The organism is Paraburkholderia sp. 35.1 (assembly GCF_050436525.1).
Classification (GTDB): Bacteria; Pseudomonadota; Gammaproteobacteria; order Burkholderiales; family Burkholderiaceae; genus Paraburkholderia; species Paraburkholderia tuberum.
The window spans coordinates 1-115,343 of sequence record NZ_JBNDMJ010000002.1; the positions used below are offsets into that span (position 1 = coordinate 1).

A 115,343-nucleotide genomic window follows, 5' to 3' on the forward strand; every position below is an offset into this window, starting at 1 on the left:
TGTCAGCGGCGGCGTCAATTTCACGCGAATCGGGCGGTTTGAAACTCACGGTGGTGAACGGCGTCAAGCGGCGGGTTCGGGGTCGCTCTGGTCTTTCATGCGATAGCTCTTGCCTTCGATGACGACGGTCTCGGCATGATGCAAGACGCGATCGAGCAGCGCGGAGGTCAAGGTGCTGTCGTGGTTGAGGATGTCGGGCCAGTGCTTGAAGGCGCGATTGGAGGTGATGATGGTGGCGCCGTGTTCGTAGCGTTGACTGACGATCTGAAACAGGATGTCGGCGCCTTGCTGGTCGATGGGCAAATATCCGAGTTCGTCGATAATCAACAGGCGCGGCTTGGCGTAGCGGCGCAATTCACGCCTGAGCCCGCCATGGGCACAGGCGGCATTCACCGAATTGATGATGTCCACGGCCGTGGCAAATAGCACCGAGTAGCCGCGCAGGCAGGCGGTATGGCCCAGCGCAATGCTCAAGTGGCTTTTGCCCAGCCCGACGCCGCCGAGGAAGATCACGTTGGCGTGCTCCTCGATGAAGTTCAGGCGAAACAGATTCTGGACCTGCAGACGATTGATCTTGGTGGGCCAGTTCCACTCGAATTGGTCCAATGTCTTGAGTACCGGGAATCGCGCGAGCGCGACGCGTCGGGCGACGCTGCGATCTTCACGCCGATGCGCCTCGCCTTCGACCAGGCGGGCCAGATACCCGACATGCGACCAGTGCTGGGCGGCTGCCTCGCTGGCCAAAGCCTCGTAGTGTTGCAGCGTGTAGGCCAGATGCAGCTGCATAAGCTGCGTGCGCAGCGTCGCCGCAGAATCGGCGCCTGACTGTGGCGCGCTGGATTCAGCTTTTGTCTTTGTCGTCATCCTGGTCATCGTTGGCCTCCGGCACGCGGTAGCACGAGAGATCCGGCTGCGCGAGTTCGAACTCCAGCCAATCCTGATGGCGGATCAGATGCAGTGCTCCGGCCTCGGGCCGCTGCCGCGCTCTGGCCTCGAGCATGTTGGCGATGTACTCGCAACTGAAGGCCTGGAACGCGAGCCCGTCCTGCAGGGCGCGCGCAACGGCCTCGATGCCGTAGATTTCGCTCAACGCGACGATCTTGCGCACATGCTGGCGCGCATTGATGCGCCGTTGCTCGAGGCCTTCGCAATAGGCCTGGGCGTGCGGGCCCAGGCTCAGGAAGCGCAGCATCAGCCGCTGTTCGCGCGCATGGCGACGCTGCGCGAGCAGGGCCTTCGGATGCTCGGGATCCTCGATATCGAGGTGACGCTCGTAGCTGCGCACATGGCGGGCAATCAACTGGTTCTCGTAGTAGATGCAAATCCGATCGGGATAGGCCTTGAGCGTGACGCGCGTATTGGCGTAGCGCGCCGGCACCGAGTAGTGGTTGGTGTCCAGCGCTACGCGAAACTGGCTGCTCGTGCGCACCGTGAGGATGCGCGCGACGTCGTAGGGCGAAGCATTGAGCGGCTTCAGATGCGCGCGCTCGGTCTCGAACAGATCGACGGGGCGTTGGTGCGTCTCGCCGTGGATGCGCACGTTGCCAATGGTATCGAGCCAGAGTCGGGCCGCGGGGTTGATGGCGCTGAACTCGGCGAGCTCGAGCCCGTTCAAGAGATTCTTCTTGACGTAGCCCACGCCGTTCTCGACGCGGCCCTTCTCGTTGCCTTTGCCGACGTTGCAGGCGACGATCTCGAACCCCCAGTGGCGCGCTGCATCGAGGTAGCGCGGATTGAATACCGGCGCCTGGCCGATCAGCCGCTGCAGCACCGCGGACTTCAGATTGTCCACCATAATCTTGGCCGGACAACCCCCGAAGGCGGCAAAGGCATGTTCGTGGCAGGCGAGGAAGTGCTCCATCGTCTGTGAGACGGTGAACTCCAGATACATCAGCCGGCTGTAGCACAGCACCATGACGAAGAACGAGAGCCGCCGCCGCGTCGAGCCCACGGCGATCGAACCGTATTCGCCCCAGTCGACCTGGGCACACTCGCCCGGGGCGAACGCGAGCTTCAGGAATGCCTCGCGCCGCGGCGGGCGGATCTTGCTCACGTAGTCGCGCACGATCGTATAGCCGCCGTCGAAGCCCGCTTCACGCAAGCGCTGGAAGATCTGCTGCGCGCTGTACGGGTGCGCATCGAGCCAGCGCACCACCTGCGCCTTGAACGGATCGAGCCGGCTGGTGCGTGGCGGCTGCGCGCGATGTGCGTACCGCGCGGCCTTCAACCACTTGGACACCGTTTGCGGATGCAGGCCGAGCGCGCGCGCCGTCTGCGTGATCGTCAGGTGCTGCCGATCATGGCAGTCGCGAATCTTGCAGTACGTTTCATAATCAAGCACGACGCTTCCCCAGCGCCGCGTGCAACCGCTCAAGCTGCGTCGTCACGTCCGCGTGAGGCAGCGGCGGCGCCGGCACCGGCGCATCCAGCGCCAGCACCTGATAGATCGGCCCTTGCCAGGCGATCAGGCCGACGCGAATCAGGTCGCTGCGGGCCATCTCCAGACGCGCCGGCGCCATCGACAGGCGCCGTGCGAGCGTCGCGTCGGCGTAGTAGCTCAGGCCCTGCGCATCGGCGACGGTGACCAGAAACAGGTACAGCGCAGCCGCACAGGCGTCACAGCGCTCGATGTAGCGCTCGCGCACCAGCCGGTGATCGACCCAACTGAAGTGCGCCGGAATCTGCCGGATCCGCTCAGGGCAAATCACACGCTTGCTCGGCATGCTCCCCCCTCCCATGCAAGATGTCCTGCCCCAGTTGTAGCAACCGCCGGCTGCTGCGCACGATGTCTTCTTGTAACGGGCTGTCGGTCAAATGGGCGATCAGCCCAATCAGGACGGCCGGTTGCGCCGATAAGACTTCTTGTAACGCAGCGCCTCCCGAATCGGCCCCCGAGCCTTGTGGGGCAAGGGTTTGCGCGCGGCAGTTCTCTTGTAACGCATCCCCAGACTTCTCGGACTTCTGCTGCGTTCGGCGCCCGTAGCCCGGATGCTCGGCGCGCCAATGCCGCACCCGCGCGACGTGCTCCGCACCGTGGAAATAGTCCTGGTTCTCGGGTTTGGCCAGCCATTGCCGCTGGCTGACGGCTTTGCTCGCCCGGCGACACGCGGGTTCGCTGCAGTACCGTTGGTGCCGCGCATTGCGGGGATCGGGACGAAACCAGGCCCCGCAATGCCGGCACTTTCGCTGTCCGACGCGCTTCATGACCGACCCTCCTTGGGGGCAGATCATGCGCGCGCCTACGCCCGAGCCTCGCCGTCAGGTTCGGCACGAACAAAAAACAACAGCCGAAGAAGAAGCGAAAAGCGAAGAACAGCCAGGCCTTTATGAAACAAAAGCCGGAAGAAAACGCACCCGGAAGAAAAACCACCACGAAGAAGATGACGTTCGCACCGTCAGATCTCGACGACTTTCAAGTTGCCGATGACAAGCGTATCGCGCTTCGCAGCGTCAAGGGGGCCGCTGACGCCAGGCTTCGCCTGCCCTTGACGCTTGCTACGCGCTTTCCTGACAAGGGACCTCGTAAACTTGATGACGTCTCAGGAGGGATCTGTGCAAACCGGGCCTTGACAATTACTTACCCTTCATAGAAGAAGGCGGTGAGAATGCTGGTTCTTCTCACGAGCGCAAGGGCGGCTTCAGACCAAACACAGGTCAGACAGGTTATGGAAATTTCGGGAAAAGGGATCTTGACAGAAGTCTGCTCATAGAAGTGTGATCCACCGTCGACCTTACTGCTACGCCGCCCTCAGGGAATTCTCGCGCCTATGAAAAAGCGAAAAATCAACATCGCGATTGACACGGAAAGTCATATCAGTATCTCAACAATATCGTGGAACAAGACCATCGGGCGATCAAGCGCCGTACCCGACCCATGTTGGGATTCAAGAATTTTGTTGTGCCCGCATCTTGTTGAGCGGCATTGAACTCATGCATACGATCGCCAAGGGGCAGATGAAAGACGCAGGTAAACTCAAGCCATCGGCCGCCCGGCAATTCTACTCACTGGCGATGTAAGCAATCCTCATCATATCGCTATCGTTCGCCCAAATCGCCTTACCGCGACAGAACCGTTTGAAGACTATCACCCTGGGACCTGCGGATGGTTGGGACTAGCAACGTGTCTGTTCAGCATCGCGTACGCATCAGCCATTCCACCCACCGTTGGACGCACATGATGGCACGGCATTGTCAGCTTGCTGGATCGTGACGCAACGCCGGCCCCGCCGCGGCCCAGCAAGCGGCCGGGTCATACACGACGTCGCAGCCGTATCGATTTGCGCTCAGCGCGACAAAGGACGCGGCGAGTGCCCGCACGCATGCGCACCCGGCGCGGTGGCCGCTTCATCTTCCGGCTCCGCAGACAGATCCCGCTTGAAAGTCTCGGCCAGGAAATACGCGCACACCAGGCTCAGCAACCCCGTCGCCGCGATATAGATCGAAATGGGCAGCGTCTGGCCATATGTGGCGAACAGATAAGTGGCGATCAATGGCGTCGGCCCTGACGTGATGATGCCGGCGATCTGATACGGCAGCGACGCACCCGTATAGCGCACCCGCGTACCGAACAGCTCCGCAAACCACGTCGATTGCACGCCGTACACGGACGCCTGGCTTAACGCGATACCGCAGACGTACGCCACCAGAATCAAGGTCGGATTGCGTGTCTCGAGCAACGGAAAGAACGCGAATCCGTAGATCGCCACGAACACCGCCCCGAACATGAAGACGGTCCGGCGTCCGATCAGATCCGACAGTTTGCCGAACAATGGCAGCGTGATCAGCGCGAGGGCGCAGCCGAGAATGATGGCGTTCAGCAGGAGTCCGCGCGGCAGGCCGAGCCGCGTCGTGCCATAGACCAGCACGAACACATTGATCACGTTGAAGGTGATGTCGACCGCGAAGCGCGTGCCGATCGTCAGCACGAGGTCTTTCGGATGCCGGCGCAGCAATTCGATCAGCGGCGCCTTGACGACCCGCTTGCTCGCCTTGATCTGTTCGAATACCGGCGATTCCATGACGCGCAGCCGGATAAACAGGCCGATCGCGATCAGCGCGACGCTCAGCAGGAACGGCAGGCGCCATCCCCAGGAATAGAACGCGTCCGACGGCAGACTCGACACGGCTTTGAACACCGCGGTCGAGAGCATCAGCCCGAGCGGCACGCCCAATTGCGGGAACGCGCCGAAGAAGCCCCGCTTCCTGGCCGGCGCCGTTTCGACCACCATCAGCACGGCGCCACCCCATTCACCGCCGACGCCGAGCCCTTGCAGGAAGCGCATCGCCACCAGCAGGATCGGCGCCCAGACGCCGATCGAGGCGTAAGTCGGCAGCAAACCGATCACGAAGGTGCCGACGCCCATGATTGTCAGCGTCGCGACGAGTGTCGCCTTACGTCCGATGCGGTCGCCAAAGTGCCCGAAAAACACCGCGCCGAAAGGCCGTGCGAGATAGCCGACCGCAAAACTCCCGAACGCCGCGATGGTGCCGACCACCGGATCGAACGAGGGGAAGAACAGCCTGGCGAAGACCAGCGCCGAAGCGGTGGCATAGAGAAAAAAGTCGTACCACTCGATGGCGGTCCCGACCACCGAAGCGACCAGCACACGGTTGACGGCCGAGCGGCTGATAACCGGCGCGTTGCCGGCTGAAACGGGCGATGTATTCACGTCTCCTCCCTTCTCTGGGAATCCATGTTTTGAACTGCTGCGTGTCAGCGGCGCGGGTGCGCCGGCACGTTACGATAAATTCACTGTGCTCACCAGTGCAGTTCCATCGGGAACTGGTCGAGCGTTTCGACGCCGCCCGAGGTCAACCGCACGATACGTTCCGTGCGCAAGCCGCCGACGTTCGGTACCGTGATGGTCGCCTTCAGGGTAAAGACCATGTTTTCCTGCAGCACGGTCCTGTTGCCCGGCCCGATCCATGGCGCTTCTTCTTCCGGGTCCATGCCGGTGCCGTGACCGGTGCCATGGCCGCGCGCTTCGCTCGAGTATTGCTCGTAGTTCGATTTCACCAGCGCCTGCTGGATCACCGCGTTCAGTTCCATGGCGGCCATGCCGGGACGCGCGGCGGCAAGCCCCGCTTCGACCGCGCGCGCCGCCGCCGCGACGATCGCCATCTTCTCGGGATTCGCCGGACCGTAGGTAAAACCGCGTCCGCCATCGGCCACGTACCCACGATAACGCGCGCCGATGTCGGTCATGATCAGGTCGCCCGGTTGCAGGATGCGGTCGGTGGGGCGCGCCAGGTTATACGCCGAGCGCGGACCGGATTGCACCATCGAATCAAACGCGGTCCGGTCCGCTCCTCCTGCGAGCATCGCGCGGTCAGCGATTAGAGCGAGTTCACGCTCGGTGTAGGGACGGCGGTCGGCGAGCGCGTCGCGAATCGCGGCCATCGCCGAATCGGTCAAGGCGGCGGCTTTGCGCATCAGCGCCACTTCGGCGTCGCTCTTGATCGCCTTGATTTCGGCCAGCACCATCGTCGGTTCAAGTTTCAGTTCGCCGAGACCGGCGTTCAGGCGCTGCAACAGGTCCGCGGGGATATAGGCGGCGCCGGCGAGGCCGACCGTGCCGCTGCGATGCCGCGCCGAAAATGCCTGCACCTGCTGCGTGACTTCACGCAGGCTGCGCACTTCGAAGGCGGTCACGCTCGTCGCGTAGTCGAAGCATTGATCCGACACGAACAGCACGGGGTCGCCGTCCACGGGCAGCAGCAGGATCGCGTTGGCGATGTCCGATACGCCGTCGAGCGGACGGAATTCGGTAAAGTAGCCGATGTTCGCGCCACGCCAGCAATCGCCGAAGGCAAGCAGGCCGACCAGCCCCGCCTTGTCGAGTGCGCTGCGGACCTTGGCGACGCGGCCGAGGAACTCGTCGGTGGTGATGCCTTCCGGCGGGATGTCTGTGGTACGAGTGTTCATTACTTCTTCGTCTCCTGTGTGGCTGCAGGATGCAGCCCGCCTCAATGCCCATGAAGGGAATTCGCCCCGCCTTGGAATGCAGGCCGTCCTCTGCATAGTAGAATCGATCGATATGCTTTTATAATGAAAAATAACGCATAATCTATATCGATAAGGAATACGTGGAGCTAATATTGTGACCGCAGCCATTCATCCGGACACCGGCGCAGGGGCCATCGCGACGGGCCGCTTCGACCCCACGCGTCTGAAGACACGTCAATTGGCCCTGATCGTTCAGCTCGATACCCATCGCTCGGTATTGCGGGCGGCGAACGCCGCGCACATGACGCAGCCCGGGGCGACCAAGTTGCTGCGTGAACTGGAAGAGACGATGGGTGTGGAGCTGTTCGAACGGCATCCGCGCGGTGTCGAGCCCACCTGGTACGGCGAGGTGCTGATCCGCCATGCACGCAGCGTGCTGGCGGAGTTGCGGCACGCGTACGACGAAGTGTCAGCGCTCAAAGCCGGCCTGACCGGGCAGGCGATGATCGGCACCGAAGTCACGGCAGCCACCAACCTCGTGCCGCAAGCGGTGGCGCTGCTCAAGAAGCGCTTCCCGCAGATTCGCGTCAACATCGAGATGGAGTTCAGCGAGGTGCTGGTGCAGCGTCTGCAGGAAGGCAAGCTGGATATGATCGTCGCGCGAATCCGCAATCCGGACGACCTTGCGGAGCTGCACTATGCGCCGCTCGCAGAAGCACAGCACGCGCTGTTTGCACGCGTTGGCCATCCGCTCGTCAAGCGCAAGGCTCTGAGCTGGGACGAACTGGCGCCGCAAACGTGGATCTTGCCGCCAAAAGGCAACGTCATGCGCAATCAGTTCACGCAACTGTTTCTCGAACGGAAGCTCGCGTTGCCGACGGATGTGGTCGAGAGCTCGTCGCTGCCTGTCATCACGAGTCTGCTGCAAATGAGCGATATGATCGCGCCGCTTGCGCGCGAGCCGGTGCGGCCGTATTGCATTGCCGGTGCGCTCGAACCGCTACCGTTCGAACTCGATCTGAAGCTCGGACCGGCGGGCATCGTCACACGGCGCGGCGACAGGCTCTCGCCGGGCGCGCGGGCGATGCTGCAAGCGCTGCGCGAGGCCGCCGGATTCGACACCCAAGGCCCCGACGCCGACAGCGATTGACTTACCGCAACGGGACTCAGCGCGCGCCGTCCACCGCGCCCCTTGCGCCGGGTTGTACTAACCATTCATGAGCCGGCTCGTTATGTACGTGCCAGGCGCGGCGCGGACCGGCCATCACATTCAGGTAGTAGAGGTCGTAGCCGTGCGCGGCGGCAACCGGGTGATAGCCGCGCGGCACCAGCACGACATGCTTGTCGTACGCCGCGAGCGTTTCGTCGAGACTGCGGTCGTCGGTATAGACGCGCTGAATCGCGAAGCCCTGCGGCGGCGAGACGCGGTGGTAATAGGTTTCCTCGAGATAGGTCTGCTGCTCGCCATTGTCGGTATCGTGCCGATGCGGCGGGTAGCTCGACCAGTTGCCTGCGGGCGTCACCGATTCCACCACCAGCAAGCTTTCCGCCGGCTCGGTTTCCGGCAGGATGTGGCGCACGTGACGCAGATTGGCGCCAGCGCCACGGGTTTCCTGCCTGACCTCGTCAGGTGCAATGAAGCGCGGCGGCAGACCGCCCTTCGCGGGCGCGGAGCAGACGCCGAGTTCGACGTCGTCCGCGGCCACGATCGTGTAGCGCGTGTGCGGCGGCACGTACATGGACCACGGCGCGCCTTCGAACAGCGACATCCGTGCTCCGATCACGCGGCTCATGAGCCCCTCGCAACCGGCTGTTGCGTGCCCCTTGACAAGCACGACCACGGCTTCGCGATCGCCCGTCTCCCGCGTAAGCCTGGCGCCGGCGTTCAGGTCGAAAACATCGAAGCCGACGTATTTCCAGCCGGCGCTCGTCGGCGTGATATGGATGATCTGGCCGTCTTCGGCGTGCTTTGACGGTTTGACGAGCAGCTCGCTCATGTGTTCCTCCGGTTATTTAGGGCCGCTACTCGCCAGAACGCGGCGGTCGCTGCGGCTGCGTGCATGGCCGTGAAGCGGTACAGGCGTCCATGGCTTTGACGACGCCGTGTGCGCGAATCGCCGCCAGATGGCGTCCGACCTGCGCGACGAAGCGCGGCTGTGCGCGCAGATCACATCCGAAAATCGACTCGATTTCGAACAGTGTTTGTACCGCATCGATGGCATCCGCGTGCAAGGTCGAGCGGACCGCTTCGGCCAGTGTGTCCGCCAGCGGGTCCGCGATGGCGTAGGTGCGGCCTGTCTCGTCCTGACCGCTGAGGTACGCGATCCAGCCGGCCAACGCAAACGCGAGACGTTCGGTCGGCGCGCCGCTTTTCAGGTTGGCGCGCACGCTTTCCAGCCAGCGCTGCGGCAGTTTCTGCGAGCCGTCGATCGCGATCTGTTGCAAGCGGTGATCGAGCGCGGTGTTGCGAAAACGCGTGAACAGGTCAGCGCGATAGGTGGCCAAAGCAGGTCGCGACAGCGTCGGCTCCACCTCGTCGCGCAACATGTTTTCGACAAAGTTCAGCACGGCCGGCGCGCCGATCGCCTGATCAACGGTGTCATAGCCGATCAGCGACCCGAGGTACGCGAGCGCCGAATGCGCGCCGTTCAACATCCGCAATTTGGCCTGCTCATAGGGACGCGCGTCACCCACGAGCGTCGCGCCTGCGCGCTCCCACGCCGGCCGCGGTCCCGCGAAGCGGTCCTCGATCACCCATTGCGAAAACGGCTCGGTCATCACCGGCCACGTATCGTCGGCACCGAGTTGCTTCGCTACGCGCCTGCGATCGGCGTCGGTGGTGAGCGGCACGATCCGATCCACCATCGTGTTGGGAAACGCGCCCTCTCCCTCGATCCAGTCGGCCAGCGCAGGATCCGCTTCGCGCGCGAACGCCAACGTCAACTCGCGCATCGTGTCGCCGTTGGACGGCAGGTTGTCGCACGGCAGCACGGTAAACGGGCGAAAACCGCCCGCGCGACGCAGCGCCAGCGCGCGCACGACGAAGCCGATCGCGCTACGCGGCGCGGCAGCCTCGCGCAGATCATGAGCAATGTCGGGATGATCGAACTGCAACGCGCCGCTGGCCGGATTGCGGCAATAGCCTTTCTCGGTGATCGTCAGGCTGACGATATGGCAGCGCGGATCGGTCATCGCATCGAGCACGGCGGCGGGCGACTGCGGCGCGACCAGCGAAGCGATCAGTGCACCGACCACCTGGAACGAATCCGCGGTGCCGTCGCGCACATCCACGGCATACAGATGATCCTGCGCAGTGAGCGCCTCCGACGTGTCCGCACGCCGCAACGACACGCCGACGATGCCCCAGCGGTGATCGCCAGCGCGCAACCTATGCTCGGTGTACACGGCCTGGTGCGCGCGATGAAACGCCCCGAGGCCCAGATGAACGATGCCCGGTGCAAGGCTCGCGCGATCGTAGGTGGGAACGACGATTTCGCCAGCGGCGCGCGCCGCGAGCGAAGCCACGGCGGCATTACTCAGCCGCATGATAGGCCGGATGTTTGGCGAGGCCTTCCCAGATGCCGTTCAGGTAGACCGCACCCAGCGCGCGATCGAACAGCCCATAGCCGGCGCGGCCCGTTTCGCCCCAGATCATTCGCCCATGGTCCGGCCTTGCATAGCCTTCAAAGCCGGTTTCGAAATAGGCTTTGACGATTTCCGCCATGTCGAGCGAGCCGTCGGCCGAACGATGCGAGGTCTCATGAAAGTCGCCTGCGGCATTGGTTTGCACGTTACGCAGGTGCGCGAAATGAATCCGGCCACGCGCGCCGAACTCGCGCACCAGTGCCGGAATATCGTTCTGCAGGTCCGCGCCCAGCGACCCAGAACACAGCGTCAGGCCGTTGGCGGGATCGTCGACGATAGCCAGCACGCGCTGCAGGTCCGCGCGATTCTTTACGATGCGCGGCAGCCCAAAAATCGGCCGTGGTGGATCGTCGGGGTGGATCGCCATCTTGATGCCGGCTTCTTTGGCCACCGGAATGATCGCGCGCAAGAAGTAGTCGAGATTGGCCCAGAGACCGGCCTCGTCAAGCGCTTCGTAGTCGCGCAGCAGGGCTCTCAACTGCTCGGGCCGATAGCTCGCGTCCCAGCCGGGCAGCTGGATACCCTGGCTGACGTCGAGCTCGCGGATCGCTTGCGTGTCGAACGCGAGCGTCGTCGATCCATCGGGCAGGGGCATTTCCAGCGAGGTGCGGGTCCAGTCGAAAACCGGCATGAAGTTGTAGCAGACCACCTTTACGCCGCAGGCGCTGAGGTTACGCAGCGTCAGGCCGTAGTTGGCGATGAGCGTGTCGCGCGTCGGTTTGCCGAGCTTGATGTCCTCGTGCACCGGCACGCTTTCGATCACTTCCAGCGTCAGGCCGTGAGCCTCTATCTTCTCCTTCAGCGACAGGATCCTGTCGATCGGCCACACCTCGCCCACAGGCACGTCATAGATCGCCGAGACGATCCCGACCATGCCGGGGATCTGGCGGATATAAGCGAGCGGCACGGGGTCCGTGTCGCCATACCAGCGAAAGGTCATTTTCACGATCGAGTCTCCTCCTCACACGCTCGCCTCGCCGTCGACGACGCTGCGCATCAGTGAATGGTTGGTTCGGCCCTTCCGCATCGGCCCAGCGCGGCGAGACGGCGAATGGACGCCGTGCGCCTGTCGGGTTCACGCGGGGGCGCAGCCAGGACTCTGCATACTAGCGGCGATTGACATGCCTTTATAATGAAGAATAATGCTTTATCTATACGATTATGGAATACATGCCGTTGCAACGTCACCGCCCGTCCGTTGTCAACTACCCTGGGCCCAGCTGGCCGCATGGCTGAACGCCCCGGATCTCCCCGCCGGGGCACGCGAAGTGCTGGGGACCGACTTACGTTTCGCTGGGATCGCAGGCTTGATTCGCTCCCTCACCTTTCCACTGCCGCCTGCGCCTGCTTCGCGCCGCGCCCTCCATATCGTGGATATCTCCGGCTTCTGAGTTAGCCAACGGCTGAGCGCTCTCTACATCCGTTGACGCACTCAACGCACCAATGAAGAGATTTGTGCACCTAAAATCAGCAACTTAGCTACTATCCATACACCAAATCTGCGCCGGATTCCTGATTCCGGCGAAGCAAAAGCCAGAGGTATCGGGGTTTGTACTCTTGTCCACATTGCGGAATCGTTTGTTTTCGGCGCTGTTGCAAACAACTGTGACGCCTCTATAGTTGACCTCATGTAAGACGACGGCCGACCAAGACTGCGCCAACGCAGCGATCCCGCCCAAGATGTACACGCAGCGGCCACTAAATTGCCCGATTGAAAACACACAATAATTAGGACTCCACAATGAGTAACAGTAGCAACGAGGACGAGAAAGTCGTTTTGATCACAGGCGCCGGGATCGGGATCGGTCGCGCCGCGGCGAAAGCATTTGGCGTTCTCGATTACAGGGTCATACTTGCCGACGTTCTTCAGGCTGAGGGACAGGCAGTCGCGGCAGAGATTCGTGAAGCCGGAGGCAAAGCCGACTTCTACCCGCTGAACGTTCGAGATACCGCGGCATGCAATGAAATCGTCGCGACCGTCGAAGAGCAGTATGGTGCGCTCGACTCCGTCATCGCGAACGCGGGCATCGCGCATAAGGTCCCGCTGGATGAATTGACCGACGAAAAGTGGGACCACACGATGGACATTGATCTGAAGGGTGTGTTCCGCATCATCCGGGCTGCTCTGCCGGGCATGAAAAACAAGGGAGCCGGCAATATCGTGGCCGTTTCGTCGATTATGGGCGTCGCCTACGGTTGGGATGAGCATGCCCACTACTCAGCTGCCAAGTCGGGCGTAGTTGGGCTTGTGCGCGGTCTTGCAGTCGAGCTCGGCCGTCACGGAATCCGAGTCAACGGGCTGGCGCCCGGCTTCATCCGTACCGCCCAAGCGCTCTCCGAACAGCACTCGCTCGGCGCTGCAGGCCTCGACCAGGTTTCGGGTTCTATCCCGCTTGGTCGCGTAGGCGAACCGGAAGACATGGCCGACGTCATCACGTTCATGGTCTCGGACAAGGCTCGATACCTTACGGGGCAGACGATCACGGTCGATGGCGGACTTGTCATCCAAAGTCACTAAGTCGCAGCTCGCAACTCATCCTATTCATATTGGAGGCCAAGCATGAGCAGCCTAATTGGAAAGACAGCGCTAGTCACAGGGGGCGCGCGCGGCATCGGTCAAGCTATCGCCATGGCGTTCGCGAAAGAAGGTGCCGAGGTAGCGGTACTCGACCGACGGAAAGAAGACGCGGAGCAGACCGCAGCGCGAATCAGGGACCTCGGCGTGAAAGGCGTGGCCATTTCTGCGGATGTCGGTGACGAATCGCAAATCAACGCAGCAGTAGAGACCGCCATCTTCGGACTTGGGCGCATCGATATCCTTGTGAACAATGCGGGAATCGAATCAGCGTCCTATGTCGTAGACATGCCGACGGACATGTGGGACCGCATGATGTTGATTAACCTGCGCAGTGTCTTTCTGTGCACTCGCGCCGTCCTTCCCGGAATGCGCGAACGGAAGCACGGGCGGATCATCAACATCAGCTCTCAACTCGCCCATAAAGGGGCGAAAGAGCTCTCCCACTACGCTGCAGCCAAGGCAGGCGTGATTGGATTCACGCGTTCGCTCGCGTACGAGGTGGCTGACCAAGGGATTACTGCAAATGCCATCTGCCCAGGACCTGTGGACACGGAGCTGTTCCGCAGCCTCCCGGAAACGTTCCGGCGCGCAAAACTTGCGGAACTCCCGATCGGCCGAGCAGCCTCCGTCGACGAAATCGCACCTGCGGCTGTGCTACTTGCATCCGACGCCGGCTCCTACTTTTTGGGGGCAACCATTAACCCGAATGGCGGCGACTACATGATTTAACCGCTGGCCGTAACCAAAGCGTTCAACCGCTCGAGTTGCGGCTCGCTGACCCTCTCCGTACCAACCACCGGTCTTCAATATCAGTAGTACTTTTGAAAACCTGAAGAACGTGCTTACTTTTTCCGCGAGGCGAAGGAGTTAGTCCAAAATGGCTAAGTTCAAAAATCCCCAATCGAACGACTTTCGGGTCGATCCGATACTGCCCAGTGATGTAAAGCGAGCGACCATTGTTGCTTTCTTCGCTTGGGTGTTTGCGGTCTATGACTTTATTCTGTTCGGCACCCTTCTTCCAGAAATCGGTTCCCACTACAAGTGGGATGCCGCCGAGCAGGCAGAAATCGCAACCCTGGTTGCGGCGGGAACCGCTTTGATTGCTTTCGTAATCGGGCCAATTCTCGATAAAGCGGGACGAAAAAATAGCTTGCTGTTCACCGTCGCAGGCGCTGCGGTCTGCTCCGGGTTGACCGTGGTCGGCGGATCGCTCGGGCGCTGGCCTCTGATTTTGATTCGGTCGCTCTCTGGTCTCGGATACGCCGAGGAGACGGTCAACGCAACCTATCTCAATGAACTCTACACCGCTGCTAACGATGCTCGCCTCAACAAGCGGAAGGGCTTCATCTATAGCTTGGTTCAGGGTGGCTGGCCGATTGGTGCGCTGGTCGCAGCCGGTCTCACGGCATTGCTGCTGCCCCGCATAGGTTGGCAAGGCTGCTTTGTCTTTGCCACTTTTCCGGCCATCGTCATCTTCTTCATGACCCGTCGCCTGAAGGAAAGCCCACAGTTTCTTCTGCACAAACATGTGAAGGAGCTTCGGGACCGCGGTGAAGAGGCTGCTGCACGCAAGATCGCGGAGCGCCACGGGATCGACTACGAGCAGCATTCGTCGGCGGGCGTCTGGGCGGCCTTCCGCGGGGAGTCTCTGCGTCCGACGCTCGTTCTCGGTGGTGGTTTGCTCCTCAACTGGTCCGCGATTCAAGTTTTTGGCGTGCTCGGTACAACTGTCCTGACTCAAGTCCACCACGTTTCCTTTGAGAACTCTCTCCTGATTCTCGTCCTGTCCAACGTCGTCGGCTACGTCGGTTACCTTTCGCACGGCTTCATCGGCGACAAGATCGGCCGTCGAAACACGCTGGCTCTTGGCTGGATGCTCGGGGGCTTCGCTTTTGCAGGGATGCTCTACGGCCCACACGACCTCTACGTGGTCGTCGGACTCTACAGTCTCGGCCTGTTCTTTCTGAACGGCCCGTACGCAGCTGCGCTCTTTTTCATCGGTGAGAGCTATCCGACGGCTATCCGAGGCACCGGCAGCGCCATTGTCCATGCAATGGGCCCGATTGGAGCGATCTTGGCGGGTCTCGGCATCACCGCCGCGCTTAGCTCCGGAAGTGATTGGCTTCACGCCGGCCTGTTCTTCGGTGCAGTTCCCTGTTTTCTCTCCGGCTTGCTGATCTTCGCCACGCGTCACGTTGATCCGGAAGAGCATACTTGGAGCGAACCGGTGCACGAGCCGAGCTTGGTCGCAGCACAGGAGCTCGGCCGCTACAGCGCAGCAATCGAATAACATCTTAGTGTGAAAGCAGGCGCGGGAGCAACGACCAGCAGTGCGCCGCGCCTGCGCTTTGACACCTCATCGGTGTTAGGGGCTCACCAGCAGACTCGTCTCCTTCGAGATTGAGCAATAGCCCAGTTGCTCTCCCCGACCCGATTCCTGCCCGCCTCCCCCAGTTCAGAAAGTCGACAATGCCCTTTCCTCTCTAGTTGGACTTCTTTTCCTGTGCCCGAAGCGGAAGACCGCCTCGACCTCCATCAACTCCTTCAGACACGACCGCGCAAGTCAGAGATGTCGAGGTTAGCCTGATGCACGAGGTTCTGGATAATGCGAGACTCCGTTCGCAGCAATGAAATGAGCTCTTGCTGCCGAGCGGCCGGCAAGCTTTCGGCCAACACAGTCACGCTCAGCGCGGCAAGCGGCGCACCCCCGCTGTCACGAATCACTGTCCCCACTCCGCTGAGCCCCGGGATGAGACTGCTGTCATGCGTGGCATAGCCCATGTCTTGAGAGTGCTTCACGATCTTGAGTAACGAGGGTACTGACAATCGACCATAGGTGAAGAGCCGCTTTGCGTTGGCGTGGCAAATTCGAGAGATTTCGTCGTCGGGAAGGAGCATCAACAGCGCTAGACTGCCGGCGCCCACTCCCAGCGGTCGATGCACGCCAATCTGTATAGCGGGCACCGTCACGGGTTGGCCGCCCTCAACTCTTGCTATCGAGATTGCATCAGAGTCGCTACGAATCGTCAAAAACGCAATATCCCCCGTTGATTCGGCAATCCGTTTCATCGAAGGCTCGCAGATTGCCTGCAATTTGAATTGTGTTGCCGCTGTCAAGCCGAGCTCGTACAAGTTATGGCCGAGGAGATACCGACGCGATTGTGGGTGCTGCATCACCAGCCCTTCCCGCACCAAACAACTTAGGATTCGATGGATTGTTGGCCTTTCCAGCTTCAATTGAGTGGCCAAGTCTGATAGGCGCAACCCATGCACGCTGAATGAAGCGATTTCTCGCAAGATTCGAGCAGCGCGTTCGATGCTCTGCGTTCCCGATCCTTTGCTCATCGCTGACGCTTGGCTCTCAGTGTTCATGGCGTGGTGCGTCCATCAAAGCAATCATGCTACACCCAAATAGTCCACAAAGCGGACTCATTTTTGAGGCTGCGCTGTTGTTGTTTGAAATTTGCGAGGTTATGGTTGTATCGAAGGGACAACATCGATTTATCAGCGGCTTAAGCAGTCTCGCTGAGCACTATCCTGGGGTAATCGAGCACCGCTCGAATCCAAAATTTGCTCTGGAAGTCCGTATTGCGGATTGGGCCTGAGCAGCTGTTCAAGACGTTGAAAATCATTTGCCGTCCTCATCAGCCTCAGGACGCAGACATATCTAAAGGGAGACTTACCATGGCGCAGCGAATCGTAGATTTGACATTGACTCTTTCCGACAACATGCCGGCGCACAAGTTGTTTCAACGCCCCATCATTGCGCCTCACCTCACCCACGAGAAGTCGCTCTCGATGGGTATGGGCGTGCCTGAGGACCCGATGACTTTTGCGACCACCTTCATCAGCACGCTGGACCACATCGCTACGCACGTTGATGCCTTCTACCACACCAACCCCAATGGTGCGCCGGTCGACGAGATGCCATTGTCGATGTTCATGGGGAAAGCGGTGTGCCTCGACATGACGCACATCCCCGATTTGGGCGACATTGACGTCCGAGACCTCGAAGAAGCGGAAGAAAAGGCGGGGGTGAAGATCGACGAACACATCGTGCTCATGAACACGGGTCTGCACAAACGCCACTACCCGGACTTGAAAGTCGTATGGAGTAATCCAGGACTTACCGCGGAAGCCACGCATTGGCTTGCGGATCGCGGCTCGAAACTCCACGGCGTGGAGGGACCTTCCACTGACAAACCGTCGCATAACCTGTTTCCGAGCCACCGCGTGTGCCGCGACCGTGGCATCACCCACTACGAATGGCTCGTGAATCTCGAAGAGCTGGTCGGCAAGGGTGAATTCATGTTCTACGGGCCGCCGCTGAAGATCCAAAATGGAAGCGGATCGCCAGTGCGGGCCTGGGCCGTGCTGAACGATTGATTCGTCTTGGACTGATGTTTTGAGCACTTCTCACGGGGACTTGCTAGGGGTCCCGCCCGCAAACCAAGCAACTGACCAGGCCTGAAGATGAACACCGACGCTGACAACGATCAACGAATCCCTATAACGCTCCTGACAGGTTTCCTTGGCGCGGGCAAAACGACGCTGGTCAACCGCATCCTTTCAAGCCGCGACTCCGGGAAGGTCGCGGTCATTGTGAATGAGTTCGGCGAAATCGGCATCGACGGGGATCTCATCACCCGTGCGTCCGAGGACATGTTGGAGCTGAGTAACGGCTGCATCTGTTGCTCGAGCAAAGACGACCTGATGGAAGCGTTATACAAGCTGTATATGCGGAAGGCGGCCCTGGCCGAACCCAAGGTTGACTTTGATCGCGTCCTTATTGAGACGACCGGAATTGCGAATCCTCTCCCGCTCGCACAGGCGTTCTACACGGATATGTCGCTGAATCTCACATACCGTCTCGATGCAATCGTAACGCTGGTTGACCTGAGACATGTGGAAGACCAGTTGCAGAACTCGCCAGAAGCGGAGCGCCAGATTGCGCTGGCTGACAAGATCATCTTCAACAAGCGCGATCTGGTAGATGTCGAACAGTACCGCTCGGCCGTCTCACTGGTCGAGGCGCTGAACCCCATCGCTGCAAAGAAGACAGTTAGCTTCGGCGACGTGGCCCCGGTCGAGCTGCTCGACCTTGGCTTATTCGATCCAAGCACTCGGGAAACGTCGGTCACCAACTGGATTGGCGTAGACAGTGATTCGTACCACGCGTCGGAGGAGGACCACCGCGCTTTATGCGGCTCTGGTGCGCACCACCATCATGATCCGCACCACCATGTTGACGTCTCCTCGGTGAGTTTCCGGGAGTCTGAGGCGGTTGACTATGAAAGGTTCCTCGCCTTCCTGACCCAACTCACCCAGGACTACGGGGGCAATCTCTATCGAGTCAAGGGGCTAATCAAGTTCCCGGGCGCTGACCGTCCGATCATCCTGCAGGGTGTGCAGAACATTTTCAGCCCGCTCACCTATGCAGACGCGTGGCCTCGCGGGGTTCATGAGACGCGTCTCGTCATCATCGGAAAAAATCTTGCACGGGAAAGCATCACTACAGCTTTTAGCGCATGCATCACAAGTAGCGCCGACGCGGTAAGGCACGGCATCGTCATGGTTTAAGCAAGAAGGTGCTACGAAGTGTATTCCTCTCATTTCACTACCGCGCTCGAAATGCGAGACGCGATTGCGAAAAAGCAAGTCTCTCCGGTCGAACTTTTGAAACAGGTCTACGAGCGCGTCGACGCGCTCGAGCCTGAACTGAACTGCTTCGCAACTTTGACGCCGGAACTCGCCTTTGACAGCGCCCGCCGTGCGGAACAAGCGGTCATGAGAGGCGAAACGCTTGGCGTGTTGCATGGCCTCCCGATTTCGGTCAAGGACCTCATTGCAGTAGACGGTGTTCGTCAGACCTTCGGCTCTCTAGCAATGGAGGCGAACATTGCCGCCTATGACGCACCTTCGGTTGAACGCGTGAAGGCAGCGGGCGCATGCATCGTCGGTAAGACCACTACTAGCGAGTTCGGTTGCAAAGCCGTCGGAGACTCCCCTCTTACCGGCATTACGCGAAACCCATGGAACCTCTCCAAGACGCCAGGCGGCTCGAGCTGCGGCGCAGCAGCCAGCGTTGCTGCAGGCATTACGCCGTTCGCCCTGGGTACGGATGGCGGCGGATCAATCCGTGCCCCCGCCTCCTTCTGCGGACTCTTCGGGATCAAGCCTCAGTTCGCACGCGTGCCGGTTTTCCCTGCATCCGCAACGCCCACTTTGGGACATGTCGGCCCGCTCGCTCGCACGGTACGCGACGCAGCGTTGCTCCTCACCGCGATTTCTGGCGGTGACCGTCGCGATCCATTTTCGCAGCTTGGCACGGTGCCGGATTTCCTTGGAGCGTGCGAACAACCTGTTGAACGGATGCGCATCGCGTGGAGTCCGACCCTTGGATACGCAAAGGCAGATTCTGACGTCGTAAGCATCGCCGAGTCGGCGTTGAGGTTGTTTGAAGACATGGGCTGTGAAGTGGTAATTCTGGAGGAAGGAATCGGGAGTGATCCCGCCGACCTCTGGACGGCTGAGTTTTATGCCGGCGTGGGAACGCGCTTGAGAAAAACCTTGCTGGAATCGCGCGAACTACTCGACAAATCAGTAGCCAGGGTCCTGGACAATGCATTGGACCAAAGCCTGCTGCAATATTACGAAAAAGTGTTCGAACGGTATGAGTTCCGCGAGAAGGTCCGGTCCTTCTTCGAGCCATTCGATCTGCTCTTGTCGCCGACCATGCCAATTCCGGCGTGCGACATCAACGTTGACGTACCAGGGCAGCCAGAAGGACGCAACCTTTGCACTTGGCAGTATTACACCTATCCATTCAACCTCACGGGCCAACCTGCCGCGTCGATTCCAGTTGGATTCACCTCCGGAGGCTTGCCCGTAGGCCTGCAAATGGTAGCGAAGATCAATTGTGAAACAGACATCTTCCGTGCTGCGGCTGCGTTCGAAAGCGCCAAGCCGTGGGCCCACGAGAGGCCGGCGGTGACTAGGAGCCGAATGGATGCGGTTCGATTTGAGCGACCTGCAACTGCTAATCTGCATTACTGATTCGGGCAGCATAACCGGGGGTGCCCAACTGGCAGGCTTGTCTCTGGCGGCGGCAGGCGCAAGAGTCCAAGCTATGGAACTCGAGCTTGGGGTGCCGCTGTTCGAGCGCGGACGCCGAGGTGTTCAGCCCAGCGCAGTCGGCTTAACGGCGCTGGACCACGCTATGCAGGTGTTGCAACAAGTCGAGCGGATACGGGGGAGCTTCTTGAGCACGGACGTGAGGACCTCCCCTGGGACCGCCACGTTCGTGAACGTCACCGCGCGTAGCTCCTGCATCGACGCCTTTGACACCACGACCGGGCGACATCCCCGGACACCCGATTACCACTGCCGCGACAGGGCACGGCAGCGCAGCGACATCCAGAAGCCGATTACGCCGCATGTGCTGAGGCACGCGTTCCCCACTCATCTGCTCGAAGCCGGTACTGATGTGCTGCTCACGCGGTAGAGGAAGCGCAGTGCACCGATCGTTGGGTGGAGACTGGCGGGCGCTAGCTTGCGCTCTTCCCGAAGATAGATGAGCCAGGCCCGTATCTCCTCGGGACCCAGTAACTCGGGCGAACGGCGGAAGTGCCGGGCGAAGCTTGAAACCTGAAGAAGATAGGATCGCTGAGTATTCTCGGCGAGATTACGGATCTGCATGTCGTGTAACATACGTTGACGCAGTGGCGTCATGGAGCACCTCCATGAAACAATGATGAAGCCCGGCTGGGCATTCATATATTGGAAGACTGCTCCTGGAAGCGTCCGCTTCTCCTCGCTGATGATCCAGCGCCTGATTACCACCTCTGAGGAAAGTCAGATATAGGCGCTCGCTCTTCACCCCTACCGCGTCAGCGGTTTAGTGCAAGAAAACTTTTCGCGATGAATGCTTAAGCTGCCCGCACCCATCAAACAAATCTTTTAAGCATCCAGCCTGCGACTGCAAGCGCGACTGCGGATCGACCTTCCGACGCTCGTTCAGCCATACCAATATATGCGCAAGTTTAAAGCTGGATGCTCGCCCTTTTTGCGACACGTTATCGACTGGCTAAGCTGGAAGTTATGGCCGGTAGAACTTCAAACAGATCGCCCACCAGACCGTAATCGGCGACGCTGAAGATCGGCGCTTCGGGGTCCTTGTTGATCGCGACGATCACTTTGCTGTCCTTCATCCCGGCCAGATGCTGGATCGCACCCGAGATGCCGACTGCCACGTACAATTGCGGCGCGACGATCTTGCCCGTCTGGCCGACCTGATAGTCGTTCGGCACGAACCCCGCGTCGACCGCCGCACGCGATGCGCCCAGTGCCGCGCCGAGTTTGTCGGCCAGCGGCTCGAGCACCTTCATGTAGTTCTCGCCATTGCCCAGACCCCGGCCACCCGACACGATGATCTTCGCGCTCGTCAGTTCCGGACGATCGAGCTTCGTCACTTCGCGGCTCACGAACTGCGAGAGGCCTGCGTCGGCTGCCGCTTCGATCTTCTCGACCGCTGCGCTGCCGCCTTCGGCTGCGACGGCATCAAAACCGGTCGAGCGCACGGTGATGACCTTGATCGGATCAGCCGATTGCACGATCGCGATTGCGTTGCCCGCGTAGATCGGACGCTCGAACGTGTCGGCGCTATCCACTGCCGTGATGTCGCTGATCTGGGCGACGTCGAGCTTCGCGGCGATACGCGGCGCGACATTCTTGCCGTAGGCGGTAGCCGGCGCGAGGATGTGCGTGTAATGCTTCGCCGCATCTTGCACAAGCGTCAGCACCGTCGCTTCGACGTTTTCCGCGAGGCCTTCGGCCAGTTGCGGCGCATCGGCGAGCAGCACCTTGCTGACACCCGCGATCTTCGCGGCCGCATCGGCCGCGCCCTGCGCGTTATGTCCCGCGACCAGCACGTGAATATCACCGCCGATCTTCTGTGCCGCTGCGATCGTGTTCAGCGTCGCGGCCTTGATCGACGCATTGTCGTGTTCTGCAATTACCAGGTTCGTCATTTCTCGGGTCTCCTCACAGCACCTTCGCTTCGGTCTTCAGCTTCCCGACCAGCGTCTTCACGTCCGGCACCTTCACACCGGCGGAGCGCTTCGGCGGCTCGGCGACTTTCAGCGTCTTCAGACGCGGCGTGACATCGACGCCGAGGTCTTCGGGCTTGACCGTTTCCAGCGGCTTTTTCTTCGCCTTCATGATGTTCGGCAGCGTTACGTAGCGCGGCTCGTTCAGGCGCAGATCGGTCGTGACCACGGCGGGCAGCGTCAGCGACAGCGTTTCCGCGCCGCCGTCCACTTCACGCGACACCGTCGCCTTGCCGTCCGCCACGACAAGCTTCGACGCGAACGTCGCCTGCGGCAGATTCGCGAGCGCGGCGAGCATCTGGCCGGTCTGGTTGGAGTCGTCGTCGATGGCCTGTTTGCCGAGGATCACCAGTTGCGGCTGCTCCTTGTCGACGAGCGCCTTGAGCAGCTTCGCGACGGCGAGCGGCTGCAGGTCTTCACCAGATTCGATCAGGATCGCGCGATCCGCGCCGATGGCGAGCGCGGTGCGCAGCGTTTCCTGCGCCTGCGCAACACCGGCCGACACGGCGACAACTTCGGTCGCGACGCCCGCTTCCTTCAGACGCACCGCTTCTTCAACCGCGATTTGGTCGAACGGGTTCATCGACATTTTCACGTTCGCGATATCGACGCCCGTACCGTCCGATTTCACGCGCACCTTCACGTTGTAGTCGACCACTCGCTTTACACCCACCAGCAGTTTCATATCGTCTCCTTCGAATACGTCGACGCCGCGTGCGCCGCCATCGGCGAACGGATCATGTCTGCCGCGCGCTCAGCCAGCATTAGCACCGTCGCATTGGTGTTGGTCGAGGTTATCGACGGCATCACCGAGCCATCGACGATGCGCAGGCCTGTCGTTCCGCGCACCCGCATTTCAGAATCAACAACGCTCATTGCGTCATCGCCCATCCGGCACGTGCCAACCGCGTGGTACACAGTTGAGCCATTGTCACGCACGTATTGCAGCAGCGCTTCGTCGGTCTCGGCCTGACGGCCCGGTACGGTTTCATCGACGATATAACGGGCGACCTCGGGCTGCGCGAAGATCCGCCGGCCAATCTTGAGTCCTTCCACCATCGTGTTACGGTCGAGTTCAGTGCTGAGGTATGACGGTGCAATCGTCGGCGCTGCCGTGATCTCGCTGCTGGTGAGGTGCACGTGCCCACGGCTTTCCGGACGCATCTGCCAGACGCCACACGAGACACCGGGCTCCGACTCCAGCACGCCAATCCGTCCCGCGACGAAGCTGCCTGGTGCAATGACGAACTGCACATCGGGACGCGTGGCGAGGCGCGTCTGTGCAAAGCCGCCGACGATCGCCGCGCTATAGGTCAATACGCCGGTCCCTGACACGACGTAGCGCATCATCTCGCGCGCGAGCGCAAGTCCGTGCGAGCGCTCGTTCGCGGTACCCGCACCGCGCACCCTATAGCCGAGCCGAACGACATAGTGATCCTGCAAATTGTTGCCCACGCCCGGCAACGCGATCCGCGTTTTAATGCCTGCATTGTCCAGCACATCCTTGTCGCCGATGCCACTCATTTCGAGCAGCCTCGGCGTGCCGATCACACCCGCGCTCAAAATCACCTCGCGGGTCGCGCGAATCTGCACCGGAATGTCCGCGCTCGTCGTCCCATTGATGCCGCTCACGTGGGTGCCGTTCATCTCGAGCCTGGACACCTGAAGGCCGGTCACCACCGTAAGATTCGGCCGCGCCATTGCCGGCCGTAGATAACCGCGCGCTGCACTCGACCGGCGACGTCCGTCGCGCGTTTGCTGGTAGTACCAGATCGACGGACCGCGCGTGTCGCTGTTTGGATCATCGACGAAATCGAGACCCGTCTTCTGGGCGGCCTGGACGACCGCACCGCAAATCTCCGGCGGGTGGTTCACCCGGCTGACCTGGATCGGACCGTGAGTGCCTCGTTGCGGGCTGCTGCCCTCTGTCCACGTTTCGGAGCGGCTGTAAAACGGCAGACAGTTGTCGAAGTTCCAGCCATTCGCGCCCGACTGCTCCCAGCTATCGATATCCTCCGCAAACGGGCGCACATATAGCAGGCCGTTGATCGCGCTGGACCCCCCGAGTCCGCGTCCACGCGGAAACAGGATTGCACGGCCGCTCGTCTCGGCGTCGGCCTGAGTGTGATAGCGCCATGTCACAGTTGGATGATCGAGCAATCGCACGAAGCCGGCCGGCACGTGGATGAACGGGTGACGATCGCGCTCGCCGGCTTCGACCAGAATCACTTTGATGTTCGGATCTTCGGTCAGGCGGTTTGCAAGCACGCAGCCCGCCGTCCCCGCGCCGACGATCACATAGTCCGCTGTGTACGATTTCATGACTTCGCTCCGGCAGCGACCAATTCACGACCTTCGAGTGCTGCGATCTCCTCCTCGTCGAAGCCGAATTCGGCAAGTACTTCAGCCGTATGTTGTCCGAGCGTAGGCGGCGCACGGCGGTAGGCGACGGGGCTGCCGTGAAAATTCACCGGACTCGCGATGTTCGTTACCCTACCCGCGACCGGATGCTCAATCTCGACGACCGCATGGTTATGCGCGATCTGCGGGTCCTGCGTCAGCGCAGTGTGATAGTCCTGCACGATCGCGCATGGCACGTCCGCGGCGCTCAGATGCGCTACCCAGTATTCCGCGGTATGCAGCAGAAAGTGCTGCTCGAGGATCACGTCGAGTGCATGCCGATTCGCGGTCCGAGCGGTGTTGCCGATGAAGCGTTCATCGCTCAGCAATTCTTCGCGGCCCAACGCGCGGCAAAGGTTCTGCCAGAATTTCTCGGTGAAGCAGGCCGCAAAGAAATAACGGCCATCGGAGCCCTGATAGTTGCGGTACGGCACCATCGTCGGATGGCCGCTACCGAGACGCTCGGGCGCCTTGCCGCTTCTCAGCGTCTCGCCGTCGCGCGGGATGGTGCTGAAAAGCGCAGCCGACAGCAGCGACGTATCAATACGCTGACCTTCGCCATGCCGTTCGCGATGTAACAACGCGGCCGAAATACCAAACGCGAGCAGCGCCGCCGCGCCGAAGTCCGGCAACGGCGCACCGAGCCGGACTGGATTGCCGCCAGCTTCACCCGTCATGTCCATGAGACCGGCCACTGCCTGTACGATCGGATCGTTCGCGGGCCATGCGGCGTAGGGACCGCTTTGTCCGAACGCCGACACGCTGGCGTAGACGATCTTTGGATTGCGCGCCTTCACGGCCGCGTAGCCGATGCCGAGCCGATCCACCGTGCCCGGCCGGAAGTTTTCGACGACAACATCCGCCTGCTCTGCCATGCGCAGAAATGCATCGCGTCCTTTCGGCGACTTCAGGTCGAGGCGGATGCTGCGCTTGTTGCGGTTCTGCGAGAGGAACTGCACGCTTTCGCCTTCGACGAATTGATTGCCGAGATTGCGCGAGAGGTCACCGGCCTTCGGCTCCTCGATCTTGATCACGTCCGCGCCGAGGTCGGCGAGCAGCACAGTACCGACCGGACCAGCAGTCATGACGGTGAGATCTAGAATGCGGTAACCCGACAACGGGCCGACTTGTTGCTTATCCATGATGTGTCGCCTGCAAATGCGATGCGTCCGTGAATTCGGCACGCGGGTAATCGAGCACGTCGAAGGCGAGACGGAACGGGTCGGCCTCACCACGCGTGATGGTCGACGCATGGCCGAAACGGGCGTCGTCGCGCTGGGGAAAGTCGGTGCGGTAGTGGCTGCTGCGCGATTCGCGCCGCTCGATACACGCCTGCAAGATGACTTCGGCAGTGGTCGCCATGTTGTCGATCGTCAACGCATCGAGCGCTTGCGGCGGCGTGGCAGCGCCGCCCGCGGCGAACTGGGCGCGCGCCTCGCGAACGGCGGCCAACGCGATGTTCAGACCGCTTTCCGTCTTCTCGACGAGGCAATGCGCCTGCATCGCCGCGCGCAGATCGGAGGCGATACGTTGAGCGTCGAACGAGACATTCGGTTTTAGCGCTGTTCGGAGGCGCGTTGCGAGCGGCGTTACGTCGGGCTTCCCCGGCGCGCTACTGTCGCGCGCAAACGCGGCCGCGCCGACGCCTGCGCGATGACCGAAAACCTGACCTTCGGCAAGCGAGTTGCCGCCCGGACGATCCGGGCCGCGCACGCCGCCCGCGAGTTCCCCTACTACGAACAGCCCCTCGATGGTCGACATCGCGTCGGTGTTGGTCATCCGCACGCCACCGTTCAGGCATTGGAACGCAATCCCGACGTCGAGCAGATCGCGCTTCGGGTCGAGTCCCTTCGCGCGCATCCAGCGCAGGGTATTCGGAATAGTGGCCGCCAACCGCTCCTCTGGGATGTCGGCGAACGAGAAGTGCACCGCACCACGTTCCGTACCCCTGCCCTGGGCGATTTCCGTTGCGATCGCGATATCGATGTAGCGCGATTCATTCGAGATCGTGAAGGGGAACACTTTCTCGTCCATCGCGGCTTCGGGCGTCACGCCTGCCGGCAGGTAGTCCGCGAGGAATTCATGACCGTCGCGATTGAGCATCCTCGGATGCAGAATGAAGCAGGACTTGCTGAAGAGTTGCACGTAAGGGTGCACCATCGCCGGCCCGAACTGGTGGAACTCCATGTTCACAAGTTCGGCGCCATGGCGGAAGCAGATGGCCTGGCCGTCACCGGTCATTTCTGCTGTCGAGACTTGCTGCGAGAACAGACCGTGCGCACCGCCGGTGCCAAGCACAACGGCGCCCGCGGAAACCACCAGCAGCCGCCGCGAAGCCAGATTCACCGCAACCACGCCGCTCACGCGCCCACTTGAATCACGCAGAAGGTCGATCAGCGCCACCGGCTGACGCGTCTCGACGCCGAGCTTCCTGGCTTCGTCCGCGAGCGCGCTCACGAAGGCTTTGCCGGTTTTACCCTTCACGCCGAGCGCCCGCGCATACGTGCCGAAGTCGCTGCGGATGAGTTTATAGCCATCGCTGACGCGGTCGAACGGCACGCCGAGTTCGATCAGGTCAGCAATGCGCTTCGGTGCGTCCTCCGCCAGCACGCGCACCAGTTCGCGGTCGATGAAGCCGCCCGCCGGACGCATCGTGTCTTCGTAATGCACCGTGGCGCTGTCGTCGGCGCTGCCATAGCCGGCCGCTCCCATGCTCATGATTTCGCTCGCGCCGTGCACCGTGCTGCCGCCCTGCCCGACCGGCGCCTTTGCCAGCAGGAGGACCTTCGCACCCGCCTGGGCCGCCGACACCGCCGCACGCGAAGCCGCGCCGCCACCGCCAACCACTACTACGTCGGCTTGCGCGTAGTCGACGCCGAAGCCGAGTTTCTCCAATGTCTGAACTGCCGTCACGTCTGTCTCCGCTTACGATTTAAGCGCGCGCGCCACGATGTTGCGCTGGATTTGATTGGTGCCACCGAAGATCTGGAACATCTTGGCTTCGCGGTAATGGCGCTGCATCGCGTATTCGGCGGAGTAGCCATTGGCGCCCATGATCTGGATGCCGTCGGTGGCGACCTGCACGTACGTATCCGATGCGAGGTACTTCGCCTGCGACGACTCGACGTCGCACGTTTCGCCTTGTTCGAGCAGTTTGGCCGCACGAAATGCCATCATGCGGGCGGCATCCACGCGCGTCTGCATGTCGGCGAGCAGGTGCGACACCGCCTGAAAATCGATGATCGACTGCCCGAACTGCTTGCGGTCGTTCGCATACCAGCGCGCAAGATCGATCGCCGCCTGCGCGCCACCCACACACATCGCTGACAATGCGATGCGTTCCTTCGACAGCACTGTGGTGAGCTTTTTCCAGCCCACGTGCAGGCCGCCCACGATCATTTCCTTTGGGACGCGGACGCCGTCGTACACCACTTCGCAGGTGCGAATGGCGTGGCCGCCGAGCAGATCGATCGGATTGATCGTGAGGCCTTTAGATTCCTTCGGTACCAGAAAGAGGCTGATCCCGTCGTGTTTCTTCGCTTCTGGATTGGTGCGCACAGCGGTCAAGATATAGTCGGCCTGCATCGCGCCGGAAATCCACATCTTGGTGCCGTCCAATATGAAGTCGTTTCCGTCAGCCACGCCGCGCGTCGTCAGCGAGGCAGCATCCGAGCCGGAGCCGTTTTCGCTGAGGGCGAAGGCGAAAAAGGCACCGCCTTCAGCCAGCTTCGGCAACACCTCGCCCTTGATATCGTCTGGCGCGAAACGCGCCAGCGCGCCGCCCACCATGTTCACGTTCGCATTCCAGAAGCGCGCGAGCGCGATCGTGTGATACGCGACGATCTCCAGATAAGCGGCCATGTCAAGATATCCACCGACGCCGCCGTACTCTTCGGGCAGCGTAATGCCGAACCAGCCCTGTTCGGCGGCCACCTTCACGAGTTCCTCTGGGAAGCGCTTTTCTTCGTCGCACTGGCGGACATATTCCGGCGACGCATGGCGCGTCAGCACACGATTGACTGAATCGCGGAACTCGAATTGATCGGCGTTCAGATACGGTTTAAGGTCGCGCCGGTTGACCAGATTGCCTGCGTATTCGGGATTCACTCTGTCTCCTCCTTGTCCGATCAGGACACCTTGCGTTGCGCCACGACTTCTTCAACTTGCCCGAGCGGAATTGCACGCAACATTCCCGAACGCGACTTCGCCCCCGTCATCAGGAACGCAAGATCCGAGCCGCTAAGAATGAAACGCGCGCCTTTCCGCACGTACGCGGTCATCAGTGTTTCGTCGTACACCCCGCCCACGCCCGGCACCTTGCCGTGCCGGTGACATGCGGCGCACACGGCGTCGATGGCGGCCGCCACACGCATATGGCCAAGTTGTCCAGTAATACCGAGATCCGCCGCGAGATCGGTCGCGCCGACCAGCAGCACGTCGATGCCCGGCACCGCCGCTATCGCGTCGGCGTTCTCGAGCCCTTCGCGGGTTTCGATCATCGCCACCACTAGCACCTCGTCGTTGATCGCGCGAACCACATCGGCGATCGGGAGAGACTGGAAGCCGACCTGTGGCAGCATGCCAGGGATCGACCGTCCGCCGGCAGGCGGGAAGCGGCACATATTGGCGATCCGCGCGGCCTGTTCGGGCGTACTCACGTGCGGCACCACGATGCCCATCGCGCCGGTATCGAGCAGTCGTGTGGCGTGGAACGGCTCGTGCCCTGGCACCCGGATGATCGGCGTCACACCGCCCACCAGCGCGGCGGCGCAAATCTGCGCGGCCGTGTCGATGTCCATCGAGTTGTGTTCCATATCGATGAACAGCCAGTCGAAACCGGCCGTCTGCGCGATCTGCGCGATGTCGACGGTGCGGGCCTGGCGCAGGCCCATGCCGAGTGCCAGCTCACCCGCGGCCAGTTGCGCTTTTGCGTGATTCTTGATGCTTTGCATGATGGATTCCATTCAGGCGGTGGCGTCGAGCGGCTCGTCGTTCGCCAGTTCGAGGTTGATGAATTTCGTGTCCATGTAGTCGCGGATCGCGTTCGGGCCGCCTTCGCGTCCGAACCCGCTGTCCTTGCTGCCGCCGAATGGCGTCTCCGCCGTCGACGCCACGAACGTGTTCACACCGACCACGCCGGCCTGCAAGCGTTCGGTGGTTTCCAACGTGTTGCGCATCGAGCGCGTGAAGACATAGGCCGCAAGCGCGAACGGCAGCCGGTTCGCCTCGGTGATGGCTTCGTCCATCGTCGTGAACGGGGTGAGCGTGCCGACCGGGCCGAACGGCTCGTCGTTCATCAGACCAAGGTGCGGAGCGGGGTTGGCGACGAGCGTCGGCTCGTAGAACCAGCCGCGGCCGAATTGCGATGGACGCCGGCCACCGCATAGCACGCTGGCGCCTTCGCTCACGGCTTCATCGACGAGGCGTTCGATCGCCTCGCGGCGTTTCGACGTGGTCAGCGGTCCAAGATCGGTGTTCTGCTGCAACGGATCACCGACGCGTAGCGATTCCGAGCGCTCGACGAGCGCCTTCACGGTCTTGTCGAAGATCGATTCGTGGATATAGAAGCGCGTCGGCGATGCGCAAACCTGGCCCGCATTGCGGAACTTGCCTAGCGACGCGAGATGCGCGAAAGCGCCAATGTCCGCGTCGCGATGCACGATCACAGGCGCATGGCCGCCGAGTTCCATCGTGACCTTTTTGAGCGTCTTCGCGGACATCTCGACGATCTGACGGCCGATGGGCACCGAGCCGGTGAAGCTGATCTTCGCCACACGTGGATCGGCCATGACCGTCGGCGTAATTGCGTCGGCTTTGCCGATCACCAGATTGATCGCGCCCTCGGGGAACCCGGCGTCGACGAAGCAGCGCACCAGTCCCATCGTCGCACCGGCCGCTTCATTTGACGGCCGGATCACGATCGCGTTGCCCGCGGCCAGCGCCGGTCCCATCTTGCGGGCCAGCAGCAGCAGCGGGAAATTCCACGGCGTGAAGGCGGCGACCACACCGAGCGGCTCGTAATGCACCAGATACCGTCCGCCCTTGACGCGACTTTCGTATGACATGCCGAACACGCGGCGTGCTTCGTCGGCGAACCAGTCGACCGACTCAGCGGACGCGTTAACTTCCCCACTGGCCTGGGCGATCGGCTTGCCGGTTTCCAGTGCCACGATTCGTGCGAGCTGCGGCGCGCGTTCGCGGATGAGCGTTGCGGCTCCGCGCAGCAGTGCTGTGCGCTCCCACGGTGTGAGCTTGCGCATTGCGGCTGAAGCCTCGGTCGCGGCATCGATGGCCTCTGTGACCTGTGCCTGCGTGGCCAGCGGCATATAGCCCAGCCGCTCTTCGGTCGCCGGATTGATCGAAAGCTGGCCGTTGTCATCCGTCGCGGCCTGCCAGCGACCGCCGAGCAGCAAGCCGTGCTCGCGGTAGTGCGCTTCTAGTTCCATTTGCCTCCTCCTGATAGGTATCGCGGACATTTCCCGACTTTCCTAGTGCTTTCCCGGGTGCCATCTTGCATGCACTCTTTTTCTTATATCAACACCTTGACAGTTAAGTGTCAACACTTTTAGAGTGTGTGTCAGCGAAATATGGTTTGTCGCATGCACTTGCGAAGCTGACGAATCGCTAAAAAGAACGCCGCGGCGCCGCCGAATGCGTCATGCAGCCCTCCCTATCCATGGAGCGAGACAAAATGAGTTCGTATTCCCGTCGTACCTTTCTTCAAACCCTCGGAGCAGCCGCGGTGGCGACAACCGGGACCGGCTTCTTTCCATCGCTCGCCCGGGCCCAGACCGCGCAGTTCAAGCTCAAGTACGCGAACAATCTGGCGCTGTCCCATCCGCTCAATGTCCGCGCAAAAGAAGCGGCGGACGCCATCAAGAAGGAAACCGGCGGCCGCGTCGAGTTGCAAATTTTCCCGAACGGTCAGATGGGAACGGATACCGACATGCTGTCGCAGGTTCGTTCGGGGGCCATCGACTTCCTTACCCAAGGTGGCGTGGTGCTGTCGACGCTGGTACCGGTCTCCGCGATCAACGGCATCGGCTTCGCGTTCAAGGATTACAACCAGGTCTGGGCGGCAATGGACGGCGAACTCGGGAGCCACATCCGCACGGCGATCTCGAAGGTCGGGCTCGTCGCGATGGAAAAACCGTGGGACAACGGCTTTCGCCATCTCACGAGTTCGGTCAAGCCGGTGCAAAGCCCGGCCGACCTCAAGGGCCTGAAGATCCGCGTGCCGGTCAGCCCCCTCTGGACCTCGATGTTCAAGGCGCTCGACGCCTCGCCCACCAGCATCAACTTCAGCGAGGCGTATTCGGCGTTGCAAACCAAGGTGGTCGACGCGGAAGAAAACCCGCTCGCGCTGATCGAAACCGGTCGCTTCTATGAAGTCCAGAAGTACTGCTCGTTGACCGGCCACATCTGGGACGGCTTCTGGTTCCTCGGCAACGCGCGTTCGTGGGGCAACCTGCCGCCGGACTTGCAGACGATCGTGGCGAAACACCTGAATGCGGCCGCTGTGGCTGAACGCGCGGATGTCGCCGCACTGAGCACGTCGCTCGTCGGGAAGTTGCAATCGCACGGCATGGCGTTCAACAAGCCCGATATCCAGCCGTTCCGCGCATCGCTTCAAAAAGCCGGCTTCTACGATCAGTGGCGCAAGAAATACGGTGATGAAGCCTGGGCGTTGCTCGAGAAGTACACGCAGAAGTTCGCATGAGCGCGGACCATCGAAGAGTTTCTGGAGAACGAGTCATGACTTCCCGAGTTCATCCCGAGCAGGTGTTCGCCCACGACATGGGCGCGCCGAAGGACCGACATGCGGTGTCGAAGGTCGTGCGCGTCGCCAGCACACTCGAGACGGCCATCAAGTGGATCACCGAAGTGCCCGCTGCGTTGCTGCTGGTGGCCGAAGTGGTGCTGCTCCTCACCAACGTTACCTGCCGCTACGTGTTGCAGGATCCGTTGATCTGGGGTGACGAACTCGCGTCGATCCTTTTCATCTGGCTGTCGATGCTCGGCGCGGTGGTGGCGTTGCAGCGCGGCGAACATATGCGGCTGACGATGTTCGTTGCCAGAATGTCGCCGCAAAATCGCGCGTTTGCGGAGACGGTTGGAAATTTCATCGTGATGACTTTCGTGCTGCTGCTGGTACGGCCGGCAACCGACTGGGCGATGAACGAATGGATCATCAGCACGCCGGCGCTCGATCTGCCGAACGCCATTCCCGCGGCCGCGATTCCCGTGGCGGCTGTGCTGATGCTCGTGCTCGCCATTACGCGGTTGCTCGAGCGCTCGTCACTGCGCGATTGCCTGAAGGCTTTCGCGCTGGTGGCCGGGGTGGCAATTGCGCTCTACTTCGCACGGCAAGCGCTCGCGCCACTGACCGCAGTCAGCCTGATCCTTTTCTTCGCCGTCGGCGTGATTACGATCATCTGTCTCGGCGTGCCAATCATGGTCGCCTTCGGCGTGTGCACGTTTGCTTATCTCGCAACCGTCACCGGCGCACCGTTGACGATTGTCGTCAGCACGATGAATCAGGGGATGTCCAGCCTGATCCTGCTCGCCGTCCCGCTGTTCATCCTGCTAGGCGCGCTAATGGAAGCGATGGGACTTGCCGAAGCGATGATCCGTTTCCTCGCTTCGCTGATCGGGCACAAGCGTGGCGGCCTCGCCTACGTCCTGATCGGCGCCATGTACCTCGTCTCCGGCATCTCCGGCTCGAAGGTGGCGGATATGGCTGCGCTCGCGCCGGGCCTGTTCCCGGAAATGAAAAAGCGCGGCGCGAATGAAGGCGACCTCGTCGCAATGCTCAGTTCGGCGGCGGCCATGTCGGAAACCATTCCGCCCAGTCTCGTGCTGATCACAATCGGTTCGGTGACCGGCGTTTCGATCGCGGCGCTGTTCACAGGCGGCTTCATGCCCGCCGTGGTCGGCGCGGTAGCGCTCGCGGCAGTAGTCTGGTTCAAAAGCCGCCGGGAAATCATGCAAGGCGTGCAACGGGTCTCCGGGGCCGAAATCAGCCGCGCCTTCCTGATCTCGCTGCCTGCGCTCGCGCTGCCCTTCGTGATCCGCGCGGCCGTGGTGGAAGGCATCGCGACGGCGACGGAGGTAGCGACGATCGGCGTGGCTTACACCTGTGTGGTGGGTTTGCTACTGTATCGCCGCTTCGACTGGAGCCGGCTCTATCCTATTCTGGTCGAAGCAGCCTCGCTGTCCGGCGCGATCCTGATTATCATCGGGTGTGCAACGGCGATGGGATGGGCGCTCACGCAGTCGGGCTTCTCCGCGCAACTCGCCACGTTGATGATGGCAGCGTCCGGAGGCAAGCTCGGCTTCCTGGCGATCTCCGCGATTACGTTCGTGATGCTCGGCAGCTTTCTTGAAGGAATCCCGGCGATCGTACTATTCGGGCCGCTACTGTTCCCGATCGCGCGCGCGATGGGAATCTCGGACGTGCACTATGCAATGGTCGTGGTGTTCGCGATGGGACTGGGCCTGTTCGCCCCCCCGCTTGGCCTTGGCTTTTATGCGGCGTGCGCGGTCAGCAAGGTCGACCCGTCCACCGCGATGCGCCGCGTTTGGCCGTATCTGGGGGCCTTGGCGGGGGCCCTCATCGTGATAGTGCTGGTTCCGTGGGTATCGGTAGGTTTTCTGTACGTAAAATAGGTATCAAAAATGGCACAGACAAGGCAATCGTCATGAAAAGCACACTCAATGGTGCACCGAACAGCAAGGTGAACGCCCGCGCACCGGAGGTGATTGCGTCGAAACTCGACGACATCCGCGATCAGGTGCGGGCCATGATCCAGCGCGGGGATTTGCGCCCGGGTGAGCGCGTGAACGAGCAGGCGCTCGCCAACCAGATCGGCGTCGGCCGTAATTCGGCGCGCGAGGCGTTGCGCTCGCTTGAACAGGCCGGACTCGTTCGCATCGTGCCAAATCGGGGCGCGGAAGTGCGGCGACTGTCTCTAGAAGAGGCGATGGATCTGTATGAGATTCGCGCAGGGCTCGCACGCACGGCGGGACGTCTCGCTGCGCTGCGTCTGGCCACTGAAGAGGAGCGCTTGCTCGATATGCTGCTCGACCAGATGGATGCGGCTCTGGCCCAACGCGACAGCCGCATGTATCAGACCCTGAACACCGAGTTCCACCGTCAGGTGATGGCGGCGACCAAGAACCCCCGACTGATCACGATCAATCAGGCCGTTGAAGATGAACTGACACTCTACATTCACAAGGGCGTGTATTCGTTCACGCAAATGCAGCGTTCCTCAAAGGAGCACCGGGAACTTTTCGAGGCGCTGCGTGCCGGCCACGCCGACGCGGCCGCGCAGGCTTTTGAAAATCATGTGCAGACGGGCAAGAAGCGCATGCTGGACACCGTATCTACGACTCCGTCCGAGCGCTAATGAAATTGGAGTGGCTTGTTGAAAAACATCATATTTCTGGATCGTGAGACGCTTTCCGTCGAGTTACCCAGGTTTTCGTTTGCGCACCGCTGGGTAGAATATCCGTCGACGAGAACCGATCAGATTGTAGAGCGTTGCCGGGCGGCGAACATCGTCGTCACGAATAAGGTGCCGTTGTTGCGTGAAGCTCTGCTGCAGATGCCACATCTGGAACTGATCGGCGTGCCGGCTGCCGGAGTCAACCATCTCGATCTGGACACCTGCCGCGCTCGCGGCATCGAGGTCGTGACGTGCGCCGGCTATTCCGCGATCTCGGTTCCTGAACACGCGTTCGCACTGATGATGGCATTGCGCCGCAATCTCATCCCGTACTGGCAAGATGTCCATACAGGAGGTTGGAGCGGTTCGCCGACGTTCTTCGCGGAGCTGCATCCGGTTGACGATCTATATGGCTCGACACTTGGCGTGATTGGCGGGGGACATGGCGGCAAGCGCATTGCGCAACTCGCCGAAGCGTTCGGCATGCGCGTATTGTTCGGCGACAGGAAAGGGCGGACAGCCGTGCGCCCCGGATATACCCGTTTCGACGCACTACTCCGCGAAGCGGATGTGATCAGTCTGCACTGTCCGCTCACGGAGGACACACGTCATCTTTTCAGCACCGCCGAATTCAGGCAGATGAAGCGCACCGCATCGCTGGTGAACACAGCGCGCGGTGGAATTGTCGATGAGGCTGCGCTTATCGAAGCACTTGATCGAAAGCTGATCGCTAATGCGGCGCTGGACGTGCTCGAACAGGAGCCGCCGGCGCGCGATCATCCTCTGCTGCGCAGTCAAAGAACGGATCTGATCGTAACGTCGCATGTTGCATGGCGAACCAGGGTTGCGATGAATCGGCTGGTACTGCAACTCGTTGATGGAATAGAAAAGCACTACGGACTCGCAGCCGTGTGAGCAGCGGGCTGGAATGTTGGTCCGTGGATGCGGTGCGCTTTCATTGGACCGCGTGAGGCTTTGTCAACTTGCCGGTAGCAAAACGAAACGGTGGCAGAGGTCACCATTGCTCAGCAAGCACTCGACGGATTCTGGGTGAGGTCGGTGAATTCGTGCCACGCAGCGAATCGAGCCGCGAGGTGTTTGCGATAGAGCGAAGCACGCAGCAGATGCCGCTTGAGCGCGAAATGCTGCCGTATCGGACCGAAACACGAGAGGAATGCCTGCGTGCGTTTGCAGTCGCGAAATCCCCGCATGCGACGCTCGCGTTCGCGGGTAGGTTGGTGGCTGTTCTCCGCCCGGTTGTTCAACCGGGCTGCCGCTTTGACGAACACGTGCTTCACGTTCGCCAATTCGGGAATGTCGGCCTTTGCGGCCGGGTAGCTGCGCAACTGGTCGGTCACGATCTTGCGCGGCACAGGGCATGAGCGAAGCACGCGGTTGATGAAACGTTTGGCGGCAGCCTTGTCGCGCCGCTTCTGCAACAGGATTTCGAGTTCGGCACCATGCTCGTCGACGGCCCGCCACAGCAGGTATGGCTCACCGCGCAGCGTCACGAACATCTCATCGAGATGCCAGGTGCTGCCCGGTTTGCGGCGCGCAGCCTTGACGCGATGCGCGAAGCCCCCGCCGAACTTGTCGCACCATCGGCGGATCGTCTCGTAGCTCACGAACACGCCGCGTTCGAACAGCAATTCCTCGATATCACGCAGGCTCAGCTGGAAGCGGAAATACCAACGCACGGCGCAACTGATGACTGCGGCGGGAAAGCGGTGACCGTGATAGAGCGATTTCGTCTTTTTCATTGCGACATCTTACGCGACCGCCTCGGTAACGTGACAACGCCCTCCCGAGTGTCGTCGCTAGAGATGGCGGGCATGACCGAACAACGGTCACAAAAATCCTGTTTTCACCACCGCGCCAAACGCCAAGCACGTGCGGACCGGGTTGGACGTCAGACGTGATCACCCTGCCCGATGAATCAGACGTGGCCGCCCTGAGAGCGAGGGGTATCAACGCGATACGTAAATAAAAGGCCAAGTCGCCTGCCAGGCATGTCACGCCGCCATGCTAGGATGTTTTTCCCTCACCGCGCCGAAGAGACGAACATGACAGCCCATGATTTCACCGAGTTTTCGTGGGACGAACAGGAAGACGTCAAGGCTGTGCTTGCAAGCCGGGGACTTGATTTGCGCGAGTTCAAGATCGCGGACGACGATAACTCCCGCTCCGGTGGCAGAAAAGGAGCGATCCGGCAGATCTCCATAACGCGCATCACCAACGGCAAAATGGCGATCTACGACACCGATCATTTCGCACCATGGATCACCGATTTCGACGAGGCGCTGGCGGCGGGATATTTCGACGACTGAAGTCGCAGCGTTCACCGTCTACGAGCTTGCATTGGCTACCGCCGACGTCGGCCTCGTACATCGCGGCAAACGCCCGATCCATCTTCGCCAGCGCCTCGTTCGCCATGACGCGAATCGAGCGCAGCGGATGCGAGGGCGGAACGTGAGCTAGACGCAGGCTGAGATGATTCTGAGCGGAACAACGTGCAACGTGCGTGGCCGCTCACACCTGCGCCCGTCTTCGCTGTTGCCGAGTATGCGCATCGCGGCTGCTGAGCAGCATGGCAGCGTGCAGACGTGCGAACTCCTGGGCTTTGTCGGCATCGCGCTTACAGGGCCACAAGGCAGACCCCGCGTCGGATAGGTGCCCCTAACCAGAAAATTGCTCGAAAATTAAAGGCACCCCCTTCTACGCGGCAACAATGGCGCAACTACTAAGTAGCCCATATGAAAGATTGACCATTTAATTTATGTCAAATCCGTGCGCGTCCTACCAGTTCGCCTCGTTGCTGCCTGCTACGACCAAATGAGGTTTGCGTCTCGGATCCAGGTGCCCCATCGCCCTTGTTCGTGAGCTAGGGGGCACCCTATACCGTAGTTCCCGTGGCTGCGGATAGCAACCACAAGCACGATACCCAATTCTGCAACAAGCGATCAAGCGCAAGGTATCCGTGTGCTCCATTCGAAATGACCAGCTCGCGCATTGCACAGGCCGGTCGACAGCCGTCCGATGTGCGGACTTGACTGCAGGATGTCAAGCGGGCGGACAATATCGTCGAGACGCCTCGCCGCGTTCTCAGGAACGCGTTCAAAGAGGAAGTCGAAAACACGATCAAAATCGTCGCGGACTTCGGGCCCACGACTACACGCGCCATCTCTTGACCCTCGGTGCGTCCGGACTGCTTTCCGCGGCGCGCCCGTCGGATAGTCACGCATGTCTGCGCACTCGATTCCGAGGCCGCTCTCAAGCATGTTTGCGAGGCGGTCGTTACCTTCGTTGAGAAATTCGCGCCGCAACGGATAACGATGACGATGCGCGACAAACAGCTTCTAGCTCATCCATACGGCAATTGCGTCCCGACCGATGTATGTCCCAAATAAATGAAATAGTCACCTCTACCCCTGCCGCACCGTCCCCGGCTCCCATCGCAGAAGCACGCGCGCCCGACTGCTCGACGCCGCCCTCAGGCTGATGGCTGAAAAAGGCATGGAGGGCGTCGCGATCAATGAAATCACTGAAGCCGCCGATGTCGGCTTTGGCTCGTTCAACAACCACTTCGAATCGAAAGAGGCGATTTACGCGACGCTTGTCGACAACGTGTTCGAGGAATTCGCGAACATGCTGGATCGGCTCGCCAGTGGCCTTTCCGATCCGGCCGAGGTGATTTCCGTCTCCGTGCGCCATACCGTGATGCGCGCCCGGGTCGGGGTAATCGTTCGAATCGTGCAAAATATGGCGGTTTCGGCGAAAGCCGCCAATACATCAATCACTTGCGCGACTTGCCGCGGTGCGTGTTAGCTGACCGACAAACGCCTGCTGCGAGCGGCTCCGGGCACTGCGACCGCCAGATTCTGCACGGTAAGTACGAATACCCCTCGACGCAAGGAAAGTGCTGATGATCCTTGACCGACGGGCTGCGGATAACACGCTGCCCCGCTTGATTCCAGTCTCACCAGCGCGCGGGCGTGATCTCACAGCCGGTAAAATGAGCGGGCTGTTTCCCCAAAGATCGCCGCGCGGTCTTCCTTGGCGAGACTGGAGGACAGTCGTTCGACGCACGCGTGCCACGACGCGTAATCCCCGTTCAGATTCAGGACCGGCCAGTCGCTCCCCCACATCAGGCGCTGAGCGCCAAATCGCGAGAGCAGAAAAGCGAAATATGGCGAGAACGCGTCGTCGGCATAACCCGGAGCTGCCTCTGTCACCATGCCGGAGAGCTTGCACACCACGTTGTGCATCTCGGCGAATTCGCCCATCCAGCGAGTCCACTCAACCCAGTCTTCGCCTACACGTACGCCCGTGGTTGTTCGCACACTTCCCTGACCGTCGGGCAGACGAGGCTTGGCGACGTGATCGATCACAATCCGCAACTCGGCATGTCGTGCTGCAAACCTGGCGAGATATGGCAGATGACGCACATAAACCAGCGCATCGAACGCCAGGTCGTGCCTGACTATCGCGGCAACAGCCGGATCTAATTCAGAATTTGCAATCCAGTCGTCGTCGGGCAGATCCTGCAGCATAGGTCTGACACCCTTGAACTTGGGCTCACGAGCCAGCCTCTCGATTAGGGTCGGTGCGTCGGGGTCAAGCATTGGAACCCAGCCCACGACACCTCCAACGAGTGGATCGTCCGCGACCAGCTCCAGCAGATACAGCGTTTCATTCATCGTCGGTGCGGCCTGTACGACAATGGTCTTGTCAACGCCCGCCGCCTGCGCAAGTGGCGCAAGGTCCGATGGCAAAAAGTTTCGCCATAGTGGCGCGAGATCAGGGGTGAGCCAGCCATAGTCGCTTCGCGCAGTCGTCCAGAAGTGCTGATGTGCATCAACCTTCATGACCGTCCTCCTCCCAACTAGTGCGTCGATTGACTGGAGAGTTAATGATGACGTTATCCATTTGGTATCCTAATCACCAGATATCGCACATGTAATACGGTGATCAAAGTCAGCCGTCAGCTTTAAGTGGAGTGCCAGGCATGAATATGTATGCCAGTCAGCGGGCAGCCGTCGGAAGATCGATGTTTTCTTCCGTTCCCGCTAAATCCGTCTTCTTCACGCGCGACTTTTTGTCGGAACTGTCGCGTGCCGTCGTGCTTGCGGTCCGGGCGGCTCCCTGACTTTCCGTTTTGCCGAACGCCACTGGACTGCCGCACGATTGACGCACGACCAGTTCCGGCGGAAAGACCATATGCCGAGGGCTTCGCTCGTCCCCCCTGATGCGCTCGAGCAGCATGTTGAGCGCCGCTTCGGCCATCGCGTCAACGGGCTGCCGGACCGTGGTCAGTGCGGGAGAGAAAGCGTTCGCCCAGGGAAAATCGTCGATCGCGGTGACTGATACGTCCGCAGGACACGCGAGATGCTTTTCCGCCAATGCCCGCATCGTGCCAATCAGCATCTGGTTATTGGCCACGAAGATGGCTGACGGCGGCTCCGGGAGATCCATTAGCTCAAGCGCTGCGGTATAGGCGTCGTGCTCACCGAATGCGCCCTGTCTCACGTAGTCGGGATTGACCGGCAGATTCGCGGCCGCGATCGCCTGGGCGAAGCCGCGCAAGCGATCACGACCAGGCAGCAGGTTCTGCGGACCGGAGATGATTGCGACGCGCTGATGGCCAAATTCCAGGATGTGCTGTACTGCAAGGCGTGCTGCGGCAACGTTATCGAGAGCAACCGAATCCCACTCGTTGGGGCAGACCACGTGGTCGACCGCTACAATAGGCATGATGCCGATCTCCGAACGAACCTTGTCGTAGGCTTCTTCCGGTGCCGATGCACAGAGGATCGTGCCGACGGCCAGATGGGCGCGGAGCATGCGGAGATAGGCATGCTCCTGTTCAAGATCCCGATCGCTGTCGAACAACAGAACAGAGTAGCCGTGGACGTGAGCGCGTTTCTGAATGGAATGCACGAACTCGGTGAAGAATGGGTTCGTGATGTCCGGAACGACCAGGCCCAATAGCTTGGTGGTGCCCTTTTTAAGACTGCTCGCGACTGTGTTCGGAGCGTAACCCAACGCCTTGACAGCGACGCGCACGCGCTCCGTGAGGTCTGGACTCACGTAGGTCGATCCCGACAGGACCGCCGAGACGGTCGCCAGACTTACCTCCGCCAGACGTGCGACATCCTTCATTGTTGCCATGATTTTTCCCGCCACGCAGTTGTGCCCCGAGCTTCCTGTTCGTTCAGTTCCACCATCCCGCATGCTCGCGCTTCGGCTGCCGCAAGATGCCGTCCGGCGTACGGGGCGGCTCTATTTCGAGCAGGAACCGCTGCGCAGGTGACATCCGCTCGTACAGTCCCGGGGTAAGATGGTCGATCTGCACGAGCTGCTGCGGGAGGTCACGCCGAGTATACGTGAGATGCAGTACCCGGCGGTTTGCGTCGCTCTTTTTGTGTGTGCCGCTGTGCCAGCCCGACGCGTTCATGATGAAGACGGTGCCAGCCCGACCAGTCAGATAGACCTCACCCGGATACGGCGCGTCCAGATCGGCGGGAATCCGTTTGCGATCTTCTTCGGAAATGGGGCCGGGCTCCCAGTCGCCCTGGTTAACAACAGGCACGTTAATCGGCGCCCATCTGTGCGACCCGGGCACAACCCGGGTCGGGCCGTTTTCCAGCGTCATGTCGTCAAACAGGATGACGGCATTAACCGCCCACCAGTCATCTTCGAAGTACTTCGGCACGTCGACGTGCAATTGCTGGTGACCGAACCCCTTCACCGGATCGCGGAGATTGGCGCCATGCACCTTGATCTCCCCCAGCAGCCTGTGGGCTGCGGCCAGCACCGGCTGCAGTTCCAGGCACTTGTCGAACACTGACGTCTTGTTGAAGATGTTCGACACGCGCCGCGCACCGGGCTCGATGTGAACTTCATGTCCACCCGTGAGGCGCTCGGCTTCATGGAGCCGCTCAAACTCGCGGGCCATCGAGCGGCACCCGTCCGGGCTCAGCAAATCCTTGACGACGAAAAAACCTTTTTCGTCGAATTCCTTCAGTTGCTGGCCGGTCAACTTGTCGTTGATGTTCAGTTCATGCATCGCCTGTCTCGTGTACATGAGTCGTGTCTCCCATCATGTCGTTATCTGGCGAAACGTTTAGCGAAACGTTTCGTTGAGCGGATTTATAGCAAACAGAGATCTATATAGACATCCGGGTTTCCACTATGCGCGTTCGGTTTCCAAGCCAAAACGACAAATACCGATCCGACCTGTTCATGTTTACCCGAGATTGATTGACTTTGCGCAAAACAGGTTTTAGATTCAACGAAACGTTTCGCTAAACGTTTCGGCGAAAAGCCGCCACCACTGGTTTTTCAAACCCCAGAAAGAGACAGGAGACAGACATGAACAGCTTGACGAACCCGCTGTGCACAACACTCCCCTTGCGTACGTGCCGTCGTGTGATCAGTGCAGTAATGGGCGCGCTTCTGTTCTCCGCGCTAGCCGCACCTCCGGCGCATGCGGACAAGGATCACCCCGTTGTGGCCCTGTTGCCCGGGGTGGTCGATCCCTTCTATTTCACGATGTACCACGGTGCCCAGAAGGCGGCGGCGGAGGACAACACCCAGCTGCTTTTCCAGCTTCCGAAAAGTTGGAACACCACGGAGCAGGTGCCAATCCTCAAGGCATTCATTGCCAAACGTCCCGATGCGATCCTGGTTTCTCCCGTGGACGCACAGCAACTGATCGAGCCGCTGACGGAAGCAAAGAATGCGGGAATCAAGGTCATCACTGTGGACACTTACATCGGCACCGGCCGGTATCAGACGGGCAGCGGAAACGCGGACTTCCCACTTTCGTTCGTAGCGTCTGACAATAAGGAAGGCGGCCGTATTGCAGCGCGAACGCTGGCGAAGGCGCTCGGTGAAAAGGGCATCGTCTTCTGCGAAAGCCTCAAACCGGGTGTCTCGAGCACCGATGCGCGGGTGCAGGGCTTCCAGGAAGAAATGAAAAAGTATCCCAACATCAAGGTGCTGCCGACGTTGTATAGCGAAGACGACGCGAACAAGGCGGTTTCGGATGTATCGGGTGTGATGGCGCGTGAGCCTGGTCTATCCGGCGTATTCGGCACGAATACGTTTTCCGGCAAAGGCGTGGCGCAGGCGATCCACATGGCCGGAAAAAGCGGCAAGGTTAAGCTGATCGTTTTCGACGCCGTACCGGGCATCGATAAGGATATTAAGAGCGGCCTGGTCGACTACGCAATTGCCCAGCGCCCAGCCGACATGGGCTACTACGGCGTCAAGTATGCAGTCGACGCAATCCGGGGCAAGCCGGTCCCGAAGGAGAAAAGCACCGGTTTCGTCGTCATGGACAAGTCGAACATCGACAACGCTGACGTCAAGCAATACATCTACTCCAACTGATTGATGCCGGCGGCGGCTCGAAACCACCATCGGTGATTTGTAAGGGTTATCTGGAGACACTGCAATGCAAAAAGCCACCTCACTTTCCGGTCGGCCACGAACGACTGGCACATCGCCGACTCCAAGGACGATCGACTACAAGGCGCTGGTTGGCCGTTTCTGGCCCTGGCTATTTCTGGCGGTGCTCTGCCTCTTCTTTGAAATCTGGTCGCAGGTGATCCAGCAAAGGTCCTTCGTTTTCAATGCCTACAACCTGCAGTCGATAGCACTTGCGGCAAGCGCACCGATGCTTCTCGCGATTGGTCAGACGTTCGTGATCATCACTGCGGGCATCGATCTGTCTGTCGGATTCGTCATGGGCCTTGCAGCGGTGTGCGCTGCCCAGTTCACTTTGCTCGGAGGCTCATCACCGTGGGCGCTCGGCCTCTCTGTGCCGCTGACCATTGCTGTATCAGTCATTCCAGGCGCTATTAACGGCACACTCGTTGCGCGATATCGTGTTCCGGCATTTATTGGGACGCTTGGGATGTACGGTATTGCCCGCGGTGCCGGCTTCCTCGCTGCAGGCAGCGGCATGACTGTGTCAGTGGACAACGCGGGACTGCAATGGCTGGGCTCCGGGTGGAATCCGGTCATCGTCACGGTGATCCTGCTGGCCGTCATGCACTTCATCCTGTCGCGCACCCGCTTCGGCCAATATACCTATGCGGTAGGTGGCAATGAGCAGTCTGCCGCCCGAGCAGGGATTAACGTACGTCGGCACAAGATCGTGATCTATATGCTCGCGGCAGCGTTCGCTGCAGTCGGCGGCATCGTCTATACGGCTCGATTCTCTGCCGGATCGGCCACGGCTGGCGAACCAATGCTGCTCAACTCCATCGCCGCGGTCGTCATCGGAGGCGCCAGCCTCTTTGGCGGTACCGGCAACTTGATCGGCACGTTGATCGGCGCCCTGATTATCGCTGTGATCGAGTTTGGTCTGGTATTCATTAACGTCGATGCATTCTGGCAGTTCATCGCGGTTGGCGTTGTCATCATCGTGTCGGTGCTGATCGACCAGTACAAGGAACGTCTTGGAGTCTAATCATGAACCAACCGCTACTTGAAGTGCGCAACGTATCAATCCGCTTCGGAGGTGTCGAGGCGCTCAAGAAAGTGTCGATGAAGGTCTACCCCGGCGAGGTCGTCGCATTGTGCGGTGACAACGGTGCAGGTAAGTCGACGTTGATCAAGATCATCTCGGGCGTTTATCAACCGAGTGAAGGCGAGGTGCTTTTCGACGGTCAACCTCTCGACATGCGCGACCCTCACGACGCTCGGGCGAGAGGCATTGAAACGATTTACCAGGATCTTGCGCTTGCTGACAACCTCGATGTGGGCAGCAACATCTTTCTGGGACGTGAGCCGGTGAACCGTCGCTTCGGCGTCAGTACCATCGACCGCCCGCGCATGGCTGGCGTCGCGCGCGAGGTGCTGGATCAGCTCGACATCGTCATTCCGGAGAAGAAGATCCACGGTCCGGTCAAGATGCTCTCTGGCGGCCAGCGTCAGGCTATCGCAATCGGACGAGCAATTTACTGGAATGCGCGGGTGCTGATCATGGACGAGCCCACGGCTGCTTTGGGTGTGCCAGAGCAGCGAAAGGTGATGGAACTGATTCTTGGGCTGAAGAAAAAAGGCGTCTCGGTCATTCTGATCTCGCACAATCTGCTCGACATTTTCACTGTGTCGGATCGCATCTTCGTTCTTCGACGTGGCGAGGCCGTGGGAGAAAAGCGGGTAAGCGAAACCGACGGCGAATCGGTAGTCAAGATGATGGTTGGCGACGAATACGCCGCTACGAAGGCCGCAGCCTAAGCGCGACAAAGATTCGCACCGGACAGATCACCTCTCGCGTACGCAAGCGACGCACGGAGAACACTCAATGCAACGAATGGGAATGGTCATCCACATCAAGCCCGAGAAGATCGACGAATACAAGGCGCTGCACGCGGCTCCATGGCCTGCGATTGTCGAACGGCTCCAGCGTTCCAATGTCACCAATTACTCGATATTTCTCAGGGAGCCAGAAAATCTTCTTTTCGGATATTGGGAATACGTCGGGACAGACTTCGAGGCGGATATGGCCGCGATTGCGGCCGATCCAGAAACACAAAGGTGGTGGAAATTGACCGACCCATGTCAAGTGCCTCTTGACTCGCGAAAACAGGGCGAGCATTGGGCAATGATGGATAACGTGTTTCACATTGACTAGGTCGCTCCGGGGCTTGCGGAGTCACTCATGCGCGACACAGTTCCGCTGTGCGCTGGTATTTCCCGCTTTCAGTTGAGCTTGCGCGACATTGAGGAGCTGCTCTTCGAGCGCGGTGTGACCGTGACATACGAGACAATCCGTTGCTGGTGCGATATGTTTGGCAAGGGCTTCGCTCACCGGGTCAAAGCTGCGCGACGCAAGCCGGGTAGCACATGGCACCTCGACGAGATGTTCGTCACGCTGCGTGGCGAACCGCACCTTCTGTGGCGTGCAGTCAACGAGCATGGCGCAGAACTCGACATCTTGCTACAAAAGCGGCGCGACAAAGCCGTGGCCAAACGTTTCTTCAAGCGTGTGCTGCGCTCGAGCCCGGTACCGCGCAAGATCGTCACCGATCAGTTGAGTAGCTATCCGGCGGCAAAAGCGGAGATCCCGGAACTTGCGAACGTCAAGCACTTGGTCGTCAAAGCGGCCGCCCGACTGAACAACCGCGCAGAGAACAGCCACCAACCAACGCGCGAACGCGAGCGTCGCATGCGCGGCTTTCGCGACCCGAAACGCACACAGAAATTTCTCTCGTGCTTGGGGCCGATCAGGCAACACTTCGCGCTCAAGCGACATCTGCTGCGCGCTTCACTCTATCGCGAACAGCTCGCGGCGCGATTCGTTGCCTGGGCCGAACTCACCAAAGTCACCCAAAATCCGTCCTACGAGTTCTGAGGGACGCTTTTCCTGCCGTCTTTCCGCCTCAGTCTCGATAAGTTGGCAGAGCCCTCCCGATAGCTTGCAAACGACGTTGTCCCGCAACGCCATCTCGCGCATCTGCGATCTCCACGGTTCAAGCTCCGGCTCCTTAATATTGGGCTTGCCTATATGGTCTAGAACAATTTGGACGTGTGGGCATGCGTCGACCAACCGGATCGCACTTTCCATTTGAAAGTGTCTGATACAAATGTCGAGAGTTCACCCAAAGCCCACAAGTTCACGCACCCCGGCGATTAACTGAAGGCGCGCACAGAAGTCGCGGTCGCTTCCCGACTGAATCAGACGACGCACGCCGCGCACACGTCCAAATTCTGACAGTTCCTCCAGGTATGCTAGTACGCCAGCCCCTTGCTCAACCGGGGCGTGTGCGACGAAGGCAGCAATGCGCGGATCCAGCCGTGCCTGCTCTCGACCCAAGCGATTTCGTCAAGCGAGTAAGGGGAATCAACGTCGCATTCCACAAAGATCATCGCTCCCACGGTTTCCGCACCGCTTGCAGCATCCAGGTCGGTCGGAAGATAGGCGCGATTAAGCGATGGCACGGCTTTGTGCCAAGAGTATGGCAGGACAGCGGGATCCCAAATACGTAGATGCGAATCGGCAATCGGAAACGATGGCACGAAATTTCCAGTCTTTAAAGTTGCCTAGAAGTTGAATTCGGCGAAGGAGCCGCCCAGAGCAGATTTCGGAGCGGCTAGTAAGCATGAGCACGTTATGTGACCACGCTGATCTGCCAAGGAACGAACTCCTGCTGCCCATAGCCGTGTATTTCACTGCGCGACGCCTTGCCTGACGCGGTTTCCAGCATCATTTGGAACACCTGCGCACCGAGTTCGGTAATCGATGCTCCGCTCAGCACCTCGCCACAATTAAAGTCCATATCGTCGGACTGACGTTCCCAAAGCGCCGTATTGGTCGCAAGCTTGATCGAAGGCGACGGTGCGCAACCATAGGCCGAACCCCGTCCGGTCGTGAAGCAGATCAGGTTGGCGCCGCCGGCCACCTGGCCCGTCGCGGAGACTGGGTCGTAGCCCGGCGTGTCCATGAACACCAGTCCGTGAGCGCCTACGGGCTGCGCGTATTCGTACACCTCGACGAGGTTCGTCGACCCAGCTTTCGCGATGCCGCCCAGCGACTTCTCGAGCACCGTCGTGAGGCCACCCGCCTTGTTGCCGGCGGACGGGTTGTTGTTCATCGCAGCGCCGCTGCGAGCGCAATGCGCCTCCCACCAGCGAATGCGCTCGACGAGCTTTTGCCCGATCTCAGCGGTTTCCGCACGTCGAGTCAACAGGTGCTCGGCGCCGTAAATTTCAGGCGTCTCCGACAGGATTGCGGTGCCCCCGTGCGCCACCAACATGTCGACAGCAGCACCCAGCACCGGATTGGCCGAGATGCCGGAATATCCATCCGAGCCGCCGCATTGCAGACCGACTAGCAGATGACTCGCCGGCACGCTTTCGCGGTGCACAGCATTCGCCCCTGGCAGCATTTCGCGAATTAGCTCGATGCCGCGCGCGATGGTTTGCGTCGTGCCACCTGTGTCCTGAATCGTGAAACTGCGCAGCCGGCCATTGTCCTTCAGGCCCTGACTCTTAAGTAGCGTCGAAATCTGGTTAGTCTCGCAGCCAAGCCCGATCACAAGTACACCCGCAAAGTTCGGATGACACGCGTAACCGCCCAGAGTACGTTGCAGGATCTTGAGGCCCTCCCCTTCTGAATCGACGGCACAGCCCGAGCTGTGGGTGAGTGCGACAACGCCATCAACATTCGGGAAATCAGCGAGCGCTTCAGGATGAACGTCCCGCCGGAAGTGATCTGCGATCGCGCGGGCGACCGTGGCCGAACAGTTTACCGAGGTTAATACACCGATGTAGTTGCGGGTGGCGACCCGGCCATCGTCGCGCACAATGCCCTGAAAGTACGCGGGCTCGTTCGCGCGGACCGTGGGCCGTGCATCGTGAGCATAGGCATAGTCGCGCGTGAAGTCGCCCATCGTCAGATTGTGATTGTGAACATGCTGGCCTGGCTTGATCGGCTGGCTTGCGAATCCGATGATCTGTCCGTAGCGTCGCACAGGCTGGCCGGTCTCGATAGGGCGTGTCGCCATCTTGTGCCCGGGCGGGATCAGACCCGATGCGGTCACACCTTCACTGGCAATTACCGTACCGGATACCAGCTGGTCGATGGCGATCACTACATCGTCGAGCGCGTTGAGCCGGATGATGCGCGGTGACGTATGCGAACCCGCGAGTTTGAGTGTATCGAATGTCGTCGTGTTCATGTTAGCCGCGTCCGTTGCGCTTGCTCATAAAGGAGTCAAAAGCCAATGCAAAAAGCAGCACCAAACCCTTGATGACTAACTGAATGAACGACGAAATGTTGAGGATGCTCATGCCATTGTCGATGGTCGCCAGGAGGATCGCGCCGACAATCGCGCCGGGGATGGTGCCAATACCACCCTTGAGCGCGGTGCCGCCGATTACGGCGCCCGCGATCGCGTCGAGTTCCATATACATGCCAGTGGTCGGTGTCGAGGCGCCGATACGGGCGGTCATCAGAACGCCCGCGATTCCGTACAGGCCACCCATTAACATGAAGCCGAGATAGAGCTGGCGTGCCAGTGGAATCCCCGCCAGAACCGCAGCTTCACGATTTGAACCAGTCAAGTATGCGTTGCGACCGAATACGGTACGCGTCATCACCACCCAAAGGACGATACCGATTACGGCGACCCAGATAAGTGCGGTCGGAATCCCACGGAAGCCGGCACAGATCCAGATCAGGAGGCCAACGGTCACGGTCAGAGCCCCAAGTTTGCTCGCGAGCCGCAGCGTGTTAGTCTCGCCCTCGTGTGACCGGCTGACACGATGCCTCCGCAGGATGTATGCCGCCGCCGCGAGATAGGCGATCACCAGCGCCACTATCGAGGCGATCACGGGAACGAAGCCCTCGCTGATTGCCGAGAACCCCATCGACACCGGAGCAAGGGTGGCCGCATCGGTCGCATAGTATCCGATGCCGCGGAACGCGAGCAGCCCCGCTAAGGTGACGATAAACGATGGCACCCCTACCGTAACCACCCAAACCCCCTGCCATAGGCCCATCAATATGCCCACGCCGATGGTTAACATAATGGTCGGCACGGGGCCGAGGCCGTGCGTGATCTGCAAGCTTGCCGCGACCACCCCGCACAGGTAGACCGAACTGCCAATCGACAGGTCGATCTCCCCCATGATCATCAGGATCGATACGCCAGCCGCCACCAGCGCCACGATTGAGGACTGTCGCAGAAGCAGCGACAGATTGCGTGGCGTGAGAAAGATATCGCCCGAGGCGACGTTGAAAACAATCGCGAGGAGAACGAACACTACGACCATCGTCAGCGTTCGAGGGTTGATAAGCTGACGCGCGCCGCGCCCTGCGCCGCCCGCTGACACAGCGGCTGCCGGCGGCCGCACAGTGCCCGGCAAAGTCTGGTTCTTCATTTAATGGATCTCCCCGGTCGCGGCTGCCATCAACTCGTGACGGCTAGCCTTTCTGTCAAACGATTGCGTAATGCGGCCTTTGTACATGACCAGTACACGGTCGCTTTCATCGAGAATCTCGGTCATGTCGCTCGAAATCATAAGTACCGCGGTCCCTTCGGCAGCGAGCTCGTGTAGCAAACGGTAGATCTCCTGACGGGCCCCGATGTCGACCCCGTAGGTCGGTTCGTCGACGATCAGGATGCGCGGTCGGATAGCAATCCACCGCGCGAGCAGCACCTTCTGCTGATTGCCGCCGCTGAACCATTCGACCTTGGCGTCCAGCCGCGGCGGCCGCAGGTCGAGCTTGCGAATCAGTTCGCGATTGCGATCAACCTCGTCGCGTTCGCGAATGAACGGGCCACTGGAGACAGATCGAATACTCGCCGCGCTGATGTTGTGCAGCACGCTATGCCCCTCAATCACGCCGGTCTGCTTTCGGTCTTCCGTCAACATGCCGATACCTAGAGAAATCGCTTCAGCGGGCGAACGCGGATGTACCCGTTCACCGTCGATACGAATTTCGCCTTCGCACGCTCCTTGCCATGCGCCGAAGATTGCTTTGGCGAGCTCAGTGCGACCGGCGCCGACTAGCCCGAACAGACCTAACACTTCGCCGCGGCGCAGCTCAAGGCTTACGTTGTCCACCCGGCAGCGCTTCGAGCCAAAGCCTTCATACACCGAAAGTTTCGATACAGTCAGCACGGCTGCGGCGCGCTCATTAAGCACGCGCGGCGGGCTTGGCTCGGGATCATGGCCGATCATGGCGCGGACCATATCGGAGATCTTGTCCTGAGCAGACGCAAAATGCTCGACCACCCGGCCATTGCGCATCACGACCACTCGGTCGGCGACCTGGGCGATCTCGTCGAGCCGGTGGGTAATGTAGATACAGCCGACATTCTGCGCTTTGATCTGTGCAATCCGCTCAAACAGGTGCACAGCTTCGCCCTGTGTGAGTGAAGCTGTCGGTTCGTCCAGAATCAGCACTCGGGTGGCCGCTTTCGACAGCGCCGATGCGATAGTGACCAGCCGCTGAGCCGATGGGCTGAGTTCTCCAACGGAAGCGTTCGGATTGGCCTGCACGCCGAAAAACGCTAAGCGCTCCATCGCGAGGGTGAATAGCTTCGCCTCGTCGACAAAACCGCGCCGCGATGGCAGCATCCCCATGAACATGTTTTCGGCGATACTCAGATTCGGCGCGATATACAGTTCTTGCGGCACCAGCACGATGCCGGCCGCCTCCGCGTCGCGCACTGTGCGAAAACGAGCAGGCCGGCCGTCGATCAACAGTTCGCCTTGGTAGCTGTCGGTCGGATAGACGCCCGAAATGATCTTCATCAGCGTCGACTTGCCCGCACCGTTTTCACCGATGACGGCGACGACTTCACCTGGCCGCACGTTGAAGTTCACATCGCTGAGCGCAGGAATGTCGCCAAACGATTTGCTGACCTCGCGCAGCTCGAGCACGTAGCCGTCGGGACGTGACGCATCGACGGCATTGCCCTCTGCGTGAGGCTGCGAGACATCAAGCGTTGCTGGATCGCGCCATATAAGTTTGCTCACTTGCATTGTGATTTACCAGCGCCATACACCTCGTCCGCCGTGACCCATCCCTTTGGCGCGCCCGTTGTGATGAACTTACACAGGTTGGCTTGCGTCACCGCGTAGACATTCACGAGATGAGTCGGTACGGCGCCAGCGCCAAGGTTCACATCCGTAGTGCTAATTGCCGGCTTTTCCTTCCTCGCCAGCGCGACCGCAGCCTTGACTGCCGAAGTGCCGTGGTCGTCGAGGTCGGTCCATACCGACATCGTCTGTACGCCCTGAGCAATCAGTTGCAGCGAGGACGGGTCGGCGTCGAGCCCGGACAGGTAGACCTTGCCGGCCAAGTTGCGCGCCTTCAGCGCTTGCGCCACGCCCAGCGCCATGCCGTCGTTGGAGGTGACGAAGCCATCTATCTTGTCGTTCTGTGCGCTCAACACATTTTCCGCATTCGACAGCGCGAGCTTTGGATCCCATCCGCGAACAAACTGGTCGAATACGACTTTCACGTCCTTGTCCTGCACCAGCACCTTGTCATACTGCTTGCTGATGGTCTGCGCAACATCATTGCCGGGATCGCCCTTCATCAACGCGAAAGTCCCGTGGGGCGCCTTTTCCAACGCGACCTTTGCCTGTAGTTCTCCGACAAGCGAATTGTTTCGCATGACGAAGTAGTCAAGCTTAGCGGTCGTCACGCCGATGTCATATCCGACTACCGGCACGCCTGCTTGGTGTGCAGAATTCACGATTCGTCCGGCCGCCTGGCTGTCGACGGGTACGAGAATCAACGCGTCGGGCTGCTGGCTCAACAGGTTTTCCACCTGCGACGCCTGCAGGACCGGATTGTCGTTGGCCCACTGCACGATTAGCTTGGCGCCAAGCGCCGCGGCCTCTCGCTTCATAGCGGCGATGTCAAAGGCCCAGCGGCGCTGTACCTGTGTTTTCATCGCGACAGCAATCACGGGATTCTTTGCATCGGCATGGGCCAGGCTGCTCGATAGCGTCGCTGCCATCAGCATGGCCGCGGAGAGAAACTTCAGCAGAGGGGTGGGGTGACGCACGATTGTCTCCTTACAGCATCGGTTTGATCTATTCGAACCACACGCGTACAGCCTTGCCAGGTTGTTTCAACGATTCCTTGGTCTCTGCCGTGCGCACGCAAATTGGTGCAGAATCGAAAACTTCGTAGGACTCAGCAACCAACTCAGGCCATGGGCTCGCTTATGGCTTGAAAAACACATTTTCTAGGCGGGCCCACCATTCGCCCTGCCGGCGGGTTTCGAGTGGGACCTGCATCGGCTCGCAGATCTCCCACCAATCCTTCATGCGTGGCTCCTGGGCAAGCTTTGCCTGGTCCCTAGCGAAATCCGTGCCGTGGTATTCCCAGTAGGCGAACAACAAGTTCTCGGGCTCCTTCAGAAAAATCGAATAGTTGCGGATGTTTGCAGCCGAAATAATCTCAATGACCTCCGGCCAGGTCTCGCGATGAAGCCGTTTGTACTCTGGCAGCGCTTCGGGCTTGATACCGAGTACGAAAGCCATCCTTTCCATCTTGCTTGTCCTCTCAACGCTTGTTGCAGAAGCGTTTTTGTCAGTAACGGCCAGTTGTTTCTGCTTGAGCGGCCTTCCAGAGCCGCGCGTCTTTCGGTAGAGCAAGCGGATCGTCTACCTTCGGCTCTGCACCCTCGATATCGAGCAGAAAGCGTTCGGCCGGGGCAGCACGCTTGTAGAGCGCGCGCGTCAGATGTTCGCGCTCGTTGAGCTGTTGCGGGATATCGCGGCGGCCGATTGCCATATGCAGTACGCGCCGCGTTATTCCAGTCCTGTTTGCGGTGCCGCCGTGCCAGATTCGCCCGTTGATTACAGCGATCGAGCCAGCTTTCCCCGTGATGTGAACTTCGCGCGGGTGGGCTGCCACAGGATCGGCCGGCATGATGGCCTTTTCTTCGGGCGTGACTTCCATGCGCTCTGCGTTGACCAGATTAATGTCTGGCACGTTGATCGGCACGAGCTTGTGCGAACCCGGTACAACACGCGTCGGGCCGTTATCCTCGGTCATGTCGTCGAGGATGACCATTGTGTTGATCATGCGCCAGTCGGTGTCGTGGGCGCGCCAAACGTCGCTATGCAGAGGCTGTTGACCTTCACCTTTTGCAGGATTGCGGGCGTTGAGCGAATACACACGAATTTCGCCCATTAGACGATGCGCAATCGCAAGGGTGGGACCGCAACGAAGGCAACGGTCAAACGCCTCCGACTTGTTGAACAGGTTCGACAGGCGCATTGCGCCCGGCTCGATGTGGACTTCATGACCGCCGTAAGCGCCTTCTATTTTCTGAAGCCGGTCAACTTCGGCCCTCATCTCGTCGATCTCTGCCGGGGAAAAAACATTCGGGAAAATGCAATAGCCATCCCGATCGAAGGCGTCGATCTGTTCTTGCGTGAGGATCGATTCCGAAATGCTCAATTGCGCGAGTGCTTCAGCGGTGTTCATCTGCGTCTCCCGGAGAAAGTTGATGATTTATCGCGATGCTTATCGTGTTGCTAACAATGGTGTTCTGATTACCCGCTTCGCGGCCGTTTATCTTCCCGCTACGCGCTTGTCTAGACCTGCATGTTCTCGACCACGGGCGCATCGGTGCGTAGCAAGCCTTCGGTGCGCAGATCGCTCCACAGTTGCGCGGGGATCGGCCTTTGCATGGATTCGACGTTGCCTTGTATCTCGGCGGGCGTTATCGCCCCGGGAATCACACTGACGACAGCCGGGTGCATCAGCGGAAATTGCAAGGCGGCATCCCTCAGCGCTACTTGGTGGGCGCGGCATATCCCTTCAATTGCCGCCACCCGCTTGAGCATGTCGGGCGAGGCCGGTCCATAGTTAAAGTAGGCCCCCGGTTTCGGCCCCGTCGCGAGAATGCCCGAGTTGAACGGGCCGCCGATGATTACACCCATATCCTTCTTCATGCACAGCGGCAGGAAGGAATCGAGCGATTCTTGCTCGAGCAGTGTGTAGCGTCCCGCCAGCAGGAATAAGTCGACGTCAGTATTGCGCGCAACTGTTTCGCTGACCTGCCATTCGTTTACACCAATGCCGATCGCGGCGACCACGCCCTGGCTGCGCAAATCGCTGAGTGCTCGCACACCGCCGTCAAGAAATTCACGCGTGCGTTGTGCGCTTGCTTCCGCACTTCCATGCGTGAAGATATCGATGTCATGACACAACACAATGTCGATCCGGTCGGCTCCCAGACGCTCGAACGAAGCCTCGAAACTGCGCATCACGCCGTCGTATGAATAATCGTAGATGACTTCGCGAGACGGTACCTCAAAGAACTTCCCGATGCCGTCGCGCTGCTCGGGTGCGCAGCGTTTCAACAGCCGCCCTACCTTGGTAGATAAGAGATAGTCGTCACGCTGTTGTTCACGAAGGAACGATCCTACGCGTGTCTCCGCCAATCCATATCCATACAGCGGCGCCGTATCGTAGTAACGCACTCCATGCTGCCAAGCAGCTTCGAGCGTCAGCCGCGCCTGCTCGTTATTCAAGGCGCGGTAAAGATTCCCTAGGGGCGCGCTACCGAAGCCTAGCGAAGTGAATTGCAACGACCTGCCGGAACGGCTCTTAAAGCGGCGCCAACGGGGGAGACGGGTAATAGCGTGCGACACGGCTGAATCCTTTCTAGTGAGTGCGTTGGTGGAGTAAAAAGGTGTACAGTTGTCGTTATGTACATTGAATACGGGGTACGCAGGTGCAATGTATACGACGTACATTGTGTGGCCATCCGTGCATACCCTAGGAGCTTTAAGTCGCCCGAGCGGAACCTTGAGACACGTCACATAGGGGACCGAAATGCTCGCACGGCAGAGCTTTCAGCACGCTTCGTTTTTGACAATATAATTTCGTTTGCACACGACTCACCGCGGACTAAACCAACTATGAGTTCCAAGCCTGCCCTCTCCAGCCTCGGCTCGAATCCTGACGAGCACGCTCCGATGCAGCAGCGCGTCTATGCGCATATCAAAGCAATGATCCAAGACGGACGCATCCGCCCTGGGGAGCGCCTGCTCGAGGTTCACGTCGCTCGCGCATTCGCGGTAAGTCGTTCACCAGCGCGACGGGCGCTCGAAGCCCTCTGCATCGACAAGGCCGTGCGTGCCGCACCGGGCAGAGGGTATATCGTGGTCGGTCGGCATGCCGACGACAGTCGGGGCGATCTCGCTAACATCGCCGAAATGATCGTCGAGCCGATGCCACGATGGAAGCAGGTCTATGCAGAGATAGAACGACAGGTCTGCATCGGCGTCGTCAATCATTCTTTGCGAATTACTGAAGAACGCGTGGCCGAGCATTTCGACGTGAGTCGCACTGTCGCGCGCGACGCACTAGGACGATTGCATGGTCTTGGGATGGTGACCAAAGACCGGCAGGGCCGGTGGGAAGCTGAACGCATCACAGCCGATCGGCTACACGCCCTATATGAATTGCGCTGGCTGCTAGAGCCGCAGGCGCTGATGCAGTCGGCGCGCGCTATTCCCCGAGAACGCGTGCGCGAGGCACACGATAGGTTGCGAGCGGCGCTCGATGATATGCCGCAGTTGGGCAGCGACACGCACATCAGCCTTGAGAAGGACCTGCACATTGAATTACTGTCGGCCTGCCCGAACCAAGAATTGTTGCGCGTGCTCGATCGGACCCATTCTCTGCTCGTTTCGAACCCGCATCGTCTTAAATCTTGCGTTGGTGAACCGCAAGCCCACCTTGAAAGCAGTCTACGCGAGCACCTCGACGTGCTCGGTCTGTGGCTCGACGGTAGGCTTGAGGCTGCTGCAGCAGCATTGTGCCAACATTTGAAGGAGTCCTGTGCGTTTTGGATCGACAGTTGGGGCCATGTTGAAGCGCGCCCCACCCCGCCGCTTCCTTCATACCTGACGCCTACGGACTGAGGCAAGAGGCAAAGAGTATTTTCTTCATCGTGGTAATAGGCAATTCCATGCGATGTTTCCTTGGTAAAGCCTCCTCCGTGTCGGGATACCGATCTTCTAGCGCAATAGTCTTCGCCACGACTTTTCTGCACGACTTTCTCCCCCACTGTTGACCAATTTCTGCCTTAGGCGCACCTATACTGCTGCGTTTGTTCGGACAAGACCGAGACCCTGCTTCCGCGTCCACTGCAACCACTCCGCGGACACCGCAGGCGCCGTTCGTAGCGCGGCCTGCCATACGTGTTCGCAGTTCGCGTCATCGGTCACAGGCAGCGAGCCGCTCCGGGTTCCACGCTGACCACACCGAAACGTTTAGCGAAACGTTTCGTCACAATCTAGACAGGACACTTGCCGATGTCAATGGCGGGTAAACGCGGACCTTCGGTCAAGGGTGCGCTGATGGTTGCGTCGATAGAAACCAAAATTCTTGCCGGTGTAACCCCTCATTGTGATATGGCAGTCAGGCTGCTATAACTTTCTGGCGTAACGTTTCGCTAAACGTTTCGTTGCGGGCCGCGGCAATGCTAGCCAAAGTTGCCGGTGGTTGTTTGCGTGGCAGGCTGCGCCATCTGGCGCCCCTGCCATTCGCAAGGAGATCGCAATATGGTTGCGATTGTCTGCAGTGGAACGCGCTATGGCTGCGGTTCAATTGATGACTTGCGCCACTGCGGGAGCCGGGCGCAACCAGTCGCATTTCGCCTATGTCAACAATGAAGGAGAATCAGTGATGGTCAGTCATTTGCGTTGGGGCGTGATGGGCACTGCCGATATCGCGCGCACTCAGGTGATCCCTGCTATTCAAACGTCCGTCAACGGGTCCGTTGTGGCACTCGCGAGCCGCGACCCTGCAAAAGCCCGCGACTACACACAGGCCTTGGGCATACCGCGAGTAGTGGAGAGCTACGACGCGTTGCTGGCCGATGTCGGCGTCGATGCGATCTATATCCCGCTTCCCAACAGCATGCATGCCGAATGGGCAATGCGCGCGGCCGAGGCAGGGAAAGCGGTTCTGTGTGAGAAACCGCTCGCGACGACCGCGAAGATGGCAGAAATGGTTTCCGACGCCTTCTCGCGTCACGGCGTGGCACTGATGGAAGGCTTCATGTATCGGTTTCATCCGCAACACCGGCGCGTGCACGAGCTTATTGCGCAAGGTGCGATAGGCCAGGTCCGCGAGGTTCGCGCACATCTGTCCGTAAATCTGATGAATCCGCCCGACCCCGCCAACGTTCGGTTGCAGCCTGCGCTTGGAGGCGGCGCGCTGCTGGATATGGGGTGCTATGCGGTCAACATCGCGCGGATGATATTTGCATGCGAACCCACGCATGCGAGCGCGATCTGGATCGTCGACCCGCATTTCGATGTGGACATTGCAACGACGGGCATTCTCGAATTCCCGAATGGTTTCTCTGCTTCGGTCAGTTGCTCGTTCATGGCAGGTGGTCAGGGAACTTACACCGTGATCGGCACCGAGGGTTCGATTGAAGTGCCGCGTGCAATTCTCCCAGGAATGGGTACCCGCGTCCCTCAGGCCCTGGTCGTTCTGGTCGACGCGGACGGAAATCGACGGGAAGAGGTATTTCCTCCAGTCAATCAGTACTGCCTGATGATTGAGGCGTTTGCATCTGCAGTATTGACTAAGCGGACAATGCCATTCACGACGGGTGACGCGGTCGCCAACGCCAGAGTGCTTGATGCGCTGGCGTCGGCTGCACGAACGCATCAACGCGTCAATGTATCGTAATGGCGTGCAACCGTCCCGCGAAGTGAAGCACCAGCGCAGCTTGTCAACGCCGGATATCAGCACACGTCGGGTGGCCTTTTGCGTTTCGGATTGTGCGTGTATGCCCTTGATGATCTGCTTGAGATACCTCACTCTCATTGATATATGCAACCAGTCCAGAACAGGTGCAGGAGAAAAAACGGCAAGCGACAGGCGATTGAGTGGAGGCATTTGGCACCATCGGTTATGACCGACGGTTTCGTTGATCGCTTCCGGTTGTGGCCTTCACGAGGGTGGTGAGCCGGTCCACGATATCCCGCAACCTCTTTCTCACGAACGCGAATACGCGCGACGTCTGCCCTTTGGCGCTCAAGCGGCCCGTTAAAACCCCAAAGCTAGAACATTCAGATTTGCGTCTCCCTCTAACGAATCCCCCGTCGATGCTCAGGGTCCACTCCGTCTCTTCCTTTGGGGCGCGACACGCAGCTGGCTGAACCGCTTCAATGCGCGCGCCGACGCGCAGCGCCCTGTTCCGCACGGTCACATGGTTCAATGTCTTCCGGACGGGCAGGAATTCGCGCAGCATAGTAACCACCTGCCGGTACGGCATCTGTGCCGAAAATGGGCGCATCGGGGGCCTTATTGATAGCGACTTTCGACGAAAAATGCGACGGGAACCGCGCTATGAAGATAAGTTTTCCTATCTCAACAGCAGCATTTTGGCGCATAACCTGGGCGATGCGATCCGCGTCAGAGAGATGGTGACGCGGCCGGGTCGATACGGACCAGTCATACTTGCACCGTGCCGCAGTCACGCAGCGTCATTAATATGTACTCCATATCGATCGACGCTTAACGGACGATGTTGGTCTGCTCTTCACCCTGCAGCATCCCCTATCTCCGTTCCTCTCCGGTCACTGGTCGGCATCGGATCTGCGCTCATGTGAGCATTCCTACCGCTCGAGCATCACTTTTCGACGGCTTTCGCTCGCGGCAATGCGTTCATCGAACTCCCGCTCAAGATCACCGCGTAGCGGTCCTTGGGGCCTTTGCCCTGCTCGATGCGCAGGGTCATGCGCTGGCTGTCAATGTCGCTCACCTTCCGCGCCACCACTTCGCTCGCGCGCAATCCGGCGCCATAGGCGACCGACAGCGCGGTCTGGTGCTTGAGGTTGCCGGCGGCTGCGATCAGCCGCCGCACCTCGTCGGGGCTGCGTACCACCGGGAGCTTGCGGGGCACACGAACCGGACGCATCCGGGCCATCAGTTCAGGGTGAACGTGCGTGTGATTTTGTTCCACCTCGGGACGATATGCTTCCAATTCTGCGAAACGATAATTCGTGGATGCCGCCCATTGCCACGTCAGCGCAGTGTCATCCAACAAGAAATCAACGAATCGCCCACGACCGGAAAGGTCTTGCTTGCATGAGTCAATAATCCGGCTGCTCGATTGATTCAACTGTTGTGATCGAACCATCTTCGCGAACCGCTCCCAGCGACGCCTGCCAGTCTCGGATAGAACGCCAGACCGCTCAACCATCCGGCCTATGGCGGTACAACTGTTTTTATCTGCCAATATTCGAGCGGCCTTTAGCCATAATCTCATACGAAGATAAAATAGATAGTCTTCACGCGATAGCGTCAAAGGCGCATTTCGATAACGAGGCAACTGCAAGAAGTAACCGGAAGAATCGCTAGCGTGAACCGGCACGAATGCGTGCTCGGTTCTTAAGCTTGAGTTCGATCTCATCACGCTTGATCCCTTTGATTATCCACGGACCTACTCCGTCCAGCATCGAAACTTGAACACATTTCATAGAGCCTTTGGAGGCCCAACCTTTGTCAGGTGAGCCGCACTATCGACCCAACTAAGAAAGCCGCGTCGTAGAGATACCCTTAGCAAGCCACCCCATTTTTCTTGCATGTTAAAACGATCCAGCAAAGCAACACAAGGCAACGAAAAGACTGATCACTTGATCGTCGAAATGTCAAGGCTAGATTGTTAGTTCACAAGAGCCTGGAATTTGAATCTTGCGTGGCTTATACATCGCCTAATAGTCGCCGACGTGGAGTATCTTCCGAACGAAACGGTGCGCAGTCTCTACAAGAAGGGGTTACCCCACAAGAACGCCTTGCAAAGTCAAGAAATTCATTCAGTCGCGACGACCAAGGAGATTGTGCTTTGCAAACACTTGCGTCTAGTTTTCCAAAGCACCGCTGAAAAGTACGCCAACCGGGAAGACAAAATTGAGGATCGAACTACCGGTTACACTCGCGCCGATCTCCGTTTGGAGGCAAAACGAGAAGCAGTGGATGGAGAGTTGCCGCGTTGGAACTGCGAAGCGGTACACGGATGACGAGCGGCGAAGGGCCCTGATGGAATGGGGTACACCCGCCGCTGGGGTCGATTACATAGTTCAATCATTACGAGACGCACCTACGAGAAAATTCTCCGGTACCGGTGGAAACGTCATATCTCGTTACACGTCAAAGAAGATGGGGAATCGGATTGCGACCGAAAGCAGACGGGTCGAATTTCCCGCAGTGTTGAAGGCTGATTTCGATGGGTTCACCCGTGAATTTTGCTGTCAGCCGGCTCCGGTGGCTATCTCAAGGATCGTCCGCCGCACCTCAAAGCACGATAGCAAAGTAACTGAATACCGGCAGGACATCCCGTATACCCCAGATCTCCTCCGCTTGACTGACTACGGACCATTCGTAGAGGAATGGAAAACTGAACTCGAACTAACAAGTCTGGCAAAAAAACAGCCCGATCGCTTCTTCAAACGTGATGGAACATGGCACTGCCCTGAACGAGAGACATACTTTAAGTTGCTCGGCATCACCTTTTGCCTCCGCTCTTCTGCTGAACATGATGACCTTTTTGCAACCAATCTCGAGCACCTCTCTGCATACCTGACTGATGACTCACGTCCGGTTTCCGACGAATGCTTATCCGCTATTGAATCGCTACTTGAGAAACGTAGTGGGGCCATGAGTCTTGCGGCGTTGAATCATGCGGCTTATGAAGACGATATCCCCTGGAATGAGAACATTGATTTTGAAACACCTCCTGGCCGATTCCGCATCGACGACGTTTGGAAAGCTATCGCTGATCAGCGAGTATTTGTCGATCTGGAGTACGACGACCTCTCCGATGCCTACACGACCGTTATCTGCTCGACGCGAGAACAATTACAACTGGTCAAATGGCGCCGTCCCCCACCTCACGCCGTTTCGACTCATTTCGTGCTGACCGTCGATATTGGAACCGAGTTCATATTCAATGGTCGCGCGGATGTTTACACGGTCACGGCACTACCAGAAGGCCGCGTCCTTTACCGGAACTCAGCGTCAAATGTATTCGAGGAATTATCAGAGCAGCAGTTCCAGTCTCTCATGTACTCCGGAGACGTGAAACTGCTTTCAACGCAAAAAACCACTGAAGAACTGCTGGCGGAGAACCGGCCCATAAGTGACCAGAGGATCAATGCGGCGAATCGGAAATTCGAGTTATTAAGAACACTCGAAGAAGTCGACGTCCCTTATGTGCAGACGAAACGGACTATCCAGCGCTGGCGGAAGAAGATGCGAGAGGCGGGAGACTCCCGCCCGGCCCAGAAGCTCAATTTGATTCCGGGGCGCCCTGGAGGCCGAGGTCAACAAATTCCAAATAGCGTCCTCGACGCAATCAAGGAGATAGCAACCGGTGGAAACAATCCAACGAATCCTCTTGCGTCGAATAGCTTCGAGGCGTTCAAGAAACTTTGCAAGGAACGTGGCCTAAGACCTTGCTCCCGGAATACGTTCTATAAACGATCTGCAGAATTCCGTGATCAACGAGCGAGAGAGGGCCCGCGCCGCGCCTACAACGACGAACCGGCCGTATGGTACCTGCACCGCCACGACAAGATTCATGGAGGACGACCATTCCACAGGGTCCACATCGACCACACTAAGGTCGACGTCGTCGTGAAGACACGAGGAATAGGCGGTCGTTTATATAAACTACGCGCTTGGCTTACGATTGTTATGGACGCAGAGTCGCGAGCCGTCTTGGCATTCTATCTTGCGGCTCATCCACCCAGTACGGTCAGTTGCATGATGGCCATACGTATGATGGTCGCGCGACACAAGCGTGTACCGGATTTTATCATTTGTGACAACGGCAAGGAATTTCATTCGAAGGCCTTTGATCGGTTCTGCGATCTCAACGACATCACCATCGATTACCGACCAGCGCATCAGTCACGATTCGGCGCCGTTCTTGAGCGCCTATTTGGTGTCGTCAACACCGAATTTCTTCACAATCTAAGAGGCAACACGAAGGCCACCGCACACGTACGGACACTGACACGCTCCGTAGATCCAATGAACGCCGACCATCTGTCCTTTGTCGAGTTGCACGGCCTTCTAGATTACTTCTTCTTTGTGGAATACAACCGGGAGACGATCCACCCGGCCCATGACCATACGCCAGAACAATATATGCATAAGCGATTCATCGAAACCGGCAGGCGCCTAACCCGATTGAGACCATACGACACCCAATTCATGCTGCAAACGTTGATTCCGGCGAGTAGAGACGGTAGCCGTCAAGTTAACCCACAAATGGGAGTGCTCATTGGGCCGATTTGGTATTGGGCGGATGAATTAGCGGCGGCACGTTATAAAAAAACGAAAATTAAAGTGTATATCGATATGTGGGATGTCAGTGTCGTGTACGCGATCATAAAAGATAAGTGGGTAAGATGTGTCTCGCGCCTGCTGCTTAAATATCGCAACCTCACCTCTATCGAATTGCGTTATGCCCTTTATGAAGTCCGCCTGCGGTTGAAGTCTTCTCCGAACCAGAATTTTGAGTCGGTGCTCGACGATGTCTTTGCTGATGATATTCTTCCGCCCGCAGCGGATGCAACGGCGACTACACGAATGCTCTACGGGCCAGCTGGCCTGACCACCGTACTCCCCCCAGAAGAGCGTGATCCTCACGATGTAGAAACCAATCCTGCTAACTCGGATAATTCTAAGGATATCGAAGTTAATAAGTATCCGTCACCGAATCGATTCAAAATCGACTATTCGCAGCTTGAAATAGTGAAACCAATCCGATAGGAGATGTCGATATGCTTCGTTGGTACGTTCCCCACTGCCCTACCTGTCACGTCTCAACCAACTTTGACTCGTTCTTGACCTCTCATCGAATTCCCGCCTCCGTCGCCGTCACGGTTCGATGGGCCCGCGAACGGACGGGGACGATCCATAGCGTTCGTTTCTTCGTCCATCCAGAACGAGGAAGATCTCTCTGATGCTAAGGCGCATATGGGACCATATGCTGCGCCAGGAAGGCCAAATATCAGTGCAACTCTGGAACATCATGTTGACCTGATGAATACGAGCATGAAACAAACAAAGGTTCTCAAAAATTATCAAATTATCTTAACTTCCAAAGTTGGAGAATTCGATGATCACCAGAGAGCAAGCCATCGCAGTCTCACCTGAAGACAAAGAGAACTATAGGAAAAATCTTGCCGTTCCTCACAGAAATCAGAACACGGTTTTGGCTCAGGTTCAATCGCTTATGGAGCCAGACGCCGGTCTTACCATTGTTTTGGTCGTCGGCCCACCGGGAGTTGGAAAGTCGTCGCTTGGTAGAATACTATTAAGGAATCTGCTTCAAGACTACGCTTATTTAATACAGGAGGATCCCGCAATCATCCCAGCAGTGTTGGTCGAAGTAGATTCTCCGGATAAAAAGTACGAGATAGATATCAGTCTTTTTTTTGCCAGAATCTGCACAGCGCTGCTGTCTCCTAGCGTCTTGGATGGCTTCGGCATGCCGCAAGATCTCCAGACGCCAACAGACCATGTACACAAGAGCCGGATTCTGCTTGAAAGAGCCATCGACGGGCGAAAACTCCACCATCTGATACTTGATGAGGTGATTCACTTTCTGCATTCGTCTACTCCACCAATCCACTATGGAAATCTCTTAAAATCCCTGTCGAATCGATCCAGTTTTAATCTGGCATTACTTGGACCGTACGGGAGCGAAGAACTAGTCCCCGCCTCCGGACAACTAGCTCGTCGGATCGCTGTTGTGGAATACCCACGGTACAAGGATTGCGACCAAGATTTTAGGCAATATGCGACGTTCATCAAATCCGTGGCCGCTGTCATGCCATATCGCTTTGAAATTGACTTAGAGAATGATATCGAATATCTGTTTGATGGAAACTTCGGAATACCCGGTAATTCCGTCGATGTGATCTTCAAATCCGCCAGGCTTTGCTCGAAAGACAAAATCCCAAGATGGAACAGAACTCATCTTCTTAAATCAATGCCGTCGCTTAAAGCACAACGTGTAATAGCGAAGGAGACATTACGCGGCGAAGAGCAGATTCAACCGTATCTCCAGACCGAATTCATCAAGGCTTACGCCACAGAAGCAGATATACGCAGCGAGTTAGAAAAAGAGCAGAATGAGCGGCATAAACTTAATCGGTGATCCGTTTGATGACGACGTCGATCCCGCTGGTGAGCATACCCAGCGGGTGGCCTGATGACACCCCGCCGCGGTCAGCTTGTTTTAGTTTGACGCCTGAAGGAGAGACTGGAGCGAGCTATGAACATCTGGCTAGTTACTTTCGCAGATTGAGTGCCGCTCACGGTATAACTCCAACATCCTTTGCCCTCCGAGCGGTTGGACCTCTATTTCACGACCGGAATGTGGGCACGCTATGCATCCGTCACGAGGCGTACTGTATGAATGGCGTCGGTAAAATGGCGGCCGCCTGGGTCGACGCACTCGAGAAACTTACGCTGCGCACCGACTTAACCCTGAGGACGTTGCTTCCACTACGAACTCTCGTCCCTCGTTACAATCTTCTTAAAAAAAAGGCGCGATTCTGCGCGTCTTGCTACAGCGATGACGAGGCAGTAGGTCGGCAAAAGTACGACCGCTTGCTGTGGTGCATTCAGTTAGTCGAAGCCTGTCCCCTCCATAACACCCTTCTCAAAGAGGTACCCGAGACGACAGCGCCCACGCGGTACACCTTTGGACTTCCAGGATTATCTCGTCTCGATGGCTCCAGTCTCGCAAATCGCAAGACTAGAATGGCTAGCGCAGAGCAAATCCGATCGGCGTGCTTGATCGCGGAATTATTGGATGACATCCATCAACGCCCCGAAGTGTTCGCACACGGCGGTTTGACCGGAAAATTTTTGCAACATGCCGCAAACACACTTTTCGGCGGGGACGTGCCCAAACTAGCTAACCATCTCGACGTTCAGGCGGGAAATATTGCTAACTGGTTTTCTGGCACACGACCATCACTTCCACATTTGGCAAATATCGCGATCCGTTGTGGCTGCAACATTTCTGATGTACTGCTTGGAAATGACGCAAAATTGAGAGAGATGCATGCAAGCTCGGACTCTAGAGCAAAAGTAAAGCGTCGACCGAGATTCGGCAAATTTCAATCTTCTGAACACCTGCTAGCAGAGTTGGAGCATCTCGACAAGTCGGGCGAGGTGAAGAATCTCAGTCAAGTTTGCAGGCTTCTCGATGTGAGCGAGAGTTGTATCCGCAAGCTGGCGCCAGATTTTGCAGCGCAACTAGTGAAAAGAGGACGGGAGGCTAGACATAAAGAGAAGATCGAAGGCCAAAAGGCTCGTTTCAACGCTTACTGGCAGTTCTTCCAAGAGTTATGCAGAGAGAACGAATGGCCAACAGGAAAAAGAGTTGCGACGCGAATGGCTCAGCGTACCGGAAGGAAGATCAACGCCTTTGAAGCTTCCACGTTCCACGCAAGGGCAATGCGGCTGGCAAAGCTATCGAATCTTACGCCTCGATAGAAATGCTAACGAAATATGTCGATGAAAAATTCGGGACATACCGAAGCCAACCAATTCGTGTCGTAAACGACATTAATTGGTGAACTCTATAGGAAGATATCGGAATGCCCGGGAAGGCCTATGGGGCGGAAGGCAGCCGATTCCAACAGTTGCCCGCAAAGCGCCGCCAGGTTTGACTCCCACTCTGCCCGACTACCACATACCCATCATCCTACCCATACTTCACGGCGACATGCCCAGAGCGGCATCTAAGCTGGTCTCCACCGCATCAGCTGGCACCACCCACTCTCATGAGTGCGTCGGTCGACCACGCGACGCGCGACCGGTCCGTGCCCGCGACAAGGTCACCGGGCCCGCCCACCTTGAAATCCATTCTCCGCTCGACTTCTTCGCGTTTCGTGTTTCGTTATGCTGATAGCATGCGCCATCAATCGCCTGAATGAAAATATCCCCACTCGATCGTCAATCGGGGACCAGGATCCTTGTGGAGACGGCCTTTCCACCCGGTCGGATAGCGACGATGCCGTCAGCGATACCGAAAAATCCGGTCGGCAGTTACCAGCTCTGGACAGACTGCGTTGGAGAATCAACATGCGCTCTCGTCGAAACATCACGAACAGCGGACGTTTGAGTACGACTTCTGCTCGTATACCGTCATCGATACCGTCAGGCACTTTCCAACGCGATCCGGGTAGGGCTTGAGGAAGCCATGAACTTAACCGTGGCCGCGACTCCGACCAGAAATCATGCAGTGCGTGCTGCAACCACGGTGAACGAAACGCAGTTGCTGCTCGGCAGAAAGATGCTGCGCAGCTGCGCCCGACAAGTGTCTCAAGCCTCAACCGGCGCGATCCAAGTCCATGTCGGGGCGCAATCGTACATCGACATTCTCATATCCCTCCATTTATCCCTCCATCTGCCACACGACCATCGCGAAGCACCCAACCGGGAACCTCGCGCGATTCGCACAACCGATCAACTATGCTAGCACGCGTCTGGCTGTGTTCTTCGGCCCATTTTAGATAGCCGACCCAGCGCGACATCCAGGTCGCCTTTCAAGGTGTAACGACCGTTCGTCGAAGCGCATTGGGAGACCGGAATTCGGCCTGAGCCGTCATTCGAGCATCGGTGCCGGTCAGACGGGTATGGGGCGCTTTCCTGTCGTTCACAGGTCGGTGGTCGCGAATGACTCGTCCCGCGGAAAGCGAATGAGTACTTGCGACCCGGAACGGCCAGTCACGTTTGCCGGAAGCGGACCCTCATGAAGGTGGTAGTGTGCGCTTTTTGTGACCGGAGCTTAGAGGCAATTGGTCGGGTACTCGGGAGATGCCCGACACTCGTTACGATGGAGCAACCAGCTGGCTTCGCGCGTTACTCCGAGTGGGATGTCGCCCGGGCAATGGCACGCCGCACCGCTGGCCTCATGGCTAGTTCATCGAGCGTGATGAAGAATTCGAAGCCCTTGTCGTTCTCTCGTGTCACCAGAAATCCAAGCTTGCGATGGAAAGCGATAGACAAACGGTTGGTCCTATAGACATGGCTTCGTAGCTCGCCGATCCCTCGTTCGGTCGCCAGAGTCGCGATTTCCCCGAACAATTCATTTATCACCGTGTACGTTCGATGCAAGGGATGCGTACCAAAAGCGCCAACGAACCAGCACGCTTCTGCTTCCGGTCGAAGCATTGCATAAGCCGCGGGTTTGCCGTCCCGTCGCACGGAGCACACCTCACTTCACTAATTTCTAAGGACTCGCACAGTTTCGCCCGGTGCTCGTATACGTCGAAGGCGTCGCCAGCTCGCTCAGTGTGCTCACGTAATGTAGGTACATCAAGCGCGAGAAGTTCATCAACAGAAGGGGACATAGGGGGAAATCAGGATGATGGCGTGGCATGCTGTAAGAGTATTCGGATAAAAAATATCGCCAGTTCATGTTGACTCACTGGTTGATCGCTTCTAGCCGGACCCGGATCTCGCCCCGCGGCTATCTTGGCTCGCGCGGCGTCACCACCTAGAGGTCACGTTTCATATAACGAACCCATCCGATCCGTCCTGTGTCGCGCAGCCCAAGGTCCGACCAACCGGCTTTGGACTATGAGCGCAGGCCGGGCTCGTTTCCTTCGTCGACCGAGAGCGTGATGCAGCTCGTTTCAGGCCAGGCCGGGAGACGACGCGGCACGCGTTCGTGTCCCGGCCGGCATACCGGAAACGGTTGGTCGGCGGGAGGACGGGAATTAGAACCGGTGCTGGATACCCAGCATCACCCCGGTCTGGTTCACGCCCGGTGCGACCGTGCCGCCGGCCGCCACGGAAACCGCGCCCGTCTGGCTGTTCACCATGTAGCCCGCCAGCGCGTACACGAATGTGCGCTTCGAAAGCAGATAGTTCGCCCGCGCCGCGACCAGCGTTCCGTTCGAGATCCCATGCGCAATGTAGTGCGATACCTGGGCATCAAGCGACCACTGAGGCGCTGGCAGATAGTTGATCCCCCCGAAATACAGATCGGAACGCATCGATGCGGCCGCAGCGTCGACGATACGATGAACCCAGCCCACCCCCAGCCTGGCTTGCGCGAACCGGTAGTAAGCGTCGACCACCGTATGCGTATCGGTGAAGGCGCTGCTCGTGAGCGGCGCGGACGCTCCCTTTCCACCACGCATCTGGTCGTAGGATCCCGCGAAGCCATAATTGGTGCCCTCGTATGCGAGCATGCCGGTGAACTGCTTGCAGGCCAGATAGTCACCCGGCACCTGGCCGCCGCAATTGGTCGCCGGCGGACCGGCGGGCCCGGCTGCGTCACGGCCGAAGCTGTAGGTCGCGCCAACCGTCAGTCCAACAAATTTCCCGGTGTAGGAGATCGAGTTGTCGCTTCTCGCATTGGCCAGATATGGATCGAAGTTAGCGAACGAGTGCAGCGATGGCCCGATGATGTCGGCGTAAGCCAGCGCGTAGTAGGTCATATTGAACTGGCGGCCGAGCAGCACAGTACCGTATGACGAGCTCAGCCCGACGTCTGCTGTACGGCCCATCAACCGTCCCCCGTATCCGAGTGCGCCGGTGCCGGGGGCAAAACCGCTCTCGAGGGTGAACACCGCCTTGAGCCCGCCCCCGAGATCTTCGCTTCCACGCAAGCCGAAGCGGGACGGTACTTCGCCGGTGATCGATGGCACACCGACAGACGAACCGCCGCCTGCTGCGTGGTTGTAATAAGCCACGCCCGTATCAACTATGCCGTACAACGTCACGCTGCTTTGAGCGTATGCTGTGGCCGCCACCAGGGTCAAGCCCGCCAATCCATACTTTTTCATAGGTCTCCTCCAGCGTTTGATAAAAACTGGATAAAGCGGAATTGCCCGATCAAACTTTTAATGCTGGCAAATCCGCGCGCATGTGTAGAGACGCCCGAAACTTCTCATCCGTCTCGCACACGCTCTTTAATTTGACGATTCCATGACGTCGAGCAGGATCTTGCCCGCGACGTCGCCCCGTTCCAGGGCCTCGTGCGCGGCGCTCGCCTGCTTCAGCGGAAAACGTTGCATGATCATCGGTTTGATCGTGGTGCCGATCAGAGGCCATACCTGCGCGTACAGCCAGCGTGCGATGCCGGCTTTCTCGTCGTCCGGCAGCGGCCTCAGCAAGGAACCCGTCACCACTGCCTCCTTGCGCATCAGTTCACGCAGCGGGAAGGACAGTTCGGCATTTCCACCTGGCGACAGATGCACCACGCGGCCCCGGCGGGCGAGCGCCTCGACGTTCTGGCGACCGTAAGCTGCACCCGCCAGGTCGAGGATGACGTCCACACCTTTGCCCCCAGTAACTGCCTGCACGGCTTCCGCGAAGACGACTGTCCGGTAATTGAACGCCTTCACCGCGCCGAGCGCCTCCGCAAGCGCGCACTTTTCGTCGGTCCCGCATGTCGCATAAACTGCGTGGCCTCGTGCCGTCAGGACCTGGGTCGCCAGACTACCAACGCCGCTCGTACCGCCGTGGATCAGGACGGACTCGCCGGGAGCGAGCTTCGCCACGTTGAAGAAGTTGTGTACGGTTGTGAACAGAGCTTCCGGCAGCGAAGCGGCATCGCGCAACGAGATCGCCGGCGGAATGGGCAGTACCTGTCCGGCGTCGGCAATTGCATACTCCGCATAGCCGCCGCCATTGACGAGAGCGCATACCTCATCGCCGGTCCTGACGTGTGTGACGTTCTGACCGATGCGCACTATGACACCGGAGACTTCGAGTCCCGGGATAGGGCTATGAACGTTGTCGGGACCCCGGCGACGCTGATTGACATCGTGGCGATTCACGCCGGCCGATACGACACGGATCAGAACGTCCGTCGGGCCACACTCCGGGACCGGCAATTCGACTGGAACCAGAACTTCGGGGCCGCCGGCAGCGGTAATGCGGATGCCGACCTGGTGCTTCGGAATGGCTTCGAACTGATTATCTTGCATTTTAATTAGGAATACGAAGTTGTAAATAAACGTACCTAGCCACGAATGGCGCTCTGGAATATTCGGGTAACCAGCCGCCCGAATGGAGGGATGAATCAGGGAATCCAATTACGCGATTGCAAAGCGGATTTCCTCTGGCCTAGCAGAAGGCCTCGCTGATACAGGTCACGTCCGTCTTCATGTCGACATCGAACTCATCCCCCGTACTTATCGGCAGCTCCGTGCATGCCGGCATCGGGTACCTGCGCGGCGCGCGCCTGATCCAGAAGCAGCACGAACACGGCGGCAGCCCCCAGCACTCCGCCGAACACGCGATACAACGTCGACGGTGTCCATCCGACGGACAGCATGTAGCCGGTCCAGATTGGGACGACGACGGAGATGGCACGTCCGAATCCGATCATCAGACCAACTGCCGTACCTCGCACGATCGCAGGATAGATGGGCGGACTGATCGCATAGAAAGCACAGACGCCGCCGCTCGCGCTGGCGCCGACCAGCATGGAAAGCGGAATGGCCAGTGCGACATCCCTGAAATACGTGGCATACAAGGTATACACGACGGCGCCGCCGGTCAGAACCAGTGCGGTCACAATCACCGGACGGATCCTGAGCGACAGGGCAGCGAACAGCAGCGACCCGATCACACCGCCGATCATGATGAGCATCCCAACACGCACGCCGTACGCTGGGCTTCCGCTCGCGTCCGCGACCAGCTTCGCGGTCCAGGCATTAGCGAAATAAAAAGCGGAGATGAGTCCCGCGTAGCCTAGCCAAAGGCACGCGGTGCGGCGCAGCATGCCCCCCCCGAAAATCATATTCACCGCGACCGCGAGAGCCGGTCCATCGTTTTTGCGGCAAGCCTCAGGAAGGACCGTGGATTGGGGGTAGCCGAGTCGGGCAGCAATCTTGTTGTACTTCTCGAGCGCGCGCTTTGGGCGACGCTCAATCAGGTATTCGGCCGACTCCGGCAACATCGGGATTACAACGGCAGTCATCGCCAGGGTCAGCAGCGCGCCGAATGCGAGCGGCCCACGCCATCCGTAGCTCGCGACGAGCGGCTCCACGACGCTTCCGGCGAGCGCGGAGCCCAGCGGCAGGCCGATGCCATATAGGCCCATCACGACGCCACGACGCTTGTCGGAGCTGTACTCCGAAACAAGAACATTGATACTGGCGATCAGGCCGCCGATGAACAGACCGGCAAACGCCCGCATAGCGACGAGTTCCCGGAAATTCTCGCTTCGGGCGGACAACAGCATACCGACAGTAACCAGCACGAGGCACAGCAGGATATGAGCCCGTCGCCCGATCCGGTCTGCCAGCGGGGAGATGATTGCCGCGCCAATCGCCATTCCCAACACGCTCGCGCTAAGTAGATAGCCGACTTCAACGTGGCTCAGCTTCCACGCCTTCGCCAGATGCGGCATGACGAATGGCAGCACGATGATCTCGTAACCGTCGATCATCGTGAGCAGAATACAGATGACAAACACGACGATCTGTTGCCATTGCATCGGCCGGCTCTTTATCGCTTCACGGATATCCATAAAGTTGTCTCCTGATGTTTTTTTGACGCGTTTGGTGATTTGCACGTACGTACAATCATCTCTTGTAATGTAATTTTCCTGCCTTGCAATCACTACTTCCTGCTCGCTCGACACCGCCGGTGCGCCGTACTTCGACCGAGCCGAAGATTGCACACCGGCCAAGCCTCATTCAGCGCGGATGGGGTTCCGGAGTACGCCGAGTTTGCTCACTTCCACCTCGACGATGTCGCCGTTCTTCATGAAGACCGGCGGGTTGCGCTTGGCGCCGACACCACCCGGCGTGCCGGTCACGATCACGTCGCCCGGTTTGAGCGTGATGAAGCTGGAGCAGTAAGCGATCAGCGTCGGGATCGAGAAGATCAGCATGTCCGTTGTCGCATGCTGCATGACCTGGCCATTGAGGCGCGTCTCGAGCGTCAGCGCTTCGGTCTCGCCGATCTCATCGGACGTGACGAGCATCGGTCCGAATGCACCGGTCGCCTCGAAGTTCTTGCCCGGACCCCATTGCGACGTATGCATCTGCCAGTCACGAATGCTGCCGTCGTTGTAGCACGCGAAGCCGGCGATATGCTCGTACGCCTTGTCTTCGGAGATGCGGCGGCCGCCCTTGCCGAGCACAACGGCGATCTCGCCTTCATAGTCGAGGCGATCGGATTCCGGCGGCAGGAGGATCGCTTGCTCATGGCCGAGTTGCGATTCAGCAACCCGCATGAAGATGGTCGGACGCTCAGTGCGTTCCCGCTTGGTTTCCTGCACATGCTCGTCGTAGTTGAGTCCAGCACACAGGATCTTGGTCGGATCAGCGACGACCGGGCGATAGGCATTGATGTCCGACAGCGCGAAGTCTGTGTCTGACCTGGCGCCCAGATCCTTCAGCGCATCGATGCCGACCTGACGCAGTGCTGCGCCCAGGTCCGTCAGGTTCAGGCGCGCGCCGATGTCGGTCACGCCCTGCTCGGTGACTGTGCCAAAACTGTCCGCGTTGTTTCGGGAAAAGCTGATGAACTTCATGCGTAAATCTCCAGGTTCAATACTTGGTAAAAGTGACGCCTGTGGCGCGACTCAACACAGCCGCCGCGCCTACGGTTAACGATTGACCCATCAGGACACCGAGGCCGGCTCTTTTCGTGCGTCGAGAGTCCGACCGAGACCATCGACGAGCGCCAGCAACTGCGGCAGGTCCGAGGCCGTACCAAACACGTAGCGGTCCGGCCGAATCACGATTGCCGCTGCGTCGAACTCCTTCAGGCAGTCCATCGCTTCGGCGTTTCCGTCATCGATCACGGAGAGCGGATATGACATCCGCTCGCGCAGCGCTTTGGCAGACGCTGTATCCAGCAGGCCCGGCTTGGCGAGGATGGCGAACGTCTGACCGGCGATCACGTCGAGGCGCTGTCCACCCGCAAGCATCGGCTGAGGCGCCACGATGCCGCTGGCCGCCTGCGCCCCACGCAGATCGCTCTCGCCCAGGCGCGGACTCAGACTGCGCAGCATCCGCGGCGCGACAGCCAGCGCCCGGTCACGTTCGGCGACCTCTTCCGGATGCCGCGCCTGAATGATGCGACCGAGTTCCACGGCCAGCTTGATGTACTCGGTCGCATGCGGCGCGCGCTCGTCCTGGTATGTATCGAGCAGTGTGGCGGCAGTCCCGTAGCGGCACACTGCCGCGAGCTTCCACGCGAGGTTCGCGGAATCGCGAATGCCGGCACACAGGCCCTGACCGAGGAAGGGCGGCGTCTGGTGCGCGGAATCGCCCACCAGAATCAGCCTGCCGCGGCGCCAGCGTTGCGCGACCAGCGCATGGAACGTGTACACCGCCGCACGTTCGAGCTCGGCATCGTCGGGGGTCATCCAGCGCTCGATCAGCGACCAGACCGTTTCCGGCCGTGCCATTTCGGCAGCGTCTTCGCCGGGGTGCAGCATGATTTCGAAGCGACGGCGATCGCCAATGCCGCGCACGTAAGTAGCGGGCCGGGCGGGATCACAAAACTGGACGCTGTGATCGCCCAGCACGGACCAGGGACGTTTCAGCACCGCGTCAAAGACCAGCCAGCGTTCATGGAGCCCCAGATCGGTCATTTCGCTGTCCATCAGTCGGCGCACCAGCGAGCGGGCGCCGTCGGCCCCCACCACATAGGCCGCCTCGATGGTCTTGAGCTTGCCGCAGGTGAGGTCCTCGTATTTGACCTGGATATGGCTGGCCGACTCTTCGATTGCGTACACCTCACTGCGCAATTGCACCGACACGCTTCGCTGCTCCGCCAGTCGCGCGCGCAGGATGCGCTCGAGGTCCGGTTGATGGAAGCGATAGCTCGAATGCCAGCCCTGCGCGCCAACTTCCTGTGGCCGCGGCCAATCCACCAGCAGTTGACCGCTGGCGTTGACAAACTTCATGCCCGGCGAAATGTGGCAAGACGCGGCGACTTCGTGCGCAACGCCAATCGCGTCAAATACACGCATGCATTCCGCATCGAAATGAACCGCGCGAGGCAGTGTGTACGGGGCCGACTCTCGCTCCAATACCGCCACTGTCAATCCGTACATCGCCAGCAAGTTGGCCAATGTTGCGCCCACGGGGCCCAGCCCGATGACTGCGACGTCATACATGTCTATCGTCTCCAGTTTTATGACTATCTGATTGTGATAAATATATGTACAAATAACTTGCACGTCAACTGTATTTTTGGCAAATTATCACAATACGATTTTCCAAGGAGACGACAATGAATAAGGGACTGAGCTTCAGCCATGTCGGGATGTACGTCAGGGACTTACCCACGATGACGCAGTTCTACACAGACCTACTGGACTTCACGATCACTGACGCCGGCGAACTTGTCGGGCCGAACGGTCCAGTCGAGCTGGTATTCCTAAGCCGTGACCCGAAGGAGCATCACCAGATCGTGCTTGCCACCGGCCGCCCCGAACACGTGTCGTTCAACGTGATCAACCAGATTTCGCTGCGGGCCGACAGTCTCGCCATGCTGAGGGAATTATTTGGGCGTCTCGCCGAAGGCGGTGCAACCGACATCCAGCCCACCACTCACGGCAACGCTGTGTCGGTGTATGCACGCGACCCCGAAGGCAATCGACTCGAGTTGTTCGTGGACACGCCGTGGTACGTCAGCCAGCCGACGAAGGTGCCGGTGGATATGTCGCTCCCTGAAGACGTGCTGATGAAGGAAGTCGAGAACCATGCTCGTTCGCTGCCCGGATTTGAGCCACGAGAGGCGTGGCAGGCACGGATGGCTAAGAAGATGGGGATTGCCTGACAGACGTATGCGGGTGGGAGCAAGTGGCCTTCGCTACAATAGCGGCTACTCCCGCCCCACTTTCGTTCAAAACGCTGCGATGTCAAGCTCGTCCAAAATGCTGTCAATTCTCGATCTTTTCTCGATCGAGAAACCGGTGTGGTCACTGGAGACAATCTGCACCGTGATCGGCTGCTCGACGCCGACGGCTTATCGCTATCTGCGTGAGCTGGCCGACGCCGGATTGCTTGCCCGGCTCGGCAATGGCAGCTACACGTTGGGACCGAGGGTCATGACCCTGGATTACCAGTTGCGTACGGTTGACCCGTTTTTTTCCATCGGGCATTCGCTGATGCGCGAACTGTCGGAACAGACTGGCTGCGATTGCGTCATGACCAGGATGTTTGACGACAAAATTGTTGATACCCACCGGGAGAGTTCGAATGGGGAGCTCGATCTCGCGTACGGCAGGGGCCGCCCCCGGCCGCTATTTCTCGGGGCCGCCCCCAAAGTGATTCTGGCGACGCTACCGCGGGCGCGGCTCAAACGATTGTTCGAAAAATACGCAGCCGAAACTCGTGCCACAGGCATGGGCGATACGTTCGAGGACTTCTGGCACGGCCTGCAGCGCATACGCAAGGCAGGTTATTACATCTCGCGGGGTGAGCTGGAGGCACAAATGGCGTCGATCGGCGTGCCGCTGTTTTCCAGTGACCCGCAGGCGAGTGCTGCGCTTGCTCTGGTTACATCGCTGCAACGTTTCGAATTCATGGATCATGGCAAGCTGCTTAAGCAGCTGACCGGGGCTGCGCAGCGCATTGCAACCGCGGTCGCGGATCACTCAATAAGCGCGCAGTGACGTCGGTGCCGGGCCTTGGGCGACCAAGGGGCAACCACTACGAAGAGACTATATGCAAGAACACTTTCAGCAAGCCGTCGAAGCAATCGAACGCGTCCGTTGCGAGGCAACTCTGGGGGACGATTGGGCAACGCTTGAGCAAATATTCTCCAACGAGCTTGCCTTCATTCATTCCCCCGGCTACGTGCACGACAAGGCTGGCTACCTCGATTTCCTAAGGACTCGGGTCAAAACCCTGCGGATCTCGCGTCCCGCACCGCCCACCTGCAAGATCATGAGCGACGGCGTCCTGGTCTTCGGCGCGATCGACCAGCAGATCGAGCGTCGCGCCGATGGCAGCATCGTCAACGTGAGCGGCTGGACGACTCAACTCTGGTCGCCCGACGAGAAGTCGTGGAAACTGGTCCACCAGCATTCGACGAGGCGTTCGGAATAGGATTTACAGGGCGATGTCAGAAACCAACGCCGACACCAACACCCACACCACCGCCGAAGCTTCCGCCGCCAACGCCCACGCCGATGCTGGTACTAGGCGCGTAGTAGCCGGGGCCATATCCATACCCAGGATAGCTGGAATCGTACGGCTGGGCGGCAACGCATCCCGCGACGCCAGCCGCTAAGGCCAATATGCCGAAAAGCCTCATCATGAGCGGTCTCCCGTGCATGAATCAGGCAGCAAGATTTGGTCCGCCAGATCGGAGGAAGCTTAATGAGGCGAGATTCGCCTTAACATCAGCGATGTACTTCGCAAACTCGGGGCCCGGGCTCTGGAAACTCGTCACGATCTGTGCCTCGAGCAACTGTGCGCTCGCCGAGGTTGTCATGCGACCAGTGTCGCCGGCGATCTCGGCCTAAGAGTACTCGATCCCGTACGACTGGCCCTCTCCGCTTATCGGAAAACTGCACGTCGACACCGACCGGCTGCTCTTGGCCGTGTGCTGCCAGCATCCGCCTGTTCGAAGCGGGCCATTGGGATGCGGGAACGGCTGCTGGCAAGCGGTTAGCGATTAGCGAAAAAGTAGCCCTCCATACCTCTCATCGAGGCGAACAAGGCGTTACTCTGACTCATTCACATAGATTTTGTACTCTTTGCCTCGATCATCAACGGCAGCCATGAATTTTTGACCACTTACGGGCCAGTGAAACTCAAGCTGGACGAGCGAACTAAGCTCGACATTTTCAGACAATAAGTGGCGCTCGAGACCCGAGCGGTAGCTCTTGATTGAGATCAAAATTCGTTCGGTTGCTTTTTCCGCCGGGCTAAAGATGCCGCTCGGCCAATCGATCTCAATGTCGATCTGCTGTCGATGAATCAACTCGAGGTCGTCGATCACGTATCCGTCGGCAGAATTCATCAGGCTTGTGAAGCTAGCGCCGAAATTGTGGATCGCCGAGTGAATGTTTTTATATCGCATTGGCGCTGCCCTTTACGCTTTCGATAAAACCTGGTTCCTGGAATTGTCATCGATTTGACGACGGTCGTCGAACGACCCGTTGTGGCCGGTTGCCGAAGTTCATAGTTATCCGCCGCGCTACTGCGGCGACTACGGCGCGAACATTCGGCACCCGACCCGGAATTGACATTCGGTGATACGGGAAGCGGCCGTTCAAGGTATCGAGTTCGGCTGCTCCTGTCCATAATCCACTGTAGAGCTGTCGATCCATGTCGCTGTCAATCTAACTGCTGTTTTCCCCTTGGCAAGGAAGTTGCGGCGAACTTGTCCCGGCAGTCGTTCGCATGGAATTTGGAAAAAACTCCCGGCGCGGGCACGCGATCAGTCATTGGACCAAGGTCCTATACAACATTTATTTCGCCGTGTATAGGGTGGAGGCTGCCAGCTTTCCACCGGCAGACCAATCACGCAGGCACAACATCTGGAGTTCGTCATGAAAAACACGATTGCGGCTGTGATGACCGCTTCCCTCGCACTGGTATCTCTTCCCGACGTCTGGGCGCAAGGCAACTCAGGAGCGAGCCCGGCGACAGCCGCTGAACATCCGGATGAGATCGTGAGAATGCACCAGCAGGTTGCTGCGGCGAATCGCGAATACAACAGGGAAGTTGCGGCTGCGAAAAAGGTCTATGACGGCAAGAAAGCGGAAGCCAAAAAGAAGCGCGACGCTGCGGTTGAAGTCGCCCACAACGGCATGGGCCAGTAAGCCGTATCCGCAACGACGCCTTGGTGGACTGCGACGCTGCTCGCCGATGGGTGAGTCCTGGTGGGACTGGCGGATTGGGCAGCACCGGCTTTTATCGTCGGCCGAGCTATACGATCCGTCAACGGGAACCTGGGCCCAGACCGGCAGCATGAATTAGGCGCGCGACCGTAGCATTCGTTTCATTCTTGATCGGAGGACCCTTGTGTTTCATGTCAATGCCTTCACGCGCTTAAGCGACAGCAAATCGAGTGCCTAGCTTCGCCAGCGTAGACAACATTGTACGATGGCGCCAATCGAGCCAAGCGGGTTGTTAGAGATGCCGTCGATGCTGCCGGTGATCGTGCCGGCGTTGGTAATGGTGCCAATGTTGACGCCGTTAAAAACGACGTTCAGGCCGGTGATGATGCCTTCTGTTCGGTATTCGGTAAGACGCACGGAGTGGTCTGCGACCTGTGCGCCAGACTCTTTAACGATCCCGCTCATGGCTGCTCTGTCCAATCGCCTCTTTTTCAGCACGGCGCGCACGCTTCGTGCTCTCGCCTGTTGCATGGTGCTCTTCGGACTCTATCTGGGGGCGACGAATCTCGTGTTCCTTGAGCACGATCGCGGCTCGTTTCTCATGTACCGTGCCGGCCAGCTGGGCCTGGTGTCGGCGCAGTATGCTGCGGACCATCCGCTCTGCATCGTCCGGTTTACCCAGCGCTCGAATGGCGAGTGGGAATATCGCGTCCACCGCCCTCTGCTCGGATACGCGGCCATCCCGGGGCTGGTGTCCCACCACACCCGGCAGAACCTTGGGCGGCTGTGCGACACGCGCGACCCCCGGGGCAATTTCGGTTGTGAGCATCACTGAGGGATAAACGGAAACGGGCGCGCATCGCCCGTAATCGGGGATCCTGACTGCGCTGACGGCGGTCAACGACATCACCAGCCTGATAGATCGCCGGGGCGACTTTACAGAACTTCCAGGGCTACTTTTGCTATGCGCTGACACGGGCGGTCGAACTTTCGGCCGCGTTCACGTATCCGCGCGCTGGTGGAAACGGAGGCCGTGACATTCCCCATTGGTTAACGGCGTCACCGCGCCGTCTTCCAGAGCAATTAGGTCGAGGCCGCCGTTGGCTTCAGGGATTGCTTCTAATGGCCCTGGCAACGGCCGAATTGCCCTGAAAGACCATAGGGCGCGCGAGGATCGACGCGTCATGCGCGGCTCAGTTCGTGCGCCGTTTTTGAACTAAGTGAGAACGGACCGGTGGACGGCCGGATCAAGGCCAAGAAGCTTGCCGCGCCGCGTCCTGACGACTTTGTTCCGCAGCGATTCAAACCGGGTCAGCGATCACCAGGCCTTTTCGATTTGCATCGGCGATCGCCTCCGCCTACACTGATTCGGCTGACGCGATGCAACAAGAACCGCGCCGGGCCGCTTTCGCGAGATTGTTGGCGAGTTCGCGGCGCCCGATACGCCGCGTCACGCTATTGCCATATTTTATCGCTGATCTTGATCGACACCGCGTCTCTCGCAAGGCGCGATGCGCCTCGCCCTGGTTTCACGTCGACTGTCCTTCCGCACGAAACCGTGCGATAACGACGGCGGCGCCGACTCTCCGATGGAGTTCGAAGCGACCATGAATCAGTCCAGTCCGGCATCTGTTCCCGTCAATCCTCCCGCGACGCCCTTGCCCAGCGGATTCGCCCCGGCGCAGGCCGCCGTCGATTACATCGTCGACGCCTGGCAACGAGGCATCCTCTTCTCCGACGTGATGCGCGAGCGCGGCAACCAGTATCAGGCCCACTTGCTGGAACGCGCACCGAACGTGCTCGATTTCGGCACCGAGCTGGTCGTCGACGGGCGCACGTTGCCGCGCCCCGTCAACTACGGCCTCGTTCGCATCGCCGCCCCCGACGATCTGAAGCCCGACCACGACGCCACCGGCGCGCACGATCCGGGCCGCCTACGTCCGTTCATCGTCTTCGACCCGCGCGCCGGGCACGGCCCGGGAATCGGCGGCTTCAAGCGCGACAGCGAAATCGGCGCCGCCTTGCGGGCGGGCCATCCGTGCTACTTCGTCGGCTTTCTGCCCGATCCCATGCCCGGCCAGACCGTCGAAGACGTGATGCGTGCCGAAGCCACCTTCCTCGAAAAAGTGATCGAGCTGCATCCGGACAGCCCCGGCAAGCCCGCCGTGATCGGCAACTGTCAGGCCGGCTGGCAGGTGCTGATGACGGCCGCGATGCGCCCCGAGCTGTTCGGGCCGATCATCGTCGCGGGTGCGCCGGTGTCGTACTGGGCGGGCTGGCGCGGCAAGAATCCGATGCGCTACTCCGGCGGGACGCTCGGCGGCTCGTGGCTCACCGCGCTCACGGGCGATCTTGGCGACGGCCGCTTCGACGGCGCCTGGCTCGTGCAAAACTTCGAGAACCTGAACCCGGCCAACACGCTCTGGCAGAAGCAATACAACCTCTACGCGAACGTCGACACCGAGGCATCGCGCTATCTCGGCTTCGAAAAGTACTGGGGCGGTCACGTGTTCCTCAACGCGGCCGAAATGCAGTTCATCGTCGACAACCTGTTCGTCGGCAACCGGCTCGTCAAGGGCGAGATCGTCACGTCGGACGGTATCCGCCTGGATCTGCGCAATATCCGCTCGCCGATCGTCGTGTTCTGTTCTTATGGCGACAACATTACGCCGCCGCCGCAGGCGCTCGGCTGGATCACCGACCTGTATCGCGACGACGCCGATCTCTTCGGCCACGACCAGACCATCGTCTATGCGACGCACGACAGCATCGGGCATCTCGGCATCTTCGTGTCGAGCAGCACGGGCAAGAAGGAGCATCGCGAGTTCGTGAGCAACGTCGACCTCATCGACCTGCTGCCCTCGGGCCTATATGAAGCGCATATGGGAAAGCGGACCGACGCCACGCCGCACGCCGAACTCGTCGAGGGCGACCACGTGCTGTCGATTTCGCGGCGCAGTATCGACGACGTACGCGCGATCGTGCAGCCCGATCCGGAAAGCGACCGCCGCTTCGCGACAGCGGCTTACGTGTCCAACTTCAATCTCGGCCTGTACCGCAGCTTCGTGCAGCCGTGGGTGCATGCGTCCGTGACGCCGTGGGCCGCCGACATCGCGAGCCGCTTTCATTCGCTGCGGGTGCCCTATGAATCGTGGTCGGACCGCAATCCGTTTGCGTCGAGCGTCGCGCGTTTCGCCGAGGACGTGAAGCAAGCGCGCACGAGCGTCGCCACAGACAATCCGTTCTGGCAGATGCAGAACGCGGTGTCGGACGCGATCGAAGCGTCGCTCGACTTCTATCGGGATACGCGCGATACAGCCGTCGAACAGATGTTCGAAGCGGTCTACGGCATGCCGTGGCTGCAGGCGATGGCGGGTCTTCCTCCGCGAGGCCACGACGAAGCCGCCGCCCCATTGACTGAGCCGGGCGATTCGGGAGAACGCAGCGCATCGATCGCCGCGGTGCACGAGCACCTGCGCGAGGACATGACGAAGGGCGGTCTCCTCGAAGCGAGCGTGCGCGCGTTGCTGTTCATGCGGCGCACGCATGGCGACGCGGACGAGCGCCGTTTCAATCTCGCGCGCGAGATGCTCGGCACGCTCTCCGATCGCGGCATCCTGGCGTTCAAGGATGTCGTGCGCGAACAGGTGGCGCTGCTGCGGCTTGACACCGACGCCGCCATCGACGCGCTGCCCGGCATGCTGGCGAACGCCGCGCCGGCCGACACCCGCGACGCCGCGCGCCGCATCGACGAGCTCACCACGACACTCCCGCTTGATGCCGACGAACGCGCCGACCTTGCGCGCGTGCTGTCGATTTTCGAGTCGGCATCGAAAGCGACGGCGAAGCCGACGCGGCGTTCCGAAACGCGCCAGCAGGTCGAGTGACGTGCCCCCGCCGCGCGCGGGCAACACTATAAATCGAGGGCACATGGCATTAGCCGAAGTAATGTCCTCATTAGCAAGAAATGGCGAACCTTAACAATTGCGAGCGCTATTCATGGCGCGATGACGAAGAAGTCTTGTTTTTTTGATGAAACCTTTCTGCGGCGGGCCAAGAACACTGCGCGATAGGACGACATCATCCTGTTTTGTGATATTGAGAGGCCGATAAGGTCGCGCTGGGCGCAGGCGGTGAATCACGCCGTGGGTATGCCACCGTGAAGTCGGCTGTTGAGTGCGGAACCGACGTCCAATCGTTTCAGCCGGCCAATGTGCGAATGTCGCTTCATGACCGGTTGCCGTCCGACGCGGTCGGCCGTACCCGATCCCCAGCAGTCGGCCGGATTTCTCCGAAGCAGCCGTTCGAACCGGGACCAACCATCTGGATCGGCCCCGATCCGCGGGTCCTGCTGTGACTGCTAGCGAGTCCGAGCGTTGCATATCATCGCCGCAAGGTGTTGCTGTTCACCGTTTCTGCTAATAACGTTCACGGTTTTTGGCGAGAACTGGTGTGGCCCGCGCCCGGTAAGGCTAGGAAGTCAGATTGCCAATTCTGTCACCGTTGCGTTTCAGCAAGGGAGAGCGGCAGGATGTCCGTTGATTTGGCTAGCGTTCGGCGTGTCCCCGAATTTGGCGAATGCGGCTGTCGAGGCGCGCGATTAGCGCATTGGCCTGAAGCGGCAGCAAGCGCAAATACCGGAGGTCATTTTTGATCTCGGACGGCGGACATCTCAGCGCGCAGACCAAAAACGCCAAGCAGTTTGGCACTTTGGATGTTTCTTAGGCGGCCCTCACCACTGTTCGTATTGATGGCGGTGAGAGTGTTATCGTAGTGCGCTTTGTCAGTCGTTCCGGGCAGTGAGTTCGTGCTCCGGGGGCAAAGTGACGCTAGCGGACAAAACGGACACCGTCAGCGCTTCAATGGACACCGCTAGCAACATTCGCGATCTGCAACAGCAACTGCACCTGGCGACGGATTAATAGCGGCTACATCATTTTGAGCACCATTTTTAGGATTCCCCCTTGGAAATTAAAGTCAACTTTCTCGATAAGCTACGTCTTGAAGCCAAGTTCGATGACTTCACAGTAGTGGCCGACCAGCCTATCCGTTATAAGGGCGATGGCTCGGCGCCTGGTCCCTTCGATTATTTTTTGGCTTCATCGGCGTTGTGTGCAGCTTACTTTGTGAAGTTGTACTGCGTAAGTCGCAATATTCCTACGGAAAATATCCGCCTGTCGCAGAACAATATTGTTGATCCGGAAAACCGGTACCAACAGATTTTCAAGATTCAGGTTGAGTTGCCGTCGGATATCTCGGAAGTGGACCGCCGAGGTATTTTGCGCTTCATCGACCGTTGTACGGTGAAAAAAGTGGTGCAAGCCGGGCCCGAGTTTGTCATTGAAGAGGTAGAAAACCTGGATGCCGATGCTCAGTCGTTGCTGACGTTGAAGCCGGCTTCTGATGCCAGCACCTATATTGCGGGCAAGGATTTGCCGTTGGAGCAAACCATCGCCAATATGTCGGGCGTTCTGGCGGGCTTGGGCATGAAGATAGAGATCGCTTCGTGGCGCAATATTGTTCCAAATGTGTGGTCGCTTCATATTCGCGATGCGCATTCGCCGATGTGTTTTACCAATGGCAAGGGAGCGACCAAAGAAAGCGCGTTGGCGTCAGCGTTGGGAGAGTTTATCGAGCGACTGAATTGCAACCATTTCTATGGCGGTGGATTTTGGGGCGAAGACATCGCCAATGCGGAGTTTGTGCATTACCCGAATGAGCGCTGGTTCAAGCCTGGCCCTAAGGATGCGCTGCCGGCTGAAATTCTGGATGAGTACTGCGTCGAAATTTATAATCCCGATGGCGAGTTGTATGGCTCGCATCTATACGACACCAACTCCGGCAACGTGGAGCGCGGCATCTGTTCGCTGCCGTTTGTGCGGCAGTCGGACGGCGAAGTGGTGTATTTTCCGTCCAACCTGATCGAGAACCTGTTCGTCAGCAATGGCATGAGTGCCGGTAATACGCTGGCCGAAGCGCAGGTGCAATGTCTGTCCGAAATTTTCGAACGGGCGGTAAAGCGCGAAATTCTGGAAGGCGAAATCGCTTTGCCTGATGTGCCGCACGAAGTGCTGGCGAAATACCCTGGCATTCTGGCCGGGATTCATGGATTGGAAAAGCAGGGCTTTCCGGTGCTGGTAAAGGATGCGTCGCTGGGTGGGACCTACCCAGTGATGTGCGTCACCTTGATGAACCCGTGCACAGGCGGTGTCTTTGCCTCGTTCGGCGCGCACCCAAGCTTCGAGGTCGCGCTGGAACGGAGTCTGACGGAATTACTGCAGGGGCGTAGTTTTGAAGGCCTGAACGATTTACCTCAGCCCACCTTTGTCAGTAACGCCGTGACTGAACCAAACAACTTTGTTGAGCACTTCATTGATTCCAGCGGTGCGGTGTCGTGGCGCTTTTTCAGCGCCAAAGCGAATTACGAGTTTGTTGAGTGGGATTTTTCGGGCCAGGGTGAAAACTCCAATGCCGAGGAAGCAGCAACCTTGTTCGGTATTCTCGGAGACATGGGCAAAGAGGTGTACACGGCGGTGTATGATCAACTGGGTGCCGTAGCCTGCCGGATTTTGGTGCCCGATTATTCGGAAGTTTACCCGGTAGAGGATTTGATCTGGGATAACACAAACAAGGCGCTATTGTTCCGCGCGGATATTTTGAACTTGCATCGACTGGACGATGCCTCCCTGGCAGCACTGCTTGAGCGGTTGGAGAACAGTGAGCTGGACGAGCACTCCGATATTGCCACTTTGATCGGCATCGAATTTGACGAGAATACGGACTGGGGGCAGCTAACAGTTCTCGAGTTGAAACTGTTGATTCATCTCGCCTTGAAGCAATTTGAGGAAGGGCAGGAGCTGGTCGGAGCTTTTCTGCAGTACAACGACAACACGGTCGAGCGCGGATTGTTTTACCAGGCCTTGAATGTGGTCCTGGAGGTGATGCTCGATGACGACCTTGAACTGGACGACTACGTGGTCAACTTCCGTCGAATGTTTGGCAACGCCCGGATGGACGCGGTACTTGGGACAGTGGACGGCAGCGTGCGCTTCTTTGGGCTAACGCCAACGAGTATGAAATTGGAGGGCCTCGACAGGCACCATCGCCTGATCGGCAGTTACAAAAAATTGCATAAGGCGCGGGCCAATGCAGCGGCTACAGCGAAGTAGGGTTGCGAGTCATGGCTGGACGCGATGATACCGTTCATCCCCCTCAAAAAACGCCCGTTCGATACTTGAGCGACCCTCTGCGCCGGCGTGCATCAATGTTGATGCCGTCAGCGTTGATGGTCAGCTACAAAGGCAGATCGAGGGCCTTCGGTAGTCCCCGTTTTTAACGGCGGTCAGAAGTCGAGCTTTCCGCTTCGGGCAACGATGTAATGTCGCTTTTTCGGGCGGGCAGGATGACCGACAATAGTCCGCTATCTCACCCCCCCCGCCGATGAGATGTCGGGCGCCGCCCACCTTGTCACGACCAGAGCGGATACGTTCGTGGTCGCTAACCCTTCCGGTCACGTTCACGGGTTGTTGCACCGAGACCACTGATGTTCGGCAGATCGGAATCTGTGCCTGTTGAATCGGTTCGTAGAACCCATACGACGATTCGCGCGAACGCGTCGCCGATGTTCGCCGTGCCGAGGCGTGCACGTACCCTCCAAGGTCTCCCTGACGGGTGGTCACCTGATAGGCAGAGCGTCGGCCGGGTTGATCGGCGGATCGTCCACGATCCATGGCGCGGCATCGACTGACTGCTTGTGGCCGGCAGTACGCGTTCACACCATCAACCCGAAAGCCGCCTTGAGGACTCCAATGTCGGCTCTGTAAAATGTTCATCGAACTGGTGCTATCGGCCAGCATGAGACATTCGACGGCCACGACCAGATTGGCAACAATTGTCGGCATATGGGGCGGCCGAACGTTAGCTCAGGCCAGCGGCCACTATTGCCGCGTGAGCATGAGGTTCAGATTCTGAACCGCAGCTCCGGATGCGCCTTTGCCAAGATTATCGAAAACCGCAGACAGCAGGACGTGCCCGTGTTCCACGTCATGAAATACGCTCAAGTGCATGTCGTTCGTACCGTTCAGCACTTGCGGATCCAGGTGTTTTAAGGCGCGCGATTCGTGCAGCGGCAAGACTCGTACGTGAGTTACCTCGGCATAGTGGCGTGCGAGGCATGCGTGTAACGTGGCGCCATCCACGCCGGGTGCCAGCAGCCGCAACGCCAGCGGCACCGTCACCACGATGCCCTGGCGGAACGCTCCGTACGCAGGGACGAAAATGGGACGCTGCGCAAGCCAGGCGTGCTGCTGGATCTCCGGCGTGTGCTTGTGCGTGAGTTCCAGGCCATAGACCTGGTATGAGGGCGCGTTGGCAGCGCCTGGCCCCTCATGTTCCTCCACGCCGGCACGCCCGCGTCCGGAGTAGCCGGATACCGCATGAATGCTGATCGGGTAATTGCCCGGTATGAGCCCGGCCTGCACCAACGGACGCAGCAGGCCAACTGCACCGGTCGGATAGCAACCAGGATTGGTGACCCGACATGCTTTCGCAATTTGCTCAGCCTGCCCCGGCGTCATTTCCGGAAAACCGTAAGTCCAGTCCGGCTGTGTGCGGTGGGCGGAGCTTGCGTCGATAACTCGGACGGCAGGATTGACAATGGCGTCCACTGCCTCGCGCGCGGCGGCATCCGGCAAACAGAGGATGGCAATGTCGCAGGCGTTGATGGCTTCTGCGCGACGCCGCGAATCTTTGCGCTCCGCCGCGGCAAGTGTGAACAGTCTGATGTCGGTCCGATTGCGCAGCCGGTCGTGGATTTGCAGCCCGGTGGTGCCTTGGTCGCCGTCGATGAAAACTACGGGAGAGCTCATAGTGGGTGACTCCGCTGACTGTGGGTTGTAACAGGTAAAACGAGCCCCTATGTTGCGCGGACGGCTAGAATAGAGAAAGTTGAATTTCATAACGTAAACATTCAGTTTTTCTGAATCTGGACGCCGTCATGCGAGAGATCAGCCTGGACCGCTTGCGCACTCTGGTCGCCGTTACCGACCGTGGTTCATTTGCCGATGCGGCGCGTGCATTGCACCTAGCGCCGCCAACGGTCAGCCTCCACATCGCCGAACTCGAAGACCGCATTGGGGCTCCACTCCTGTTACGCAAGCGCGGACATGTGGGGCCGACGTCTATAGGCGAGGTGCTAGTGGAGCGCGCGCGCCGACTGCTGGCCGACGCGGAGCAGGCGTTAGACGATATTCAACGCCAAGTAGAGGGGCTCGAAGGGCGTGCGCGTCTCGGCGCGTCCACGGGCGTGATCGCGCACCTGCTGCCGCAAGCGCTCGAGGTCCTGCGCGAGCACCATCCCGCCATCGACATTCAGATTGCAGTGCTTACTTCGCAAGAAACCCTGTCCCGGCTGGTGGATGGAACGCTGGATGTCGGGCTGGTCGCGCTGCCTCAGCCCCCGGTAGCTGGACTCGTGATAAAGCCTTGGCGCCGCGACCCTGTGATGGCCGTTGTGCCGGCGCATTGGCGGTGTCCGGCCCGCGTTACCCCTGAATGGCTCGCCACCCAACCTCTCATTCTCAACGACGCGACCACGCGTCTCTCGCGTCTGACTGCGGAGTGGTTCGCGACCGGAGGGCACCATCCTGCGCCGCGCATTCAGCTCAACTACAACGACGCGATCAAGAGTCTGGTAGCGGCAGGTTACGGCGCAGCGCTGTTGCCCCATGAGGCCACTACGCCATTACCCGACAGGCGCATTGTCATGCGTCCGCTGCGCCCAGCGTTGTGGCGACGGCTCGGTATTGCACATCGTGCGGGGTACGTTGAGCGTTCCACGCAACACGTACTTGATGTGTTGTGGGATTTGCGATTGGCGTAGGAGTTGCCATTTGCCGCTTAGGTTCCTTTTCGCTGAAACAGTAGCCTTGTTGCACGCCACGACGAACGAATGGCCGGTTTGTAGAAATTTGACTGACCGAATTGGGTCGGCTACGGAAGTTCGACGCGGAGGTGCGGCCGACGATCACCGGAGGCCGCTCGATTTCCGGGATCGGCCATCAAGCGACATTCGCCCGTCGCGCCGTTGGGACGTTTAGACGGCGGCTCTGCCCGCAAACGGCCATTCAATCGTCGAAGGCGAACGTTGCTTCGTCGGCGCCACTGCCCTTTGGCGTTCTCGAGTTGGCACATGGGCTCAAACCTAGCGCAATGGGAACAAACCCATTGCGCTCGCAATGGCGCGCGTGCGACCTTACGAGTCACCAGCAATTACGAACCGAGCGAGAGATCAATATGGGTATCGGTGCCACGCGTGACTCCCTGCCGCATATTTTTTTCCAGCGCTGCTTCTGGCTGTTTGTCGTGCTGCTCATTCTCATCGGCGCGGTGTCGTTCGTCCCCGCGAGCGACCACGGCCGCCTGATTGTGAACGGTGTCAACATGTTCCTCCTCATCGCGACGGTCGCAGCTGTCGGGCGCACGACACTGTCGTTCGTCATCGCGCTGTTACTCGCCGTTCCCGCGGTGTGGTTCCAGTATCTCGGTCTCTGGCGCGACAGCGACACGGATCTGACATGGTCGTGGATGTTCAGCGCCGCACTTTATTTCATGACCACCGCGTATCTACTGCGCTACGTTTTCCAGCCGAGGATCATGACGCAGGACAAGCTGTTTGGCGCTGCGGCGGCGTATCTCCTGATCGGTGTGCTCTGGGCGTACCTTTACGCGATCATCGGATTCTTCTACCCGCAGTCATACATGATCGTCGGGCAACCGGGACGACTGGTCTATGCCGACGCCCTTTACCTGAGCATAACCGTGCTCACCAGTACGGGCTTCGGAGACATTACGCCGCTCACGCGCCCGGCGCGCGGCATATGCATGATCGAGCAGATAACCGGGGCTTTATTCGTCGCGATACTCATCGCCCGCCTGGCGGGGGTTTATCCGCCGCGAGAGAGTTACATCGACGACGGAGCGCCGTAGGCGGTCAACGAATTGCCTGCGCGCGCAAGCCGACTTCCGAAAGGCGATAGCCGCGATTGCCATGGTCGCTTGCTGCCGGTCGTGGCAAGGCAATAGTCGATCGCACGACGATCGTCAAGGTTCGACCACAAAGGCTCAAAGGGGCAGCAGCATCTGGCAGTCCTGTCGTGCGCCTATCCGATACTGGGCAATAGCGTTTTGACAACCCGAGACGGCTATGGATGATAATCGGAAGCATCACGCGCAACCGACGTTGCAGAGCCAGCCGGCTCAGCCCGGAAGTTGCAGGTCAGCAGCAGTCTCGCCGGAACGTCGGCGAGATTCGCGTGTTCCATGAATGCCTCAGTGCTTCCGAGCGTTTTCACCCGTTGGTCGCTTAGCCGTAGCAGCCGTACGAGCGCGCTGCGCACGCGTTCGTCGTCCTCGACCTCGAACACTTTGGGAGGAACGTGTTCATGATTTTCGCGGCGAACCGGTTTCTTCTTCCGTGCCCCGCGCCGGGAGCAGGATATGAAACACTGCGCCGCGTTCGCCATTACTTTCGGCCCACAGGCGCCCACCATGCATGGTGATGATGGTGCTGCTGATCGGCAGGCCTAATCCCAGCCCGTGTGCCTTCGACGTGATATACGGCGTGAACAATCTGCCGATCTGCTCGGTGCTCAAACCCAGGCCGCGGTCGCTTACAGCAATGCTCACGCCGCTTCCGTCCAGTGCGCCCATCACTGCTATGGAAACAACCCGGTCCTCTGCGGAACATCCTTCTACCGCATCGAATGCATTCATCAACAAGTTGGCCATGACCTGCTGCAGCTGTATGTTGTTGCCGTGCACGACCGGCAAGTCCGGGACGATATCTAACGTCATCTGTATGTTGCGCACGGCAGGATCGCGACGCATGCGCTGAACCACTGAGCGGACCAGGTTGCCCATGTCGAGGGGGAGCGTTTCGTAGGGAGCCCGTCTGGCCAGCTGCTGCATCGTCCGGACAATTTCGTTGGCCCTGAAGCTGCTATCCGCGATGTCCGCCATCGCCTCGCGCAACTCAGACAGGTTTGGCACATCCATCCCGAGAATCCGCTGCGCCGCCTCTGCATTGCTCAGGATCGCCGTCAGCGGCTGCCTGATCTCGTGGGCCACTCCAACTGTCATAAACTCCAGTTCCGACATCCGTGCCAGATGCGCCCCCAGTTCCTCGTCCCGACCAGCTTTCACCTCGAGGAAAGCCAGCCTCCAGGCGGGCGAAAGCTCTGTTGGGCACCGCGTGCTCCTGATGTTCACGGCAACACAGCCGCCATCCTTGCGCCTTGCAATGACGGGTTTCATTGCGCCGCGGGCTGACGGCTCATCACCGAAAGATCGCACTTCGGTCGGGGACTCTCCACCGGGTGCTGTCAACTGAGGAAAGACTGTGCTCCAGCACACGCCGGAGAGTTCTTCCGTCGTATAGCCGAGCAGCGATGCTGCACAGGCATTGGTGCAGATGATCGTAAGCCAGTCGTCCAGAACAACGACTGGATATGGAATCAGTTCGATCAGCGATTTGATGCAATCTTTGCGAAACCGAAAGGTTGCATCTTCGTGTCCAGTAAGCGGCCCGCCCTGATCCTGCGCAGGAAAAGTCATGACCAAATCCCCGCACAAGGTTTTCGACGTCCGCACGGAAACGCGCCATTGCAACAGGATTGTGACGGCATTCAGAGCCTCGCACCGGACAGGTCGATTGGCGCCCGCTCATTCCACCGACTAATCAGCCGGAAGCAGTGGATAGGCAGAACGGTGTCGAGGGGACACGACATTCAGGACCGGCCGGACCGACACCTTTTCCATATTAGTAAGATTTCAACTACTTACACGGCAAATTTTTACCGCTTTCCGCCGCCGCTCGCCTACCCAATACGCATAGGGCGACGATCTGTTCGCGCCGGGCACTTTGATGACCGTTGAACCCTGAATGCGGCCATAGAGGTCACGCGGGGATGAACGTCCGGAGAGGGTCGCGTGCCGCCCCTCGACGTCAGGCAGCAGCCGGCCACGAGCGGCCGGTCGAGGTCGTCATCCAGTTCGGATAGCCTGGGTCTCGTCCGCCCTCGCTCAATGGCCGGTCTCCGGCGAGCAAATTGCCGGTGACACTGCCTCAACCCGGCCAGTTTCCGACACTCGCCGGGGGTACACGCGCAGACACTCGAACGGCTGCTCCGCCCTTGCAAACAGACCTTCAGGAGTTGAGCAGAATGAACCGACTGTGCTGGACCGGGTTTTTACTGCGCTCACGGCGATGAGGTTGAGTCGCGACGAGTGTTCATCGAATCTGCTGCGTGCTCCGCTTGTCAAACCCCGGTCCGGTTACAGTTGTAGTGTGCGGAAAACAGAATTAGCGAGACTGCGACCGGCTACGTGAGAATGAAAAAACGGAAATCGTGAGACTTCCCGGATTCACTAAGCAAGTTTTGACATTTTTTATCTGATGGGAAAGCCATCGGGTGAAGGTCACCAAAAGGCGGCCCACATTCGGTTACATTACGATAATGTTAGACGAATCCGAAGCCGACCGCCGCCCCCCCTTCCGCATCCTCAGCCTCGATGGCGGAGGTGCGAAAGGTTTCTACACACTGGGGGTCCTGAAGCAACTCGAAGCGATGCTCGACAACACACCACTCTGCGAGCGCTTTGATCTCATCTTCGGGACAAGCACTGGCGCCATCATCGCGACGTTGCTCGCGCTAGGGCGAAGCGTTGATGATATCCGCGAGCTCTATGAGGCGGAGGTTCCGCGCCTAATGAGCGTGGGCGGCAGCAACGCTAGGTCGGCCGCGCTGGAAGGGCTGGCTGCACGGGTGTTCGATGGTACGGTATTCACCGACATGAAGACCGGCATAGGCATCGTGACCGCACGCTGGCTCGAAGAGAAGCCGATGATCTTCAAGGCACACATCGGCCAGGCCCATGGGAGCAAAGGCACCTTTAAGCCGGGCTTCGGCGCGTCCGTAGCGGACGCTGTTGTTGCCTCGTGCTCCGCCTATCCGATCTTCAACCGTAAGTTGGTCAAGACCAACGACGGAGATGTCGAGCTGATCGACGGTGGCTACTGCGCTAACAACCCAACTCTCTACGCCATCGTCGACGCAACGAAGGCGTTGGGATACGCCTATGAAGATTTGCGCGTCGTCAGCCTCGGTGTCGGCAACTACCCCGAACCGCCCAAATACTGGCACAAGTGGGCCATCGAGAGGTTTTTTCTCGTCCGGCTGTTGCACAAGACACTGGGGATAAATACGCACTCTTTGGAACAGCTCGCCACGCTGCTCTGCCCGGACGTGCCGATGGTTCGCATTAACGACAGCTACACCACCCCCGACATGGCCGCTGATCTCATGGAGCACAACATCGAAAAACTGAAGCTGCTCTACCGGCGCGGCCTCGAATCGTTCGGCAAGCACGAGCATCAACTCCGACAACTTTTCTCTTGAGGAGAAGCCGTGGCGATCCCGGAAGATGACTTGACCCGTATGGCACAGATCGGGGCGCAGACGACGTCGAAAGACACCTACGCGACAGTGAAACTGGCCCTAGAAGCAGATGGAACCGGCTACAGCGGCAAGAGCTACAAGATATTCCTGCAGGGATCCTACGGCAACGACACGAACATCATTAAGGAGAGCGATGTCGATGTTGTCATCCGGCTTGACGCGATCTTTACCTATGATTTGTCAGGCCTGCCGCTCGATCAGCAACATGCGTTCCGGTCTTCGCACGGCGTCGCGACCTATACCCATCACCACTTTCGCAAAGACGTGCTGGGGGCCCTAACGGCGCGCTTTGGTGCCCACGTTCATGCCGGCACTAAGGCAGTAATGATTGAGCCCTTCTACAGTCGGCGGAAGGCGGACGTGCTAGTCGCGACTCAGCACAGGAAGTACACCTGGTATGTGTCAGACCGAGAAGGAGAACACGGCTACATGCTCGGCATCAGCTTTCACAAATCTGATGGGACGCGGATCATCAACTATCCAAGGCAGCACCGCGAGAACCTCGTTACCAAGAACCAACAGACCAGCGAATGGTTTAAGCACATTATCCGCATCTTCAAGAACGCCCGCCAGCACATGATCGAGCTTGGTCATATCAAGGCCGGAACCGCGCCCTCCTACTACCTTGAAGGGCTCCTCTACAATGTGCCGACACATTGCTTCGGCGTTAGCTATGTCGACTCGATGGTGAATTCCATCAACTGGCTGCTGGCGGCCGATCGCTCGAAGTTCCTCTGTGCGAACGAGCAATACAAGTTGCTCGACGGCAATGGCGATGTAACCTGGAACAGCCAGGACTGCACGACGTTCATGCAGGGTATCGTAGTTCTTTGGAATGGCTGGTAGCCGCCTTCTGTCCGCGTCGGAGGAACGGCGCGAGGACTGCCTGTTCTCAGTCTGACCGCCTGCCGCCGTCGTGCAACCGATGGCAACTCTTGACCGGCCGCGAAAGTTCGGTCTACGTCAGCGGCCGCGCCTTGCAGTTTGATCCGGTACTTCCGGGTTCGGCCATGAAGTGTCATTCGCCACTATTGTCGAACAGAGCTTCAGACGTCGGTTCTCCAATCGCATGCGGCCATTGGCCTCCCGAACACGCACGCCTATCCTCCCGAGTGCTTTGTTCCGCGGTGGTACGCGAGCATCTCGGCGTAGCTATCCGCTGCACTCGTTGTGTTGGTACTCGCCTGGATAATGTCGTACTTCTGGCGCATGGACGTCATATGCGGGACTGCCTCGCATGGCGTTCCTTCGTCGGACGCCAGACCGATAGTGCGAGACAAAAAAGGGGACTCCCAGGTTCGACAGTGCGTGTCAAAGCGGTCAGGGCCAGCCCGTCGCAACAATCTCTTCAGTCCTTCGGTGAGTCATCATGATCCGCCGTGCCGCCTTTCCGCCCTTCCCTGACGTCCGGGTTCACGTTGGCTGTCCCGTTGTTGTTTCCAATGGTGAGCGCTATTGGCAACGGATTTTCGATCCCGCTAAGGTGACAGTCCTCACCCTTGACTGATAGCCTGTAGGGCCCAAGGTTCGTTCCCTCCAGGAAAACAGTCAGCCTGGTGTTATTGATGGTACCCGCGAAAAAGTACCTTTTTCCTTGTGAATCCTTTTGCTGCAGTGAGCCAGCGGGAATTGTCAGCGTCAGGCCTCCGACTGTCAGCGTCATCGACTGTGTCTGCGGCGTTAGCGCACTCGCTGTGGCCGCAAGCGTGAACGTCGCGTCGAATGCGAACGCCTTAGACCTCGGTGCGAGCTTGACTTTCGGTGCGAAGGAGGCAAATTGTAGTGCTCCAGCGGGGATCGCTATAGATCCCGAGAAGGTTCCCGCGGTAAGGGAGATGGATCCGACGGACGCTAGGGACGTAGTGTCGATTTCGCCAACAATCGGAGAGCTCTCACTGGTCACAAAAAGCGTTTTGCCATCCGCTGAAAGACCTAGCGCTTGAGCCCCGTCGTTGTAGGATACTTGGGTATGCAGAGAGTTTGAAGTCAAATCGATTACGTAGATCGTGAGGGCGTACCGGGCTGCCTCATACAAGGTTTTGCCATCCACGGAGATTACCCCGTACTGCGCATAGGGAAGGTTCTGGATGGCTCCCACGAATGTGTTGGCCGATGTATCCAGAATCAGTACCCCCCTGTCGCACGCAAGATATGCCCGAGGTGCGGTCGGGGACATGGCGATATTTGCACACCTCGTCTCGGGTGATGGAATTTGTGTGACCGCAAAGGTCGTTGTATCGATGACAACGAACGACCCGTAAACCGGACTTGTGGCACTGACGAACAACTTCTTGCCGTCAGGGGTGAGACCGATGTTGGCGGCATCTTCCAGTCCAGTGGGCACTACCTTGATTACCGTGTTCGTCGAGGTGTCGATGACGCTCACGTCAGGGCTGGTTTCGGAAGAGGCATAGACCCATTTTCCGTCCGGAGAAACAACAACCTGTTCTGGCAAGGGCGCCTGAGGTTGAGCAATAACTGTTCGAGATGCGGTATCAAAGACGTAGATCAGGTTGGGACCCCCGACGTATGCTCGCGAACCGTCGGGACTGAGTGCAACGCCGTAAATCGAACTGATCGCGGATAGAGTCGTCAGAACGGTGTTTGTTGAGGTGTCGGCAATCGCGAGGCCGCTCGAAGTCGTAATGTATGCGAGCTCTGCCTGTACCGGGTCGGATATTGCGGAAAATCCCAAACCCACGACAACCATGCATGCAGCTAATCCGCGGGGCACATCACGTGCAAGACGACATGAACACATTTCCCACCTCCGGCTGTCGGATTCGCCGGATGCTTTGGCGCATCGGAGCGAAAGGCGCGAATAGCCACGTTCAATGACCATCGTGGTTGGCAAGGCTTGCGGTCGGACGGACGGCGAACGTGACTTGAACGCCACGGGTGTCGAGGACAGGCCAGTTAGCGAACTGCTCATGGCGAGCCAGATGCATGCGCGACTGCAGTCGACGCAGTGCGCGTCGTGAGCCGAGGTTAGGCCCGGACGCGGCATACAGTACCATTCCGCGTTGTGCGCGGAATGGCTGCCGACGACCCGCAGGGCCGACCGGAAACACGTGGATCGTCGCGTCTGAAGAATAGCAACTGCTGCCGCGAATGCGCGCCGATATCTCAGCGTTTTACGCCTCTTTGCAGGACTTCTGGTGGCACTTTCTGTGGTGCACGCACAGAAGAACCAGCGCCATATTGCGCAGAATCCGAATACCCAAAAAAATGCCGGCATCTGCACAGGAAAGACTTTCACCAATGCGGATATGAGCGGTACGCACGCAAAAAGGCAAAACGAGATCCAATCGGTTTTCCCCGAAACCGCGAAAATCAGTCACCGGCACCGAGTTGCCAGCCGGCTCGGATGTGTGGATGGCCGTTGAACACATCAAAGCGGCCGTAGAGGTGGGGCCGGGTTCATGGTCCGGAAAGGGTCGGGAGTACGCACTGCCGACTGGCCGCTTCAGGGACACGGGATTCCACTGGCCGCTTTCCAGCGATGAATTTGAAGAGCGGGCTGACACAACCTGACCCGATGCCGTCATTCGACTGGCTGGTATGTCAACGACCGCTCTGATGTGCTCTGCTGCCTTTCGCGCGCATACGCGGCCTGCCCCTCGGGTGGTAATGGAAATGCGCATTCCGCAAAGTCTTGACGCGATCAACGGGGCTCGACTACGAGTCCTCGTGCCCTCTCGGGCTATGTTGGCCTTCAGGAACTCCTCCACATCGCGCGAGACAGCCCTTCCGACCTTGCTTCCTTTGCTTGTTGATTTCGAGTAACGATTCGGCTATTTTCCCTCAGACCGGCAACACAAAGAACAGGCATCGAGCCACAAATTACCATACCGAGGGGAATTCATGCGATTCGCGCACGTGCTACCGGCACTGCCGCTGCTTTGCACATTGGTAGCATGCAATCAGACCAACCAGGCGGATGTGGCAGCCGCCACCAAGAAGATCGATGAACTTGGGTCGCAAGTGACTTCATTGTCTAGGCAACTTGAAGAAAGCAAGGCAACAATCGCGAATCTCCAAGGACAGGTGTCTATCCTACAGATAACTACGCAGGGCATATGGGAAGCGAGCCCTTTCGTGATTCTGGATCCAACGACGCGATCATACGCCGTCGTCAAAACCAACCTTGGCCAGCTACTTGTCTCTGTGGTTGACTTTTCGCCGTATCTCAACGGATACAAATTAAAATTGGCGATTGGGAATCCATCCTTCGTGACTTACAACGGGGCCAAGCTAACTGTTCGTTGGGGAACGAGTGCAAAATGGGAAACACCCGGCTTTGACGCAGCGAAGTGGCAACAAGGCCTGCAATCAAAGGAGACCAGCGTTACTAATACGCTTCTTCCTGGAGCTTGGAACCAAGTCGAACTAGTCGTCGCGCCCGCGTCAGCCGATCAGACTGGCTATCTTGCGGTTTCGATCAGTCTGGACCAGGTGTCTCTCCGTCAGATGTGAGGCCGCGTCTTCACTGACAACTCAGGCCTCACTCCGGCGCAAGTTCGACCGAACTCGAAGCGAATACACAAGCTACGGATGTCACCTTTCAGAGTCACGAACTCGTCCGAATGTCTAGCTGCCCGCTGGTCCGACCGTCCGCAGTTGGCCGATTGGATAAGGTCGCCAAGGGCCGCTTATTGGCACTCCACTTGGCAAGCCCCGGACTTGGCTGACTGACTGGTTTGGAGGCAGTCATCTGACCGGAGTGGGTCGTATTTGGGCGTTCAGTTGTCCGGATTCTGCCATCTCCTTCGTTAGCCGCTCTCATAGAATGAGCGTTAGCGAGAAGTCGATAATCGCCTGTCCGCTCATCCTCTGACTTGCGTTGCTCGATCCATCTGATGTCCGGCGGCATGAACAAGCATAAGCCGCGCCATTGCCACCCCGCGAGCCGGTAACAGGCAAATGGCGCAGAATAGAATCGCGCGCATCTTCGCGCACGCGAGAGGACGTGGCGCCCGACTTTGGACGTCAGAGCCTCCATGTTAGTGAGACAATCTTGTTGTAGTGAGACCATGAAGAAAGGAAAGACAAAACTCACCCGCCACGATGCTGAGCGCCTTTTCGAAGGCCTGCCCAGCGGGAACGTGAAAGTAAGCGGCCGGCCCGAGAACCCATTCGAAGCCGGGGCGTTCGACGTAGTCGAGCGCGTCGACAACGAAACCAAACTCTGGAAGGACAACCTCATTACTCTTCCGATGGCGATCGAGCTGCCTACTGGCTACGAGTCGGTGTCTCACGTACGCGAGGCGATGGCGAAAGCATGGCACGCGAAGTGGGTAAGGGAAGGAAAAAACGAGGTTGTCGCTGAGTTTCCTGAGGGTTGGACAGCCGTTCGGCAGGGAAGTGGACCCACGGAGTTGCGAGATTCCACCGGCGTAGTTCGCGCGGTATACGGGTGGGCGGAGGACGCGGAGCTCAGGATTCTGCCGCGGTATCTGGTTGAATCACAGACGAACAGTTCAAGCGGACTGGGCAGCCTGGTTGTCCGTGATCGCTTGAACGGTCTGGTTCTTGAAAGATCGTCAATATGGTCTGCCCAAACCGGTACCAACCATCCCGACTGGGCCAGACTGTCGGCGTGGCTCAACTTACACTATCCACAATATCGCGATCCGCTTCGGTACTGGGAAGACTACGGTAAAAACGTCCAAAACTAAGCCATTTTCTGGCGCGCCGTCGTCGCGACAAACTACGCCTGCTGGACGAAAGCGAAAGCGGTGCTCACCGCTTGATTGAGCTTCCGGGCTCGGCCACAAAGCGACGTTCACATGCGCCATCGGTCGGACGTTCACGCGTCGGCTCCGCTCCGTAACCGGCCACCCGATCATCAAATGCGAATGCTCCTTCATCGGCCATGGCAGTCATTTAACGTTGCGTCAAGCGTCCGTGTTGATCGCGGTGTTAGGCACAGGGCTCGTGCCGCGTCGCTTTGCTTATGAGTTGTTCAGGAATCTTAAATAGAAGGCTGAAAATACCAAGACAATGCCGATGTTCACCATCAGCCGTTCCCAGAATCGATTCCTAAAGAACAGTAAATCTACACTAACAACAACGGCTATCAACACCGCAACGTAAAGCACGACGGACATGTTCCTTGTCATTTCAATCGCCGGTTTAAAAATATATCAACAGGTGCCTATCCATAGAGTTGCGAGATGTGCCTCTAGCCAGGTAGGCTTACCACGAACATGGCTGAGTCGAGATCTGGCGCAATGGCATGAGCCAGGAGGTGAGAGGCTAGCATATTCGACGGACCCATCGGTCCGTGCATACTTAATAATATGGACGAGCCTGAAGCCGTCGCAATCTGATGTTTTGCCATGCGTTCCCCGTCCTTGGGTCCGACGATAGTTTGCAAAAGGCAGACGCTTTCGTGTGAATGAATTATGGACTAGCCTTTTTGAGAAAGCCATAGGAGCGAACATCATGGGGTCACCCGTTAATGTGGCAGCCCTTCACTTCTCCGGCGGCGGCTTTGGCCGAAGTGCGGCAGCGGCCTGTGCGAAGACGGATGTCCGAAGCACTCCGGAAGCCGCCATTTATGTCCGGCCGGCCCGAAGGGCTGATGTGGGTCGACTTGCGACGTTCATCCGCTGCGGGCCGGCAAGCGATTCTCAATTCAGCTATCGGACCGGGTTCGGCCATCTACGGTCATTGGCCCGCGCTCTCACACTGACATTCGAGGGGCGGCTCCTTACGGATACCGGACCGTCAGGTCCAAAACATGCCGTCAAGTCATTGTCCGGACCTTCGTCCGGTCAGGGGACCACGTAGCGCTTGTCGATTGCGGTACCCACTGCCTTGACGAAAAGCTCATCGCGCGGCGAGCAGGCCAACTCCCGGAACATAGTGCGACCGGGGATGGCTTCACGCATCTGCCACGCCGCTATTGGACCAAAGTCCAATTGTCTTGAAGCCAGGCAGGTGCCACTATCGATATGACCCGGGAAGATCCCGATGCGGGAGTTCGTTTCATACCGCCAGGTCGCCTTCCGAATGGAGCGCGTGTCATGAGCAAGTATCTGCGGCTTTTTCTCGTGGTCCCGTTTTTGCTGCTCACGGCGGCCTGTTCGACACAAGAGACTTCGTCGCCCGGAACGGGTGATGCAGAACTGGAGGCCCAAGCGCGCGCGGCGCTGCAGCAACTGTTTGACACGGCGCCCAGAACCAGAGACCTTCATGATCGGGCGAAGGCAGTTCTCGTGTTTCCGAACATCCTCCGGGCTGGCCTCGGGGTGGGCGGACAAGGCGGAAGAGGCGTACTGTTCGGTTCCGACGGCAAAGTCCTGGGCTACTTCAGAAACACAGGGGTTTCGTGGGGCCTGCAGGCTGGTGCGCAGACGCTTTCGGAGGCGTTGTTCCTGATGACCGACGCAGCCGCGCGCCAACCCTTCGATAGTAGTGGTTGGGCTGTTGGCGTAGGCCCGACCATTGTAGTCGTGGATGCGGGCGCAGCCAGGTCGATGAACACCACAACGCTGCAGGCGGACGTCTACGCATTTATCTTTGGTCAGCAGGGATTGATGGCCGGGCTTGGCGTACAAGGCCAGCGAATTACGAGGCTCAATCCGTGAAGTGAGCGACGGCCCCGTCGAGTTGGAGTCTCCTCTTTTATCTGGTACGACCTTGGCCGACCTCGACCATTCGACTTCCTCGTAAGCCGACATTCGCGAACCATGAAAGCTGCAGCTATCAGAGGCAGGTCTAGGTCTGCATGGCATCTTTATAGATGCGCCCATCTTTCATGATCAGCTTCAGGTTCTTGTCGGGATCGGCGAGCAGTGCCACATTGTCGAGCGGGTTGCCACCGACGACCAGCAAATCGGCCCATGCGCCCCGCTCAAGCACCCCCAGTTTGGCGGGATAGGGGTTGCGCTCGCCGGAGAGCGCAAGCAACTCCCCGTTGTGTCCCGTCACCATCCGCAGAATCTCGGCGCCGTTGTACCAGCGCGACATATTGCCGATCATCAAACCCTGGCGGGCCGTCACGGCTGGCGAAAAGATCAGGTCGGTCCCGAACGCCACCTTGAGCGCGTGCTTGCGCGCGAGCTTGTACATGTTATCGGTGCCCACGATGACTTCCCGGAACTTGTCGAGGACTGGTCCCGTTAGCGGCCCGACGTCGTCTTCATTCACAAATGGTTGTGTACTCAACCATGTTCCGTTCTTCGCCATCGTCTCGGCCGCACGATCGTCCATCAGGTGCCCATGTTCGATGCATTGCGCGCCTGCCGCCACGGCTCGTTTCACGGCTTCCGTCGTATACGCATGGACGGCCACATAGGTTCCCCAGTCGCCCGCGGTTTCGACGGCTGCGCGCAGTTGGGGCTCAGTGAAGGTCAGCATGTCGAGGGGACTACGTGGCGTGGATACGCCGCCGCCTCCCATGATCTTGATCTGCGTTGCGCCCTGCAGGAACTGCTCGCGCACGCGTAACCGCACCTCGTCCGCCGAATCGGCGATCGCATTCGCGCCAGTCCTTTCCTGCTCACTGACTTCGCCCGTGGTACGCGGGATGGCCGTGAGCGGGCGAAAATCGCCATGTCCGCCTGTCGTCGTGATCAGCGCGCCGGACGGATAAATGCGTGGGCCAGGGATCATCCCCGCATCGATAGCCTGTTTCAGCGCGAATGTCGGTCCGCCCATATCGCGTATCGTCGTGAAGCCGCGCAGCAGCGTACGCTGGGCTTCCGCACTCGCGGCCAGATAGACCAGACCCAGGTCGGCCTGCAGGATCGTCTGGATCGGCAGTGCGGCGAGCATGGCATGCCAATGCATCTCGATCAGCCCCGGCATGATCACCTTGCCGCCGCAATCGACTGTGCGGTTCGTTCCGGCCGCAGGTGGCTGGCCTTGCCCCAGCTGTGAGATGCGGCTTCCTTCGACGACGAGATACATCCCATCGCGCAGGGCGGCCGACTTGCCGTCGAACAGCCGGAAATTTGTAAACGTGACGGGCTGCGGCGCAGCGGCGGCGGGACTCGCGCTCTGTGCCTGCGCGAGTTCCGGCAGTACGGTACTCAGCATGGCCGCCCCCATGCCGATCAGAAATCCTCGTCGCGCGAGATCTGCGCCGATGCGGCGATTCGCATACTGGGCAAGCGCCTTGTTACAGAAGCAGGAATACGTTCGGCTTGTTCGGTTGACGCCGCTGTACTTTCCGGAAGCCATATCTGCCCCCATTTGAGTTGAACACCATGCACGGAAGCGCTGCTTGCGGCCTTTGAACAGGTAACGGGAACAACCAGCGGACAGTAACGACATTCGTACGGAAGTATGGCAAACAATTAACGCTCGTGCGTTCAAAGCGTCGATACATCGCTTGCATAAAAGGTAGTGGCCTGTCGGGCGAAGAAGCATCTGGGAAGCGAAACGAGTCCCGACAATGGCGGTCCTGCGTGCGATGACGGATTTCGCCGGCGAGTAGCACACGCTCCTCCGGGTGAGTGGCCGATGAAGTACTGAGAACGGTCCTCGCCGTCCTTATGGACCAGGTGGCGGCAAAGGGTCGGAAGTGTGAGTTCGCGATGCCGGAAGCTGTCGCCCGGCTGCTCGACACCGCTACCGTCGGCAATCCATAACATTGCCGACGTAGAATCCAGCCCGCGCTATGGTCGGCATTGGGCGAACTGTACTCGACGGTCCTCGGGCGGATCTCCGATGCACGCCATTCATTCGGGTGACGGTTTCGCAGGATGGGTGAGCGGCGACAACTTGCCCGCTTCGCCGGAAAGAGGCGCGACAGAAAGTGGCCGCACGAATGCGCGTGCAACATCACGTCGTGCGACCAGCGCTGACTGCACTAGAGTTCAGTTTGTTCGGAAATCTCCAGCGCGTCATCGACTTCAATGCCAAGATACCTGATTGTGCTTTCAATCTTGCTATGGCCGAGCAACAACTGGACGGCTCTGAGATTCTTGGTCCGTTTGTAAATCAAGGTCGCCTTCGTACGGCGCATCGAATGGGTGCCGTAGACTGTCGGATCAAGTCCAGTTGCGCTCACCCATCGACTTATCATCCGGGCATACTGCCGGGTGGAAAGATGCGGGGACGCCGACAGTCGACTCGGGAAGAGGTACTGCTCCGATCGCAGGGCGGCCTTGTCAAGCCACGCGCGGACTGCCGACCGGGTCGGCTCACTCAGCTCAAATTGGACGGGACGCTGGGTCTTTCGCTGAACGACTTGCGCCCGCGGCAAGACCTGGTTGACGTGAGTGACATCGCGAACTCGCAGACTGACAAGATCGCAGCCACGCAGTTTACTGTCGATTGCGAGGTTGAACAAGGCAAGATCGCGGACAGCATGAGCGTTCTGAAGGTGGATCCGGATGGCCCAGACGTCTTTGGGTCTGAGCGGTGGCTTCTGGCCGACCAGCTTGCCTTTATTCCACGCTTCACGGGATTGTTCGGTCTTCATGGCAGACTCCCACAGGGAACGATGGGAGTTCCATTGTGAAACTACGCTCTCGCCACTGTTCACAATCGTGCCGATTGTTGCCGCCAGCGCATTCCCAACCATCGTGACTCAACGGCTGGTTCACATCGAAATTTGACCAGATCCATCACGGCGACGCCTTTGCTGCGAATGCCGGATGGCGAGTTCCTATCGCTGCAATCCTATTCGCTTGCTGAGACGATCTACGAGTCGCCTTTCTACTGGATGGCCCGAGACAAGGCGTATCTCCCGACGCTAGACAAGAACCGGGGCGACTTCACCGAGATGTTCGTGGCAGAGCGCCTTGGGCTGGTCTTTGGGGCCGATCGGGTGTACTTGAACGTCGACATATTTGAGACGAAAGCTGCGAAGGTGTCCGACATTGATGTGCTTGTAGTGTGGGGTGATCGGGTCGTGATCGTGCAGGCTAAGTCTAAGCGACTGACGCTGGAAGCGCGGAAGGGAAACGACCAAAGCATCCGCGACGACTTTAAGAAGGCGGTGCAGGCGGCTTATGACCAAGGGATCACCTGCGCGAAGTGCCTCCTCGATAAGCGTCGTAAGCTCGTGTTGGCAGACGGAAGCGAACTTGCTCTGCCAACGGATATTCGAGAGGTCTATCTTTTCTGCGTTGTCAGCGACCACTACCCGGCGCTGAGCTTCCAGGCGCGGCAGTTCCTCCAAACCGAGAATATCGACTGCGTGCAGGCACCGTTGGTGATGGATGTGTTCGCCATTGATGTCATGACAGAGATGTTGCAGACCCCGCTACAATTTCTTAGCTATGTCAACCGCCGCGCCAACTACGCGGAGCAGATTATGGCTTCGCATGAGCTGACGGTTCTCGGCTACCACCTCAAGCAGAACCTTTGGGTGCAGGGCGACGTCGACCTCATGCAAATTGGCGATGACTTTACCGCCGGGCTCGATGTTGCTATGGCAGTTCGGCGCACCGGCATACAAGGTGCGGCCACCCCGGATGGCATTCTGACCCGCTTCGGTAGCACGACAATCGGTCGAGTGGTCAAGGAGATCGAGGCGCGACCAGAACCTGCGACTATCGATCTAGGTTTTATGCTCCTGGAGATGAGCGAGCAGGCCATCACCGAAATCAGCCATGTAGTCGATCGGCTGGCAGCCCGCACGCGTGCAGACGGCAAGGTGCATGACGCGTCATTCGCCTACTCTGAGAGCGGCTCGGGCATCACTTTCCACTGTAATGATGAGCCGACACATGTCGCGTTACCGCGCTTGCAATCCTACTGCCAACGCAGGAAATACAAGCAGAAAGCTGCGAAATGGTTCGGCTTGTGCATGGGTTCCGACGGGCAGAACGTACGGTTCGGAGTTTCTCTGACCTATCCATGGGCCCCAGACGCGGACATGGACGAGAGAACCCGAAACATGTTGACTCCAATGCCAATCGATCAGGGGCTGAGGGCGGTGCTAGGGAAACGGGAGCGACCTAAGAAGGTCGGCCGAAACGATCCGTGCCCCTGCGGTAGCGGGCGCAAGTATAAGAAGTGCTGCCTTATCGGAAGCTAGCTTTGCCCCTGCCTCAGGGCATCCCTAACCGATGGCTAACGACTGCAGAGCCAACCCATAGCGGCCCATGGCCGACGATCGACCCAATGACCGCAATGGCGACGACTTGTCATCCCGGGTGCCGCGGCGGGCGCCCTTTGCATGCCGGAAGTTGGGTCGATATTCCCGTGCTGGAAGCGCGGTTCAGCGTGGACATTGCGCGTCCGCTGACCGTCTGGTCAGATGCCACGTTTCGAGGAAAGAGCGGCGCGACCATCCGCGGCTGACCGGGACGGCAAGAGGTTCCATTGCGAGGAATGGGCAATGGGTCCGCAGGAGCACGGTGCCAATATGAAGGATAAGGCAGAGGATTTTTAGCGAAGCACAGACGGCGCACGAGGCGCGCGTTGGCACAACGTGCGGGCCGTCTGTGCTTCGCTAAAAATTCTTTGAGCTAAACCGCTCCGCAGACGGTTGGGCTATGGGCATTGAATCGAAGCGCGCTTGCGATGTTCACGACGACAGTATTCGCAGCGTCCGGGATGAACGGTTGGAGGTCCGGGTTGAGGAAGGAATGTCCGCGCAACGCAGACGATGAACAATCGACGCGGGGTGCGTGCGTGGACGGTCGGCGCCGTCTGGCCAAGCGTGTCCAACGGTGCCTGCGAGACGCGCTGGAACCGGTGTTGCAGGAGAAGGGGTCGAGATTCATCGGGAATTCGCCGGTGGTGCTCGCGGCGGCGCACAGGGTAACAGCCGGTCGATGCACAGCATGCGCCCGCGCGAGCACACCGGACAGTCGCGGAGCGAGCGGCCTGTGAGTTTCGCGTAGCGGTCGCGATAGTCAGGTTCGGGAACGCTGCAGGCCATGGCGGTGGGTTCGACGTTGAGCAGATGACGGCATACGGTCAGCCGGGGCTCACGCAGGCGATTGCTGAGCAACCCGTAGTGGCGGATGCGTTGTAGCCCACGCGGCAACACATGCAGCAGGAAGCGCCGGATGAATTCGTGGGCGTCCAGGTGCATCACGCGCGGCCGGCCCGGATGACGATAGTCCTTCCAGCGGAACGTGACGTGGTCGGCGCTCAGGCCGACGAGGCGGTTGTTGGAGATCGCGACGCGGTGTGTGTAGCGGCCGAGGTAGTCGAGGACCTGCTGCGGGCCGCCGAACGGCTCCTTTGCATAGACCACCCACTCGGTGTGCCGCGAACCGGCCAGGTAGCGGGCAAATTCGCGTCGTTCGGCCAGGTGCGCCAGCGAGGAGAAGAACCGCAGTTCGCCCACGTCGAAGGCGTGCTGCAACCGTTCGAGGAACAGTCGCCGGAACAGACGCGAAAGCACCCGCACGGGCAGGAAGAAACCAGGCTTGCAGGCAACCCAGCGGCTGCCGTCGGGTGCGAGGCCACCGCCCGGGACGACGCAGTGCAGGTGGGGATGATGCACAAGATTCTGCCCCCACGTGTGCAGGATCGCGATGAAGCCGATGGTCGCGCCGAGATGGCGTGGATCGGAAGCGATCGTCTGTAGCGTTTCGGCCGTGGCCTGAAACAGGATGTCGTAGACCACGCGCTTGTTCTGGAAGGCGACCGACGCGATCTCCTCGGGGATGGTGAAGACAACATGGAAGTACGGTACGGGCAGCAGGTCGGCCTGGCGGTCCTCGAGCCATTGCGCGCGGGCGAGCGACTGGCACTTCGGACAGTGCCGGTTACCGCAGGAGTTATAGGCGATGCGCTGATGTCCGCATGTGTCGCACTGTTCGACGTGGCCACCGAGCGCTGCGGTACGACACTGCTCGATCGCGCTCATGACGCGACGCTGCTCCCGGCTGAGCGAGTCGACATGGACTTCCCGATACGTTGGCCCGTGGCGACGCAGAACGTCCGCCAACTCCAGCGCGGCGCGCATGATCGCGCTCAGCTTACGGACGGCGGCGCGGAGCAGATCGATGTAGGAGATTGTTGAGGCAGTCGGTCGAACGGACTGGTCGTCGCGCAGACGGTGCTGGTTGCGACCTTCAGATAGCGCGACGTGGTGGCGAGGCTGCGATGGCCGAGCAGTAACTGGATGGTCCGCACATCGGTACCTGATTCGAGCAGGTGCGTCGCAAACGCGTGACGCAAGGAGTGCGGAGTGATGGATTTGCTGATGCCGGCACGGCGACGCGCTTGCTGGCACGCCAGGCGTATCGTTGCTGGATCGATGGGCTGGTCAGGAAACCGCCCGGGGAACAGCCAGTACTGTGGCCGGCCGATACGCCAGTAGCTGCGCAGGATCTCCAGCAGTCGCGGCGAAAGCATGACGTAGCGGTCGGTGTCGCCCTTGCCCTGTTCGACACGCAGTACCATGCGTTGGCTGTCGATGTCGCTGACCTTCAGGCGGGTTGCTTCCGAGATGCGCAGGCCAGCCGCGTACGCCACCATTAGCAGGCTGCGATGCTTGACGCTTCTGATCGATTCGAGAAACCGCGTCACCTCGTCGGGGCTAAGAATCACCGGAAGTCTGCGCGGTACCTTCGACATGGGGATCTCGTCGATCGGCCAGTCGCGTTTGAGCGTGATGGTGTACAGGAAGCGCAGCGCCGCCGTGGCCACCACCAGCGTGCTCCGGGAACGCTGCTGGAATTCAGCGAGGTGCACCTGGTAAGCGCGAATCTCCTCCGGGCCCAGCAGCGCAGGCGAACGTCCGAAGTATTGGGCGAAGCCGCGGACCTGCTGCAGGTAGGCGCGCTGGGTATTGGCCGCGAGGTTGCGCACGCGCATATCCTCGATCATGCGTCGACGTAATGCCGTCATGGCGGACTCCTTCGAAATGGACAGGGCAGAAACTGCACTGCCATCGTCGCATTCGAAGAAATGCTCGCCGTCAACGATGCCGAAGCCGACGCCGTTGGCCAACCACCTGCTACCGCGTCAGCGGTTTAGTTCAATGTCCTTTATCAGATATAGAAGAAGTGTCCGGCCGGATGTGCAGGGGACGCCGGAGCAGGCACACTTTCACGAGCGGCCGCGCCTGCGATCGCCCGTCATATCCGGCTACGCCGGACCTCACTTTTCTGGAGCGCCAACATGGCCGATGTCGAGCAGTTCAAGGACGATTTGGAAAACAACGCAGACGGCCTGATTGGTGGCAGCCGGGGGGACTTCATGGAAGCGCTGGGGGAGGCGGTGTATGCGCGCGTGGGCAGTGACCAGCTGGACGGCATTGTTGCCGCATACCTGAGGCTGCAGGAGGTCCTCGATGAAAACGTCGACAACCTGGACGACGAGGCTGACGAAGCGGTCGACAACGCGACCAGCGAGTTCAGTGAGACGGTCGGCAAGCTCCTGGGGGTGTAGTCGCTGGCCCGTGGTGGTCTCACACAGTCTGCGGGGGCGCCCGGCGCGTCCGGATACAGGACGTTGACATGACGGACTACAACACGGACTTTGCGCTATGGGCCCGCGAGCAGGCCGCCCGGTTGCGGGCGGGTGCGGCCGACCTGGATCGCGACAACATCGCGGAAGAGCTCGAAGCGCTCGCGCGGGCGCTGCACGGCGAACTGGACGAACGCATGGCCCGGCTCATCCAGTCGCTGCTGCAATGGTCGCTGCTCGAGGGCGACCGGCAGCCCAGGTGGTATGTGACGATCCAGGAAGAGCGCGACATGATCCCGCGCCTGCTAGCCGACGCGCCCAGCTTGCGCCAGGACTGGCCCGAAACGCTGACCCGGGCGTGGCGCCGCGCCCAGGACGATGCGTGTGACGCCACCGGCCTCACGCGCGCGCTGATGCCGTCGGCGTGCCCGTTCACCAGCGAACAGATTCTCGATACTGCTTTCTGGCCAGGCCAACCATGACGCAGCTGGTTTTACGCGAAAGCATTGCCCCACCCGCGCTGGTCATCGCCGCCGGTGAACGGGCGGGTATCCGTTTTCTGGAATTCTTCGCGTCGGCGATCCGCAACCCGCATACGCGTCGTGCGCATGCGCGCGCCGCGGGGGATTTTCTCGCGAGGTGCGCCGGCGCCGGCGTCGCGTCGATCACGGCCGTGCAGCCGCTGCACGTTGCCACTTGGATCGAGCGGCAGACGCAGACGTCGTCGGCGCCGACCGTCAAGCAGCGGCTCGCGGCGATCCGCCATCTGTTCGACTGGCCCGTCACCGGCCAGATCGTGCCGCACAACCCGGCTGCGTCGGTGCGCGGGCCGAGCCACAGCGCACGTAAGGGCAAGACCACCGTGCTCGAGGCGAGCGAGGCGCGGCAGCTGCTCGACCGCATCGATGTGACGACGCCCGTGGGCCTGCGCGACCGTGCGCTGATTGCGCTGATGGTGTTTTCGTTCGCGCGCGTGGGGACCGCGCTGGCGATGCGGGTCGATGACGTCTATGTGCAGCACCGGCGGCTGTGGTGCGCTTGCGCGAGAAAGGCGGCAAGCGGCACGAGATGCCGTGTCACCATACACTGGAAGCGTATCTGCACGCCTACCTCGATGGCACGGGCATCGGTGCCGATCCGAAGGGGCCGCTGTTCCGCACGATCGCGCGTGGCACCGGGCGGCTGAGCACGACCCCGCTGCCGCAGGCGAACGCGTATGCGATGGTGCGGCGCCGGGCACTGGCGGCCGGGATCGGCACGGCCATCGGCAACCATACGTTCCGCGCGACCGGCATCACCGCGTATCTGAAGAACGGTGGCACGCTCGAGAACGCCGCAGCAATGGCCAATCATGCGTCGACGCGCACCACGCAGCTGTATGACCGGCGCCACGACGAGATCAGCCTGGACGAGGTGGAACGGATCCGCGTGTAAGACACTCTAGCACCTATCCCGACTCGCTTCGTAGTCCATAGTAAATCGATTGTCTCCAACCGGCCATAAGCAGCCGCCGGAACCCAACCTGCGACCGTCCGTTCCCCATTCAACATACGACAGCCACTGGGGTTGACCTGTCTTGCGTAGCAATCGGAAAGGAGGACTGCAGGGCTCCGCGTCGCCGGAATCGTCGCTATTTCCATACGCAGAGAACCGACGGCTGCCATTGCTTCGATCTGAAGGCCCGCGTTACGCGACGCCGTACAATGAGGCGTTTCCCACCCGTCGACAGATCGCATTCTGCGCCGCCCTACATCGCCATGAATCACGACACTGAACACGCTCTCGCTGCCGCGCAAAAGAACCTCATGGCCGGTCAATTCGACGATGCAACACGTCTGCTGAGCGGTATTCTGGCAAGCGTCCCCGACCACGGTGAAGCTCTTGCGGGCCTCGGTTACATCGCGGCCAAACAGGGCGATCATGCACGCGCAGCGGCGTATCTGATACAGGCATCGGCGCACATGTCCATGTCGGCGGAACACCTGAATTTCGCCGCGCAGGTGTGTCAGTTGGCGCAACGTCACGATGATGCGATAGCGCTGTTCGAGCGCTGCCTGGCCCAGTTTCCAAACCATGCCGCTTCATTGCATGGCGTCGCAATGTCGCTGATACAGCTTGGCGAACCGCAGCGTGCACTCGAAATCCTGGTGCATCTGTGCAAAATCCAGGCACATTCAGCCGAAGCGCATTACAACCGGGGCGCGCTGCTCGGCAAGTTGGAGCGCTATGAGGAGGAACTGGATGCCTACCGGCAGGCGATCGCGCTCAAGCCGCGTTTCGTGCGCGCATACGTCAATCTCGGTGTCGCGTTGCGGGATCTGCGACGCTTTGATGAGGCGTTGCTTCAATTCAAGAAGGCGCTTTCGCTCGATCCGAACGACGTCGGCGCCCGCACCAATCGGGCTCAGACGAATTTGCTGCTCGGCGAATTCGAACACGGCTGGCGCGAATATGAATGGCGTTGGCGCGATGGCACCGATAGCCACGGTTTTCCGCAGAACACCCTATGGACCGGCACCCAACCGATACGTGACAAGACAATACTCGTTCATCACGAGCAGGGGTTCGGCGACACGCTGCAATTCGTGCGTTTCGTGGATCGACTCAGTGCAGTTGGAGCTCGGGTCGTGTTGCGTGTTCAGGATGCACTGCTGCCGCTTCTCAAGAATTATCAGGGTGCGGCCGAAGTCATCGGCGAGACAGGACAGGTGCCGCATTTCGATTATCACGTTCCGACCCTGAGTCTACCGTTTGCGCTCAAGGTTCGTGCACCCGATCTCGCGGTGACCGGTCCATATATTCACGCAGACGACGCGCTTGTACGTCAATGGGACGATCTTTTTGCAGGCTCTGCTCGACGGCCGAGAGTTGGGATCGTATGGTCGGGAAGCCTGACGCATGTAAATGACTGCAACCGGTCTATGTCGCTCAAGCAACTGAAGCCGTTGTTAGATGCCGACGCGGACTTCTTCGCGCTGCAACAGGATGTACGCGACAGTGATCGTACGTGCCTCGCGCAGCTTGAGCAGCGCGCGGTGCTGCGTGATGTTTCCACGCGGCTCACTACGTTCGCTGAGACGGCTGCGCTGATCGCTCGCCTCGACCTCGTCATCAGCGTCGACACGGCTGTAGCGCATCTGTCGGGGGCGCTCGGCAAGCCCGTATGGATTGCTTTGCCGTTCATGCCGGACTGGAGATGGCAACTCGACAGAAGCGATAGTCCATGGTACGCACAGGCGCACTTGTTTCGACAAACGACGCGAGGTGATTGGACTGGCGTAGTGGCTGCGCTTCGCGCAGAGCTCGACGCATTGCGGGGTGCCTGAACGACGCCCTACGTACAGCGAGCGCCCACTCATGTGCTCGCGGGGGTTTGAGCCGCAAATGTGATCGTGTCATCTCCGTCGGGTCGATTAACCGCTTTGAGCGAGCAAAGCGCGTCGAATGGCCGGGTGAAGACACCGGTTGAATCCGCCGCTCTCTTACGGACATTCGCTATGGTGACTCGATATGCGGCTCAGGGTCGGCAGGACTCGTTCACCGTTCCCGGAAGCCGACGTTCGACTGCATCTCATCGCGAATGACAGCAAAGCGATGCACGGCAGCCGCACAGCGGCTGAACGGCGAGCGTCGGCTATGGCCGATGAAGCGACCAGCATTCCCGCTTCGCAATGGCTGCTTGCAGCGGCACAACAGTCGCCTGAGTGTCCGAACTTCGTTGCGTCCGAATGTCACTTCATGGCCGAACTGAGCCGCGTCGCTCCGCGCATCACGCACGCGAGTTCCGACGAAAACGACTTCGTGTCCCTGACTGAATCCAAAGGCCCATCCTCCAGTCTCCTTTGAATTGCAACAGGCTATCTATTGGGCCGTTGAGGCTATGGAAGCTGTCACGACGGCGGAAGCCATGGACCGTCAGGAACAACTTAGACAGCACCTTTCACATTTATCCGCCAGAGAAATAGCGAAGGCGTTAGCTGAAAAAGAAGGGTTCGCCGCCAAGGAGCGGAAGCGGAAATCACAACTATTGCTTGAAAAACGCCATGCCGCCATGAAAAAAATTGAACGTTTGGTAATCGCTGAGTGGTCACGCGACCCAAGCGCATTCCCTTCCGCGTCGAAAGCCCTCCGTCGTACGCAGGTTTTTCAATCTAGGCTCCGAGCATAAATTCGTATCGACCCGTCCAATCCCGGACGATTTCCACGTCGATACAATGAAAACGAAGAAAGCTAAAAAACCCCTCTCTGACTTCGACACGCTGCCGAACGCGGCTGGCGTGTCCGTTGAAGTCGTTGCTGCGCTTTTTGATTGCAGCAATTCCACGGTTTGGAATCGCACCAAACGGGGCGATCTGCGTCGCGGCGACCTGTTCGAACTGCTCGTTCGCGAAGGCTGGCTGTATCGCACGAGCGACGACAGATGGCGCGCAACGGCGCAGGCGCTCACGGACGGAGTTGCTCTGATGCGCGGACCTTCTTCAATCGCGTGGCCGCAACTGACGCCCGATGGCCCGGGCTGAAATCTCGCGCCGCCTCGCTCATGGGTGAATTTCATGCGACAGACCTGATCCCCTGAATTCGTAACTCAGCCTCGCAGTGAGCAGTGCTGTGATATCTGCGAAACGGCCCGTACTGGCGGGCCGCCAAGCGCGTGCTACAGGCCGCTGACGTCGGCGTGGGCGTGTACATGGAGCCGGTTTGGGCGGACAGATACGCTGCTGTTGAATAAAAACATAGCGGGGACAACCTCTTCATGCAGCTCTAGAACCTTTTTGTACTTGCCCTCGTTATGTTCGTTTTCCAACACAACAAAACAGGCTTTTTCCAAGGTGCATACTAAAAACATATGGCCCATCTATCATCTTCCTTGCACTATCAAAAAACGACAAGACCCTACGAGAGACCTACCGTGAGCAAGTTCGCAAAACTGTTGAAGTTGGTTGTGTCCGCAACGAAGCGCCCGGAATTGCCGGAAGACCATACGGGGAGTCAGGCTTCAATGGCCGCGCAGCGCGCCACGGGCCAGGCCGAAGCAGATATGCAGGACGCGTTGAAGGCCGCGGCAACGGAAAGGAATGGCGCGTGCGACCGGCTGCTGAAGTTCCTTGGCCGCGCCTTTGGTTCAAGAACTGACCCGATGGCTACCCGACGCGCCCAACGGGTCGCAGTCAAGGCCGTGGCTTTCATGTCGAAGAACGAGGCGCTGTTCGCCACGATTGCCGACGCGGAAGCCAGAGCGTTCGACGCCCTCACCCGTACGTATGGCTCAATCGCGCTCGAATACCCGACAGACAAGCAGCTTGACGAACTGTACGGCCTGGCACTGCGCCATGGCAGTCCAACGGCTCGCACGGACGATGAATCGACAGCCGCATATAAGAAATCGAGCTGGCCAGATTCGCGAAGCTTTGTCGAGCAGTAGCCGCCACGCTCACCAGCCGGATTGACGCCTTGAACGGTCGAGTCGGCAAGCCGTTAAATGCAACCGTCGGCACAGTGGGCTCTGGTCGGAAAATGGAACGCCGCGACCCCCAAAGACGATCACCCACCGCCTGCCAGGAGTCGGTCGGCGAGACCCTCAAAAGGAAGTGAGGCCCGTCATGAACATGCTAACCATCACCGCTCGCCAGCTCTTGTTGTATAGCCACACCCTCGCCTTCGCCTTCGCCATCGTGCGCGTGTTGCGGGAAGACGTGGCGCTGCTCACAGCTCGGCGCATTGATGCCGTCAGACTGGAAACCACCGGACGTACCATTGCAGGGTTGCTCGGCCTGCTCTGGATAACGGGCGTCGCTATGATCCTGCTTGGCACCGGCTTACACGTGGCTGTGCTGGTCTCCAAGCCGAAGCTGGCTGCAAAGCTGACAGTGGTATGCCTGCTGACGGCGAACGGCTTGCTGCTGCATCGAGTCGCGTTTCCGATGCTGACCACACCGCAGCGTCGCCCACGTCGGGCGGCGACGATATGCGTCTTGTTGGGGGCCATCAGTTCGGTGTCGTGGCTCTATGCGTCTTTTGTAGGCGTGGCGCGCCTTATCGCCCCGGCGATGTCCTATACGGGCTTCCTAGCCTTGTACGGGGTGGGGCTGGTGGGCGGGATCGGGACTGCGTTGGCGGTGGCGCGGCCGCGTGTGGAGCGGCTATTGGCTCCGTTGTCCGGCGGGGACGTGGTTGTCGGTTCGGCGCCAGCCGGACGATTGAGCTTGCCGCCTTTTTAGCGCAACCCCGAAATAGCGCCGCACGCAACGCCATCCGGTCGTTCAAGTCGAGCGCGGGCTTGGCGACCTACGTCTCAAGTTCCTGCCGGCGATCAACCAGACGCGCGGTGAATTCCGGCGAGAGTTGCGCGCCGATCACGTAGCTGTCACGCTTGCCGATGCGGTCGTCGGCAACCGTCTGCCGACGACCATCGGCCCCGAGGAAAGACGTTTCCCCCAACGGTGGAAGCATGATTGCACCACGATCCGCCAACCTCTCGATCGCACGCTTACGATTCTTTAACGATTGTTGATGGTTATTTGCGGGCGCAATAGCTGTTGCACCCTTTTCTGTCGTCAGTCGGGCCCTTTATGCCGCCGTTTGCACCCTTTGCGACGGGTGCAATTTCTGCACCCTTTAGCCAATCTGCAATACGGAACGGACTGTGGGGCGTGTTGCCATTCGGTCGACAGCAATCCGGGCGCACATGCATGTCGGTCAAGTCGCATGATTATTTGCGCATTTTCGACTTCGACATTGCCCGCCAAACGCTTGCTGGTTGAGGCATACAGGAACTCGGTACGATTTAAAACGAAGAGTTTGACCGGAATTTTCATGCACGGAGCGCGCGTGCCACGTTCAGACCGTCGAGGCAACCACGCCGGTTTGCAATTTTGATTACTGAAGTTGGAAAACGCTCAGCCGTGTCACGTTCGACGGGTGTGAGTATTGGGCCTTCTCAACCCGAATCGAAGACTTCCAATGAGCAAGCTTTCTCAAATCGTGTCACCCGATGCAGACCTCGCAGAGCAGCGCAACTTTTTCGATGCGG

General features: G+C 59.3%; 96 protein-coding genes and 6 pseudogenes. 52 read left to right on the top strand and 50 right to left on the bottom strand.

Annotated elements, in window-relative coordinates; genetic code table 11:
* Positions 1-63: 63 nt before the first annotated feature.
* Genes istB through OKW27_RS05870 form a run of 4 tightly spaced genes read right to left on the bottom strand, consistent with a single transcriptional unit; the run spans position 64 to position 3,204 of the window.
* A complete protein-coding gene (istB, locus tag OKW27_RS05855; protein ID WP_429332102.1) occupies positions 64-864 on the bottom strand; it encodes an IS21-like element helper ATPase IstB in 801 nt (266 codons plus the stop codon).
* Positions 842-2,341 carry an IS21 family transposase gene (gene istA / locus OKW27_RS05860; protein WP_429332103.1) on the bottom strand — a complete coding sequence of 500 codons (1,500 nt, stop codon included), beginning with the start codon at positions 2,339-2,341 and terminating at the stop codon, positions 842-844. The genes istB and istA overlap by 23 nt, the downstream gene beginning before the upstream one ends.
* The gene (locus OKW27_RS05865; RefSeq protein ID WP_429332104.1) at positions 2,334-2,723 is read right to left on the bottom strand and encodes a hypothetical protein; all 390 of its coding nucleotides are present in this window, start codon (positions 2,721-2,723) and stop codon (positions 2,334-2,336) included. The genes istA and OKW27_RS05865 overlap by 8 nt, the downstream gene beginning before the upstream one ends.
* Complete coding sequence (locus tag OKW27_RS05870; protein WP_429332867.1) at positions 2,695-3,204, bottom strand: hypothetical protein; 510 nt, start codon at positions 3,202-3,204, stop codon at positions 2,695-2,697. The genes OKW27_RS05865 and OKW27_RS05870 overlap by 29 nt, the downstream gene beginning before the upstream one ends.
* Positions 3,205-3,326: 122 nt before the next feature.
* Between OKW27_RS05870 and OKW27_RS05875 the strand changes: the two genes are divergently transcribed.
* Together OKW27_RS05875 and OKW27_RS05880 are read left to right on the top strand one after the other, a co-directional pair.
* Positions 3,327-3,590 (top strand): hypothetical protein, encoded by a 264-nt coding sequence (locus tag OKW27_RS05875; protein WP_429332868.1) that lies wholly within the window; start codon positions 3,327-3,329, stop codon positions 3,588-3,590.
* A gap of 224 nt (positions 3,591-3,814) precedes the next feature.
* A pseudogene (locus OKW27_RS05880) lies at positions 3,815-4,017 on the top strand (DDE-type integrase/transposase/recombinase); the annotation flags it as partial.
* Positions 4,018-4,283: 266 nt separating this feature from the next.
* Here the strand turns inward: OKW27_RS05880 and OKW27_RS05885 are convergent.
* On the bottom strand, positions 4,284-5,669 hold the full coding sequence (locus OKW27_RS05885) for an MFS transporter (RefSeq protein WP_429332869.1): 1,386 nt from the start codon (positions 5,667-5,669) through the stop codon (positions 4,284-4,286).
* Between the two features lie 89 nt (positions 5,670-5,758).
* Positions 5,759-6,925, bottom strand: coding sequence for a M24 family metallopeptidase (locus tag OKW27_RS05890; protein WP_429332870.1), 1,167 nt, complete (start codon positions 6,923-6,925; stop codon positions 5,759-5,761).
* Positions 6,926-7,100: 175 nt separating this feature from the next.
* On the opposite strand from OKW27_RS05890, the gene OKW27_RS05895 reads away from it, so the two are divergent.
* Positions 7,101-8,096 carry a LysR substrate-binding domain-containing protein gene (locus OKW27_RS05895; RefSeq protein ID WP_429332871.1) on the top strand — a complete coding sequence of 332 codons (996 nt, stop codon included), beginning with the start codon at positions 7,101-7,103 and terminating at the stop codon, positions 8,094-8,096.
* 16 nt (positions 8,097-8,112) lie between these two features.
* Here OKW27_RS05895 and iolB read toward each other — a convergent pair whose 3' ends face one another.
* Genes iolB through uxuA form a run of 3 tightly spaced genes read right to left on the bottom strand, consistent with a single transcriptional unit; the run spans position 8,113 to position 11,537 of the window.
* Complete coding sequence (gene iolB / locus OKW27_RS05900; protein ID WP_429332872.1) at positions 8,113-8,943, bottom strand: 5-deoxy-glucuronate isomerase; 831 nt, start codon at positions 8,941-8,943, stop codon at positions 8,113-8,115.
* Between the two features lie 25 nt (positions 8,944-8,968).
* Positions 8,969-10,492, bottom strand: coding sequence for a mannitol dehydrogenase family protein (locus OKW27_RS05905; RefSeq protein WP_429332873.1), 1,524 nt, complete (start codon positions 10,490-10,492; stop codon positions 8,969-8,971).
* Complete coding sequence (uxuA, locus tag OKW27_RS05910; protein ID WP_208524340.1) at positions 10,479-11,537, bottom strand: mannonate dehydratase; 1,059 nt, start codon at positions 11,535-11,537, stop codon at positions 10,479-10,481. The genes OKW27_RS05905 and uxuA overlap by 14 nt, the downstream gene beginning before the upstream one ends.
* Before the next feature lie 795 nt (positions 11,538-12,332).
* On the opposite strand from uxuA, the gene OKW27_RS05915 reads away from it, so the two are divergent.
* The 3 genes from OKW27_RS05915 (at position 12,333) to OKW27_RS05925 (ending at position 15,459) form a co-directional block, all read left to right on the top strand.
* A complete protein-coding gene (locus OKW27_RS05915; protein WP_429332874.1) occupies positions 12,333-13,109 on the top strand; it encodes an SDR family NAD(P)-dependent oxidoreductase in 777 nt (258 codons plus the stop codon).
* A 42-nt stretch (positions 13,110-13,151) separates the two neighbouring features.
* Positions 13,152-13,898 carry an SDR family NAD(P)-dependent oxidoreductase gene (locus tag OKW27_RS05920; protein ID WP_429332875.1) on the top strand — a complete coding sequence of 249 codons (747 nt, stop codon included), beginning with the start codon at positions 13,152-13,154 and terminating at the stop codon, positions 13,896-13,898.
* 148 nt (positions 13,899-14,046) lie between these two features.
* The gene (locus OKW27_RS05925) at positions 14,047-15,459 is read left to right on the top strand and encodes an MFS transporter (RefSeq protein WP_090812500.1); all 1,413 of its coding nucleotides are present in this window, start codon (positions 14,047-14,049) and stop codon (positions 15,457-15,459) included.
* A 254-nt stretch (positions 15,460-15,713) separates the two neighbouring features.
* Here OKW27_RS05925 and OKW27_RS05930 read toward each other — a convergent pair whose 3' ends face one another.
* A complete protein-coding gene (locus tag OKW27_RS05930; protein ID WP_090812501.1) occupies positions 15,714-16,541 on the bottom strand; it encodes an IclR family transcriptional regulator in 828 nt (275 codons plus the stop codon).
* Positions 16,542-16,853: 312 nt separating this feature from the next.
* Between OKW27_RS05930 and OKW27_RS05935 the strand changes: the two genes are divergently transcribed.
* From OKW27_RS05935 to OKW27_RS05950, 4 genes are all read left to right on the top strand, one after another.
* Positions 16,854-17,555 (top strand): cyclase family protein, encoded by a 702-nt coding sequence (locus OKW27_RS05935; protein ID WP_090812640.1) that lies wholly within the window; start codon positions 16,854-16,856, stop codon positions 17,553-17,555.
* Positions 17,556-17,642: 87 nt separating this feature from the next.
* Positions 17,643-18,749, top strand: coding sequence for a CobW family GTP-binding protein (locus tag OKW27_RS05940; protein WP_429332876.1), 1,107 nt, complete (start codon positions 17,643-17,645; stop codon positions 18,747-18,749).
* Positions 18,750-18,767: 18 nt separating this feature from the next.
* Positions 18,768-20,225 carry an amidase gene (locus OKW27_RS05945; RefSeq protein ID WP_244145082.1) on the top strand — a complete coding sequence of 486 codons (1,458 nt, stop codon included), beginning with the start codon at positions 18,768-18,770 and terminating at the stop codon, positions 20,223-20,225.
* Positions 20,179-20,673: a LysR family transcriptional regulator gene (locus OKW27_RS05950; RefSeq protein WP_429332877.1), complete on the top strand. Its 495-nt coding sequence runs from the start codon at positions 20,179-20,181 to the stop codon at positions 20,671-20,673. The genes OKW27_RS05945 and OKW27_RS05950 overlap by 47 nt, the downstream gene beginning before the upstream one ends.
* Here OKW27_RS05950 and OKW27_RS05955 read toward each other — a convergent pair.
* The 9 genes from OKW27_RS05955 to OKW27_RS05995 all read right to left on the bottom strand — a co-directional run bounded on the left by OKW27_RS05955 (position 20,631) and on the right by OKW27_RS05995 (position 31,122).
* Positions 20,631-20,945 carry a site-specific integrase gene (locus OKW27_RS05955; RefSeq protein ID WP_341865057.1) on the bottom strand — a complete coding sequence of 105 codons (315 nt, stop codon included), beginning with the start codon at positions 20,943-20,945 and terminating at the stop codon, positions 20,631-20,633. The two genes, OKW27_RS05950 and OKW27_RS05955, sit on opposite strands and share 43 nt — an antisense overlap.
* Positions 20,946-21,244: 299 nt before the next feature.
* On the bottom strand, positions 21,245-22,198 hold the full coding sequence (locus tag OKW27_RS05960; protein ID WP_429332878.1) for an electron transfer flavoprotein subunit alpha/FixB family protein: 954 nt from the start codon (positions 22,196-22,198) through the stop codon (positions 21,245-21,247).
* Between the two features lie 13 nt (positions 22,199-22,211).
* A complete protein-coding gene (locus OKW27_RS05965) occupies positions 22,212-22,961 on the bottom strand; it encodes an electron transfer flavoprotein subunit beta/FixA family protein (protein WP_429332879.1) in 750 nt (249 codons plus the stop codon).
* Positions 22,958-24,598, bottom strand: a complete 1,641-nt coding sequence (locus OKW27_RS05970; protein WP_429332880.1) for a GMC family oxidoreductase — start codon at positions 24,596-24,598, stop codon at positions 22,958-22,960. The genes OKW27_RS05965 and OKW27_RS05970 overlap by 4 nt, the downstream gene beginning before the upstream one ends.
* Entirely contained in the window at positions 24,595-25,818 is a 1,224-nt protein-coding gene (locus OKW27_RS05975; RefSeq protein ID WP_429332881.1) for a CaiB/BaiF CoA transferase family protein, read from the bottom strand. Before OKW27_RS05975 ends, OKW27_RS05970 begins: the two co-directional genes overlap by 4 nt.
* Entirely contained in the window at positions 25,811-27,589 is a 1,779-nt protein-coding gene (locus OKW27_RS05980) for an FAD-binding protein (RefSeq protein ID WP_429332882.1), read from the bottom strand. Before OKW27_RS05980 ends, OKW27_RS05975 begins: the two co-directional genes overlap by 8 nt.
* A 12-nt stretch (positions 27,590-27,601) precedes the next feature.
* Positions 27,602-28,783: an acyl-CoA dehydrogenase family protein gene (locus tag OKW27_RS05985; protein ID WP_429332883.1), complete on the bottom strand. Its 1,182-nt coding sequence runs from the start codon at positions 28,781-28,783 to the stop codon at positions 27,602-27,604.
* Positions 28,784-28,803: 20 nt separating this feature from the next.
* Positions 28,804-29,628, bottom strand: coding sequence for an HpcH/HpaI aldolase family protein (locus OKW27_RS05990; RefSeq protein WP_429332884.1), 825 nt, complete (start codon positions 29,626-29,628; stop codon positions 28,804-28,806).
* 12 nt (positions 29,629-29,640) lie between these two features.
* The gene (locus OKW27_RS05995; protein WP_429332885.1) at positions 29,641-31,122 is read right to left on the bottom strand and encodes an NAD-dependent succinate-semialdehyde dehydrogenase; all 1,482 of its coding nucleotides are present in this window, start codon (positions 31,120-31,122) and stop codon (positions 29,641-29,643) included.
* 245 nt (positions 31,123-31,367) lie between these two features.
* On the opposite strand from OKW27_RS05995, the gene OKW27_RS06000 reads away from it, so the two are divergent.
* The 4 genes from OKW27_RS06000 (at position 31,368) to OKW27_RS06015 (ending at position 36,042) form a co-directional block, all read left to right on the top strand.
* Positions 31,368-32,396 carry a TRAP transporter substrate-binding protein gene (locus tag OKW27_RS06000; protein ID WP_429332886.1) on the top strand — a complete coding sequence of 343 codons (1,029 nt, stop codon included), beginning with the start codon at positions 31,368-31,370 and terminating at the stop codon, positions 32,394-32,396.
* A gap of 77 nt (positions 32,397-32,473) precedes the next feature.
* Positions 32,474-34,345, top strand: coding sequence for a TRAP transporter large permease subunit (locus tag OKW27_RS06005; protein ID WP_429334555.1), 1,872 nt, complete (start codon positions 32,474-32,476; stop codon positions 34,343-34,345).
* A 32-nt stretch (positions 34,346-34,377) separates the two neighbouring features.
* Positions 34,378-35,088 (top strand): GntR family transcriptional regulator, encoded by a 711-nt coding sequence (locus tag OKW27_RS06010; protein ID WP_429332887.1) that lies wholly within the window; start codon positions 34,378-34,380, stop codon positions 35,086-35,088.
* Between the two features lie 18 nt (positions 35,089-35,106).
* A complete protein-coding gene (locus OKW27_RS06015) occupies positions 35,107-36,042 on the top strand; it encodes an NAD(P)-dependent oxidoreductase (RefSeq protein WP_429332888.1) in 936 nt (311 codons plus the stop codon).
* 110 nt (positions 36,043-36,152) lie between these two features.
* On the opposite strand, the gene OKW27_RS06020 is transcribed toward OKW27_RS06015, so the two are convergent.
* Positions 36,153-36,887, bottom strand: a complete 735-nt coding sequence (locus OKW27_RS06020; RefSeq protein ID WP_429332889.1) for an IS6 family transposase — start codon at positions 36,885-36,887, stop codon at positions 36,153-36,155.
* 303 nt (positions 36,888-37,190) lie between these two features.
* On the opposite strand from OKW27_RS06020, the gene OKW27_RS06025 reads away from it, so the two are divergent.
* Both OKW27_RS06025 and OKW27_RS06030 read left to right on the top strand, forming a co-directional pair.
* Positions 37,191-37,454: a hypothetical protein gene (locus OKW27_RS06025; RefSeq protein WP_090812644.1), complete on the top strand. Its 264-nt coding sequence runs from the start codon at positions 37,191-37,193 to the stop codon at positions 37,452-37,454.
* Between the two features lie 1,126 nt (positions 37,455-38,580).
* Positions 38,581-38,856: pseudogene (locus OKW27_RS06030) on the top strand (TetR/AcrR family transcriptional regulator); the annotation flags it as partial.
* 269 nt (positions 38,857-39,125) lie between these two features.
* Here OKW27_RS06030 and OKW27_RS06035 read toward each other — a convergent pair.
* The 3 genes from OKW27_RS06035 to OKW27_RS06045 form a co-directional block, all read right to left on the bottom strand.
* Entirely contained in the window at positions 39,126-39,992 is an 867-nt protein-coding gene (locus OKW27_RS06035) for an amidohydrolase family protein (protein WP_429332890.1), read from the bottom strand.
* 157 nt (positions 39,993-40,149) lie between these two features.
* Positions 40,150-41,295, bottom strand: coding sequence for a LacI family DNA-binding transcriptional regulator (locus OKW27_RS06040; protein ID WP_429332891.1), 1,146 nt, complete (start codon positions 41,293-41,295; stop codon positions 40,150-40,152).
* Positions 41,296-41,338: 43 nt separating this feature from the next.
* Positions 41,339-42,193, bottom strand: a complete 855-nt coding sequence (locus tag OKW27_RS06045) for a phytanoyl-CoA dioxygenase family protein (RefSeq protein ID WP_429332892.1) — start codon at positions 42,191-42,193, stop codon at positions 41,339-41,341.
* Positions 42,194-42,498: 305 nt separating this feature from the next.
* Between OKW27_RS06045 and OKW27_RS06050 the strand changes: the two genes are divergently transcribed.
* The 5 genes and pseudogenes from OKW27_RS06050 (at position 42,499) to OKW27_RS06070 (ending at position 46,495) form a co-directional block, all read left to right on the top strand.
* Entirely contained in the window at positions 42,499-43,521 is a 1,023-nt protein-coding gene (locus OKW27_RS06050; RefSeq protein WP_429332893.1) for an ABC transporter substrate-binding protein, read from the top strand.
* A gap of 64 nt (positions 43,522-43,585) precedes the next feature.
* The gene (locus tag OKW27_RS06055; protein WP_429332894.1) at positions 43,586-44,605 is read left to right on the top strand and encodes an ABC transporter permease subunit; all 1,020 of its coding nucleotides are present in this window, start codon (positions 43,586-43,588) and stop codon (positions 44,603-44,605) included.
* A 2-nt stretch (positions 44,606-44,607) separates the two neighbouring features.
* Positions 44,608-45,378, top strand: a complete 771-nt coding sequence (locus OKW27_RS06060) for an ATP-binding cassette domain-containing protein (RefSeq protein WP_429332895.1) — start codon at positions 44,608-44,610, stop codon at positions 45,376-45,378.
* Between the two features lie 67 nt (positions 45,379-45,445).
* Entirely contained in the window at positions 45,446-45,775 is a 330-nt protein-coding gene (locus OKW27_RS06065) for an L-rhamnose mutarotase (RefSeq protein ID WP_429332896.1), read from the top strand.
* A 47-nt stretch (positions 45,776-45,822) separates the two neighbouring features.
* Positions 45,823-46,495: pseudogene (locus OKW27_RS06070) on the top strand (IS6 family transposase).
* Here OKW27_RS06070 and OKW27_RS06075 read toward each other — a convergent pair.
* The 8 genes from OKW27_RS06075 to OKW27_RS06110 all read right to left on the bottom strand — a co-directional run bounded on the left by OKW27_RS06075 (position 46,409) and on the right by OKW27_RS06110 (position 55,212).
* Complete coding sequence (locus tag OKW27_RS06075; RefSeq protein WP_429334556.1) at positions 46,409-46,729, bottom strand: amidohydrolase family protein; 321 nt, start codon at positions 46,727-46,729, stop codon at positions 46,409-46,411. The pseudogene OKW27_RS06070 and the gene OKW27_RS06075 sit on opposite strands and share 87 nt — an antisense overlap.
* Positions 46,730-47,252: 523 nt before the next feature.
* Positions 47,253-48,821, bottom strand: coding sequence for a UxaA family hydrolase (locus tag OKW27_RS06080; protein WP_429332897.1), 1,569 nt, complete (start codon positions 48,819-48,821; stop codon positions 47,253-47,255).
* Between the two features lies 1 nt (position 48,822).
* Complete coding sequence (locus OKW27_RS06085; RefSeq protein ID WP_429332898.1) at positions 48,823-50,025, bottom strand: sugar ABC transporter permease; 1,203 nt, start codon at positions 50,023-50,025, stop codon at positions 48,823-48,825.
* A complete protein-coding gene (locus OKW27_RS06090) occupies positions 50,026-51,636 on the bottom strand; it encodes a sugar ABC transporter ATP-binding protein (protein ID WP_429332899.1) in 1,611 nt (536 codons plus the stop codon). It lies immediately after the preceding gene.
* Positions 51,627-52,670: a substrate-binding domain-containing protein gene (locus OKW27_RS06095; RefSeq protein ID WP_429332900.1), complete on the bottom strand. Its 1,044-nt coding sequence runs from the start codon at positions 52,668-52,670 to the stop codon at positions 51,627-51,629. The genes OKW27_RS06090 and OKW27_RS06095 overlap by 10 nt, the downstream gene beginning before the upstream one ends.
* Positions 52,671-52,830: 160 nt before the next feature.
* Complete coding sequence (locus OKW27_RS06100) at positions 52,831-53,151, bottom strand: L-rhamnose mutarotase (RefSeq protein WP_429332901.1); 321 nt, start codon at positions 53,149-53,151, stop codon at positions 52,831-52,833.
* Between the two features lie 49 nt (positions 53,152-53,200).
* Positions 53,201-54,103, bottom strand: coding sequence for a phytanoyl-CoA dioxygenase family protein (locus OKW27_RS06105; RefSeq protein WP_429332902.1), 903 nt, complete (start codon positions 54,101-54,103; stop codon positions 53,201-53,203).
* Between the two features lie 110 nt (positions 54,104-54,213).
* On the bottom strand, positions 54,214-55,212 hold the full coding sequence (locus tag OKW27_RS06110; protein WP_429332903.1) for an aldo/keto reductase: 999 nt from the start codon (positions 55,210-55,212) through the stop codon (positions 54,214-54,216).
* A gap of 333 nt (positions 55,213-55,545) precedes the next feature.
* On the opposite strand from OKW27_RS06110, the gene OKW27_RS06115 reads away from it, so the two are divergent.
* Both OKW27_RS06115 and OKW27_RS06120 read left to right on the top strand, forming a co-directional pair.
* On the top strand, positions 55,546-56,553 hold the full coding sequence (locus OKW27_RS06115) for a GntR family transcriptional regulator (RefSeq protein WP_429332904.1): 1,008 nt from the start codon (positions 55,546-55,548) through the stop codon (positions 56,551-56,553).
* A gap of 673 nt (positions 56,554-57,226) precedes the next feature.
* Positions 57,227-58,336, top strand: coding sequence for a Gfo/Idh/MocA family protein (locus OKW27_RS06120; protein WP_429332905.1), 1,110 nt, complete (start codon positions 57,227-57,229; stop codon positions 58,334-58,336).
* Between the two features lie 24 nt (positions 58,337-58,360).
* On the opposite strand, the pseudogene OKW27_RS06125 reads toward OKW27_RS06120, so the two are convergent.
* Together OKW27_RS06125 and OKW27_RS06130 are read right to left on the bottom strand one after the other, a co-directional pair.
* Positions 58,361-58,934: pseudogene (locus tag OKW27_RS06125) on the bottom strand (ISKra4-like element ISBte2 family transposase); the annotation flags it as partial.
* A gap of 402 nt (positions 58,935-59,336) precedes the next feature.
* Positions 59,337-59,588, bottom strand: a pseudogene (locus OKW27_RS06130) (tyrosine-type recombinase/integrase); the annotation flags it as partial.
* A gap of 1,271 nt (positions 59,589-60,859) precedes the next feature.
* On the opposite strand from OKW27_RS06130, the gene OKW27_RS06135 reads away from it, so the two are divergent.
* From OKW27_RS06135 to OKW27_RS06145, 3 genes are all read left to right on the top strand, one after another.
* Positions 60,860-63,430 (top strand): DDE-type integrase/transposase/recombinase, encoded by a 2,571-nt coding sequence (locus tag OKW27_RS06135; RefSeq protein WP_429332906.1) that lies wholly within the window; start codon positions 60,860-60,862, stop codon positions 63,428-63,430.
* A gap of 349 nt (positions 63,431-63,779) precedes the next feature.
* Positions 63,780-64,823, top strand: coding sequence for an ATP-binding protein (locus OKW27_RS06140; RefSeq protein ID WP_429332907.1), 1,044 nt, complete (start codon positions 63,780-63,782; stop codon positions 64,821-64,823).
* 8 nt (positions 64,824-64,831) lie between these two features.
* Positions 64,832-66,172 carry a TniQ family protein gene (locus OKW27_RS06145; protein ID WP_429332908.1) on the top strand — a complete coding sequence of 447 codons (1,341 nt, stop codon included), beginning with the start codon at positions 64,832-64,834 and terminating at the stop codon, positions 66,170-66,172.
* 1,371 nt (positions 66,173-67,543) lie between these two features.
* On the opposite strand, the gene OKW27_RS06150 is transcribed toward OKW27_RS06145, so the two are convergent.
* The 6 genes from OKW27_RS06150 to OKW27_RS06175 form a co-directional block, all read right to left on the bottom strand.
* Positions 67,544-67,855, bottom strand: a complete 312-nt coding sequence (locus tag OKW27_RS06150) for a GNAT family N-acetyltransferase (RefSeq protein ID WP_241991386.1) — start codon at positions 67,853-67,855, stop codon at positions 67,544-67,546.
* Positions 67,856-68,403: 548 nt separating this feature from the next.
* Positions 68,404-69,477 carry a porin gene (locus OKW27_RS06155; protein ID WP_121319818.1) on the bottom strand — a complete coding sequence of 358 codons (1,074 nt, stop codon included), beginning with the start codon at positions 69,475-69,477 and terminating at the stop codon, positions 68,404-68,406.
* A 126-nt stretch (positions 69,478-69,603) separates the two neighbouring features.
* Positions 69,604-70,731 (bottom strand): NAD(P)H-quinone oxidoreductase, encoded by a 1,128-nt coding sequence (locus OKW27_RS06160; RefSeq protein WP_429332909.1) that lies wholly within the window; start codon positions 70,729-70,731, stop codon positions 69,604-69,606.
* Between the two features lie 86 nt (positions 70,732-70,817).
* Positions 70,818-72,173 (bottom strand): MFS transporter, encoded by a 1,356-nt coding sequence (locus OKW27_RS06165; RefSeq protein WP_429332910.1) that lies wholly within the window; start codon positions 72,171-72,173, stop codon positions 70,818-70,820.
* 165 nt (positions 72,174-72,338) lie between these two features.
* The gene (locus tag OKW27_RS06170; RefSeq protein ID WP_429332911.1) at positions 72,339-73,184 is read right to left on the bottom strand and encodes a fumarylacetoacetate hydrolase family protein; all 846 of its coding nucleotides are present in this window, start codon (positions 73,182-73,184) and stop codon (positions 72,339-72,341) included.
* A gap of 90 nt (positions 73,185-73,274) precedes the next feature.
* Entirely contained in the window at positions 73,275-74,780 is a 1,506-nt protein-coding gene (locus tag OKW27_RS06175; RefSeq protein WP_429332912.1) for a bifunctional 3-(3-hydroxy-phenyl)propionate/3-hydroxycinnamic acid hydroxylase, read from the bottom strand.
* 116 nt (positions 74,781-74,896) lie between these two features.
* Between OKW27_RS06175 and OKW27_RS06180 the strand changes: the two genes are divergently transcribed.
* The 3 genes from OKW27_RS06180 to OKW27_RS06190 all read left to right on the top strand — a co-directional run bounded on the left by OKW27_RS06180 (position 74,897) and on the right by OKW27_RS06190 (position 76,719).
* Positions 74,897-75,445: a VOC family protein gene (locus OKW27_RS06180; protein ID WP_429332913.1), complete on the top strand. Its 549-nt coding sequence runs from the start codon at positions 74,897-74,899 to the stop codon at positions 75,443-75,445.
* A gap of 97 nt (positions 75,446-75,542) precedes the next feature.
* Positions 75,543-76,283 (top strand): IclR family transcriptional regulator, encoded by a 741-nt coding sequence (locus OKW27_RS06185; protein WP_429332914.1) that lies wholly within the window; start codon positions 75,543-75,545, stop codon positions 76,281-76,283.
* 52 nt (positions 76,284-76,335) lie between these two features.
* The gene (locus OKW27_RS06190) at positions 76,336-76,719 is read left to right on the top strand and encodes a nuclear transport factor 2 family protein (RefSeq protein WP_121319832.1); all 384 of its coding nucleotides are present in this window, start codon (positions 76,336-76,338) and stop codon (positions 76,717-76,719) included.
* 619 nt (positions 76,720-77,338) lie between these two features.
* On the opposite strand, the gene OKW27_RS06195 is transcribed toward OKW27_RS06190, so the two are convergent.
* Positions 77,339-77,617 carry a hypothetical protein gene (locus tag OKW27_RS06195; protein WP_429332915.1) on the bottom strand — a complete coding sequence of 93 codons (279 nt, stop codon included), beginning with the start codon at positions 77,615-77,617 and terminating at the stop codon, positions 77,339-77,341.
* Between the two features lie 553 nt (positions 77,618-78,170).
* On the opposite strand from OKW27_RS06195, the gene OKW27_RS06200 reads away from it, so the two are divergent.
* A complete protein-coding gene (locus OKW27_RS06200; protein WP_429332916.1) occupies positions 78,171-78,443 on the top strand; it encodes a hypothetical protein in 273 nt (90 codons plus the stop codon).
* Between the two features lie 46 nt (positions 78,444-78,489).
* Complete coding sequence (locus OKW27_RS06205; protein WP_429332917.1) at positions 78,490-78,600, top strand: hypothetical protein; 111 nt, start codon at positions 78,490-78,492, stop codon at positions 78,598-78,600.
* 95 nt (positions 78,601-78,695) lie between these two features.
* Here OKW27_RS06205 and OKW27_RS06210 read toward each other — a convergent pair whose 3' ends face one another.
* Positions 78,696-78,926, bottom strand: a complete 231-nt coding sequence (locus OKW27_RS06210) for a hypothetical protein (RefSeq protein ID WP_429332918.1) — start codon at positions 78,924-78,926, stop codon at positions 78,696-78,698.
* On the opposite strand from OKW27_RS06210, the gene OKW27_RS06215 reads away from it, so the two are divergent.
* The 3 genes from OKW27_RS06215 to OKW27_RS06225 all read left to right on the top strand — a co-directional run bounded on the left by OKW27_RS06215 (position 78,925) and on the right by OKW27_RS06225 (position 85,630).
* The gene (locus OKW27_RS06215) at positions 78,925-79,296 is read left to right on the top strand and encodes a hypothetical protein (protein WP_429332919.1); all 372 of its coding nucleotides are present in this window, start codon (positions 78,925-78,927) and stop codon (positions 79,294-79,296) included. The genes OKW27_RS06210 and OKW27_RS06215 overlap by 2 nt on opposite strands.
* 772 nt (positions 79,297-80,068) lie before the next feature.
* On the top strand, positions 80,069-82,348 hold the full coding sequence (locus OKW27_RS06220) for a DUF3141 domain-containing protein (RefSeq protein ID WP_429332920.1): 2,280 nt from the start codon (positions 80,069-80,071) through the stop codon (positions 82,346-82,348).
* A 1,077-nt stretch (positions 82,349-83,425) separates the two neighbouring features.
* Positions 83,426-85,630: an OsmC domain/YcaO domain-containing protein gene (locus OKW27_RS06225; protein ID WP_429332921.1), complete on the top strand. Its 2,205-nt coding sequence runs from the start codon at positions 83,426-83,428 to the stop codon at positions 85,628-85,630.
* Positions 85,631-86,398: 768 nt separating this feature from the next.
* On the opposite strand, the gene argC is transcribed toward OKW27_RS06225, so the two are convergent.
* On the bottom strand, positions 86,399-87,328 hold the full coding sequence (gene argC / locus OKW27_RS06230; RefSeq protein ID WP_429332922.1) for an N-acetyl-gamma-glutamyl-phosphate reductase: 930 nt from the start codon (positions 87,326-87,328) through the stop codon (positions 86,399-86,401).
* Positions 87,329-87,456: 128 nt separating this feature from the next.
* Here argC and OKW27_RS06235 point away from each other — a divergent pair, with 128 nt between their 5' ends.
* Together OKW27_RS06235 and OKW27_RS06240 are read left to right on the top strand one after the other, a co-directional pair.
* Positions 87,457-88,341 (top strand): LysR family transcriptional regulator, encoded by an 885-nt coding sequence (locus OKW27_RS06235; protein WP_429332923.1) that lies wholly within the window; start codon positions 87,457-87,459, stop codon positions 88,339-88,341.
* Between the two features lie 413 nt (positions 88,342-88,754).
* Positions 88,755-89,447 (top strand): potassium channel family protein, encoded by a 693-nt coding sequence (locus OKW27_RS06240; protein WP_429332924.1) that lies wholly within the window; start codon positions 88,755-88,757, stop codon positions 89,445-89,447.
* Between the two features lie 453 nt (positions 89,448-89,900).
* On the opposite strand, the gene OKW27_RS06245 is transcribed toward OKW27_RS06240, so the two are convergent.
* Positions 89,901-91,073 (bottom strand): sensor histidine kinase, encoded by a 1,173-nt coding sequence (locus tag OKW27_RS06245; protein ID WP_429332925.1) that lies wholly within the window; start codon positions 91,071-91,073, stop codon positions 89,901-89,903.
* Positions 91,074-91,930: 857 nt separating this feature from the next.
* Between OKW27_RS06245 and OKW27_RS06250 the strand changes: the two genes are divergently transcribed.
* The gene (locus OKW27_RS06250) at positions 91,931-92,917 is read left to right on the top strand and encodes a patatin-like phospholipase family protein (protein WP_429332926.1); all 987 of its coding nucleotides are present in this window, start codon (positions 91,931-91,933) and stop codon (positions 92,915-92,917) included.
* Between the two features lie 9 nt (positions 92,918-92,926).
* Positions 92,927-93,823 (top strand): nucleotidyltransferase domain-containing protein, encoded by an 897-nt coding sequence (locus tag OKW27_RS06255; RefSeq protein ID WP_429332927.1) that lies wholly within the window; start codon positions 92,927-92,929, stop codon positions 93,821-93,823.
* Between the two features lie 502 nt (positions 93,824-94,325).
* Here the strand turns inward: OKW27_RS06255 and OKW27_RS06260 are convergent.
* Positions 94,326-95,687, bottom strand: coding sequence for a hypothetical protein (locus OKW27_RS06260; RefSeq protein WP_429332928.1), 1,362 nt, complete (start codon positions 95,685-95,687; stop codon positions 94,326-94,328).
* A 448-nt stretch (positions 95,688-96,135) separates the two neighbouring features.
* Here OKW27_RS06260 and OKW27_RS06265 point away from each other — a divergent pair, with 448 nt between their 5' ends.
* From OKW27_RS06265 to OKW27_RS06280, 4 genes are all read left to right on the top strand, one after another.
* Positions 96,136-96,363 (top strand): hypothetical protein, encoded by a 228-nt coding sequence (locus tag OKW27_RS06265; protein WP_429332929.1) that lies wholly within the window; start codon positions 96,136-96,138, stop codon positions 96,361-96,363.
* 478 nt (positions 96,364-96,841) lie between these two features.
* Positions 96,842-97,453, top strand: coding sequence for a hypothetical protein (locus OKW27_RS06270; protein ID WP_429332930.1), 612 nt, complete (start codon positions 96,842-96,844; stop codon positions 97,451-97,453).
* Between the two features lie 557 nt (positions 97,454-98,010).
* Positions 98,011-98,655: a hypothetical protein gene (locus tag OKW27_RS06275; RefSeq protein WP_429332931.1), complete on the top strand. Its 645-nt coding sequence runs from the start codon at positions 98,011-98,013 to the stop codon at positions 98,653-98,655.
* A gap of 1,353 nt (positions 98,656-100,008) precedes the next feature.
* Entirely contained in the window at positions 100,009-100,572 is a 564-nt protein-coding gene (locus tag OKW27_RS06280; protein ID WP_429332932.1) for a YSC84-related protein, read from the top strand.
* A gap of 130 nt (positions 100,573-100,702) precedes the next feature.
* Here the strand turns inward: OKW27_RS06280 and OKW27_RS06285 are convergent, their stop codons facing one another.
* Positions 100,703-102,169 (bottom strand): amidohydrolase family protein, encoded by a 1,467-nt coding sequence (locus OKW27_RS06285; RefSeq protein ID WP_429332933.1) that lies wholly within the window; start codon positions 102,167-102,169, stop codon positions 100,703-100,705.
* 631 nt (positions 102,170-102,800) lie between these two features.
* Positions 102,801-103,415, bottom strand: coding sequence for a tyrosine-type recombinase/integrase (locus OKW27_RS06290; protein ID WP_429332934.1), 615 nt, complete (start codon positions 103,413-103,415; stop codon positions 102,801-102,803).
* A 168-nt stretch (positions 103,416-103,583) separates the two neighbouring features.
* Here OKW27_RS06290 and OKW27_RS06295 point away from each other — a divergent pair, with 168 nt between their 5' ends.
* Complete coding sequence (locus tag OKW27_RS06295; RefSeq protein ID WP_429334557.1) at positions 103,584-104,978, top strand: SEC-C metal-binding domain-containing protein; 1,395 nt, start codon at positions 103,584-103,586, stop codon at positions 104,976-104,978.
* Between the two features lie 687 nt (positions 104,979-105,665).
* On the opposite strand, the gene OKW27_RS06300 is transcribed toward OKW27_RS06295, so the two are convergent.
* Both OKW27_RS06300 and OKW27_RS06305 read right to left on the bottom strand, forming a co-directional pair.
* Positions 105,666-106,868 (bottom strand): IS91 family transposase, encoded by a 1,203-nt coding sequence (locus OKW27_RS06300; protein WP_429334558.1) that lies wholly within the window; start codon positions 106,866-106,868, stop codon positions 105,666-105,668.
* A gap of 5 nt (positions 106,869-106,873) precedes the next feature.
* Positions 106,874-107,854 (bottom strand): tyrosine-type recombinase/integrase, encoded by a 981-nt coding sequence (locus OKW27_RS06305; protein WP_429332935.1) that lies wholly within the window; start codon positions 107,852-107,854, stop codon positions 106,874-106,876.
* A gap of 171 nt (positions 107,855-108,025) precedes the next feature.
* Here OKW27_RS06305 and OKW27_RS06310 point away from each other — a divergent pair, with 171 nt between their 5' ends.
* The 7 genes and pseudogenes from OKW27_RS06310 (at position 108,026) to OKW27_RS06340 (ending at position 112,833) form a co-directional block, all read left to right on the top strand.
* Positions 108,026-108,295, top strand: a complete 270-nt coding sequence (locus OKW27_RS06310; RefSeq protein ID WP_429332936.1) for a hypothetical protein — start codon at positions 108,026-108,028, stop codon at positions 108,293-108,295.
* Between the two features lie 68 nt (positions 108,296-108,363).
* On the top strand, positions 108,364-108,795 hold the full coding sequence (locus tag OKW27_RS06315) for a DUF29 domain-containing protein (RefSeq protein WP_429332937.1): 432 nt from the start codon (positions 108,364-108,366) through the stop codon (positions 108,793-108,795).
* A pseudogene (locus OKW27_RS06320) lies at positions 108,792-109,747 on the top strand (tyrosine-type recombinase/integrase). The gene OKW27_RS06315 and the pseudogene OKW27_RS06320 overlap by 4 nt, the downstream one beginning before the upstream one ends.
* 323 nt (positions 109,748-110,070) lie before the next feature.
* A complete protein-coding gene (locus OKW27_RS06325) occupies positions 110,071-111,639 on the top strand; it encodes a tetratricopeptide repeat protein (RefSeq protein ID WP_429332938.1) in 1,569 nt (522 codons plus the stop codon).
* Positions 111,640-111,823: 184 nt separating this feature from the next.
* On the top strand, positions 111,824-112,159 hold the full coding sequence (locus OKW27_RS06330; protein WP_429332939.1) for a hypothetical protein: 336 nt from the start codon (positions 111,824-111,826) through the stop codon (positions 112,157-112,159).
* 61 nt (positions 112,160-112,220) lie between these two features.
* A complete protein-coding gene (locus OKW27_RS06335; RefSeq protein ID WP_187613837.1) occupies positions 112,221-112,481 on the top strand; it encodes a hypothetical protein in 261 nt (86 codons plus the stop codon).
* Between the two features lie 46 nt (positions 112,482-112,527).
* Complete coding sequence (locus OKW27_RS06340) at positions 112,528-112,833, top strand: hypothetical protein (protein WP_429332940.1); 306 nt, start codon at positions 112,528-112,530, stop codon at positions 112,831-112,833.
* Positions 112,834-112,967: 134 nt separating this feature from the next.
* Here OKW27_RS06340 and OKW27_RS06345 read toward each other — a convergent pair whose 3' ends face one another.
* A complete protein-coding gene (locus OKW27_RS06345) occupies positions 112,968-113,168 on the bottom strand; it encodes a hypothetical protein (protein ID WP_187613839.1) in 201 nt (66 codons plus the stop codon).
* Positions 113,169-113,222: 54 nt separating this feature from the next.
* Between OKW27_RS06345 and OKW27_RS06350 the strand changes: the two genes are divergently transcribed.
* Together OKW27_RS06350 and OKW27_RS06355 are read left to right on the top strand one after the other, a co-directional pair.
* Complete coding sequence (locus OKW27_RS06350) at positions 113,223-113,735, top strand: hypothetical protein (protein ID WP_429332941.1); 513 nt, start codon at positions 113,223-113,225, stop codon at positions 113,733-113,735.
* A gap of 178 nt (positions 113,736-113,913) precedes the next feature.
* Positions 113,914-114,531, top strand: coding sequence for a hypothetical protein (locus OKW27_RS06355; protein WP_187613841.1), 618 nt, complete (start codon positions 113,914-113,916; stop codon positions 114,529-114,531).
* A 67-nt stretch (positions 114,532-114,598) separates the two neighbouring features.
* On the opposite strand, the gene OKW27_RS06360 is transcribed toward OKW27_RS06355, so the two are convergent.
* Positions 114,599-114,763, bottom strand: a complete 165-nt coding sequence (locus tag OKW27_RS06360; RefSeq protein ID WP_222944983.1) for a hypothetical protein — start codon at positions 114,761-114,763, stop codon at positions 114,599-114,601.
* Positions 114,764-115,343: the final 580 nt, after the last annotated feature.

Bases quoted from the DNA above. Each gene is read 5' to 3' on its own strand.
- OKW27_RS05940 (WP_429332876.1), top strand. From the start codon at position 17,643: ATGAACACCGACGCTGACAACGATCAACGAATCCCTATAACGCTCCTG.
- OKW27_RS06120 (WP_429332905.1), top strand. From the start codon at position 57,227: ATGGCTGCGGTTCAATTGATGACTTGCGCCACTGCGGGAGCCGGGCGC.
- OKW27_RS06340 (WP_429332940.1), top strand. From the start codon at position 112,528: ATGAAAACGAAGAAAGCTAAAAAACCCCTCTCTGACTTCGACACGCTG.
- OKW27_RS06040 (WP_429332891.1), bottom strand. From the start codon at position 41,295: ATGGCAACAATGAAGGATGTCGCACGTCTGGCGGAGGTAAGTCTGGCG.
- OKW27_RS06045 (WP_429332892.1), bottom strand. From the start codon at position 42,193: ATGCATGAACTGAACATCAACGACAAGTTGACCGGCCAGCAACTGAAG.
- OKW27_RS06215 (WP_429332919.1), top strand. From the start codon at position 78,925: ATGGCTGCTCTGTCCAATCGCCTCTTTTTCAGCACGGCGCGCACGCTT.
- OKW27_RS06065 (WP_429332896.1), top strand. From the start codon at position 45,446: ATGCAACGAATGGGAATGGTCATCCACATCAAGCCCGAGAAGATCGAC.
- OKW27_RS05960 (WP_429332878.1), bottom strand. From the start codon at position 22,198: ATGACGAACCTGGTAATTGCAGAACACGACAATGCGTCGATCAAGGCC.
- iolB (WP_429332872.1), bottom strand. From the start codon at position 8,943: ATGAGCGAGCTGCTCGTCAAACCGTCAAAGCACGCCGAAGACGGCCAG.
- OKW27_RS05870 (WP_429332867.1), bottom strand. From the start codon at position 3,204: ATGAAGCGCGTCGGACAGCGAAAGTGCCGGCATTGCGGGGCCTGGTTT.
- OKW27_RS06185 (WP_429332914.1), top strand. From the start codon at position 75,543: ATGCTGTCAATTCTCGATCTTTTCTCGATCGAGAAACCGGTGTGGTCA.
- istB (WP_429332102.1), bottom strand. From the start codon at position 864: ATGACGACAAAGACAAAAGCTGAATCCAGCGCGCCACAGTCAGGCGCC.
- OKW27_RS06060 (WP_429332895.1), top strand. From the start codon at position 44,608: ATGAACCAACCGCTACTTGAAGTGCGCAACGTATCAATCCGCTTCGGA.
- OKW27_RS06145 (WP_429332908.1), top strand. From the start codon at position 64,832: ATGACGACGTCGATCCCGCTGGTGAGCATACCCAGCGGGTGGCCTGAT.
- OKW27_RS06330 (WP_429332939.1), top strand. From the start codon at position 111,824: ATGCGGCTCAGGGTCGGCAGGACTCGTTCACCGTTCCCGGAAGCCGAC.
- OKW27_RS06020 (WP_429332889.1), bottom strand. From the start codon at position 36,887: ATGAAAAAGACGAAATCGCTCTATCACGGTCACCGCTTTCCCGCCGCA.
- OKW27_RS06205 (WP_429332917.1), top strand. From the start codon at position 78,490: ATGGGTGAGTCCTGGTGGGACTGGCGGATTGGGCAGCACCGGCTTTTA.
- OKW27_RS05920 (WP_429332875.1), top strand. From the start codon at position 13,152: ATGAGCAGCCTAATTGGAAAGACAGCGCTAGTCACAGGGGGCGCGCGC.
- OKW27_RS06180 (WP_429332913.1), top strand. From the start codon at position 74,897: ATGAATAAGGGACTGAGCTTCAGCCATGTCGGGATGTACGTCAGGGAC.
- OKW27_RS06090 (WP_429332899.1), bottom strand. From the start codon at position 51,636: ATGCAAGTGAGCAAACTTATATGGCGCGATCCAGCAACGCTTGATGTC.
- OKW27_RS06010 (WP_429332887.1), top strand. From the start codon at position 34,378: ATGAAAAGCACACTCAATGGTGCACCGAACAGCAAGGTGAACGCCCGC.
- OKW27_RS06055 (WP_429332894.1), top strand. From the start codon at position 43,586: ATGCAAAAAGCCACCTCACTTTCCGGTCGGCCACGAACGACTGGCACA.
- OKW27_RS05935 (WP_090812640.1), top strand. From the start codon at position 16,854: ATGGCGCAGCGAATCGTAGATTTGACATTGACTCTTTCCGACAACATG.
- OKW27_RS06150 (WP_241991386.1), bottom strand. From the start codon at position 67,855: ATGCTTCGACCGGAAGCAGAAGCGTGCTGGTTCGTTGGCGCTTTTGGT.
- OKW27_RS06105 (WP_429332902.1), bottom strand. From the start codon at position 54,103: ATGAACACCGCTGAAGCACTCGCGCAATTGAGCATTTCGGAATCGATC.
- OKW27_RS06165 (WP_429332910.1), bottom strand. From the start codon at position 72,173: ATGGATATCCGTGAAGCGATAAAGAGCCGGCCGATGCAATGGCAACAG.
- OKW27_RS05995 (WP_429332885.1), bottom strand. From the start codon at position 31,122: ATGGAACTAGAAGCGCACTACCGCGAGCACGGCTTGCTGCTCGGCGGT.
- OKW27_RS05965 (WP_429332879.1), bottom strand. From the start codon at position 22,961: ATGAAACTGCTGGTGGGTGTAAAGCGAGTGGTCGACTACAACGTGAAG.
- OKW27_RS06275 (WP_429332931.1), top strand. From the start codon at position 98,011: ATGAAGAAAGGAAAGACAAAACTCACCCGCCACGATGCTGAGCGCCTT.
- OKW27_RS06155 (WP_121319818.1), bottom strand. From the start codon at position 69,477: ATGAAAAAGTATGGATTGGCGGGCTTGACCCTGGTGGCGGCCACAGCA.
- OKW27_RS05905 (WP_429332873.1), bottom strand. From the start codon at position 10,492: ATGCGGCTGAGTAATGCCGCCGTGGCTTCGCTCGCGGCGCGCGCCGCT.
- OKW27_RS06270 (WP_429332930.1), top strand. From the start codon at position 96,842: ATGCGATTCGCGCACGTGCTACCGGCACTGCCGCTGCTTTGCACATTG.
- OKW27_RS06325 (WP_429332938.1), top strand. From the start codon at position 110,071: ATGAATCACGACACTGAACACGCTCTCGCTGCCGCGCAAAAGAACCTC.
- OKW27_RS06360 (WP_222944983.1), bottom strand. From the start codon at position 114,763: ATGCTTCCACCGTTGGGGGAAACGTCTTTCCTCGGGGCCGATGGTCGT.
- OKW27_RS06175 (WP_429332912.1), bottom strand. From the start codon at position 74,780: ATGTATGACGTCGCAGTCATCGGGCTGGGCCCCGTGGGCGCAACATTG.
- OKW27_RS06220 (WP_429332920.1), top strand. From the start codon at position 80,069: ATGAATCAGTCCAGTCCGGCATCTGTTCCCGTCAATCCTCCCGCGACG.
- argC (WP_429332922.1), bottom strand. From the start codon at position 87,328: ATGAGCTCTCCCGTAGTTTTCATCGACGGCGACCAAGGCACCACCGGG.
- OKW27_RS05915 (WP_429332874.1), top strand. From the start codon at position 12,333: ATGAGTAACAGTAGCAACGAGGACGAGAAAGTCGTTTTGATCACAGGC.
- OKW27_RS05875 (WP_429332868.1), top strand. From the start codon at position 3,327: ATGAAACAAAAGCCGGAAGAAAACGCACCCGGAAGAAAAACCACCACG.
- OKW27_RS05865 (WP_429332104.1), bottom strand. From the start codon at position 2,723: ATGCCGAGCAAGCGTGTGATTTGCCCTGAGCGGATCCGGCAGATTCCG.
- OKW27_RS05890 (WP_429332870.1), bottom strand. From the start codon at position 6,925: ATGAACACTCGTACCACAGACATCCCGCCGGAAGGCATCACCACCGAC.
- OKW27_RS06025 (WP_090812644.1), top strand. From the start codon at position 37,191: ATGACAGCCCATGATTTCACCGAGTTTTCGTGGGACGAACAGGAAGAC.
- OKW27_RS06345 (WP_187613839.1), bottom strand. From the start codon at position 113,168: ATGGGCCATATGTTTTTAGTATGCACCTTGGAAAAAGCCTGTTTTGTT.
- OKW27_RS06200 (WP_429332916.1), top strand. From the start codon at position 78,171: ATGAAAAACACGATTGCGGCTGTGATGACCGCTTCCCTCGCACTGGTA.
- OKW27_RS06310 (WP_429332936.1), top strand. From the start codon at position 108,026: ATGGCCGATGTCGAGCAGTTCAAGGACGATTTGGAAAACAACGCAGAC.
- OKW27_RS06235 (WP_429332923.1), top strand. From the start codon at position 87,457: ATGCGAGAGATCAGCCTGGACCGCTTGCGCACTCTGGTCGCCGTTACC.
- OKW27_RS06245 (WP_429332925.1), bottom strand. From the start codon at position 91,073: ATGACTTTTCCTGCGCAGGATCAGGGCGGGCCGCTTACTGGACACGAA.
- OKW27_RS05975 (WP_429332881.1), bottom strand. From the start codon at position 25,818: ATGGATAAGCAACAAGTCGGCCCGTTGTCGGGTTACCGCATTCTAGAT.
- OKW27_RS06000 (WP_429332886.1), top strand. From the start codon at position 31,368: ATGAGTTCGTATTCCCGTCGTACCTTTCTTCAAACCCTCGGAGCAGCC.
- OKW27_RS06085 (WP_429332898.1), bottom strand. From the start codon at position 50,025: ATGAAGAACCAGACTTTGCCGGGCACTGTGCGGCCGCCGGCAGCCGCT.
- OKW27_RS06335 (WP_187613837.1), top strand. From the start codon at position 112,221: ATGGACCGTCAGGAACAACTTAGACAGCACCTTTCACATTTATCCGCC.
- OKW27_RS06170 (WP_429332911.1), bottom strand. From the start codon at position 73,184: ATGAAGTTCATCAGCTTTTCCCGAAACAACGCGGACAGTTTTGGCACA.
- OKW27_RS06295 (WP_429334557.1), top strand. From the start codon at position 103,584: ATGCCGGATGGCGAGTTCCTATCGCTGCAATCCTATTCGCTTGCTGAG.
- OKW27_RS06080 (WP_429332897.1), bottom strand. From the start codon at position 48,821: ATGAACACGACGACATTCGATACACTCAAACTCGCGGGTTCGCATACG.
- OKW27_RS06240 (WP_429332924.1), top strand. From the start codon at position 88,755: ATGGGTATCGGTGCCACGCGTGACTCCCTGCCGCATATTTTTTTCCAG.
- OKW27_RS05970 (WP_429332880.1), bottom strand. From the start codon at position 24,598: ATGAAATCGTACACAGCGGACTATGTGATCGTCGGCGCGGGGACGGCG.
- OKW27_RS06035 (WP_429332890.1), bottom strand. From the start codon at position 39,992: ATGAAGGTTGATGCACATCAGCACTTCTGGACGACTGCGCGAAGCGAC.
- OKW27_RS06210 (WP_429332918.1), bottom strand. From the start codon at position 78,926: ATGAGCGGGATCGTTAAAGAGTCTGGCGCACAGGTCGCAGACCACTCC.
- OKW27_RS06005 (WP_429334555.1), top strand. From the start codon at position 32,474: ATGGGCGCGCCGAAGGACCGACATGCGGTGTCGAAGGTCGTGCGCGTC.
- OKW27_RS06290 (WP_429332934.1), bottom strand. From the start codon at position 103,415: ATGAAGACCGAACAATCCCGTGAAGCGTGGAATAAAGGCAAGCTGGTC.
- OKW27_RS05950 (WP_429332877.1), top strand. From the start codon at position 20,179: ATGCGGTTCGATTTGAGCGACCTGCAACTGCTAATCTGCATTACTGAT.
- OKW27_RS06260 (WP_429332928.1), bottom strand. From the start codon at position 95,687: ATGGTTGTCGTGGGTTTGGGATTTTCCGCAATATCCGACCCGGTACAG.
- OKW27_RS05930 (WP_090812501.1), bottom strand. From the start codon at position 16,541: ATGAACACTGAGAGCCAAGCGTCAGCGATGAGCAAAGGATCGGGAACG.
- OKW27_RS06280 (WP_429332932.1), top strand. From the start codon at position 100,009: ATGAGCAAGTATCTGCGGCTTTTTCTCGTGGTCCCGTTTTTGCTGCTC.
- OKW27_RS06355 (WP_187613841.1), top strand. From the start codon at position 113,914: ATGAACATGCTAACCATCACCGCTCGCCAGCTCTTGTTGTATAGCCAC.
- OKW27_RS06190 (WP_121319832.1), top strand. From the start codon at position 76,336: ATGCAAGAACACTTTCAGCAAGCCGTCGAAGCAATCGAACGCGTCCGT.
- OKW27_RS06285 (WP_429332933.1), bottom strand. From the start codon at position 102,169: ATGGCTTCCGGAAAGTACAGCGGCGTCAACCGAACAAGCCGAACGTAT.
- OKW27_RS06050 (WP_429332893.1), top strand. From the start codon at position 42,499: ATGAACAGCTTGACGAACCCGCTGTGCACAACACTCCCCTTGCGTACG.
- OKW27_RS06115 (WP_429332904.1), top strand. From the start codon at position 55,546: ATGAGTTCCAAGCCTGCCCTCTCCAGCCTCGGCTCGAATCCTGACGAG.
- OKW27_RS06315 (WP_429332937.1), top strand. From the start codon at position 108,364: ATGACGGACTACAACACGGACTTTGCGCTATGGGCCCGCGAGCAGGCC.
- OKW27_RS06100 (WP_429332901.1), bottom strand. From the start codon at position 53,151: ATGGCTTTCGTACTCGGTATCAAGCCCGAAGCGCTGCCAGAGTACAAA.
- OKW27_RS05925 (WP_090812500.1), top strand. From the start codon at position 14,047: ATGGCTAAGTTCAAAAATCCCCAATCGAACGACTTTCGGGTCGATCCG.
- OKW27_RS05990 (WP_429332884.1), bottom strand. From the start codon at position 29,628: ATGCAAAGCATCAAGAATCACGCAAAAGCGCAACTGGCCGCGGGTGAG.
- OKW27_RS06140 (WP_429332907.1), top strand. From the start codon at position 63,780: ATGATCACCAGAGAGCAAGCCATCGCAGTCTCACCTGAAGACAAAGAG.
- OKW27_RS05955 (WP_341865057.1), bottom strand. From the start codon at position 20,945: ATGAATGCCCAGCCGGGCTTCATCATTGTTTCATGGAGGTGCTCCATG.